Origin of the sequence: Klebsiella ornithinolytica NBRC 105727 = ATCC 31898 (genome assembly GCF_001598295.1) — a bacterium.
Lineage (GTDB): Bacteria > Pseudomonadota > Gammaproteobacteria > Enterobacterales > Enterobacteriaceae > Klebsiella > Klebsiella ornithinolytica.
The window spans coordinates 1-113,938 of sequence record NZ_BCYR01000001.1 but is presented as its reverse complement, the minus strand read 5'-3'; the positions used below and the strand labels follow the sequence as shown (position 1 = coordinate 113,938).

The window sequence follows — 113,938 nt, the reverse complement described above, 5'->3', positions numbered from 1 at the left end:
CGCCGATAACCCCTTCAATAGCGACGGAGACCACGGTGAAATAGAGCGTGCGGGCGAAGGCGGCGCGAAAATCCGGATCGGTTAACGCATACAGATAGTTATCCAGCCAGAGGTAATTGGTCGCATCGCCATTGCCCACCAGCGCGGTGTCGGTAAAGCTCAGCCATAGCGTGCGCGCCAGCGGCCAGGCCGTCAGCAGAAACATCACGATGAGCATGGGTGCCAGAAGCACCCATGCCTGACGCCGCTCGCGTTGTTGCAAACTCAGCATCAAATGTCCTTAACGCAGGCGCGCCGCGCTTTTGTCGACGGCTTGCATCGCGGCATCCGGGGCGGCCTTGTCCTGCAGGACGGCCTGAAGCTGCTGCTGTAACGCGTTGGAGAGGCGCGAGTAGTCCGCGGTTTCCGGACGCGACAGCATCACGTTCAGCGATTTATCCGCTGCGGCGATCAGGCTCTCCTGACCTTTCGCCACGGCCGGGTCCTGGTAGGAGGATTTCCATACCGGCAGGCTCAGCTTCGCATACTTATCCTGCACCGGTTGGGAGGTCAGATAATGGATATACTGCCACGCCTGTTCCGGATGCTGGCTGGCTTTGGCAATGCCCAGCCCCATTGACCCGTTCACCGCGCCGGGTTTGTCCGGCGTATCACCGGGCGCCGGCATAATGCCGACATCGCCCGCGACCTTACTTTGTTTCGGGTCGTTGGCCATGTTGTACATATAGGTCCAGTTCAGGGCGAATGCCGCGTCGCCGTTGGAGAAGGCCTTGCGCACATCCTCTTCGAGATATTCGCGGGAGGCCGGATTGCTCAACCCGTCATCCAGCGATTTCTTCATCAGCGTGACCGCTTTCAACGACGCCGGAGTGGAGAAATCCAGTTTACCGTTCTGATAAAACTGCCCGCCAAACCCGGAGACGAGGGTGGTGTAGTCGCACACCAGCGCTTCTGCCTGCGACCAGCTCCACACCAGCGGGTATTTAACGATACCTTTATCCTTGATGATTTTGGCGTCATCCATTACCTGTTGCCAGGTGGTCGGCAGCTGCTTGATCCCGGCTTTGTCCAGCATCGCTTTGTTGTAGTAAAGATACTTGGTGTCGAGGATCCACGGCATGCCCAGCGTTTTGCCTTTGTAAACCACGGTATTCATGGCGCCGGGGAAGACCTTCTCCCGTTCGGCGGCGGGAATACGTGCCGAGACATCCTGCAGGAGATCGAAGTGGCTAAATTCGGCAGGCCAGATGGCATCGAAGAGCACCACGTCGTAGCCGTTGCCGCCGGCCCCGCGTGCGGCCACGATTTTGTCATGCAACGCTTCGTAGGGGACGAACTCAAGGTTGATTTTGATATCCGGGTTTTGTTTTTCGAAGTCGGCGGTCATGGCACGAATGTCATTTTCGCTGTACGCCGCCTGGGTCATAAACAGGGCGTTAACCTGGGTGGCTGCCGCCGCCGCACTCCCGCTGATGACCAGCATAGCCAGCAGACCGGCTTTAACCCGAAATGCACTGTAGTCGTTCATGTTGCTCTCCGCGGTACTGAAAAGAGGGATATGATTTATTAAATCAATTTGATTGACTTAATCGGGGCGACAATACGGCCCAAACGTCATTCGTGGCCCTTAGCATAAGCGTAGCAAAGCTTATGCCACCCGAAAGGCGGGCGGAGAATGTCGTTGCGCGAATTGTGACGCTGGCTAAAATTGCAGCATGATGCGACCAGGAAGGGACGGAATGAAAACCTCGGGAACGAACCTTGAACATGCGCGAGTACACAACCGGCGGGTGGTGATTGAGGCCGTGCGTCTGCACGGTACCCTGACCCGGGCGGAGCTGGCGCGAATGACCGCGCTGACGCCGCAAACGGTCTCCAATATTGTCGCCGAGCTACAGCAGATGGCGCTGCTCACCAGCCATGAACCGCGCCGCGCCGCAGGGCGTGGCCAGCCGGCGGTGCCGGTGAGTCTCAACCCCGCCAGCGCGTGGTCCATCGGGATCCATCTCGACCATCAAACCTTGATCATCGTGCTGGTGGATCTCACCGGCGAGATCCATTTCCGCCGGCTCATTCTGGTGCAAAAGCCCCAACCTGGTGCCACCTTTGCCCGCATTGCCGAGGTGGTGCAGGAGATCAAAGCGCTACCCGGGCTCGACTGGAGCCGGGTGCTGGGCATTGGCGTGGTGATGCCGGGGCCGTTTGGCGTGGAGGGCATTTCATCGACCGGGCCGACCACCCTCAACGGCTGGGAAGGGGTGGATGTGGCGTCGGAGCTGGGGCGGATAAGCGGTCTGCCGGTCACCCTCGAAAATGACGCGACGGTGGCGGCTATCGGCGAGCGCTTCCACGGGGTGGCGCGCCAGCTGAATTCGTTTGTTTATCTGTATATCGGCACCGGGCTTGGCGCCGGGATCTTCACCGACGGTCATATTTATACCGGCCACGCCCATAACGCCGGAGAGGTCGGGCATATCGTGGTGCAACCGGGAGGACGCGCCTGCTACTGCGGCAACCAGGGTTGCCTTGAGCGCTACGTTTCCCTGCAGGCGGCCTATGAGTTTTGCGGCCTCGACCCCTACCGGGCGCTGCCCGAGGATCTGCTGGCGGTGGAGGCGTCGCTGTTCGATCGGTGGGTGGAGACGGCGTTACCCTCGCTGCGCCAGGCCATTAATTTGCTGGAGTGCGTTTTCGATGCGGAAACGGTGGTGGTCGGCGGCATGATGCCCGCGCCGCTACTGGAGAAAGTGCTGGCCCGTCTGCCGCCGCTGTATCAGTCGGTGCGCGGGCGCTATCTCCCGGCCATGCGGGTGAAAATGGGGATGACGGGCACCGACACCGCCGCCCTCGGCGCTGCCGCACTGCCGATCTTCGATGAGTTTAATCCGCAGTTTCAGGCCTTGATGAAGTAGGCCCGCCGCGGGTCAGTACAGCAACGGTCGGGCCGCGCGTCGCGGATGAGCCCGCGAAAGGACCGCCGGCGGGGACTCATCGCGAGCGGACCACGCGGTTAAAGGCGTTGATTCACGCTTTCGCCAGCGGCAAGTTGTGGATCTGCAGTACCGCTCTGGCGGCTTCCTGACCTTTTTTGATGAAATGCTGACTGTAAAAATCGATGAACTCGTCGGCAGGCTGGAAGTTGTGCGGCGTCAGAGATACCGAGAACATCGGGACTTCGGTAGCCAGCTGGGCCTGCATCAGACCGCTGACCACGGCCTGGGCGACAAAGTCATGGCGATAGATACCGCCATCGACCACCAGCGCGGCGCACACGATGGCATCATAGCGTCCGCTTTTTGCCAGCTTCTGGGCCAGAAGCGGCATTTCAAATGCGCCAGGGACATCCCAGCTGTCGAGCGAATAATCAACCTGCTGACGTTCCAGCTCCTGCTGAAAACCGGTCTGCGCCTGGCTGACGATGTCACTGTGCCAGTTGGCTTTGATAAAGGCGACGTTTAACGATGGCATGGCATACTCCTGTAAAATGACCGCATCAGGCGAGTCAAAGAATGTTGATCTTCAGGTCTTATACTCCGCGAGCCGTTTCAGGCGACCACCGGGCGATGCTGTCAATTGCTCGGTTCACGCGCGTTCACACGGAGCTCAGGTCCGATCTCATTATCCCAACGCGCTAGCGCATTCAGCCGCGGTTCGGACGTGATCCGGGCGTTAACATTATACTGTTATGTCAAGAGACGATAGCCGTTTTTATCCGCCGCGCGCCGCGCAATACCGGGTTCCGGGTCGGCGGGCGGCGCGGCCGTCGCCTGGGGGCAGGGCGGGCTGTCCCGCCGGACAGAAAATTGCGCGCATCACCATTTTCTGGCAAAGCTAAGTGATTTAAATTCTTTGTTATTTTCCGCATTTTCTCACATCTTCTGGAGGCAAAAAGTAACGCGGAGAGAGTACCGGTAGTGATGACACAGCACTCGTCGAAGTACCTGCATCAGCAGCAGCGCGATCTGATTCGCCAGCTTTCCCGCCGCTGGCTGTGGCGCAGTGAATTACCCACCTGGATATTAATTATTGTGGTCTACAGCGGCTGGTTTATGACCCTCGCCTACTGGCAGACGCTGGGGCTTTTCCCGGCGACCGTGCTGCTCATCTGGTTTACCGCCTGGTATATGTCGTTGCAGCATGAGCTGATCCACGGCCATCCGACGCCCTGGCGGTGGTGTAATCAGCTGCTGGGTACGCTACCGCTGGCGGTGTGGTATCCCTACGGGCTTTATCGCGACTCGCATCTGGCGCACCACAATAACGACCGGCTGACGCTGCCGGTGGATGACCCCGAATCCTACTATTTTAGTGCCGAAAGCTGGCGCCGTTTCTCGCCCTGGCAGCGTAAAGTGATACATCTGCGCAATACGTTTTTCGGCCGACTGTTGCTGGCCCCGCTGCTGGATATTGTGCAGACGCTGGTCAGCGCGGCGAACGCCTTTCGCTATCGGCAGGGGAAAGCGATGCTAATGTGGCTGGTGCACGGCGGATTGCTGGCCGCGCTCCTGACGTGGATGGCGCGCTGTGATTTTTCACCGCTCTATTTCGTGGTGGTCATCAGCTATCCGGCGCTGGCGCTGACCAAAATTCGCTCCTTCCTCGAACATCGGGCCGCTGACGATCCGCTGGCGCGCTCGGTCATCAATGAGGCCGGGCTGTTGTGGCGGGTGCTGTTTCTGAATCTGAACTACCACTCCGTGCATCATGACCTGCCCGGCGTACCGTGGTACGGGCTGAGAAAAATCTATCTGCTGGAGCGAGATCGCTACCAGCAGCGTAACCACGGGTTCGTGGTGCGCGGCTATGGCGAGTGGCTGCGCGCCTTTTTCTTCCGCGCGGTGGCGGTTAACGCCCATCCGGGTATCGGAAAAGCCTCCCGGGCAGGAGAGCAGACAGGTGAGCGCGATGAGTCATAACGTGAATTTGCCGATGTATGCGGTGCGTCCGCCTGAGAACCAGGCGTTAGAAGCTGCGGTGCGGGAACTGCTGCTCGCCCGAGGCATTGCCGTGAGTTCGCCAACGCCGCCGCCGGCGGACCTACTTTCGCACTGGCGTCAGCCGGACCTGCTGCTGAGCCAGACCTGCGGCTACCCGCTGGTGACTCTGTTGCCGGAGGTTCAGACGGTGGGCTGTTTTCACTATTCGGCGCCCGGCTGTGAAGGCATTGATTATCGCAGCCTGCTGGTGGCCCGTGCGGCGGATAACGCGCGGTCGCTCGCCGATTTCCGTGGGCGGCGGGCTATCTGCAATTCGCCCGATTCGCAGTCAGGTTACAACGTGTTACTGAAAATGGTGGCTCCGCTCGCCCGCGAGGGGCGTTTTTTTGCCGGGGTTAATTTCAGCGGCAGCCACCGGCAGTCGCTTCTCGGCTTACAGCAGGGGACGGGCGATATGGCCGCCATCGACTGCGTTAGCTGGGCGCTGCTGGCGCGTCACGAGCCTGCCGTACTGGAGGGCTTGTGCGTTATCGGCCAAACGCCGTCGGCGCCAGGGCTACCGCTGATTACCGGGCCACAAACGTCAGCGCAAACCCTCGCCGGTTTGCGATCGGCGCTGCGGCAGCTGGTCAGCGATGCGCGATATCGGGAGCGCTGCGAGGCGCAGTTTATCTGCGGTTTCAGCCCGCTGACCCGGGAACCCTATTCCCGATTGCTGGCGTGGCGCGAAGAGGCGCGACAACAGGGCGTGACGCAACTCTGAAAGACCGGAGAAGGGCTGACCTCCTCCGGGTAAGGCGTCGCGTGCGTTGCCGCCTGCTATCGGGTAAAGCGGTTATCTACCTGCGGTAAGCCCAGTTTTTCCCGCAGGGTACCCGGCAGATAGCGCTTTTTCATGGCGCCGCTGCGTTGAAGGATCGGCACCACCTGCTCGACAAAACGATCGAAATCGCCCGGCAAGAGCGGGAACATCAAGTTAAACCCATCGGCCGCGCCGGCGCGCCAGATCGCGGTAAGCTCGTTGGCGACCTCTTCTGCGCTGCCAATCAGCAGCCAGCTATCGGAGCTTTGCAGCAGTAAACGGCCCAGTTCCAGTATGGTCAGCGCCGGGTCGTAGTCGCGGATCAGCCGCAGCGCGGTGCGAATGCCGTCAAACGTCTCTTCATCCGGCAGCGGCGGCAGCGGCTGGTCGACAGCACAGGTCGAGAGGTCCATACGCAGGTAGGAAGAGAGCAGGTCGATAGCCATCCGATCGCTCATCAACCGGTTGTTTAGCTGCTGGCGCTGCTCTTTTTCATCACTGGAGTTCACCACCACCGGCAGCACGCCGGCGATGATTTTAAAGTGTGCCGGGTCGCGTCCGTTCGCCAGCAGCCGCTGGTTCATCTCCTGGCGATAGCGCAGCCCCTCTTCAATGGATTTAATAAACACGAAGTGCATATCTGACCAGGTGGCCGCCAGCGCTTTCCCTGCCTCCGACGATCCGGCCTGTACCAGCAGCGGATGGCCCTGCGGCGGACGCGGCACGTTCAGCGGTCCGCGAACGTTAAAGAATTCGCCGTGATGGTCGAGGTGATGGACTTTCTGTTTGTCGGCAAACAGGCCGCTCGCCTTGTCGTACAGGACGGCATCCTCTTCCCAGGAGTCCCAAAGCCGGGTGACTACGTCAATAAATTCACCGGCGCGCTGATAGCGGTTGCCGTGTTGGGGCAGCTGTCGGAGGCCGAAGTTTGCCGCCTCTTCCTCCAGCCACGAGGTGACGATATTCCAGCTTGCCCGGCCGTTGCTCAGAAAATCGAGTGAGGCAAAGTAGCGTGCAAGGTTGTAGGGCTCGTTATACGACGTCGATGCCGTCCCCATCAGGCCAATATGCTCGGTGACGGCCGCCAGCGCGGCGAGCAGGGTAATGGGTTCCAGCCGGGCGTTGGCGTAGTGGGTCAGACCGCTGGGCACCGTATCCCAGATAGCGATATGATCGGCAATAAAAATAGCATCGAGCGTGGCCGCCTCGGCTTTCCTGGCCAGTTCGGCATAATAACTGAGGGTAAAAATTTCTTTTCCCGGCGCCTGCGGGTGGCGCCAGGAGAAGCGATAATCTCCCTGGGGATTGAAGAAGAACAGATTCAGAATCATCGGGTTTTTAGACATCGTCGCACTCATTCAACTGATGGCCACTCCCTGGCCGGATGATTAAGGGGTCGTCAGGTTGGCATTAACCCATTGTTCGGCCACGGCCTCCGGGTCTTTATGCTGAAGATCCACCTGCTGGTTCAGCGCAATCAGCGAGGCATTGTCGAGTCTGGCGGAGACCGCATTGAGCACGCTGCTGACGTTCGGCGACAGGCTGGCCTTGCGCACCAGCGGCACAACGTTCTGGCTGGGCTGTTCATGCTTATCGTCGGCTAAGACCACCCAATCCTCTTTCGCCAGATTGCCCTGGGTCGAGACCACCGTGGCGACATCGATTTTGCCGGAATTTAGCGCCAGACGGGTCAGCGGCCCGCCCATATCCAGCGATTTCACCGCCTTAAACTCAAGACCGTAGACGCGCTTGAGCCCCGGTAACCCCAGCGCGCGCACCGCCAGCTCCGGCGGCCCGCCGATGGTCAGTTGATGGGCGATGGGTTGAAGATCGGAGAGTTTCGTCAACTGGTATTTTTTCGCCGTCTCCGCGCGTACCGCCCAGGCGGTAATCGACGTGGCCGGCGAAGGGTCAAGCAGTGTAAAATCGGTGGGCAGTACTTTCGCCAGTTCTGCGCTCACGTCGCTCTGGCGAGTCGCCTGGGTTTTCCCGTCATAATAGTTAAGCAGGGCGCCAAGATATTCCGGCACAATATCGATCTCGCCGCTCTTTAGCGCCGGCAGAATAATCTCGCGGTTGCCGAGATTAAGCCGGGTTTTGACCTCAATATTCTTTTTCTTCAGTGCGCTGGCGTAAATATTGGCGAGAATAGAGCTCTCGGTAAAATTGGCTCCGCCGATAGTCACGCTTTCTGCCAGTACGCTAAAACTCAAACTGAATAATCCGGCGGCGAGGAGAGATAAACGGAACCGTCGGGCGTTAACAGGGAACCCCAAAATATGCTTCATAGTGCCTCTTTATATGCAGGTGATTTATGGTTGTGGTCGTTGTTTAATACTCTGGTGCGATAGCGGTATGACGCCATCTGCGGCTACAACAGCTGAACAGCAGTTCACTGCCGATAGCCAGTAGCGAGACCACCAGCGACCCGGCAATAACCTGTGGAATATCGCGCTGGCCAAGACCGTCAATCAGGAAACGCCCCAGCCCACCCAGGCCGGCGTAGGCGGCGACCACGGCGGTGGCGATCAGCTGGACCAGCGCGGTGCGCAGCCCGGCGATAATCAGCGGCGCCGCCAGCGGAATACGCAGTTGCCACAGGCTTTGCCATGGCGTCATTCCCAGCGCGGTAGCGGCGTCGCAAAGCGGGCGATCGGCATGATAAATCCCGACCCAGGTATTGGTCAGCACGGGGGGGATCGACATGGCCACCAGCGCGGCAAACACCGGCAGATCATTAAAACCAAATAAAATAATGCACAGCAAAATAAGCCCTAATGAGGGAATAGCGCGGCCAATATTAAACAGATTAATAATAAGGAAGGCGCCTTTCCGCCAGTAGCCGAGGGCAATGCCCAGCGGCAAAGCGATTGCCGATGCGATAGCGATGCTGATCAGCACATAATAAATATGCTCGCGCAGGCGCAGTAAAATACCCGCATCGCCGAACCAGTGTTCGGGTTGTGAAAACCAGTGGACGGTAGCCAGTAATATATCCATTAGCGTGCCCAGGGCGTTAGCCAATAGCCGATGTGGGCAATCAGCGAATCCAGTAAAAACGACAGCACGAGGCTTAATGCCAGGCTGACAACAATCGGGGTGAGAAAATCCTGATTAAAGCCCGCCAGCAGCAATTGCCCCAGACCGCCCTGGCCAATCAGCGCGGTGACGGTCACCAGCCCCACCAGCGTCACGGAGGCAATCCGCAGACCGGCAAACAGAGAGGGCGCCAGCAGAGGTAACTCAATATCCATAAACCGGTATCGGCGTGTGTAGCCGAGCGCGCGAGCCGACTCCAGCACGGCGGCAGGCAGCTTTTCGATTCCGGCGATAACGTTACGCAGCAGGATCAACAGTGAATAGATGGTTAACCCGATGACCGAGGTCGTCAGCGACAGGCCGGTAAAGGGCAGTAACAGAATAAATAACGCCAGCGACGGGATAGTAAAGATGACCCCGCAAAGATAAATCAACGGCTGAGCGGTGGCGGGCCAGCGTAGCGTTACGACCAGCAGCGCGCCCGTTAACAGCGTACCAAAAAACAGCGAGATGCAGACCAGCTGCGTATGCTGCCACAGCAGGTCGCCAATCAGGATTTTATTGTCAACCATCCACTGCCAGTCAATCATAGCGGCGAATTTCCACGTGGCCATCCAGCACATGCTGGAGCAGGGCATGAGAAATGGTGCCCTGATACTGGCCATTGCTGTCCACGTGCACCAGCACGCCCCCCGGCGCATCCAACAGCGCGCTGTAGGCAAAACGCAGCGTATTCAGAGCCTGCAGCGGCTGAACAATCGGCAGCGTGACGCGTTTATCCGGGTCGAACCAGTGAACGGGACGTTGTTCTTTATCCAGCACCAGCCGCAGCGGGCTGGCGACCGTCGGATGCGCGGTGGCTATCGGGGATAAACCTTCGTCAACCAGCGTGACATCATGTCGCGGTAGCTGGCCGACCTGAATCATCCCCAGCCGTTTCAGGTTAGGTTCGGGACCGATAAAGCGTTGGACAAACTCGCTCGCCGGGTGGGCGAGAAGCCGGTCCGGCGTATCACACTGCGCCAGCACGCCCCCTTCCTGGAAGATGGCGATCTTATCTCCCAGCCGGATGGCCTCATTAATGTCATGTGTTACCAGCACGATGGTTTTATGCAGGCGCTGCTGAATAAGCAATAGCTCATCCTGCAGACGCTCGCGGACTACCGGGTCAATGGCGGCGAAGGGTTCGTCCATCAGCAGAATCGGCGGATCGGCGGCTAACGCCCGGGCAATCGCGACGCGTCCCTGCTGCCCGCCGGAGAGCTGGTGCGGGTAGCGCGTCAGCAGGTGACGGTCCAGTGACATTAAGTCCACCAGTTCATCGATACGGGTGCGAATCTGCGCTTTACGCCAGCCCAGCAGACGAGGGACGGTGGCGATATTTTGCGCCACCGTGCGATGGGGAAACAGCGCGGCGCTTTGCATGACAAAGCCAATTTTGCGTCGCACCTGAATGATATCGACCTGCGCGATGTTAACGCCCTGGACATAGACGCTGCCGGAGTCCGGTTTATCGAGCTGATTAATCATGCGCAGGATTGTGGTTTTGCCGCATCCGCTGGGACCGACAAACGTGCAGAATTCACCGTCATTAATTATCAGGTTCAGGCCGCGTATTGCCGCATGCGCGCTGCCGGGGTAGGTCTTATTGATGTTTTCTAATCTGATCATCGGGAATTGTAGCACTCTGAATATATTGAGAATTTATGGCTTTTACGGCGGCACGAATAAAATACAAATTACAGAGCGGCCATGGGGAGGGCAAATACGTTATTCGCAATTGCATAGTTGGAATCTGTTCAACTCTGTCCCGCCCAAAACGCAGTTTTTATCTGATCCGGCCGCGCAGAGCGCGTTTTTGTTCTGCAGGCGTGGCGAAAACGACGATTCTGCTGCCGTTTTGCGCGCGGAAAGGGGGAGACGCAGAATATTGATTTCAGAATTTGTGATGTATGGCACAAACGTCTGGATGGTAAAGTTTTTGTCGTATGAAAAGTTACATTTGATTTTAATCAAGAAATTACGTGCTGAAAATTGTGAAAAATGCAGAGTTAAAATTGTATGGGAAATGATAATGTATTGTATCTGGTATTTTGCGCAATAATGAATAAAACATACTTTTACAAACAACCGGGGCGGAAAAGTGTGACCCCATACGATTTTTAATAAAAGAAAAACCTGATTTCTCATTATATTTTATTGTTTCAACTAACAGTTGAATAACAATATCGCTGAATAATTGCACGGCGAAGGTTGAAATATCATGTTTAACCCCCCTTAAAATAGCTCAAAAAATAGCCTTTGTTATCCCCATAAAATATTGTTATCCCCGCATCTTTTTTTGACAAAAGTCATGCAAAAAATCGACTTTTAATTTGTATTACATTGATATTATTGGTTTTATTTACATATTAAACGGTGGGGGAAATTGCTGTCAGAGGTGTTTGTGAGTGGTCTCACATAACCCTGCGATCGCCATTTGGTACACTTCACCGCGTCGAAAAGATAATTAAAGCAGGTTGCTATGAATACCATTCCTCTGCCAAAAACACAGCACCTGGTCGTTTTCCAGGAAGTTATCAGAAGCGGTTCGATCGGCTCGGCAGCAAAAGAATTAGGATTAACTCAACCGGCAGTGAGTAAGATCATCAATGACATTGAAGCCTATTTTGGCACCGAACTGGTGGTCCGTAAAAATACCGGCGTCACCTTGACCAATACCGGTCAGGTACTGCTGTCCTGGTCGGAATCGATTACCCGTGAAATGAAGAATATGGTCAATGAAATGCACAGCATGACCTGTAACACGGTCGTCGATGTCTCGTTCGGCTTTCCTTCGCTGATTGGCTTCACCTTTATGTCTGACATGATTCACAAGTTCAAGAAGGTGTTTCCTAAAGCCCAGGTATCGATGTACGAAGCGCAGCTCTCCTCGTTCCTGCCGGCCATTCGCGACGGGCGTCTCGACTTCGCCATTGGCACGCTGAGTGATGAAATGAAGCTCCACGATCTGCACGTGGAACCGCTGTTTGAGTCGGAGTTTGTGCTGGTGGCCAGCAAGTCACGAACATGCATCGGCACCACCACGCTGGCGTCGTTGCAGAACGAACAGTGGGTGTTGCCGCAAACCAACATGGGTTACTACAGTGAACTCCTCACCACGCTACAGCGCAGCGGCATCAACAGTGAAAACATCGTTAAAACCGACTCCGTCGTCACAATTTATAATCTTGTTCTCAATGCTGATTTCCTGACCGTTATTCCTTGCGATATGACAACGCCCTTTGGATCCAACCAGTTTATTACCATCCCGATTACCGAAGCATTACCAGTTGCCCGCTATGCGGCAATTTGGTCAAAGAATTATCGCATTAAAAATGCCGCCTCGGTATTGGTGGAATTAGCAAAAGAATATTCAGCATCTGGTGGTTGCAGAAAAAGACAATTAATCGAAGTTGAGTAGTTAAACAGATTTATTCTTGGTTATAAATTCATATCATCGCGCTGATTATCAGCCGTTGGTACCGGCTAACTATACCCTGAATAATTCAAACCGTAGCGTCGGTGGGGAAATAATCCTGCCGGGAAAGATACGCTTTGAAACATGACGGAACTATTATTTGATATCCAGTTAAGAGGCTATAATGCACATTACATACGATCTCCCGGTTGCCATTGACGATATCCTCGAAGCAAAGAAAAGACTGGCAGGTAAGATTTATAAAACAGGCATGCCGCGCTCTAATTATTTTAGCGAGCGCTGTAAAGGTGAAATATTCCTCAAGTTTGAGAATATGCAACGCACCGGGTCGTTTAAAATCCGCGGCGCCTTTAACAAACTCAGTTCACTAAGCGAAGCTGAAAAGCGTAAGGGCGTGGTGGCATGTTCCGCCGGCAACCATGCGCAGGGGGTCTCGCTCTCCTGCGCCATGCTGGGAATCGACGGCAAAGTGGTGATGCCGAAAGGGGCGCCGAAATCCAAGGTCGCCGCCACCTGCGATTATTCGGCGGAAGTGATTCTGCACGGCGAAAACTTCAATGACACTATTGCTAAAGTCAGCGAAATTGTCGAAATGGAAGGTCGCATATTTATTCCTCCATATGACGATGCCAAAGTTATTGCCGGGCAGGGGACCATTGGCCTGGAAATCATGGAAGATCTTTATGATGTCGATAATGTCATTGTGCCAATCGGCGGCGGTGGTCTGATTGCCGGCATCGCGGTAGCGATTAAATCTATTAACCCGACCATTCGAATTATTGGCGTGCAATCAGAAAATGTCCACGGTATGGCCGCGTCTTATTATGCTGGCGCTATTACCAGTCACCGAACGACCGCTACTCTGGCCGATGGCTGCGATGTTTCACGCCCGGGAAATCTCACTTACGAAATCGTTCGCGAACTCGTCGATGATATTGTTCTGGTCAGTGAGGATGAAATTCGCAATAGCATGATCGCATTAATTCAGCGCAATAAAGTTATTACCGAGGGCGCCGGGGCGTTAGCCTGCGCCGCATTATTAAGCGGGAAGTTAGATAGCTATATTCAGAACCGGAAAACCGTCAGCATTATTTCTGGTGGCAATATCGATCTTTCTCGCGTTTCGCAAATTACTGGTTTAGTTGACGCTTAATCTTATGTTGAGGACAGGATATGAGTACTACTGATAGCATTGTATCCAGCGAGACAAGACAGTCATCCTGGCGTAAATCGGACACCACGTGGACCCTGGGATTATTTGGTACTGCCATCGGCGCCGGGGTGCTCTTTTTCCCCATTCGCGCCGGGTTTGGTGGTTTAATCCCGATTCTTTTGATGCTGGTTTTAGCTTACCCCATCGCCTTTTATTGCCACCGGGCGCTGGCCCGGCTCTGTCTGTCCGGTTCGAATGCCTCCGGTAACATCACTGAGACGGTGGAAGAGCATTTCGGGAAAACGGGTGGCGTGGTCATCACGCTCCTCTACTTCTTCGCCATTTGCCCGCTGCTGTGGATTTACGGCGTCACCATTACCAACACCTTCATGACCTTCTGGGAAAACCAGCTGCAGATGCCGGCGCTGAACCGCGGTTTTGTCGCGCTGTTCCTGCTGCTGCTGATGGCGTTTGTCATCTGGTTCGGGAAGGATCTGATGGTCAAAGTGATGAGCTTCCTGGTCTTTCCGTTCATCGCCAGCCTGGTGCTGATTTCGCTGTCGCTGATTCCCTACTGGAACTCTGCGGTTATCGATCAGGTGAACCTCAGCGATATCGCCTTAACCGGGCACGATGGCATCCTCGTGACCGTGTGGCTGGGGATTTCTATCATGGTTTTCTCCTTTAACTTTTCGCCGATTGTCTCCTCGTTTGTGGTCTCGAAGCGGGAAGAGTATGAAAAGGATTACGGCCGCGATTTTACCGAGCGCAAATGTTCGCAGATTATCTCCCGTGCCAGTATGTTGATGGTCGCGGTGGTGATGTTCTTCGCCTTCAGCTGCCTGTTCACGCTGTCGCCGGAAAACATGGCGGATGCGAAAGCGCAGAACATTCCGGTGCTCTCTTACCTGGCAAACCACTTTGCCTCCATGTCCGGCAGCAAATCGACCTTTGCAACGGTACTGGAGTACGGCGCATCGATTATCGCCCTGGTCGCTATCTTCAAATCGTTCTTCGGCCACTATCTCGGTACCCTTGAAGGGTTGAATGGACTGGTTCTCAAGTTCGGCTATAAAGGTGATAAAACCAAAGTCTCTACCCGCAAGCTCAACACCATCAGCATGGTCTTCATTATGGGTTCCACCTGGGTGGTGGCTTATGCCAACCCCAATATCCTCGACCTGATTGAAGCGATGGGCGCGCCAATTATTGCCTCACTGCTGTGTCTGTTACCGATGTATGCCATCCGTAAAGCGCCGTCGCTGGCGAAATATCGTGGCCGGCTGGATAACCTGTTCGTCACCGCGGTGGGTTTACTGACCATTCTGAATATCGTCTACAAACTGTTTTAATTAAGCTCAGGATGAGCGGAGTGATGAAATGAATGAATTCCCGGTAGTACTGGTCATTAACTGTGGATCGTCTTCAATTAAATTTTCAGTCCTTGATGCAAGCAGCTGTGATGTTTTAATGGCGGGAATTGCCGACGGGATTAATTCTGAAAACGCTTTTTTATCCATTAACGATGGAGAGCCAGTTAAGCTGGCTCACCGTAGCTACGAGGGGGCATTAAAGGCCATTGCCTTTGAACTGGAAAAACGGTCGTTAATCGACAGCGTGGCCTTAATTGGCCACCGTATTGCCCACGGCGGAAATATATTTACGGAGTCCGTGGTAATTACCGAGGAGGTTATTGACAATATCCGTCGGGTGTCGCCGTTAGCGCCGTTGCATAATTACGCTAACCTCAGCGGCATTGCCTCCGCGCAACAGCTCTTCCCGGGGGTCAGGCAGGTGGCGGTGTTTGATACCAGCTTCCACCAGACGCTGGCGCCAGAGGCCTATCTCTATGGGCTGCCGTGGAAGTATTTTGAGGAGCTCGGCGTGCGCCGCTACGGTTTTCACGGCACCTCGCATCGCTATGTTTCTCAGCGGGCGCAGAGCTTGCTGGCGCTGCCGGAAGCGGATTGCGGGCTGGTTATCGCCCATCTGGGCAACGGGGCCTCTATCTGCGCCGTGCGCAACGGACAGAGCGTGGATACCTCAATGGGGATGACGCCGCTGGAAGGGCTCATGATGGGCACCCGCTGTGGCGATGTCGATTTCGGCGCCATGGCATGGGTCGCCCGCGAAACCAACCAGACCCTCAGCGACCTTGAGCGGGTGGTGAACAAGGAGTCCGGGCTGCTTGGCATTTCCGGCCTCTCTTCCGATCTGCGGGTGCTGGAGAAGGCCTGGCACGCCGGTCATGACCGCGCCCGGCTGGCGATTAAAACCTTTGTCCATCGGATTGCCCGCCATATTGCCGGTCATGCCGCGTCGCTGCATCGTCTCGACGGGATTATTTTTACCGGCGGCATCGGTGAGAACTCGTTGTTAATTCGTCGCCTGGTGATTGAACATCTGGCGGTACTGGGGGTTACCCTGGATCCTGATATGAATAGTCTGCCTAATTCCCACGGCGAAAGAATTATTTCCACCGATTCCGCCCGGGTTATTTGCGCGGTTATTCCGACTAATGAAGAGAAAATGATTGCCCTCGATGCGATTCACTTAGGAAAAATTAGCGCACAAGTGGAATTTGCATAATTTATTTTTTGTTCTGTAGAGAGACTATTTTTCATGAAGGTAGATATCGATACCAGCGATATGCTGTATGCCGAAGCGTGGCAAGGTTTTAAAGGGACGGACTGGCAAGCAGAAATTAATGTCCGTGATTTTATTCAGCACAACTATACGCCTTATGAAGGGGACGAATCCTTTCTTGCCGAGGCCACGCCGGCAACCACCGCACTGTGGCAAAAAGTGATGGCGGGAATACATATTGAAAATGCGACCCACGCCCCGGTCGATTTCGATACGAATATTGCCACTTCGATTACCGCGCATGATGCCGGCTATATTGAACAGGAACTGGAAAAGATCGTTGGACTGCAAACGGAGCAACCGCTGAAGCGCGCGCTGCATCCGTTCGGCGGTATCAACATGATCAAAAGTTCTTTCGAGGCCTACGGTCGTGAAATGGATCCGCACTTTGAATATCTGTTTACCGACTTGCGTAAAACGCACAATCAGGGAGTGTTCGATGCCTATTCACCGGATATGCTGCGCTGTCGTAAATCTGGCGTACTGACCGGGCTACCGGATGGCTACGGCCGCGGACGCATTATCGGCGACTATCGCCGCGTGGCGTTGTACGGTATCCGTTATCTGGTGCGCGAACGCGAGCTGCAGTTTGCCGATCTGCAGTCCAACCTGGAGTACGGGCAGAATCTGGAAGCGACGATTCGCCTGCGCGAAGAGCTGGCGGAACACCGCCGCGCGCTGCTGCAAATGCAGGAGATGGCGGCGAAGTACGGTTGCGATATCTCCCGCCCGGCGCGTAATGCTCAGGAAGCGGTACAGTGGGTCTATTTTGCCTATCTGGCGGCGGTCAAATCGCAAAACGGCGGCGCCATGTCGCTGGGCCGCACCGCCACTTTCCTCGATATCTACATTGAGCGCGATTTCAACACCGGGCGCTTAACCGAGCAGCAGGCTCAGGAGCTGATCGACCACTTCATTATGAAGATCCGCATGGTGCGTTTCCTGCGTACGCCGGAGTTCGACACGCTCTTTTCCGGCGACCCTATCTGGGCGACCGAAGTGATCGGTGGCATGGGGCTCGACGGGCGGACGCTGGTGACCAAAAACGCCTATCGCTATCTGCATACGCTGCATACCATGGGGCCGGCCCCGGAACCAAACCTTACCGTTCTCTGGTCCGAAGCGTTGCCGATCGCCTTCAAGAAATATGCGGCCCAGGTCTCCATCGTCACCTCCTCATTGCAGTATGAAAACGATGACTTAATGCGGGTCGATTTTAACAGCGACGACTACGCCATTGCCTGCTGCGTCAGTCCGATGATTATCGGCAAGCAGATGCAGTTCTTCGGCGCGCGCGCCAATCTGGCGAAAACCCTGCTGTACGCGATTAACGGCGGCGTGGATGAGAAGCTGAAAATTCAGGTCGGGCCGAAAACGGCGCCGCTGATGGATGAGGTGCTCGACTATGACACGGTGATGGACAGCCTCGATCACTTTATGGACTGGCTGGCGGTGCAGTACATCAGCGCGCTCAACATCATCCACTATATGCACGACAAGTACAGTTATGAAGCTTCGCTGATGGCGCTGCATGACCGCGACGTGTATCGCACCATGGCCTGCGGCATCGCCGGGCTGTCGGTGGCGACCGATTCGTTGTCGGCGATCAAGTACGCGAAGGTGAAACCGGTCCGCGACCATACCGGGCTGGCGGTTGATTTTGTCATCGAAGGCGACTACCCGCAGTATGGCAACAACGATCAGCGGGTCGACAGTATCGCCTGCGATCTGGTCGAACGCTTTATGAAGAAGATTAAAGTGCTGCCGACCTACCGCAACGCTGTACCAACCCAGTCGATTCTGACCATCACCTCCAACGTGGTCTATGGGCAGAAAACGGGCAACACCCCGGACGGTCGCCGGGCCGGTACGCCGTTCGCGCCGGGGGCGAACCCGATGCACGGTCGCGATCGCAAAGGGGCGGTGGCGTCATTAACCTCTGTCGCTAAGCTGCCGTTCACCTATGCCAAAGACGGTATCTCCTACACCTTCTCTATTGTTCCCGCCGCGCTGGGCAAAGAGGAGACCACGCGCAAAACCAACCTGGTGGGGCTGCTGGACGGCTACTTCCACCACGAAGCACACGTTGAAGGCGGACAGCACCTGAACGTCAACGTGATGAACCGGGATATGCTGCTCGATGCCATCGAACACCCGGAAAACTACCCGAACCTGACGATTCGCGTCTCCGGTTATGCCGTGCGCTTCAATGCGCTGACCCGCGAACAGCAGCAGGATGTCATTTCACGCACCTTTACCCAGGCGCTGTAGCGCCGGAGGAACGATGAGAAAGATCATTGCAACCCCACACGCGCCGGCGGCCATTGGCCCCTATATTCAGGGCGTCGACCTCGGCTATCAGGTCATGACCTCGGGACAGATTCCGGTCTGCCCGCAGACGGGAAAGATTGCCGACAACGTGGCCGATCAGGCGCGTCAAAGCCTGGAAAACGTTAAGGCGATCGTGACGGCGGCGGGGCTGGAGGTGGGCAGTATCGTGAAGACCACCGTCTTTATTACCGACCTTAATGACTTTGCCACTATCAATCAGGTCTATCAGCACTTCTTTGATGAGCATCAGGCGACCTACCCGACGCGCAGCTGCGTGCAGGTTGCCCGCCTGCCAAAGGATGTAAAGCTGGAAATTGAGGCCATCGCGGTACGCGACCTCTGAGGCAGCGGCGGCGGGGCAAGCCTGTTTTTGCCCTGCCGCCCAACACCGGTGGCTCCTGCTCTCCACGCAACGGCAACCCGAGGATGGGGATATGATTAGCGCATTCGATATTTTTAAACCCGGTATTGGTCCTTCCAGTTCGCACACCGTAGGGCCGATGAATGCCGGAAAACGTTTTATCGACCAACTGGTGAACATGGGCGATATCGCGCATATCACGCGTATCGTGGTCGACCTCTATGGTTCTCTGTCGCTGACCGGTAAAGGTCATGCGACCGATGTCGCGATTGTTATGGGACTGGCGGGAAACAGCCCGCAAAATGTTGATATTGACGCCATGCCGGCATTTATTCAGCAGGTGATGCACAGCGGGCGTCTGCCGGTCGCTAACGGCGTGCAGAGCGTAGACTTTCAGATGGCGGACGACATCGTGTTCCACGCGCAAACCCTTCCGTATCACGAAAACGGGATGCGTATTACCGCCTGGAGTGGCGCGCAGGCGTGGGCGAGCCAGACCTACTATTCGGTCGGCGGCGGTTTTATCGTCGAAGAGGGGGCCTGCGGGGGAACGCAGGATGCCGACGTCCCGGTGCCCTATGATTTTCGCTCCGCCAGCGAACTGCTGCGGCTTTGCGAACGCAACGGCCTGTCGGTCTCCGGACTGATGCTGCAAAACGAGCTGGCGCTGCGCAGTAAGGCGGAGATTGACGCGGGTTTTATGCATATCCACGCGGTGATGCGCGATGGTATCGAGCGCGGGATGAATACCGAAGGGGTGTTGCCCGGTCCGCTGAATGTCCCGCGTCGCGCGGCGGCGTTAAGGCGTCGGCTGGTTTCCAGCGATAGCCTCTCCAGCGACCCGATGAACGTCATTGACTGGATCAATATGTTCGCCCTGGCGGTCAGCGAAGAGAATGCCGCGGGCGGGCGAGTGGTGACCGCGCCCACCAACGGCGCCTGCGGAATTATTCCCGCCGTGCTGGCCTATTACGATAAATTCCGCCGTCCGGTTAACGCCGGCTCGCTGGCGCGCTATCTGCTGGCGGCGGGGGCGATTGGCGCGCTGTATAAAATGAATGCGTCGATTTCGGGGGCTGAAGTTGGCTGTCAGGGGGAGATTGGCGTCGCCTGCTCGATGGCGGCGGCGGGGTTGACCGAACTGCTTGGCGGCAGCCCGGCGCAGGTTTGCATTGCGGCGGAAATCGCCATGGAGCATAACCTCGGCCTCACCTGTGACCCGGTTGCCGGCCAGGTGCAAATTCCCTGTATTGAGCGGAATGCGATTAATGCGGTTAAGGCCGTCAATGCGGCACGTATGGCGCTGCGCCGCACCTCCGAGCCACATGTTTCGTTGGATAAGGTTATCGAAACGATGTACGAAACCGGCAAGGATATGAATGATAAATACCGCGAAACCTCCCGGGGAGGGCTGGCGATAAAAGTGCTCTGCGTGTAGGCCGTGCTGCAATCGCGGGGGAGGGCGAGGCCCGGCGGGGAAAATATCAGGAGGCGGCAGATTACCGCCCCCTGATACCTTATTGGCAGGAAAATCAGACGGTCAGCGCTTACAAAGCGCGTTGTTTCACCGCCGTTTTCATCGGAATCAAGGCAATCACCACCGCGCCCAGCACGAGGAACCCGGCGACCATAAAGATACCGGCGTTGAAATTCCCCGTGACGTCTTTCAGCCAACCCATCAACAGCGGCCCCAGCGCCGCGCCGGTCATGCCGGTCGCATTGATGACCGCAATCCCCAGCGCCCGCGCACGCAGAGAAATGGACTGGTCAGGGGTAGTCCAGAAAATGACCATCGCGGCAAAGGCGCCGGCAGAAGCCATTACGATCCCGGTGAACTGCAGCAGCGGGTTGCTGCTGGAGGCGGTGAGCATCCAGCCCGCCGCCGCGAACAGATAGGGCAGCAGCGTATGCAGCTTACGCTCCTTCAGGCGGTCGGAACGCTTACTCCACCAGATCATCCCGACGATGGTACAGATTTGCGGAATCGCACTCAGGATCCCGATGGTGATATTACTGCTCTGCTCGTTGAAGCTGCGCAGAATCAGCGGCGTCCAGACGCTGAGGGCGCTCAGGGTATTGGTCAGGCAGAAATAGGCCAGCGTGTAGAGCATGATAACCGGGGTAAACAGCTCCCGCAGCATGCTGCGCTGAGACAGCGGCAGGCTGGCTTCGCTGAGTCGCGATTGCTGTACCGCCGCGCGGTCGGCATCCAGCATCTCTTTTAAACAGGCTTTATCATCGGCAGTCAGCCATTTGGCTTTATCCGGGCTGTCATCAAGCCAGAACCACACGACCAGCCCGAGCAGCACCGACGGAAACCCTTCCAGCAAAAAGAGCCACTGCCAGCCTTTCAGATTCAGCACGCCGTCGAGATTCAGAATATACCCGGAAGCCAGCGAGCCAAGCGCCATGGTGACGGGCATCGCAATCATAAACAGGGCATTGGCGCGGGCGCGGTATTGCGCCGGGAACCAGAAGGTTAAGTACAGCAACAGCCCCGGCAGGAAGCCGGCTTCGGCAATCCCCACCAGCATTCTCAGCGCGTAAAGACTGTTCGGGCCGGTGGCGAACATGGTGGCGGTGGAGGCTATTCCCCAGACCACCATCAAAATAGCGATCCAGCGGCGGGCGCCGACGATACTGAGCATGATGTTGCTGGGGATGCCGCAGATCACGTACATCACGTAAAACAGGGTGGTGGCCAGGCCGAACATGGTGCTGGTGAGCCCCAGATCTTTGCCCATGGTCAGGCCGGCAAAGCCAATGTTGATGCGGTCGAGGTAGGAGAATACGAACAGAATAAAAAGAAAAACGATTAAGCGACGAAATAATTTATTGATGACGGATTGCTGACGGGCATCCAAAGGTCTCGCCTCCGAGGAGGGCGGGACCAGTACCTCGGAGCGGGTCTGTTCCATTGAAGGACTATTGTTCATCAAAAGCTCCACATTGTGATTATTAGTATTGGTCAACAGGTCGGCTAAACGTATAGGAAACAGACAGGGATAACGTCAATTTAATGTTCAATAAATGATACGGAATTGTTACTTAATCGACATATTGGAATCATAATGAGAGCCAGATCGCCTGGGAATAATACGCCAGGGCTGGCATGTTCAGTCGGCGGATCTCGGTAGATTCGCACTCACGGTGAGGCAAAAAAAGCGCGGTTGCTGACCAGGTGCAGAGAGGCAGGGCGTGAAAGGGACGAGGAAACAGAGAGGTTATGTGCAGTTGTGAAGAGAGCTGATACGGCTAATTACTTGAATATTCATGTAATTAGCCTGTGGCTCCACGCCCGTAACCGATGGGGGTTCAGCTTAAAAGCTATCGTCATGAATATGATTCATTTTTATTAGCTTGCTACATAATAATGAAGCCGGTTTTAAAGCGCCGCGGCGACCGTCCGGCATCGGGAGATTCAGAACGGACTGTCATTGCGCGCGGTGACGGGCTCGCCGCTGACAGGGTGAACAAAATGCAGTTCGCTGGCATGCAACATGAGCCGCGGCGCGTGTGCGCTGCCCGGCCACGTCAGACCACCGTAGAGATCGCAGCCCAGGATCGGGTGCCCCAGCAGTTGACAATGGATACGCAGCTGGTGGGTGCGTCCGGTTTCCGGGAATAGCTGTACCCGGCTCAGCGGCAGCAGGCTACCCTCTGCGCCTTCACGGGTAAGGCGTTCTGTCACCCGGTAGCGGGAACGGGCGGGCTTGCCGGTGATGGCGCAAATGGCCATGCGCGGAAAGCGGGCCGGATCTTTGGCAATGGCGGCATCGATTGCGCCTTCATCCTCACGCAGATGCCCGCACAGCAGGGCGCTGTATACCTTAGTCACCGAACGTTGGCTGAACTGATGGCTTAGCGCCGCATTAATGGTTTTATTCTTTGCCACCACCATCAGCCCGGACGTACCAAAATCGAGACGGTGAACGAGGGTACAGCCGGGAAATTGCTGCTCCAGCCGATGGTGCACCGAGTCGAGATTCTGCGGATTTTTCCCCGACAGGCTGAGCAGCCCGCTGGGCTTATTGATCAGCAGCAGGTGCTCGTCCTGATACAGGATGTCGATGGCTTCGTGGCAGGGGGGCGCAATAAACGTATCGACGATGGTGGACATGAGCTGGTGCCTGAAAAGGGTGGGGGCGGATAATAGCGAATTTTCCGCCCGCTGGCGATTGCGGCGGCACGACTCGGGGTTGCCGGCTGAAGCGGCCCGGACTTGCCGGGTCGCCGCATCCAACGTTGTTACTGCTCGCGTCGGGCCATAAACTGCGCCAAATCGACCAGACGATTTGAGAAGCCCCATTCGTTGTCATACCACGCGAGGATCTTGACCATATTCCCGCCAATCACCAGCGTCGACAGGCCATCAATAATGGAAGAACGCGGGTCGCCCTGATAGTCGCTGGAGACCAGCGGCTCGTCGCTGTAGCCGAGAATACCCTGCAAGGGGCCAGCGGCAGCGGCCTGGCGGAATGCCTCATTCACCTCTTCTGCCGTCACGTCGCGCTCCAGCGTGACGGTAAGATCGACAATCGACACCACCGGCACCGGAACGCGCAGCGAGTAGCCGGTCAGACGACCATCGAGTGCCGGAATCACTTTACCCAACGCTTTGGCCGCGCCGCTGGAGTAGGGAACGATGGATAACGCTGCCGCCCGGGCGCCGCGCAGATCTTTTTCCGGCTGGTCATGTAGCGCCTGGCTGTTGGTGTAGGCGTGGGTGGTATTCATCAGGCCATGCTTGATCCCGAAATGCTGATGCAGAACCTGAGCGGCCGGGGCAAGGCCGTTGGTGGTGCAGCTGCCGTTGCTGACGACCGAATGCTGCTGCGGATCGTAAAGCGCGTGGTTAACCCCCATCACGATGGTTAAATCGTCATTCTTGCCGGGCGCCGAGATAATCACCCGTTTCGCCCCGCCGCTGTGAATGTGAACCGCCGCTTTTTCACGTTCGGTAAAGAACCCGGTGGCTTCGATGACGATGTCCACCCCCGCATCTCGCCACGGAATACGCGCCGGGTCACGTTCGCTATAGACGATGACGGGTTGGCCATCGACGCTAAGCTCTCCGTCGGCCGCCTCCACGGCCACCGGCAGGGTGCCCAGCAGCGAGTCATATTTCAACAGGTGGGCCAGCGTTTTGCTGTCAGTCAGATCGTTGATTGCCACAATCTGAATATCCGGATTGCCCAGCGCCGCGCGCAGGACGTTACGCCCGATTCTGCCGAAACCATTAATACCGACCTTAACCATGATCAACTCCTTATTTGTTGTCTCTGGTGGTACTTTAGGTTTCCGGCATTTCGGCGTAAATGACGAATAACGATCACTTTACGCCATTTTTCGGCAGTGAAAGCGCTGACGATATTCTCCCGGCGTCAGATGCAGCTGCTTTTCAAAGACCCGCCGCAGGTTGATAGCGCTACCAAATCCCGTTTGCTCAGCAACGCGTTCCAGCGTGTCGTAACTCTGCTCGAGCCGCTCTCTGGCGGCGGCAAGGCGAGCTTCGGCGACGTAGCGCGCCGGAGAGACCCCGGTTTCGCGGGTAAACACGCGGGTGAAATTGCGCGGGCTCATGGCGACCTTTTCCGCCAGGTTCTCCACGCACAGGTTGCCGGTGAGGTTGTCGAGCATCCACTTCAGCAGATCGCCAATCGGCCCAGGGCTGTTGATTTGCCGCAGGTTATAGCGGCTAAACTGCAGCTGGCCGCCGGGGCGACGCAGGTACATCACCATATCCTGGGCGATATCGCGGGCGAGGCTAAAGCCGTAATCTTCTTCCACCAGGGCCAGCGTCAGGTCGAAACCGGAGCTGACGCCGCCGGAGGTCCAGATCGGACCGTCCTGAATATACAGCGGCCCGCCTTCCACCCGCACCGCCGGGAAGGCCGACTGCATAGCGTCCAGCAGCTTCCAGTGGGTGGTGGCCCGCCGGCCGTTCAGCAGACCGCTTTGCGCCAGCAACATCGCGCCGCCGCATACGGAGGCGATGCGCCGGGCGTGGGGCGCGGCAAGACGCAGCCAGTCGACAACGGCGGTACCTTCCTGCTCGTTTTGCCCTCTGCCGGTGATGATGATGGTATCGAGCGGTTCGCGCGGATCCACTTCGTGAAGGCGGTGGTCGGCAAGCAGATTCAGCCCGGACTGACCGTGGATCACCTGGTGGGGCTGGGTGGTGGCGACGGCGACACGATAACGCGGCGCCAGAGCGCCGTCGGCATGCAGCCGGTTTGCCTGCATCAGAATGTCGGCAATACCGGCGGACTCAAACAACATGCCGCCATCGGGGACGATAATCAGTATTTTCTTCATGTCCTAAAAAGTAAACCTTTAACAAAATAAGTCAACAGGCAAGGTGGGGGTTACTTCGTAAGGACGAGGGCAGGCTGCCGGCACATTCAGGCGCGGCTCTGGAAGAAGAAAAAGGGCATCAAAGCGACCATTGTCCATTGATGCCCGGGCGTTAACCCCGCTGGCGCACAGGGAGGGGGGCTGCCGTCAGGCAGTTAAAAGTCATACTGGAGGGCCAGACGATTTTGCCAGAAATTTTTATCCGAGGTGGAGTTGGTCTGTACGCCGGCAAAGTCCGTCAGACTCAGCCCGTTCAGCAGCCCTCCGAAACGGTAGGTGCCGTAGATCAGGTATTCAGACTGGTGGCTGCTGGAAGCGCCTGCCGTCGGGGTTAAATCCATAAACGAGTAGCGGCTGCCGAGAGAAACCTGCTCCGTGGCGGCCCAGTTCAGATCGGTGGAGTAGGCGTTGCCGCTGCCCAGGTCCTGGGTACTGGTAAAGAAGGGCTGAGCGAAGTAGGGTCCGGAAGAGGTATTGTGTGCGTACGGCGTCACCAGGGCGCCGTTGCCATAAGCATTACCGTTGGCGGCGATGTGGTTATAATTCAGCGTCCACGCCAGAGACGGGAGCAGCTTCATACTGAACTGCGCGCCATAGCTGGTGCTGTTCACTTCGCCGGCCAGCGCTTTACCTTCGCTCAGGCCGCGAATGAACTGGAGGCCAATTTTGGGCGCCGTGGCATATTCGTTCCACGAGAGAAAACTGTCGGCATAGACGATCCGCGTATAGTCGTCATAGTTTTCGTACCACATCTGGGCGTTAACTTTGCGATCGCCAAACGGTATGGATCGCCCGCCGCCGACGCCCCACATCCCGTTGGTACTTTGCTCAATGTCGGTATAGGCGGTGGTATCCAGAAACTGGTCGTCGCCCCAGGGTTTATAGCGAGTGATTTTCGTGGCATGCAGGAAATTGTCGCTATCGCCATAGCTGGCATCAATCGCCCGGAAAAGTATTGGCGTAATGCGCCAGTCATAGTCGCCGATGAAAGGAATATTAATCCGCTGGTCGCCGGCGGTGATCCTGAACTGGTCATAATGCCAGCTGAGCCAGGCTTCGCCGACGCCGGTTTGATTGGGGCCGAGTTCGTTAACCAGATGGTCATCGTTATGGGAAATCCCGCGCTGGAGAATGCCGCTGACGCCGAGGCTGACGCCATAATATTCCGCCGTGGCATATTTTACGCTGCCGCCGTAGCTGACCGTGTCCTGCGATAGCCCTGAAACAAAATAGGCGTTATGGGTTGAATAATATAATGTGCGCAGGCTGCCGCTGACGCTACCGCAGGTAAAGAATTCGGTGAGTGAACCGGCGATACCGGATTCACAGTCGTGGGTTAATGGAATAGCGGCATGGCTGGCATGGATAAATACCCCCTGGGAAATGAGCAAGGCGCCCAGCGTCGCTCCACGGTATATGGTTTTGCGTTTCATTGACATCACCCTGTTAAATATCACTGCAATTTCGGAAAGAAAAATACCGGCCACGAATATGGCGGATAATCACCTTGTGCTTTTATTTTGTAGGGCGCCAGGTAGATGGCCTGAATTTTATTTATCGGTTAATGACAACGGGTTGCGGTCTAAGACTAACTGGTCGCGCAGTGCCCAGCCGCGCAGCTTGCCCGGGTTTAGCAAACCATCGGGGTCGATATATTGTTTAACGGCCACGACATCCGGGCGAATAATTCCCTGCTTGCCATCTTCAACCTGAAAAACATGCGGGTTATTAATCTTGATATCGTTATCGCGAAATATCTGCATAATCTCATTGAGTCGCTCTTCTGTTGAATAACGCACCAGTTGCAGGCCGCTGGCGGTAATATTGCCATCATTATCGCGGAGGAATTCAATATGCGATATAACTTCCCCGGCGAAGCGCTGTTCCATCTGCAAAATTTGCTTCGGGAAGTGCTGATAATTAAACGCCGTTTGTAAGTAAGTCAGCGTATTGTCGACTTTGAGCGCATGTAGCGTGGTGTGGTTCCAGCAATATTCCATTAATGAGGTATGGCTCTCCCGGGCCTCATCGCTACTCTGGCGGATGGCATTTTCTCCCCGATGCTTCAGCATCAGACCGGTACAGAGTCCTTCGCTCTCCTCGGCGATAACGCTGATGACCGCGTGTTGCCCGGCCCGATAATGGCCGTTAAGGTGGCTAAAATAGTCGGGGATTGGCGCGGCAAGCAGCGCCAGCTGGCGCTTGACGAAACCGGGAGAACGGAGGCACTCGTTGGCATAATTCAGAGCATCGGCGAAGTCGTCAAACACATCCAGGCGTTCGATCCAGCGATGGACGGGGGCCAGCGCCAGTTCGACTTCAAGAATAATGCCGTTGCTGCCGTAGGCGTGGTGTAGCAGCAGCGCCTGCGGAGCCGGAATAGTCAACACCCGGGGGGACGCTTCAACGGTCATCACTTTGACGCTGAGCACGTTGCCGGGGGCAGCCAGGGGGCCGTAGTTAATGGAGCCGATGCCGCCAAAGCCGCCGCAGTAGAGGCCGCCTAAGCTGGCCAGACGGAAGGTTGACGGCATGCAGCGCAGCTCCCATCCGGTCGGGTGAGTGGCGGCTTCAATCTCCGCCAGGCGAATGCCAGCCTGGGCGCGCACCGTGCCGTTCTTGAGTTCGCAGATCCGGTTCAGGGCGGTCATATCGACCAGCACTCCGCCCTCAAGGGGCACCAGCTGGCCATAATTACCGGTGGCGCTACCGCGCAGGGTCAGCGGCAGCTGCTGCGCTACGCAGGCGGCAACCAGCTGCCGCAGCTCTTCCTGGTCGCGCGGACGGACCACCGCGTCCGCCTGCTTTCCTTCCAGCTGCTGGTTGAGCACCGGGCTGAACCAGTGGAAATCGCGGGAAAGACGTTTGATCTTCGCTGGCTGTAAGGTCCACTCCAGTTCCGGTAATGCCTGCTGGATCAGCGCGACCGCCTGTTGACGTTGCTCACGAGTCATCATGTTTCTACCTGTTAATCATCAATACGTTAATGAGATTGCACCGCTTCGCTTTCATGCCATGCGCTGAGCGCCCGGCGCGATACCCACGACATCACGCCAAACAGCGCGATACCGGCGAGGGAAATTAACAGCAGAGCGGCAAACATCAGCGGGATGTCCAGCTGGTAACCCGCCTGCAGGATCTGATAGGCAAGGCCGGTATTGGTGCCTCCGGTCCCGGCGACAAACTCCGCCACCACGGCGCCGATCAGCGACAGGCCGCTGGAAATACGCAGGGCGCCGAAGAAATAGGGCAGCGCGGAGGGAATGCGCAGTCGCACCAGGGTTTGCAAGCGGCTGGCATGGTTGAGCCTGAAATAGCTCAGCAGGCCGGGCGACACGCTGCGCAATCCCTGGGTGGTATTGGAGATAATCGGAAACACCGCCATCAGGGTGGAGCACACTACCAGCGAGAGGGTGGCGTCCTTCACCCAGATAATGATCAGCGGCGCGATAGCGACAATCGGCGTTACCTGCAAGAAGACGATGTACGGAAACAGCGCGGTTTCCACAAAACGGTTCTGCACCAGGATAAACGCAATGGCGGTGCCGATGACGATCGACAGGAGAAACGAGATCAGGGTGATCTTCAGCGTGAACAGCAGCGACAGCAGCAGCGGCGTCAGATGCGTCCACAGGCTTTCCACCATCACGAGCGGGGAAGGCACCAGAAATTGCGGGATGCGGAAATAGCTGACCGCCCCCTGCCACAGCATAATCACCAGGACCGCGACGAGGGTCGGGTAGAGAATTTTGAGAAAGCGGGGATGATTAATCCACGGTGTTGATTTAGCGGCTTTCATATTATGGCTCCATACCGGATTGGCTTGCCTGTAAGAGGCTGTCCTGCAACTGCCGGGCATAGTGGGAAAATGTCGGGCTGACGCGGAACTCCTCGCTGCGCGGGAACGGCTCCCGGATGGCGATATCTTCGACCACCCGGCCGGGGCGGGCCGCCATCATAATCACCCGCTGAGAGAGGAATACCGCTTCATGGATCGAATGGGTGACGAACACCACCGTCAGGTTTTGCTCTTGCCAGAGACGCAGCAGATCGCTATCGAGCTTATTGCGCGTAATTTCATCCAGCGCGCCGAAGGGTTCATCCATCAGCAGCAGTTTTGGCCGCGTCACCAGACCACGGGCGATGGAGACGCGCATCTGCATGCCGCCGGAGAGTTCGCGCGGCAGGACGTTGGCGAACTTGCCCAGCCCCACCAGCTCAAGGGCTTCGCTCACCCGGGTGTTGGCTTCTGCTCGTGGGACGCCGGCAAGATCCAGGGGCAGCCGGACGTTGCTATGGACGCTGCTCCAGGGCATCAACGTGGCTTCCTGGAAGACGAAAGAGAGGGGAAGCTGGGCTTTTTCCCGGCTGTCGCGACGCCACAGCATCAGCTTACCGTCGCTGGGTTCCACCAGACCGGCGACCATCTTCAACAAGGTGCTCTTCCCGCAGCCGGAGGGACCGAGCAGGGTCACAAACTCGCCCTGATTGATGGTCAGATTGACGGGCAGCAGCGCCCGGGTGCCGTTGCTGTAAATTTTTTCCGCCGAGAGTACTTCGATGGCCGGCGTCGCGGGCGCCTGGGCGAAGCGACTGTCGCTCATGACGGTGAGTTTAGGGGCGGTATTCATGGCATGACTCCGGCATCTTTGACCATATCCAGGGTATAGGTCTGCTCAAAAGGTACTTTGCTGGCGTCGATCAGCTTGTTTTTCACCAGCATGTCCCAGGTTTTTTTCAGCCGCGGTTGGGTGATGATACCGATGCCGTCGGTCATCGCATCGCCGCCGGTGACCAACTGATATTTCTTCATCTGGGCTATGCCAAAGGCGATCTGCTCGGCGCCCATTTGCGGGTTCGCTTTGCTAATCAGTTGATTACCGGCAATGGGATCCTGAAGATAGCTTTTCCAGCCTTCCATCGAGGCTTTGACGAATGCCGCTACGGCCGCCGGGCGCTTCTTGATGGTGTCGGCCATACAGATAATCGAGTTGCCGTAGGGAGGGTAGCCCCAGTCGCTGAGCGGATAGACGTAGAACGGCTGCCCCCCTTTGGCGACGGAGAACGGCTCGGAGGTTACGTAGCCCTGCTGCACCAGATTTTTATCCGCCAGGAACGGCTGAACGTTGAAGGTATAGGGGCGCACTTTGGTGTTGCCCAGCCCCAGTTCGCTCTTCGCCCACGGCCAGAAAGAGGTATAGGCTTCGGTGGCGAGCAAGAAGGTTTTATCTTTTAATTCTGCCGGGTTATTCACCTTATCATGGGTGATAAATACCGTCGGCGAATGCTGGAAAACGGTGGAGACGGTGACGGCGTGCACGCCGGCCTGCCAGGTCTCCAGCGCCTGGCCGTTATCGCCGAGGGTGCAGTCCGCCTGACCCGCCGCCATCAGTTGCATGACGTTGATCTGCGGGCCGCCCATTTTAATCTCGACATCGAGGCCGGCGTTTTTATACAGCCCCTTGGCCTGGGCCTGATAGAAACCACCGTGTTCCGCCTGGGCATACCAGTTGGTCAGGAAAGTAAATTTTTCCGCCGCGAGGCAGGATGCAGAGGCGGCGATGGCCGTAAGGGCCAGCATCGTGTAAGCCGGAGTACGCATATTTTTCATCAGAGTTCCTTTTACTCAGCAACGGAAGAGGAGGGGGCGGACTGCACAAAGCCGTTCCAGTGGTGTTTTCCCCAGCTCGCTTCGTGACGTACGACCCACTCCATGCGGTGGATTTCGCTAATCGCCTGCGCCCAGCTGACGGCCAGGGATTCGAGTAACCCCTGGCCCTGCTCCAGAGTCGCCGGGGTCGGGTCGCCGATAACGCCGCTGGGGCCAAAATCGAAGGAAGCCCAGGCCGCCGCGGGGCGGCCTTTTGACAGGGTCGGGCAGGGGAACGGCGGCGGAAAGTTGGCGACGGCGCGCTCCATATGAACGCACTCCGGCGCAAGGGCCAGCATTAGCGCTGTCTCGCTATGGCCCGCGTGCATCGCCATTTTTTGTTCCTGAGGGCTGAGAAACTGCTTTTCGCTATTGGGGACGTTGAACACGTCGTGCGCGATGATGATCATATCGCCATGACGCAGGCGCATTTCCCGGGAGGCCATCTGCAGCACCTGCGGCTGTCCGCCGTGACCGTTGATCATCAGTAGCTTGCGAAAGCCGGCGCGATACAGGGATTCGGCTATCTCAAGGAGGGTATGCAGCAGCGTGTCGCCGCTCAGGGTCAGGGTACCGGGAAAATGCAGATGCTCGTCGGACTTTCCGTAGGTAATCGGCGGGATGGCGTAGGCCGGGATATCCGCCGGCAGCCGGGCGAGGGCATGTCCCGCCACGCCGGAAGAGATCACGCTGTCCACGGAACAGGGCAGATGCGGACCGTGTTGCTCGATGGCTCCGGTGGGGAGCACGATAACCGTATTGCTTTTGTCCGGCAGGGCGGCAATCGCCGTCCAGCTCAGAAAAGGGAGAAAGCGCTCTGCAGGAATATAACCGTTGATCATCGCTGTGCCTCTGGGTCGAGAATTATTGGGGTAACCAGACCGTCGCTTCGACTTCAATCAGCACCGTGGCGTCGGGCAGCATTTCGCTGACCTGTACCACGGTCGACACCGGCGGCTGGTCGGGGTAAAACAGCTTTCTTACCCGGCTGTAATAGGGAAAATGGTCGAGGTTGCGAAAGTACTGCACCAGCTTGATGACGTCGCTCATCTGCCCGCCCGCGGACTCCACGGTCCGGCGGATGCTTTCCAGCACGTACCAGCTCTGGGCCAGAATCGGGCCCTGTTTGGCATCCGTCGAAAACTCGCCCGTTTGCCCCAGCAGCTCCCGCACCTCCTCCGGCACATCCTGAAAGCCGTTGACGATGGTGCCGTTCAGCGGATTGACCGGAATAATGCCGGAGAGAAAAATAAACTCGCCGGCTCTGCGCCAGGCGGCATACCGCGCCAGCGGAGCGCCCGCGCCTGCTTCAAGACTCATACGTCATCTCCTGTCGCCACACCCGCTGGTGGGTTAACCTGCCGCGGTTAATCACCAGACGAGCTGCACTGTTTAAAGGCCAGGTAAACCTGTCGCTACCCGGGAAAATCACCACGCTGGCCGCGTTGCCGACGGCGAAAGGCGCAGCGTCTGCCGGCGCACCGGTTAACGCCGCCCGATCGCAAATCAACTGCGACTGACGGTCGAAAACGTCGCTGAGCTGGGCGCTGAACAGGCCGCAGGCCAGGGTATCCAGCGGGTCATAGCTCCCCGCCGGGCAGAAAGCGTCCTGCACATTGTCGCAGCCGAGGAGGGTGGCAACGCCGGCGCAGCGGGCCTCCTGAAGCAGCGTGATCCCCCGCTGGCGCGGCGTGCGGCCAGTAACCGCATCCTGTAGCAGCAGGTTGGTCATCGGCAGGGCGATAAGGGTGACGGAGTGGGCCGCCAGCTGGCGCAGGATCTTCTCCGCCTGCTCTTCGCTGCCGCAGGCCAGGGCGCAGCCGTGGCTGCAGCAGAGGCGTCCCGGAAAAGCGTGGCGGGAGAGGTACTCCGCCAGCCAGGCCAACCCCCGCGGATTGTCGCTGAGCTCCTCATCGATATGCAGATCCAGATCCAACCGCCAGCGCGTCGCGCTGCGCAGCAGGTTTTCCATCGCCGCGGGATCCCAGTTAGAGGAGTGGACAAACCCGCCGAGCAAGCAGCCCTCGCCGCCTTCGGCCACCGTCTGCGCGATGGCCTCCGCGGCGGCCGGATCGGCAAACAGTCCCAGCGGCACCAGAGCCACCCGCTCGACGCTGATGCCGGGATGGTCCAGGCGGGCGATCTCCTGCCAGGCGTCAGGCGCGGCGGCGGTGAACCAGTCAATATGGGTGCGCAGATGAGTGACGCCATTGGCCGCCGCCCGGGCCAGTGCGGCGGACGCACGGCGCTGGAGATCCTGTGCGGTCCAGTGCCGGCGATCCTCGTGCATGGCGCGAATAGCGGCCAGCAGACCGGGTTCCGACGGACGGCAGCGTTCAATGGTATAGGTCTTATCCAGATGGGCATGGGGTTCAACAAGGCCGGGCAGCGTCAGCGCTCCACCGAGATCCCATAAGCCGTGATTCGCCTGGCCGGATGGCGCTATCGTCGCGATCTGCCCGTCGGCAAAGGTCAGGTCCGCGGTCAGCGGCGTGCCGTTATGCTCCGTTGGCCAACCCGCAGGTAGCGCCCATGCCGGGAGACGGGCGTTGCTGACGCCGGCAAGCGGCGTGTGGGGGGAGGGAATGTGCATCGTCGCTCTCCTCACAGGTCGAGAACCAGAACCGGCGTTTTCGCCCGCGAGCAGCACAGGGTAATCTGACGGTTCCCGGCTTTTTCTTCCGCCGTCAGGACGCTATCCCGGTGCTCAGGAATGCCGTCGATAACGTCGGTAATACAGGAGCCGCAGATCCCCTGCTCGCAGGAGAGCATGACCTCGACGTTGGCGTGCAATAATACCTCGGCGATGGTTTGTTCCGGCGCAACCTGCAGGCGCTGGCCGGTTGACGCCAGCTCAATATAAAAACCTTTATTCTCCACATCATGATTCAGCCCGCCGGAGGTAAAACGTTCAAATGAGAATTGCGAGGCCTGCCAGCCATATATTGGCATCATATCCTGTAGCCGCTGAATAAAGCCGTCCGGGCCGCAGGCAATGACCGCCGTATCGACGTCAGGCGCGGTTAAACAGGCGGGGATCTCCCGGCGCAAAGAGTCCCCCTCGTCGCTGCAATGGATAACGATCTTTCCCGTCGCAGAGAGCCGCTCCAGCCGCGCGGCAAAGGCCACGTGACGGGCGGTGGAGACATAATAATGTATTTCAAAATCAATATGTTGCCGTGCTATCTCTTCAGCCATCGCCAGCAGAGGAGTGATACCGATGCCGCCGGCCAGCAGCAGGTAACGTCCGGCTGCCGGCAGTGGAAAATGGTTGCGTGGACGGGAGATGGTGAGTCGGTCGCCGGGCTTAAGCGCATGATGCAAATAGCGGGAGCCGCCGGAGGAGATATCTCCCAGCTTGACGCAGACTTCATAACTCTGGCGGTGGTCAGGCATCCCGCAGAGGGAATATTGCCGCGGGCCGACGCCCGGAATCATAATATCGATATGGGCTCCCGCAGAATAGCCGGGTAATATTTTCCCGCCTTCGGGAATAAATTTTAATGACAGATTACTCTGCCCGTTCAGGCTTATTTCCTTGACCGATACAGGAATCAGATCGCCGTCTTTCATTAACGTTTACCATCCCATATTAAGCTGTCTGCAGGGCGGCCTGAGTCAGCGAAGGGAGAAAATGCCCTGCGCCGTAGGCTGTCCGCCAGGTGAGTTAATTGGTGAAACGATTGTTTCTCCGCTATGAATGCTACGGTATTGTGATAAAACTGTTGCGTCCAGAGCTTTGATTCGCACAACCCGTTGCAAAAAAGAGAGCACCCAGACCATGTTTGCATTCTCCCGTTTTCTGCTGTATTTCACCGAAGTGGCCCGTCAGGGGTCGTTTCGTAAAGCGTCAGAGGCGCTGCATGTCTCGGCGTCTTCCATCGATCGTCAGATTTTGCGCGTCGAAAATGAGCTGGCGATGCCGCTATTCGAGCGCCATCCGACGGGACTGCGCCTGACGGCCGCCGGGGAGCTGCTCCTGCACGCGGCAAATAACTGGAAAAAGGACTTTACCCGGGTGTGCGAGCAGCTGGATGACCTGCGCGGGCTGCGGCGCGGGCATGTGCGCATCGCCACTATCGATGCCATTAACCGGCATTTCTTTTCGGCGATGCTGAAGGAGGTGCATAACCATTACCCCAACATTTCGTTTACATTAACCACCATGAACAATATCAACATCCAGCAGGCGCTGATCTCGGGCGAGGCGGATTTTGGTATCATGCTCAACCCCCAAAGTTCCCGCGAACTGCAGGTCCGGGCCTTTGCCGAAATGAATATCGGGATCGTGGTGCCCAAAGGCCACCCGTTGGAAAGCCGCAGCACCGTACGATTTAATCAGTGCATCGAGTACCCGTTTATCATTCCTTCCGCGCCGCTGATGATCAGCGAGCCGGTGGAAGCGCTGGTGAATATCAGCGGCAATGAGGTTAGGGAAGTGGCTGTTTCTAATAACATTCATATGATAAGAACCCTGATAAAAGAGCAGATGGGAATCGGTATTTTGTGTCGTCTTGATATTCTGGATGAGATTCAGTCCGGCCAGCTGGCGTTTATTCCGTTGACCGATCCGCAGCTTAAACCCTTCACGCTGGCGCTGTGCGTATCCCCCGCCCGGCAGCTGTCGCTGGCTGCCTCCATGATGCTCAAGCAGCTGGAAATTCTCTTCAGTCAGATTTGATACCCGGCACTAAAACAATCCACTAATGCACTATTATGGTGCGCTTTGTGTGTTGATGAATCAAAGGTTGCATAAGCGGGTCGCTGGAACAGCGCATTCCTGCGGGGGCGTCGTGAGATGACGGATGCCGATCGTACCTGGCATCGTTTTTGTATAACGGAATATGAGTAGAAGCGGTCAGTACGATTTATCCGTACGGGACATTGCTCAGTAACCATTTCGCGGTTCAACGTTGACCGGGGTGGGAGGCTGAGCCGTTGTCCGCTCGTCCTCTTTCCCGGCGTTATGAGGAGAGGGGCAATGAAAATACGTTCACGCACTCCCTGGGGCTACCGTGTGCTGGGTCTGGTGGCCCTGAGCGGTATGTCTCTGGCCGTTGAGGCCGAGGAGAAAATTGTTTTGCTGACCTCCTGGTACGCCCAGGCGGAGCAGGGCGGCTATTATCAGGCGCAGGCGACGGGGATCTACAAAAAATATGGCCTGGAGGTCGACATTCGCTCCGGAGGCCCCCAGGTTAACGGCATGCAGCTGCTGCTATCAAAACGGGCGGACGTTATTATCGGCTACGATCTGCAGCTGCTGGAAGGCATTCAGCGGGGATTCCAGGCCAAAGCCATTGCTGCTCCCTTTCAGTATGATCCCCAGGGACTGCTGACCCATACCGATGTCGCTTCACTGGAGGGACTGAAAGGGAAAACCATTCTGGTCTCCAGCTCCGGTCAGGCAACGTGGTGGCCGTGGCTGAAGGGGCAGTATCAACTGAATGATGCCCAGGCCCGACCCTATACCTTCAATATTCAACCCTTTGTCGCGGATGACAACGTCGCCCAGCAAGCCTACGTCAGTTCCGAGGTTTTCCAGGTGCAAAAGGCGGGGGTGAAATCAAACTTCTTCCTGTTTTCCGAACACGGCTATCCCCCCTACGGCGGCATTCTGATTGCCCGTCCGGAAACCATCGCCGACCGTAACGCGGCGCTGGCAAAGTTTGTCCGCGCGTCGATGGAAGGCTGGGTGAGCTACCTGAACAACCCGGCCCCGGGAAATGCGTTGATTAAAAAAGATAACCCCAAAATGACCGACGATCTGCTGGCCTGGGCCGTCACGCAAATCCGCCAGCATCATCTGATTGATGGCGGCGACGCCGCCAGCGAGGGCTGGGGGACGATGACGGAAACGCGCTGGCGGAAGACCCGTGATTTTATGGTCAGCGCCAACCTGCTGGATACCGCTACCGACTGGAAGCAGGCCTATACCACCGAGTTTGTGCAGACTATGCAGATTAAACCCTGAGGAGTGACGCTATGTCATTAGTGATTAAAAACGCGCATGCCATTCTCAGCGGTCTCCCGGGGGATGCCGCGCGGCTGGCCGGGCCGGATATCCGTATCCACGATGGCGTTATCGCCGCCATCGGTTCGCTGGCGGCGCTGCCGGAGGAGCGACAGATCGATGCCCGGGACTGCGTGGTCTATCCGGCATGGGTGAATACGCATCACCATCTGTTCCAGTCGCTGTTAAAGGGCGAGCCTCAGGGGCTGAATCAGAGCCTGACGGCATGGCTGAGCGCCACGCCGTACCGGTTTCGCGCCGCGTTCGATGAGCACACTTTCCGTCTGGCGGTACGCGTCGGGCTGGTGGAGCTGCTGCGATCGGGATGCGCCACCGTCGCGGATCACAACTATTTATACTGGCCCGATATGCCCTTCGATACCTCGGAGATTGTATTTAGCGAAGGCGAGGCGCTGGGCATGCGCATTGTTCTGTGTCGCGGAGGCGCAACCCAGGGGCGGGCCGTTGAGCAGGATCTGCCGGTCGCGCTGCGTCCTGAAACCTTCGATGGCTATATGGCGGATATTGAACGGCTAGTCAAACGCTATCACCGCCCTGACGCCGGTTCCCTGCGGAGGGTAGTGATGGCGCCCACCACCGTGCTGCATTCTGCACCGGGCGCTCAGCTGCGGGAGATGGCCAAACTGGCTCGTCACCTGGGCATTCGGCTGCACAGCCATTTGTCGGAAACCGTGGATTATCTGGATGCCGCGCGGGAGAAGTTCGCGATGACGCCGGTCCAGTTCTGCGCCGAACACGACTGGCTGGGAAATGACGTGTGGTTTGCTCATCTGGTGAAGCTGCTGCCGGAAGAGATCGCGCTACTTGGGCAAACCGGCACCGGCATCGCCCATTGTCCGCAAAGCAACGGGCGGTTGGGAAGCGGGATCGCGGATTTGCTGGCGCTGGAAAAGGCCGGGGTGCCGGTATCGCTGGGCGTGGACGGCGCCGCCTCCAATGAAGCGGCGGATATGCAAAGCGAAGCCCATGCTGCATGGCTGTTGCAACGAGCGCGTAAGGGCATGCTGGCGCAGCCGCGCTACGCTGGCGGCACCTTTGAGGGCGGTGCTGACGCCGCCACGGTGGAGGATGTGGTGCGCTGGGGAAGCGCGGGCGGCGCACACATCCTCGGCTTGCCGCAGTGCGGCACCATCAGCGTCGGGATGCAGGCGGATTTAGCGATTTATCGCCTCGACGATCCGCGCTACTTCGGGCTGCACGATATCGCGATTGGCCCGGTGGCCTGCGGCGGTCGGGCCTCCCTGAAATCGCTGCTGCTCAATGGCCGGCCGATCGTTGAGGAGGATGTGATCCCCGGCGTGGATCTTGACGCCATGCGTCGCGACGCGCTGGCGGCGGTACGAACCCTACAACAGCGGGCGGCTGTTTAAACCCAATACAGGACAATCATAATGACGCAATCTGTTCAAAATCAGGGCTATGCATTACAGGAACTGGAGAAAGAGGCGCTGATGGGCGCGCCGGGGGAAGAGACGTTTACCCGCGAAGTGCGCTGTATCGATCTCTCAAATTTTGAGGAGAGGAAAAGTGAGATTGCCGATCGGCTATGGGAGGCGGCAGTGGATATTGGCTTCTTTCAGGTCAGTCATCACGGTATTCCGCTGGCGGAAATTCGCCAGGCATTCAGCATGACCGAGGCGTTTTTCGCCCTGCCCGATGAGGTGAAAGGGCAGTATCCGCTGGCCCGCAATGCCGGTTGGGAAAGCAAGGCGCAGGTCCGGCCATCGACGAAGACCCCGGATCAAAAAGAGTCGTACCAGATTACCCGTCCGCTGATGGCGGGGCTGTGGCCCAGCGACCAGCAGCTCCCGGCGTTCAGAAAGACGATGCTGGAGTTTGAATCCCGGTGCTGGCAGCTGGGGATGAAGCTGCTGTCATGCTTTGCCCTTAAGCTGGGATTTGCGGAGTCGTTTTTCACCACCGCTCACGATCCGGATCGTGAGACCTACCAGAGCACATTGCGTATGCTGCACTACTACGCCAGCGAGCGGGCGCAGCAGGGGATGTGGCGCGCCGGCGCCCATACGGATTTTGACTGCCTGACGCTGTTGTTCCAGCGTCCGGGGCAGGGCGGGCTGCAGGTGTGTCCGGGTAAGGACCGCGAGAGCCAGCAGTGGACCAGCATTGAGTCTCGCGAGGAGGTGATCACCTGTAATATCGGCGATATGCTGATGCGCTGGAGCGACGACCAGCTCCCCTCGAACTTCCACCGCGTGAGAAGCCCGCTTGCCCATGAGTATCAGGGACCGCGCTATAGCCTGGCGTTTTTCTGTCAGGCCAATAAAGATGTCGAGATCCTCGGGCCGCAGGCGAAATACCCGCCGATTACCGCAGAGGCCTATCTGCAGCAGCGTATCCAGGCCAATTTTGCCAAAGGATAGGCTTTCCCGACGGCTGGCGTTGCGCGGCTTTTTCTGAAACGGGCATCCCGTAAAATCCCACGCCGCGGCATGGGATTTTACGGTCATCAATAGCGGATATTCGCAAAAGAACAATTTCATAGCGCTGTTCAATTTAATCGTCTGAACAGTAGCCGGTTAGTGAGTGCCTCTCTTTTATTTGGCCATCGTTGTGCCCGGGTTATATTATCGCATGCCGATGAATGTTAATTAATATAATAAAAACAGAAGCAACGTAATCACCACATTAACAATTCTCATACAACTCATTTTTTGTTTGTGAGCGGTTTCATCATTTTAAAATGCTAAATAGGGTATGGTTTAGCGGCATTTGACTTGAGGTGGTGGATATCATGAAAAATAAATACAAATTACACGAATTTCTTGATGTTGACCGTTTGCAAACGCTGCAGGACAATTTTAGTCAATCGATGATGATTGCGCTGGTGGTGGTCGACCAGGACGGTATTCCGGTCACCCAGGCGAGCGGTTTCTCTGATTTTTGCGCCCGATCAAGAATGAATGCCACCCTGGCCCGCCACTGCTATGACAGCGACAGCGCCGGAGGGCGGGCGGCAATGCTCGCCGGCGAACCGGTGGTCTATCGCTGCTACTGCGGTTTTGTCGAATTTGCGGTACCCATTATGATTAATGGTCATTACCTCGGCGCGTTTATTTCAGGGCAGGTCAAGGTCGAGGCGGAGAAAGAGCAAACGATCCCCTATATCCTCGACAATAATCATCTGTGGCAAGAGAATCCCTGGCTTATCAATCTGCATGAAAATACGCCGCGGATGCCCTACGATCGCTTTGAATCGACGGCCTACACGCTGCTGCACGTTGCCTCTTATCTGGTCGAGCAGGCCCATGCCAACAACATCCAGCGTGAGCTGCGGCAAAAAGAGCAGGAGCTAACCAGCGAACTGCGTAAACGCGTGGAGATCGAACGTTCATTACATGAGGCCGAGTTCAAGGCGCTGTCTTACCAGATTAACCCCCACTTTTTGTTTAATGTGCTGAATACGATCGGTCGGCTGGCGTTTCTCGAAGATGCCAGCCGTACGGAAACGATGGTGCATGACTTTTCCGATATGATGCGCTATTTACTGCGCAAAAATAATAATGGTCTGATTACCCTTGGCCGCGAAATGAATTATGTCAATTGCTATATGGCCATTCAAAAAGTCAGAATGAATGAACGTTTTGACTATGTTTGCGATATTCCTGAAAAATATAATGAAACGGTTTGTCCTTTTTTAATTCTTCAGCCGCTGGTGGAGAACTTTTTTAATTATGTTGTCGAGCCGCGTGAAACCAAAAGCCACATCATTCTCCGGGCTACCGATGATGGTAAAGATGTCATTATCGAGATAGCCGATAACGGAGATGGCATTTCACCCGAGGATATTGAACATATTCTCTCTGGCAACCAGAATCGACAGAAAGGCGGGATCGGCATTAATAATATCAACAATCGCCTGCAGCTGTTATTTGGTGAAAGCTATGGTTTGCAGATTGCCAGTCCCCATAAGCCGATGCTCGGCACCACGGTAAAACTCCGGTTCCCGATGGCGCCAGCTGAGTCTGGAGTGTGAGAATGTATAACATTGTTATTGTCGAAGATGAGTATATTGAGTCGGAATCGCTCAAGCGGATCGTCTCTCGCTGCGTGGAGAATTCTGTCATTCATGAGGCATCGACGGGGAAAAAGGCTATTCAGCTTATCGATGAACTGAATCAAATCGATATGATGCTGGTGGATATCAACATTCCGCTGCCCAATGGCAATCAGGTTATTGAGTATCTCAAGCAGAAAAACACGCAAACCAAAGTGATCGTCACGACGGCAAACGACGACTTTGACATTGTGCGCCATATGCTGAGCCTGAAAGTGGATGACTATCTGCTAAAACCGGTTAAGCAGAGTATTCTCAGCGATACGATCCGCAAAACCTTGCTGGTGGATGAACAGGGGGCTGTCGCGACGCGGGAGCAGCGGCAGACGATAAGCGATCTGATGGGCAACTGTGATTATCCCGGCTGGCACACCTGGTTGTTCGGTATTCTTGATGCGGCCTGCGCGCAACACATGTCTGATAACGATGGGGCGAAAAGGCTGACCGATGTCCTGGAATTGCTCCAGCAGCATCTTGCCGGGCTCGGCGATAAATATATCCCGTGTCGGCAAAAAAATAGCGATCTGATCCATAGCATTCATCAGCACGGTCTGGGCACCGGCCGCTACTGGCCGGTGATGGTAGGGTTATTCAATCTCAGCCACGCGATCTTTGAGCAGCTGTTTAAAAGCGCCAGCGGCAGCATGGATTTTGTCGCCAGAGCCCGTTTCCATATTGAAAAAAACATGCTTAACAACATGACGCTGGATGATATTGCCGCGGAGTCCTTCGTCAGTCCGTGCTATCTGAGTCGGGCGTTTAAAAAGAGTACCGGCAGCGGGTTCTCCAGTTACATTACCAGCCGAAAAATCAATATCGCCAAATCTCTTCTGCACTACAGCGATCTCAAAGTGAATACTATTGCGCTGGAACTCTCCTGGCAGGATGCGAACTATTTTTGTCGGATCTTCAAGAAAGAGACCAGCATTGCGCCATCCGATTATCGCCGTATCGCCTTGCCCGAGGCGGGCTGATTGTCACCCGGTCTTTTTTGCGCTTGCCCCAGCGTAAGCGCAAGAAAGTCCGCTATCCCGGCAAGATTGTTTACTCGTCGCCGCGCCGCGCGCCGCTAAGATGGGACACGATTCTTTATACAGTGGCGCTGCCGTGGATGAATACCTCTTTACTTCTGAATCCGTTGCCGAAGGGCATCCGGATAAGATGGCGGACCAGATTTCTGACGCCATTCTCGATGCCTGTTTACTCAAAGATCCGTGGGCCAAAGTGGCCTGCGAGTGCCTGGTCAAAACCGGGGCGGTGATTGTGGCCGGGGAGATATCGACCGATGCCTGTATCGATCTTGAGCAGATTGTGCGGGCGACGGTGAAATCTGTCGGCTACGACCATTCATCGAAAGGCTTTGATGGCGCAACCTGTGCGGTTATCAGCATGCTGGGCCGGCAATCTGACGATATTGCTAACGGGATCCGCGCTCGCGATCCGGCCTCGCTGGGGGCCGGCGATCAGGGAATAACCTTCGGCTATGCGTGCGATGAAACGCCGCAGCTCATGCCTGCTCCTGTTCTCTACGCCCATCGGCTGATGGCGCGCCAGGCGCAGCTGCGTAAAACGCGCCAGCTGGATGGGCTATTACCGGATGCCAAGAGCCAGGTGACGCTGCGTTATGGCGGCGGACGGATCCATTATGCTGACACCATCGTGGTCTCCACGCAGCATCGCGCCGACCTTCCGCTGGCGACGCTGCGGGAAGCGGTGATGGAAGAGATGATTAAACCGGTTATTCCGGCACGCTGGCTGACCCCCGCTACCCGGCTGCTGATTAATCCAGCGGGGCCGTTTATCAACGGTGGGCCCGCTGCGGATTGCGGCCTGACCGGGCGCAAAATCATTGTCGATACCTATGGCGGCGCAGCGCGCCACGGCGGCGGGGCGTTTTCCGGTAAAGATCCGTCGAAGGTCGATCGTTCGGCGGCCTATGCCGCGCGCTACGTGGCAAAAAATATCGTTGCCGCCGGGCTGGCGACGCGATGCGAAGTCCAGCTGGCCTGGGCCATCGGCCTTTCCCGACCGGTTTCGGTCGCCATCAATACTTTTGGGACTTCCCGTCTGTCGGCGAACCAGCTGACGCAGCTGGTCGACCGTCATTTTGACCTCAGCGTTTATGGCATTATCCGCCAGCTTGATTTGCTGGCGCCGCGCTATCGCCAGACGGCCTGCTACGGCCATTTTGGTCGGGAAGTCTTCCCCTGGGAACGCACTGATAAGGCGCCGCGGTTGCGTGACGATGCCGCCGGTCAGCTGTGCGCGTCGGTGTGTACCCCCTTGCATGAAAAATAACAGGAGAGAGATATGTCCGGGCAGAGCTTAGGCTTAATTGAAACCGTTGGCTTAACGGTGGCGGTAGAGGCCGCTGATGCCGCAATAAAATCGGCGAATGTCGAACTGGTTGGCTATGAGCTGACCAAGGGCAGCGGGCTGGTGACCATCAAATTAACCGGTGAGGTTGGCGCCATGAACGCCGCCGTCTCCGCCGGGGTTGCCGCCGCTAGCCGGGTCGGGCAGGTCTACGCCTGGAAAGTCATTGCGCGTACCGCAACCGGGATTGATAGCCTGATTGCCTCATCACAAACGTGCGGCACGCCTCCTGAACCGACAGCGCCTGCCGCCGCGGAAGTTCCTGACGCGACGATAGCGGTGGTCAATATTACGTCTCCCGCACAGTCCGCCTCCTGCCTGGCTTTTGAGGAGAGCCCGGGCGTTGAGTTGCCGGCGTCGCTGGCGGCGGAACCTGACCCGGCGCTGGTTCAGCCGGTGGGCGCAGAGGCTGAACCTCAGAATGAGTCGGCGGTTCAGGCTACTCAGGAGGAGAAAAAAACGGCACGGACCCGGGCGAAGAACACCCGGCGCTAGCCGCTGTCATTTCAGTTAAGCCACCTGCGGGTTAATGCGGGTCACGTCAAGGTGACCCGCATTTTTTTGCTTTATCGCAGGCCTGGACGATACCGGTAAACGGTGGCTGGCGCGAAAATACGAAACCTCTGGCTTAACCGCGACCTTGAGGGCTGCCTCGCCTGCAGACGTGTTGAAAACCTGACAGCGCCGCATAAAAAACCGGCCATCTCTTTGAAATGGCGGATACTTACCCCTCTGCCGGATCGGTCAGCTGACCCTTAAACGATCGGCATTAACCTGCAGGTGGCTTTTTTGTTGCTGCGCGCCAGGAGATGACGCGAGCGAGAGATGAGCAACCGGGCTCTGCCCGGATGCGCGGCTAAGAATAGGATGCGCGGCTAAGAATCGGATGAGGTGCCTGGGGCGAGGAGGAGCAGGTGACACGAGCAGAAAAGGGGCGTTTGTGGAGCACTCCGCCACAATGTGTTGCGCTGGCGGAGTGCGGGCGCGTCGGGTCAATCAGGACAGCGGATGACTCACCGTCTCCGCGGCGGCTTTGGCGGCGGGGAGATGGCGCCCGATACCGTAGCGGTAGATCGCCGCGCCCAGGATTCCACCGATGACCGGCGCAATCAAAGGTACGAGGAAGTAGGGAATCTCTCTGCCACCGGTCATGGCGACGGAGCCCCAGCCGTTCAGAAACGTAAACAGTTTTGGACCAAAATCGCGAGCCGGGTTCATGGCAAATCCAGTTAGCGGGGCGGTCGCCGCACCGATGACGGCCACCAGCAGGCCGATCAGCAGCGGCGCGAGCGGCCCTTTTGGCACCCCGTTGCCATCGTCGGTCAGCGCCATAATCAAGCCAATCAGCATCGAAGTAATGACAATTTCCACCAGCGCCGCGAGCCAGACGCTGATGCTTGCCGCCGGATAGGTCGAAAAGATGCTGGCCAGATACAGGCTGTCCTGGCTGCCGCGCACCATCTGGTGGGCCTGTTCATAGTCGGCGAACAGATTGTGGTACAGCAGATAGGTCAGAGCGGCACCGCAAAATGCGCCGGCCATTTGCGCCAGGATATAAGGCGCCACTTTCTTCGCCTCAAAGCGGGCGAACATCCATAAGGCGATGGTGACCGCCGGGTTAAGATGAGCGCCGGAGATCCCTGCCGTCAGGTAGACCGCCAGCGCAATACCCAGCCCCCACACAATGCAGATTTCCCAAAGACCGAAGCTGGCGCCGGCCAGTTTTGCCGCACACAGCACGCTGGTGCCGAAAAACATAAACAATCCGGTACCAAGAAATTCTGCAATACACTGTCCGGTTACTGATTCACGAGAGTCACTCATAGTTTTTTTCCTGTATTAAGCGATGCGCTATGCCATCTCTTAACGATTGGGGTACAAGGGATAAGAGCGCGAAATCTTTTTTTTGTGTTGTCAGGATTAGCCGCCGATATGGCAATGAAATCCCATCGATTCAACGATTTTTTTCAGGCTGGCCATTTTGTCTTCGGAGTGCGAACCGGCATCGCCCATGGGATAAATACGGCCCAGCAGGGTATATTTATTTTCGCCAAAGGTGTGATAAGGCAGTAGATGAATCGTGTCCACTCCAGACATCAGGCGGGCAAATTCAGCAATGCTGCGAATCTCCTCCGGGCTGTCGTTAACGCCGGGAATCACCGGAATGCGCACAATAACGTGAGTGATAAAGGAGATCCGAATCAGGTTTTCCAGAATCGTACGGTTATCAACACCCGTATTAAGTTGATGAATAGTCGGGTTCACGGCCTTAATATCCGTTAATGCCAGATCGACCCACGGAAAGACGTCCTCAATCACCGCTTTGCTGGTCATTCCCGTCGTTTCCATCGCCGTGTGCCAGCCTTTGGCCTTACAGGCTTTCAGGAGCTCGCGAGCAAACACCGGCTGCGCCAGCGGTTCACCGCCTGAGAGGGTAATTCCGCCGCCGGAGCGTCGAAATAAGTTCTCTTCTTTCTGCAGCTCACGGATCACCTCGCTGACGGTCATACGTTTGCCTTTCATTTCCAGCGCCTGAGTCGGGCAAACCGCGGTGCATTGGCCGCACTGAATACAGCGTTCGCGGTCGATAAAGAACGGATTGCCCGGAGAAAGCGCCCGCTGCGGACAGACCTCCACGCATTTTCCGCAGCGGATACAGTCGCTTTTTTTATAGATTAACTCGGGCTGCGGGCGCTGTGATTCCGGGTTGCTGCACCACTTACAGGCCAGCGGACAGCCTTTAAAAAAGGGGATCGTGCGGATGCCGGGGCCATCATGCAGGGAGTAGCGTTGAATATTGAATAACACGCCTTCGGTATCGTATTCGACTCTGTTCATAACATCACTCGTCAACAAAGCGACCACCAGGCAACAGCAAGTCAGCCGCTAAAATCGGGTCTGATAAAGGGCCATACGTTGCCGTATGGCCCTGGCAGGTCAGGCAAAATCAGAATTGCTGTTCGGTGCGGCTGATGATGTCATCCTGGACTTCTTTCGCCAGTACCACGAACTGCGCGCTATAGCCCGCAACGCGAACCACCAGGTCCTGGTGCTGCTGCGGATTTTTCTGCGCCTCCAGCAACGTGTTGCGATCGATAACGTTAAACTGTACGTGCATCCCTTTCTTATCGAAGTAGTTACGCACCAGACCGCCAAAGTTTCGCAGACCCTTTTCCCCCGCCAGCGAGGAGGGCAGGAATTTCTGGTTGTAGAGCGTTCCGTTCGAGGCGATAAAGTGATCCAGTTTGGCTACCGAGTTGGCTGCGGCGGTCGGGCCGAGGGTATCTTTCCCCTGGCGCGGCGATACGCCGTCGGCAAGCGGCTCTTTCGCCAGGCGACCGTCCGGCAGGGCGCTCACATCTTTACCAAACAGCACGTTCGCCGACACCGGATAGATACCGGCCTGGAAACGTCCGCCGCGTGGGTTGGTGTACTTCTCCACTTCCTGACAGTAGATCAGCGCGCATTGACGGGCGACAAGATCCACGTCGTCGATGTCGTTACCGAAACACGGCGTATTTTCCAGAATATGGCGAATCTCTTCATAACGCGGATTGCCTGCCGATGGGGCCGGACTGGCGCTGGCGAGCTGACGATAGACTTCGTTTTTTATCTCTGCCGGGTTCAGCGAGCCGTGCCGGTCGATAATGCGTTTGACCACTTCGTAAATATCCTGCTCGCCGAGAGAGGATTTTGCCGCCGCGCTATGCGCGGTGCCGCCGACCGGGTAGCCGAAGTTGGCATCCAGCGCGCCCTTCAGTTCCTGGAGCGTCAGGCGGCGATCCTCAAACACCTGTTTTTGGATGGCGTAGACGGAGTCGCCGGTATCGGCAATGCCGAACGCCTGCGGGCCGGTAAAGTTGTAAATCGCGCCGCCTTCCTGCAGGGATTTACCACGGCCAATGCAGTCATCGACCAGAGCGGACAGGAACGGCAGAGGGCAGCGTTCGCCGTGGGCGATGTCGACGCTGTTGCACGCTTCGACCAGCTGGTGCACAAAGTGCGCCATCTGTTTTTTGAAGGCCGCATAGAAGTCATCCATGCCGGTGTACTGGGTCATCTCACCGGTCATCGGGCCAAGCTGTTTGTTTCCTGAGCGGCCGTTGTTAAGGGTAATCTCCAGGACCTTCGCGACGTTGAAGAACGCCGCGTCGTGCCAGCCTTCGGTGCGATGCGGCGCCTGCGGCTCCACGCAGCCAATGATGCAATAGTCGCGGGCATCATGCAGCGAGACGCCGCGGTTTTGCAGCGCCGGGATAATCACTTCATCGTTGTACATGGCCGGTACGCCAAGTCCCAGACGGACCAGCTCGCAGGCGCGATAGAGAAACTCATCCGGCGTGCCTTGCCAGACGCGAATCGAGAAAGAGGGCTGCGGCAAACGCACGTGGGCCGTGGCTTCCATGCACATGTAGGTTAACGGGTTGGTGGCATCACGGCCGTCTTCCGTCTGACCGCCGACGCACAGGTTCTGGAACACGGCGTAGCCGGCGAAGGCCTGGGCAGAAACCTCATCGCGGGTTTTGTTGATATCGTTTAGCTTGATCCAGCAGCAGTCCACCAGCTCCTGGGCAAATTCGCTGCTGATGGCGGTATCTGCCGCCAGATACGGATACATGTACTGATCGAAACGGCCGGGAGAAATTGAGTGGCCGCTGGATTCAATCTGCAGCATGCTCTGAATAAACCAGAAGGTCTGGCAGGCTTCCCAGAAGGTTGTCGCGCCATATTCCGGCACGCGGGTACAGTTGCTGGCAATCTGTTCCAGCTCGCGCTGACGGGTTGGGTCGCGTTCTTCACGGGCAAGGCGCGAGGCTTCCTGCGCGTAGCGATGGGCGAAATTGATTGCCGCCTGATAGCTCAGAATAACGGCGTTGTAGAACTGCTCTTTTTTGATGTAATCGGGGGTGCTGCGATCGAGTTTCTCCAGCGCGCGGGTGACTTCATCGATGATCCCGCGGAAGCCGATTTTCAGTACCTTGCCATAGTCGACGCTGACGTGTCCGACACCGCCGAAGAAGTAGTTGCCGACGGTGAAAACGCCGTTGCCCATGCTCTCTTTTGTCCCTTCGGACATATAGGAGGCGGCGAGCGAACTGGTGGTTTTACCCGGCCAGTATTTAAAGGCCTGGTGGAGCTCATCGGCGGTTTTTTTCTCAATGATGAACGGGTCGGCAACGCGGTGCGCCATGGTGTCGAACTCTTTTTCGACCCAGTCATAAGAGAATTCAGGACAAATTTCTGTCGAACGTGGATTAATCGTGACGGCGCCGACGATTAACTCGTCAGGGCGAATAGTGACCGGCAGTTCGTTAAATATTTTCTCAACGACTTTTGCCCGCCGCATAATAGCGGGAAGCTGCTCATTTTCTTTATATGCCTCGGTTGCCAGCACCGCACGTTCAGATTCTACATACGGTTTAGCATGCAGAATCATATTTTTGAGTCTTACTACACGATCGGTCGGATGAGTAAAGCCTTTCTCTAACATACAATAACTCCCGAAATGATATAAGCGTGGGGTTTTTCCACACCTGAGTTTTTTTACCTGACGGTAGGGCCGGGTACGCTAGCTAATAGTGTTGCTGCCGATTAAACTAATAAATTGACGTAATATTTCCGGGTGCGCCATCCAGGTCGTCGCGGTGACAAGATTGCCGTCATGTACCGCTTCGTGGTCTGCGGCGCTCACCCAGATGCCGCCAGCCATTTCAACTTCAGGCTTTAAGGTGAAATATCCCGTCAGCGTTTTGCCTTTTAATATGCCGGCAGCAACCAGAATTTGTGGTCCATGACATATAGCGGCAATCGGTAGCGCAATATTATTGGCGCAGTGGATGATATTTAATACCATCCGGTTGAGACGTAAATATTCCGGAGCGCGGCCGCCGGCAAGATATATTCCACAATATTCCTGTATCCTGACTTCATCAAAAGAGGCGGTTAAGCGGAACAGATGGCCCGGTTTTTCGCTATAGGTTTGATCGCCCTCAAAATCATGAATCGCGGTCTTTATATATTCCCCACAGCGTTTCCCGGGGCACACCACATCCACTCTGAAACCTAACATGCTTAATGCCTGCCATGGCACCATGACTTCATAGTCTTCAGAGAAATCGCCTGCCAGAAGCAAAATTCTTTTCATAAGCGAACTCTCAGAACGTACTGTCATCATCCTCAATAATACGCATGGCTTCATTCACTGCGGCGATCTCGCCGAACAGCGCCAGCGTCGTGATATGCTGCGGACAGCTGCCAAAGATCTCCGATACCGCAACATGTGCGCTTTTACTTGCCAGATCGGCGTAAAAGTACAGATCCGGTACCGGCAACATAATCAACCCGATAGCGTCGATGCGGATACTTTCCAGCCGGTTGCGAGATTCCGAAGGCATCCGCCTTTTCAGCATGGCGAGCGTTTCCGGCGTCGGCGCGTTGATAATGCGTTTTTTCATGATCGAGTCAGCCATCCTGCTTCAGTCAACGAATATTGAGCGCTTCAACCATCACGCAGCGACGGTGCCTGGCGTAGGAGCGTGCTGAGGTCAGGCCTTCACCGGTCGGACCGGCAATGGTAAATGTCGCATGTCCTTCGCCGCCAACGCCCAACCCGGCATATGACGGGCCATTTTTGACAAAAATAGTGGTCTGGATCAGCTGCGCCATTTTGGTCAGTTTTTCAACGTTGGTAGAGTGCATCATGGCCGTGTGACGATGACCATGTTCAACTTTCACCGCCAGATCGATCGCTTCATCGACGTTCTCCACTCTGACCACCGGCAAAACCGGCATCATAAGTTCGTGCAGCACGAATGGATGGTCACGTTCGGTTTCAATCAGGATAACTTTGATCTCCTCCGGCACGCTGATACCGATTTGCTGCAGAATGTAGCGCGCATCTTTCCCCACCAATGCGGTACTCGGGCCGTTTCCTTTTTCATTCAGCACCAGCGCCTGTAACTGCTGAATATGTTGTTTGTCGCACAGCAGCCAGGCGCCGCTTTTTTTCATGCAGTGGATGAGATAGTCCGCCACTTCATTGACGACAATGACCTCTTTTTCCGCCACGCAGGGGAGGTTGTTATCGAAGCTGCAGCCGTTGATGATATCGCGGGCGGCTTTCTCGATATTGGCGGTTTCATCAACCACAACGGGAGGATTGCCCGCGCCGGCGCCAATCGCTTTCTTACCGGACGACATCACGGTTTTCACTATCGCCGGCCCGCCGGTGGCGACCAGCATATTGATACGCGCGTCGCCGATTAAGGCATTGGTGTTGTCAATCGACGGGCTGGCGACCGTGACCACCAGACTGGCGGGGGCGCCAAGTCGGGCCAGCTGTTGATTGATTAGCGTGACGCAGTACAACGACACCTGGCGCGAACGCGGATGCGGGCTAAAGACCACGGCGTTGCCGGCGGCCAGCATACCGAGAGTATTGTTGATAATGGTCTCGGTCGGATTGGTGGTCGGGGTGATCGAACCAATGACGCCATAGGCGGAGTATTCGGTCAGCGTCAGGCCGCCATCTCCGCTGATTGCGGCGGTGATGAGATCTTCAACTCCTGGGGTTTTTTGCGCGGCAACGCGGTTTTTCACCATCTTGTCGGCATAATTTCCCATTCCGGTCTCTTCCACCGCCATGGTCGAGAGCGCGTGCAAAATCTCTTCCTGCAGGAAAAACTGGCGAATGCCGTCAACAAAGCGGGCGCGATCCTGCATTGAGCAGTGGCGATACTGGATGTACGCCTGCTGTGCCGCGGTAATCGCGGCATCCATGGTGGCAAAAACACCGTCACCGGCGCTCCCGTCGACAGGCGCTGCGGGAGCGGCTCCGGCCTGGCTTGCCAGTACGCTGGCCACAATCGCGTCGATGCTGCCGCGATCGAACGGTGTGGCGGCTGCCGGCGCAGGCTGTTCGGGCGCTGGTGCCGTCGTTTTGGTATATTTACTCAGCACGCGGGAGACGGCCTGAGTAATATCAAGATCGTTCATGCTGTATCTTCCTTACTTCGCTTCGCTCGTGGGTGCCACCATCAAATGTACGGCGTCGTGGTCGATTTGATCGGCGCCGGATCGAGCGTAGCCAGCAGCTGTTTCCCGACGTCTCTGGCGGCGATGACCGCCTGGCGTACCGCGCCGGAATCACCGGCAAACGTGAAGATCACTTCGTTACTGAAGCTGGTGCCGTGCGCCGGGCTGGCGTAACCCACCGGCTCGATGACGGCGGCTTTGGCTGCGGCGTCGGCGACTACCACGCCAATCGCCGCCGGTGAAGCGCAGGTCATGCCGAAAGATTTACCCAGCGGGGCACCGAAGGCTTTATTGAGCGCGCTGCTGGCGCGGGCGGTGTACTGGAATTCCAGATGACCGGCCGGCGAGCCATAAACATCGCCCATGGTGCGTTGAATTTCGCCCAACGCGACTTCAACCGCGCGACGAACATCGGAGACATCGGAGGCGCCGAAAATGATCAGGCAACCATGCCCACCGCCGCCCTCGGTATCGCGAGCCAGCTCAATAGAGAGAATTTCACTGTTGGTGGCTTTAATGGCCTCATCCGCGGCAAATATATGCGGACCGGCCCCGGTCCGGGCGCCAAGAATACCGATGGAGCGATATTTCTTGTCGATATTCATGACTTCATGTAATTGATGATCAACATTGGCAATAACTAATCCAATGGTATGCCCGAGGGCCGTTCCGACAAATTCAGTTAAACCGCAACCGATAAAGCTGGCCGGCGTTTTATTATTTGCGCGATCATCAGTCTGTTTGTGCATTACTTCAGATATAATCTGCTCAACAAGATTATCTCTCATGGTCGGTATCCTCTGGCTTTATTAACTGACAGCTTTCGGCAGGATTTTTTCCACTTCAATATGTGGGCGCGGAATCACATGTACGGAGACCAGTTCACCGACTTTACCTGCCGCCGCTGAGCCTGCGTCCGTTGCCGCTTTGACTGCGCCGACGTCGCCGCGCACCATGACGGTAACCAACCCGGAACCAATTTTTTCATAACCGACCAGGGTGACGTTAGCGGATTTAACCATGGTATCTGCGGCTTCAATTGCGGAAACCAGACCTTTTGTTTCAACCATACCTAATGCTTCTTGTTGCATAACGACCTCAATATTTCCAGGTGAGAGTAAAAGCAAGTTATGAATTAACCGATAAAGGTTGAGTTCATAGACTTAATAAATTCATGCACTACGATGTTATTGCGTCAGAGACAAAATGTTTTGCCCGGCAGAGAGACTTTCTTGTTTTCCCGTTTTCAGCTGGACAATAAAATCCTCCCCGTATGACTACTTTCAGGACGCGCTCAGGCCGCGCCTTCCAGCAAGGGGGCAAGCGCGGCCGCATCCTCGGCAATCATCCGCTCTTCATTGGTGGGAATGACCGCCACAATCGGTGAGCCGGGGCGCGAGATAATGCCCTGCCGGCCGGCAAACATTTGCGCATTGCGCGCGGCGTCAAGCTGCACGCCAAATATCGCCAGCCGTTCGGCGGTCAGCTCGCGGATCAGCGCCGAGTTTTCCCCGATGCCGCCGGTAAAGATCAGCGCGTCAAAGCGATGCAGCGAAGCGAGATGGGCGCCAAGGTGGCGGGCAAGCCGGTGAACCATGACATCAATCGCGAGGGTGGCCCGGGGATCGCCGTTGTCGCGCGCCTCTTGTAACGTGCGGCAATCGCTGGAAAGACCCGACAGACCGAACAATCCCGCCTCGTTATTGACCATCTTGTAAAGTGATTCGATAGTCTGTCCGGTGCAGCGGGCAATATAGGCCGCGGCGCCAAAATCCAGATCGCCGCAGCGCGTTCCCATCACCAGCCCTTCAAGCGGCGTCATGCCCATCGAAGTGTCGACACTCTGCCCGTTTTTCACCGCGCAGACTGACGAGCCATTGCCGAGATGGGCAATAAGCAGGCCGTGGTTAGCGGGGTTGAGACCCAGGCGCGCGACGGCTTCGGCGGCGATAAAGCGATGGGAGGTGCCGTGGAAGCCATAGCGTCTGACCTGATGCTGGTGTAAATACTCCAGCGGGATGGCATAGGTATAGGCTTCCGGCGGTAGCGTCTGATGAAAGGCGGTATCAAACACCGCCACCTGCGGCAGCGCGGGTAACAGCGCCATGGCGGCTTCAATGCCAATCAGGTTGGCGGGATTGTGCAGCGGCGCCAGCGCCGACAGTTCCCGGATACGCTCGATGACCGACGCCGTGAGCCGCACCGAATGTTTGAAATCATTCCCGCCGTGCGCCACCCGATGACCGATGGCGCAGACCTGCGGCAGCAGCCCCTGCTCTGCGAGCCGGGCGAACAGCGCCTCCAGCGCGCAGGTATGGCTGGCACCGTCAGGCAACCCGCTGGTCGTCTTCCTTTGCGCATCGTTAAAGGTAATGCAGGCCTGGTGTAGCCCCAGCTTTTCGGCCAGCCCGGAGAGCACCGGGGTCTCCTGATTGCGCGGGATGACGGAGAACTTGAGAGAAGATGAACCACAGTTAATAACCAGAACCAGTGATGCTGACGACATGATGACCCCTGTCTGTATCCGTTTTTTAGAGAGATTCATTGAATGGTGTGAGCAAAAATCGCTCGCGGCTGAAGCGCGCCAGAGTCTGCGTGGCAATCGCGATATCTTCCTCGACGCTCCCGCCGCTGATGCCGATACCGCCGAGCAGCACGCCGGCCGACCAGCAGGGCAGCCCGCCGCCAAAGCAGCAAAGACCTTGCGTATGCGACAAGCCGTACAGGCTGGCGCCAGGTAATACGTCGGCCGCGAGTCGGTGGGTCGGCATCCTGAGCGCCACGGCGGTCCATGCTTTTTGCGTGGCCAGCGTATGGCTGATGAGCAGGGCGTTATCCTGACTAACGAAGTAGCGCTGCAGGCCGTGGGTATCCACCAGGCTAAAAACAATGGGCACATTCGCGTTGTTCGCGGCATCGATGGCACAGTGCGCCAGTAATGCCGCGTCCGTCAGCGTCAGCGAGGCCGGAGACGGCGCTAACTGACGCGAAATGGCCGCGTTGATACGGCGATCCAGTTCGGCGTTCGGGGGGGTGTGCATGTTTTTCCTCCGTGGCGCTTACTGGCCGTTAAGATCGAGCGAGTCAACAATGCCGACTACGGCAGCATCAATCACCGAGTGCTCTTTGCTGGTGGTCATCCGCGCGGAGCTGCCGGTGGTGACGATGACCGTTTCCCCGTTTCCGGCGCCGACAAAATCGACGGCGACCTGCGCCGTGCCGGTGGGCTGATAGTGTTCATCCAGGCGGGCGACAATCAGCAGCTTTGCGCCATTGAGCGAAGCATGTTTGGTCGTCGACACCAGTGCCCCGGTTACTTTTGCCAGATACATATTTCCTCCTGGTGGCTCTGCACCATGACAATACCGCGGTCGCGAATTTCATCGCGTGCGGCGGGAGTGATGAGTGTCCGGTGTCCAACCGACAGGACCGCGCCTGCGGGGTGCTGGCGCACATCGCTGAGCGTGATCAGCGGTTTACCGCCGGGCGCCGTCGGCCTCTGTGCCGGGTTCGCCGTGGGGCGGCCGATAATCGTGATGCCATACTCCCCGAGAGTGGCGACGTAACCGGCCAGCCGTGCCCGCAATGCCGGGGGGAGCTGGCTGGCGGCGCCATCCCGGCATTCGGTATTGAGCGTGACGATGATGGGCCTGGCCAGACTCAGGGCGTGAAAAGCCCAGCGACACACCCGGTTATCGCGAATACCTAAGGCGATTTTGCTCAGGCTGTTGGTGGACAGCGAGGGCAGATACAGGCCGCTGAACGTCTCTCCTGTCGGGCAGGGATCCCGGTCGTCGCACAGCGCCTCAACATCGCGATGCGCCAGAGCCTCCATGCAGGTGGAGTGCAACGACGCCTGGATGGCGCTATGGGAAAAGGTCATCACCAGGAGATAGCCGCGCCGGTTCAGCGCCGTCAGACAATCCAGCGTCGTCGGGAGCGTGGCGAGATCCTCGCCGCTTAATACCACGCGCATAACCTTGCCGTGGTCTTGCAGGCGCCGCCGGCGTTGAGCCAGCAGGTCTGCAATGAGGCTGTCGAGCCGGTATGAGAGTTGCTGTGCATCCATTGTGGTTCTCCTCAGCGGCTGCGCATGGCGATGCCAAGCGGCGTCACCAGCAGCGGCTGCTGCGCCTGAATGACCCGTTTGCCGGTGGCGTGGCGAAAAACGTCGGCAAACTGGCGGAAGCTGCTGGCGCCTCCGACCAGGTAAATGTCGTCGACCGGATAGCCCGCCAGCCAGCCGGCGACCAGATGAGCCATCTTTTCAGCCACCGGACGGACCACGGTAAAGATCTGTTCTTCCTCCTCCGGACACTTTTTCAACGCTTCCGCTTCGGCAAAAGGCATGCCCAGGGCGCCCGCGAGTACCAGGGTCATATGGTTGCCTCCGGTCGGCTCATCGGCGCTGAAAATCACGTTGCCGTCGCGCAGAATGCTGATCCCGGTTGTCCCGCCGCCCACATCAACCACCGCGCCGTGGCGAATGTTTAAGGCCAGCGCGGCGGCTACCGGTTCATCAACCACGTCGGTCACCTCCAGTCCGGCGGCCTCCACCATATTGACGATCACTTTGGTGTTCCCGGCGGTGATTCCCGGCGGGATGGCCGTCGCCGCGCGGGTGAGGGGGCATCCGAGGCGCTCTTCGAGCGCTGTTTTCAGCCCGCTCACCACCCGGCTGGCGGTCAGGAAATCCACCACCACGCCGTCTTTCACCGCCCGTGAAGGATGGCTGATGCCGGCGACGGGGTTATCGTTTTCATCCAGCACAACCACGGCGATATTGGCCGTGCCCGGATCGACACCCACTTTCAGCGCGCCTGCCCAGGCGCGGCATCCGCCCAGGCTGACCAGCTCCGCCAATGCGTTCAGCCGCCTGGTTGCTGTGCTGTCAGTCATGGTGGCGTTCCGCAAACGCGCGCTGGACGCAGTCGCCGTTACGCAAGCCAAAGCCGTTGGCCTCCTCAACATCAACATGCATTTCCAGCACCGCATCCGCGCTCACCCGGACCACCACGTGGCTAAGAATGCCGCCGCGATAGCCGTCGATACGCACGTCAATCTCCATCCCGTCGCGCAGGGCGTGGCGCTCGGCGTCGGCGGGCGAAATATGAATATGGCGCCAGGCGACAATAGCGCCATCCGTTTTGCTGACCCGTCCGCGCGGGCCAATAATCTCGATCCCCGGCGAGTCCTGTAGATCGCCGGACATTCTTAGGGGGGCTTTGACGCCGAGGATAAAGCTGTCGGAGACGGAGATTTCAACCTGGGTGGCGCTGCGCAGCGGGCCAAGGACGCGTACTCTGGTCAGCTCCCCTTTTGGTCCGCGCAGAGTCACCGTCTCTTCGGCGGCATACTGGCCCGGCTGTTTGACCGCCTTCATGCGGGTGAGGGTGGTGCCATAGCCAAACAGAATGTCCATATCTTCCCGGCTCAGATGAACGTGGCGGTTAGAGATGCCAACGGGGATACGCAACGTCTGTGCGGCGAGTGGGGCACCGGCCGCCGCCCCGGGGCCACGGGACTTGAGTTCCTGAAGAATTTCCCGGGTGATTAATTCGGCTTGCTGCTGGGTGTCATTCATAGCGTCAACAACCTGAAAGTGATGAAAGGAGCGATACAAGCATATTCAGTCCCGCGTTGGCCTTTTTGCTGTTGCGCAGGACTTTTTTGACGGTCCGCCGGGCGCAGGACAATCTTGTCCAGATTTAGCCGGCGATGGCGGTCAGCAAGCGGTCTACATCAGCGGCGCGGGGCTGGCAGGGATTGGTTTGCGTGCAGCCATCCCCTAAGGTCGCCGCGATCAGCGCCTGACGCAGGGATTCCACAGCCGTCCGGTCTTTTCCCAGCGCCTGCAGTGTGGCGGGAATACCAAAATGGTGATTCATATCGCGAATGCTGCCGATTAGCGCGCGCAGAGTTTGCTCCGGCGTGGCGGCCTGGATGCCCATAATGGCGGCGCATTTCAGGTATCTCATCCGCGCGTGCGGGGCGTGGCGGGCATTGTGCTCAATAATCAACGGCAGCAGCATGGCGTTAATTTTGCCGTGTGGGATATGCAACATCCCGCCGATAGCGTGCGCCATACCGTGCACTAATCCCAGCCCCGCCGAATTAAACGCCATGCCGGCCATGCAGGAGGCGTTGTGCATATGGCCCCGCGCCGCAATATTATTCTCATCGCTAAAAACGTCGGGCAGGTGTTGCCAGACCAGCGCAATGGCTTTCTCGGCGAGCGCGTCGCTAAAATCATTGGCCCCCGTCGAAACCAGCGCCTCAATGGCGTGGGTCAGGACGTCCATGCCGGTATCCACCGCGACCTGACGAGGAACCGAGAGAACCAGGTTTGGGTCAAGGATGGCGCAGTCCGGGATCAGTTCATCGGCAATCAGCGGATATTTTCGGCCGTTTTGCGGATCGGAGATGATGGCGTAGGAGGTGACTTCGGAACCGGAACCGCTGGTGGTCGGAATGGCGATAAGTTCTATGGCGTGGCCGGGGAGGAACTCTTCCAGCGTAACCTTGATCCCTTTAGCGGCATCAAGAGCGGAGCCGCCGCCCAGCGCGATAATGACCTGCGGTTTAAAACTTTTAAACTGTGCGGCGCCGGCGTGCAGGATCTCCACGCTCGGGTCGGGTTTCACCTCGCTAAAAATAGAGACGCAGGCCTGCGGCATTTCATTAATCAGGTCGCGTGTTTTACCGGAGCTCACCATAAAGCTGTCGGTCACAATCGCCACCTTTTTATGGTTCAGCCGACGCAAGGTTTGAATTGCGTTTTCACCAAAATAGACGTCAGGAAGAGAAAAGAAATAGCTCGCCATCTTTCGATTACCTTATCCGTTGGGCGGATTGCGGGGAGGCAAATGCCGGATGTAAAAAGAGAGCGTATTGTGTCATGGGGGGATGAATAAGAAGCTGGCTATGCTTGTGCTAAGTCAGGATTTCGTTGCGGTACTCTTTTATTGCGGACAAAAAAGTGCAGGGGTGCATCGCGCCAGCGATGGTCTCTGACCCTGATACGGGTCGGGACCGGAATTCTGGTATGCGTGAGGCGCTGGCGGTGCTGAGGCCAGGTGATAGTTTCTACGCTGAAGGCATTGCGTGCCCCTACTGTGCTGTCGCGGCATGTGTTCCCGATCTGTTCGCTCCGCCGTTGCGGGTTAACGTCCTGCCACTGCCCGGCGTTGTTGCGGTCAGATGAGCGGTTTCAACTTATCCTGTCTGCCCGGCATGGGTTTTGTTGCCATTCCGCAATGAGCCACCGTTACCCTCTCCAGGTGAAAAATATTCACCGGCTCATGCCAGTCTGCGGGCATAGCGCCAGCAGATGCTGGCGCTTATCATCCCTGAACCCTTACAGGTCAGAGCAGGATAAAAGATGAGAAAGCCAGAAGATATCGTATTCCCCGCCGGGCAGCAGGCGCTGTATGAGCAAAACCGTTACTCTCCGGCGGTTAAATCCGGCGATTTTCTGTTTGTTTCCGGTCAGGTAGGAAGTCGGGAAGATGGTTCAGCGGAACCCGGACTGGAGCAGGAGATCCGCAGGGCGTTCGATAACCTTAATGCGGTGCTGGCGGCCGCAGATTGTACGTTTGCCGATGTGATTGATGTCACCATCTATCTGGTCGATGCGCAATCGACTCTCGACACGCTCTGGAAGGTGTTGCCGGAATACTGGGGAGATGCCCCCTGGCCGACGCTGACGGGCGTCGGCGTGAGCTGGCTATATGGCTTCCGTTTTGAAATCAAGGTCACCGCCCGCTTGCCCTCGCGGCAATGAAAATCGGTTCCGCTCTTTAATGAGATCGATCAGTGCGCGCAGGCTGGCGGGCATATGTCGGTTGGCCGGAAACCAGAGGCACAAACCCGGAATCGGCGGGCACCATGGCTCAAGTACGGTGACCAGTCGGCCATCCGCCAGCGCTGCGCGGGCGTGTACATCCGGGACATACGCGATCCCCAGACCGTTGATCGCGGCGTCTACCATCAGCGGCGAACTGTTTAGCGTCAGCGTTCCGGGCACATCCAGCAGGATGCTTTGACCGTGGCGGGAAAACTCCCAGCGGTAGCGTTTACCGCTGGGTAAACGCTGGCGAATGCACTGATGGTGGGCCAGATCGTCCGGGCTCGCGGGAGCAGGATGCTGGCGCAGGTACGACGGCGACGCCACCGCCAGAAACCGCACATCTTCGCCAAAACGCACGGCCACCATATCCGCAGGGACGTCTTCCGCCAGACGGATCCCCGCATCAAAACCTTCGGCGACAATATCTACCAGCCGGCCATCTACCACCAGATCCAGCGACACGCCGGGATACCGTGTCATATAGTCCGGCACAATTGTCTGCAGCAGCAGGTGAATAGCTTCCTCTCCGCCATTGATACGCAGCGTGCCCACGGCCTGTCCTTGGGTATCGGCGATCTCTTCCAGCGCTTGTTCCAGCCCGTTGAGGTGCGGTGAAATGCGCCGCAGCAGCGCCTCTCCGGCCTCGGTCAGCGCCACGCTGCGGGTGGTGCGATGTAACAGACGGACGCCCAGACGCGATTCCAGCCCGCGAATGGCATGGCTTAACGTGGAACGAGTCACGCCGGAAAAATCGGCTGCACGACGAAAGCTACGCTGTTCCGCTACGGCGATAAAGGCTTTCAGATCGGAAAGCGTCGGGGTTTTAACTGGTGATTTCATTTCACCTCTTCATGCCATTTGTTGGGTCTTATCGTGCTAATCATCATGCCATATCCTGTATCGGCGAGTTAAAGACTTTTCTGGAGGATAACGATGAGCAGCAAAACCTGGTTAATTACCGGTACTTCAACCGGTCTCGGACGCCTGATGACGGAGCGCCTGCTGGCGCGGGGCGACAAAGTGATTGCTACCCTACGCAAATCCGGCGCGCTGGATGATCTGCAGGCGCAATACAATGGGCGGCTTCATATCCTGCTGCTGGACGTTACGGATACTGACGCTGTACGCCGGACGGTGCAGCAGGCATTCGACTTCGCCGGGCGTATCGATGTGCTGGTCAGTAATGCGGGATACGGGCTCTTCGGCGCGGCGGAAGAGGTGAGCGATGCCCAGATTGACCGGCAGATTGCCACCAATCTCATCGGCCCGATTCAGCTTATTCGGGCCGCGTTACCCGCTCTGCGTCGGCAGGGAGGCGGACGTATTGTGCAGATATCGTCAGAAGGCGGGCAGATTGCCTGGCCGAATTTCAGCCTTTATCACGCTACCAAATGGGGGATTGAAGGATTTATTGAATCCGTCGCCCAGGAAGTGGCGCCTTTTGGCATCGATTTTATGATTGCCGAGCCCGGCCCGACGGCGACGAATTTTGCGGGCGGACTGGATACGGCTGCGCCGATGGCTTGTTATGACAACACGCCCGCCGGCGAAGTGCGTCGCGGTCTGGCGCAGGGAACTCTCGCTATTAACGGCGATGCGTCAAAAACCGTCGCTGCCATAATCGATGCCGCGAGTGGGGAAGTGCCGCCGTTTCGCCTGGCGCTGGGCAGTAAGGCGTACCGATCTATCAACGAGGCGCTGAACAGTCGGTTACAGGTGCTGGAGGATACCCGCGCGCTGGCGCTAAGTGTGGATAAAGATGCGTGATTGTCCGTGGGTAATATACACACCACCTGCAAAGAAGCAGGAGCGAGCATTTTTATTTCGTTTGGTTTTTACTGAAAACAACCGTTCTGCCGCTGAAATCTTAGCTGCCGCAGCTAACCTGCTGGTAAAGGTAAGCGCTGCTTGATGAGATAAGTGAATTGGGCCGGATGGTGAGTTTTTCTGCCCGCTTTTCGTTCATCGCTGCACCAGCAGCGTGCGCAAAATGATTAAAATCCCTTTTTTTGCCTGAAAGTTAATCATATCTGCAGATAAAAAGAAAATTCCTCCTGGCAAGTCTTTTGCAATAGTACCTGGTGAATTTTAATTTTATCTTTTTGGGATGAGTAAATATGAAATTTAGCGCATTACTGGCAATGGCATTGCTGACAATAAGTACTTTCGCGTTAAGTGAGACGCATCTGCCGCATATTGTAATCCTTGCTACTGGCGGTACCATCGCCGGCTCGGCGGCGAGTAATACTCAGACTACAGGATATAAAGCCGGAGCAATTGGCGTACAGACGTTGATTAATGCCGTGCCTGAGATGAGTAAAGTGGCTCGCGTTGATGGAGAGCAGCTGGCAAACATTGGCAGTGAAAATATGACCAGCGAGATAATCCTCAAGCTATCAAAACGCGTCAACGAGCTGTTGGCCCGCGATGATGTGGATGGGGTCGTGATTACCCACGGAACGGACACCCTTGATGAGACGCCTTACTTCCTTAACCTGACCGTAAAAAGCAACAAGCCGGTGGTGTTTACGGCCGCGATGCGTCCGGCAACGGCAATCAGCGCGGATGGCCCGATGAATCTGCTGGAAGCGGTGACTGTAGCGGCTGACCCGGAGGCGAAAGGACGCGGAGTGATGGTGGTTCTTAACGATCGCATCGGCGCTGCCCGTTTTGTCACCAAAACCAATGCCACGACACTGGATACCTTCAAAGCGCCGGAAGAGGGGTATCTCGGGGTGATGGTGAGCGGTAAACCGCAGTTTGAAACCCGTGTTGATAAAATTCACACTGTACGCTCGGTATTTGATGTGCGTAACCTTAACGCATTGCCAAAAGTGGTCATTATCTACGGCTATCAGGACGACCCTGAATATATGTACGACGCGGCAATTGCGCATCATGTAGACGGTATTATTTATGCAGGCACCGGCGCGGGGTCGGTCTCTGTACGCAGTGCTGCGGGAATCAAAAAGGCGGAAAAAGCCGGTATCGTGGTTGTGCGCGCCTCACGTACGGGGAGCGGTGTTGTTCCGGTTGATGACGGCCAGCCTGGACTGGTGTCCGATTCGCTTAACCCGGCAAAAGCGCGAATTTTGCTGATGACGGCACTGACCCAAACTAAAAATCCGCAGCTCATTCAGCAATATTTTCACACTTACTAATTTCATCCGGAGATAGTTCCGGACCGGCCATAGCCGGGGTGGCCCCTGTTCGGGGCTACCCCTTTGTTTAACTGATGCCTGTGTTGATAGTCACCGATATGCTCCCGTATTCCGGGCCTCCGCTCCAGCGGCAGGGCAGGATCGGGGGTTTTCACCTGCGGCGTGGTGACGCTTTCCAGACGACAGAGCCGGATTATCTCAGTCAACGCTGGCTTGAATCGGGTTGGCTCCCACCACGACTGGCTTGCGCGTATGCTCATATTTCTGCCGCGCTTTCATGTAATGTGCCGGTACGATGAAAATAAAAAAATCCACGCAATGGCGTGGATTTTATAAGGTTTTTTTAATCGCTATGAGATTCAATGAAATCTCACGAGACAACAAAAACGATTAGACGTTGAACAGGAAGTTCTAAAATATACGTTTTCACCCTGTGTCTGCTTGTATCAAGTTATACTATTATTTTGTCTTTATATCATGCACTTATATTACCTTGCGTTGTCATGCTGTTTCACCGATAATCTCCTATAGTCAGGTTTGTTCTGTACGCGTATTTGTACGCGGGATTAATCAGGTGGGATAGTTATGGCATTGAGAACAGACAGAGAGATAGCCAACCTTAAGGCTGAGGAAGGAAAGCGAAAAGTTTTAGCTGTGTCGAGTGGGGCAGGCGCGGGCTTATGTATAGAGGTTCGCCCGGACGCTGTTGCTAAATCATGGCTATACCGTTACCAGTTTGCGGGCAAGGCTAAGAAGATGACTCTGGGAAGTTACCCATCAATGTCATTGACCGAAGCCCGCAAAGCGCATATGCAAGCAATGGCAGTGCTAAAGTCAGGACAGGACCCGATAGCTGTTGTACGAGCAAATAAACAAAAATCCAGTTCCGTCCCTACCTTTGCCGAGTTGTTCAATGAGTGGATGGAGTGGAAATCTGTAGCTAAGCCATTGAAACCTCGGAGCCTGAAAGCGTACAACTACACCTTCGACAATTACATGGCTGAACTTCACAAGCTATTGGTTACAGATTTGAGCAGAAGCATTCTGTTTAATCATTTAGCAAAGCTACGAAAACAAACCGTTTCCGGCACTAAGAAAGCATTAACCATTTTTCAGCAGAGTCTCGATTACGGCGTGAACATTGGCGCTATTACTATTAACCCATCAAGAACCATTCGCCCCACGGATATTGGGGCAACGGCTGCTGCACCTCGCCAAAGATGGCTTGAACGCGAGGAAGTTGTCGCATTCTGGAAAGGCCTTGAGGAAACTGGTGCGCACCCAGCACAGGTGAACTGTTTAAAGCTAATTTTGTTAACTGGCGCAAGAAGGACAGAAGCAAGTGAGATGAGGTGGGAGGAAATTGTTGGCAGTAAATGGATTATCCCCGCCGAACGTAGCAAAAACAGTAAGAGCCACACTGTTACGTTGCATCAAATGGCTCAGGATATTATCGCCCACCAACGGGGAATTAGTGGTGGCAGTGAGTTTGTATTTGAAGCTATACGCACTCACGACGCAGGGAAAGCACATATAGATGGGAATGCGCTCCGCTGGTTGCTTGAACGTGTGAGAGGCCTGCATATGCCCCAGAGTGAACCTTTCACCTGCCACGATCTGCGCAGGAGCTTCGCCAGTGGGTGCGCTGAGTATCTGGATGCCAATGAATCGATCATAGAGTTGGCCTTAAATCATGCTAAAAGTGACCGTCTGGTAGCAACCTATCAGGCCGGGAAAAGGGCGGCAAAGGTGGAACAGCTTTTCCTGGAATGGGGCGAGTTCATTCAGACTCTAACGCAACACGAGATTGTAGAGGCTGGTAATGTTGTGCAAGTGACTTTCGGGAGGCGTTAAGAGATGGATTATGATGAATGGCCGGAAATTCGTGAATATTTTCTGGGGCTCGGATGGAATGAACACGATATAAATATTATTAAGTCAAATCGTGACGGCATACCACTCTACACGAACCAGAAAAGCGCACTTGCTATGGTTCGGCGGCTAGACGCAGCAGTTGAGCTATACGGTACCGCATGGCCTCTGGTACCAGACCTCAAGATGTTGATAACTGCCGGTTTAACGGAGCGTGCGTTAGCCAGTTCTGAGCTGGGGAAGCGCGCGGACGAGTTGGTTAACCGTTTCCGTCATGAAGTTCTTTTTCCGAGATATGCACAGGAGAAATACAGTGAACGTCAAAGCAAAGCAGGCAGCAAACCCCGCGAAGAGCGTGCGGTCAACTCACAAAAAACACATCTGGAAGCTGCAATAAAAAAAGAGTTGCCTGACTGGACTCGAAATAGCGCATCAAAACTTGCTAATAGATTCGGAGTAACACGCCAATATATAGGCAAAATAAAAGCGAAACTCTAACCTGTGGAGTTTCGTTTCAAATCATTATTGTGGTCACTGTGATACAGCATAACGCTGCTTGAAACTAGGAGATCACAAATGCTATTAACAATCAAACAATTATCCAGTCGTCTCGGTGTTAGCCGCGCAACCGTTGAGCGCCTGCGCCGTTCTCCCGAAGCATCTTTCCCTAAAGCCATTCCTATTGGTCCTAATTCAATTCGATTTGATGAAACAGAAATTGAAGCGTGGGTACAGGCTCGCCGTCAGTCAGTGGCAGCATGAATACCAAAAAAAAAGCCCTAACAGTAATGTTAGAGCTATATTTTCAACCGCTGGCGAATGTTTGGCGACAGAACCAGCGTTTTACGGATATATAAAAACATGTCTAATTTAGCATCGGGCGACGGGTTCGTCAATAAAAGCGGATACGTTGTAATTTCTGACGTGTCTGGTCAAATTGTACCCGATTTTCACTCATTTAAATACGAGTCGGCTCAGGCTTATATAAAGCTTCTGCCCGGTCATTCAGTGAAGACATGGATGGAAGCCCACGTAGAGGAACTGACGAGTAAGGGGTATCGTCTCATTCCGCACGGCCCTTTTGGTAGAGATGGTGCCGACAGCTACCTACCTTACGGCAAAGGGCAGACGTATAGCGCAGCTGACGCATCCTGGAGTGTGGCGGACTATATCGGCGTTCCAGTGCCGCAGGATTGCATCCTGATTGACCGTGACGGCTACAAAGAAGGTTGCGCCAGTGTGCAGTCTATTGCTGAGGCGCTCGGGTTGGCTGTGGCACAGCTTAACCGTGCGAGAATTCAGAGCCGTGACGGTGACGTTTCTACGCACTGGCTGTTTCGCCTGCCTGATGGCTTTTCTGTTAAAGCATCCACTGGCGAATGGCTTAAGCACGTAGACATTAAGGTCAATTCGACCGCCGATAACGGCACTAAAAACGGCATGATTAATATCAAGCCCGGTAAGGTTATAGACTTACCTCGTGCCGACAAAATCGAAGTTCTGGACGTCAGTTGTGTAGCCATACCTTTCCCCGTCAAAGAGACCGCTGTAGTCCGCTCCATTGCTCCCCGTATCTTTGCTGAGCAATCCAACGAGCCGGGACGCCGCAAGCTGGAAGAGAAGGTAAACGAGCTACTTAATACGCCAGACGGGCGGCGTAACGCTACCCTGAATAACGCAGCGTTCGAGCTGGGGCGTTATGTCGGCGCTGGCGACCTGAATGAACAGGAGACCATTACAGCCCTGCTTGATGCTGCTCGCGCTATTGGGCTGGGGCAAGGCGATGCTGTCGCCACAATCAACTCTGGCTTACGCGCCGGAGTGTCAATACCACAGAAAGCGCCGCGCACCCCAGCTGAGACATTTGGAGAGGCTACGCCGGTTTTTCCGCCTACATTACCAGCTGCTTCTACTGACCCAAAGCCGGTAGTGCGTGAAGGTTTTCAGTGGATTCCCGCACAGCAACTGGCAGAGTTTTTCGCCGGGTGTATCTATATCGCCAGTGAGCACGCTGTATTGATGCCCAACGGTTCACGCCTGAAGCCCGAGGCGTTCAACGCCATCAAAGGCGGTTATATCTTCGGGATGGACGCTGAAGGTGATAAGAGCACTGATAAGGCGTTTGACGCGTTCACGCGCAACCGCTGCGTTACCCTGCCAAAGGTGATTAATACCCATTTCGCACCTGACAAGCCTTTCGGTAGCGTGGAAATGGTGGGTGGGGTTGATTCTGTGAATACCTATCTGCCATGTCCGGGCGTGCGTAAAGCGGGCGATGTGACGCCGTTCCTGCAACACATCGAAAAGCTGCTGCCGGTTGAGGCTGACCGCGACATCCTGCTTAACTGGATGGCTTATAAGGTGCAGCATCCGGGTGAATGCATGAGATGGGCACCTGTGCTCGTTGGTGCGCCGGGTAACGGCAAAACCACTGTGGCAGAGGTGATGAGCTACGCTATCGGGAATAAGTACGTCTCTGTGGTGCAGTCTTCAGACGTGGACAACAAATTTAACGGATGGGCTTACGAGAAATGTCTGGCTGTCATCAACGATTTTAAAGTAGGTGACAAGCGCGACGTAATGGAAGTGCTGAAGCCGATGATTACAGATAAAAGAATCCCGGTGCAGAAGAAAGGAACCGACACGGTAACTTCTTCTAACCACCTCGGTTTTATTATCACCAGTAACCACCGCGACGCCGTTGTTAAGACGTCAGATGACCGCCGATATGCCGTGTTCTTTACTGCTCAAAATAACGAGTCGGATATTATGCGCGACGGCATGGACGATGGATATTTTGTGCAGCTTAACGACTGGCTTGATAGTGATGGTTATTCCGCCGTAGCTGAGTATCTGAGCCAGCGTCATGTTGTGAGACATCCGAACCGCGCCCCGGAAACGTCTTCAATGTCAGAGGCAATCCGCGAGTCTATGACACCGACGCAATCCGCGATTCTGGAGGCGGTTGAAGATGGTCGTCCCGGCTTCTGCAATAACATTATCGTTGCGGCTGCTGCTAAGTGGGTACTGGAGAATAACGTGGTAAAAATAACCCATGCCAAGCTGGTTGGCCGCGTTCTGCGCGAGTTGGGTTATGAGCCCATCCCTAACTCAGAAAGCTGGAAGATTAACGGCAATCGTTTTTCACCGTGGGCAAAACGCGGCACTATCCCGGCGAACACCACGCTGAGCAAAGAAGAGGTAGTGAGGTTATCGGGGTATATAGATAACAGGGCGCTTGCAATGGCCCAGCAATAACCACGTTGATGATGAAGCCGCCCCTACGGGCGGTTTCTTTATGCCTGAAGAGGACAGTAAAGGACAGTAAAGGACAGTAAAAAAAATTTTTACTATCCGGGTTAACTTACTGTTTTATATGGCTTTATATTAAAAAGGACAGTAAAGACAGTAAAAACAGAGTTGCTGAAGAGAAAGGAATATATAGATGTATGTATGTATACGTATTTTATAAGCGCTCTGGCTCCCAGAATGCATTTTTACTGTCCTTACTGTCCTTTACCGTCCTTTTTCGATAAATATCCTTTATAAACATCAACTTAAACTGGACAGTAAAAACCGGTTTACTGTCCACGGCAATTCACTCTGCTGAAAAGTTAGTGCATTAAATTGCTGCTGGTGGGCGTAAACGTCATTAGCCATATAAATAGTTGCATATCATAAACTGACGAGGGCGTCAACAATTAATTGTTTACAATCTGTAATTATTCAGGTTTAATGGTCTTAACCGTATTTGTAATGGCATTAAATTATTGATTAATAGGAGGGTGGAAATGGCTGGTCGCCCTGTCGGCAGCAAAAACACAACGCGGCGCATACTCCCGAAATCTCTCTCGGACTCGGCTATGGTTCAGCTAACGCGACTGGTCGATAGCGGAGACTGGGACGCCGTCCGCTTCACTCTGGAGCGCATTTATCCAAGTCTTAAGGCCATCACACCTGCTAATAGTATCGATGCCGAAGTCCTTCGGGCTCGTATCAATGACCTCGTGGAATTCGATCGTCGGTTGGCAGCGCTGGAGGAGAGTAGAAATGGCTAAAAAGACGCGAGAAGAATTGTTGCGCGAAATGGAAGATTTTCAAAACAAACAGGTAGACGAATCTACAACACCGCTTTTGGTTTGGTTCCGAGCCTTATCTCCTGAGATTTCAGGAGATCTCAAGCGACTGATTACAACAGGTGACACATCTGCGATTAATGATTTTATGGTTCAGCATGAGTATCGATACGCTCATCCTGATGAGGCAAATCGCCTTTGTAGCATTGCCCGCGCCTTTCCCGGACGCTTTAAGCATGGCGAATAAGGCTGCATTACTGTCACGGCTGGAACAGTTGGAAGGCACCAGCGTGACCACCGAAGACGCATGGTGGCGTGAAATGTGCTCACGCTATGGCTTCCCCGTTACGCCTATCGATGACGTTACTGATGAGTTACGTCGCGCCGTATTTGAAAAATATTTTGAGGAATTCTATTGAGATGGCCGATTACAATTTATTGATGAAGCAACGCATTGCAAACGCATGGCGCGACAGTAAACCATTAACGCCAGTGGTTAACGATGCTCAACCAGTTCAAAACCCTATGGCAGCCGCTAAGAAAAAGATCAGTGAAGCGTGGAGACGAAAATGAGTAAGTCTATTTATAACAGAGATGTGATCACGCGAAACGGTGTGGACTTATCGAAGCACGGCAAACGCGACGCACTACTAAAGCAATTTAATGCCGGAGAACTTCGACACCCTTACACCGGTGCGCCAGTTAACGACCGCCGACTATTGCAGGAAGTAATGAAAATTAAAGGCCTCTAAGTAAAGAGGCCTTTTTATTTCACTATTGACGCACCCGTCAGACTATTTTGAGGACAAGTTTATTATGAATTACATAGACGCAGCGATTTACGATATGAATGTATACCGTGAACAACATAAAAAAGTGACCGTGCAGATAGCTCTGCTGGAAAAACAGCTTGGAGAACTTAATTCGTCGTTGATTAAACCAGACATGTTCGGACATATTCAAACCAGTGCCGCTGAACTGAAAGCAAAACAAGATGCTTTTATCCCGGCGCTTAAAAAAGCCGTCATGACTGATGAGTTTACCAGACAGTGGCAGATGCGCGCCCTTAGTGCATTCAACCACAGCAAATCTGTGCAGGCCCCTCGTGATTTATTCCGCATTGATGGTGGAGCAGCTACGATGGCATACATGCTTACCGGACAGCTTGATGATGCGGTTCTCCGCGTTGTGATGCCTCATTCTGACATTTTTAAATATGTCCACGTTCTTACAGATATGTGCAAGCAACTCGGCATTCTGGAGGAAGAGTTGGAAGATATTGATTTAGACATGGAATTTATTGAAACACTAAAATCTTTTCAGGAGGTGTAACTATGAAAGGTAACGACAAACGCGTGATGAACGACTTCAAACGGGGGTATCGCTCTGGTGACAGACGTCCCGGTATCCCTGCTTATATCATCGCTAAACAACAACGTAAGGCAACTGAATGAAAATGCTTACCGCGCCTGAATGGGCTTACCGCGCTATGACCAGCTTAGTACCCGATGAATCGGGCGCGGGCATCCCGTTTGACGAACTGCGAAACATGTTACAAATCGCCCCTACCTTTTGCCGTGAATACCTCAAAAAGCTGGGGATTGATATTGATGAAGATAAAAAGTTAGTTAAAGCCCGGTGGCGATGGGAGGAAACATAATGAGCGACTGTGCTTTGGCAATAAAATCAGCAAAAGAGTGGGGCGTAAGGATGCCACGTCTTTGGATTGCACAATTTGGTGGCTGTTTACACCACAATGCCGCATCTGCTGCTGAATATACTGAGTATCGACATCAGCGGCAAATAGTGAAGAGTCTTGTTAGGCCATTTAATAAAGAGTTTACAGATGATAACTGACATATGTTTTTGGATTACTTTTTCAGGCTTGAACGCAATGTTAATATTCTCTTTGTGCTTACTGAAACAAAAAGTTAAGGAGTTATTTTGAATAGCGTCTCAAATTGGCGGGTTTTCCGCCGGTTATTAGTTAATCGCTAGAGCTTCCCTTTTTGTACCATTTCAGCACATACTTTGGCTCTGTATTGTCCTTCTGTATCTAATGGGTAACGGTCTCGTAGATTGGTATCGGCAAAAGTGTAAGCTTTATTTATTCTCTGCGTATCTTTATCATCACCTTTGTATAGACTCAGAATTGCATTATACCTTCTGGTTCGCTCAATATTTGAAATTCGCTTATTATCACTATCTATACTGCCTGTGTAACAGGCAAGAACTACAGAGCCAAGTATATTTTTCTCTGTTGCAATATAACCGCCAAAGCGCACCTCTCTTTGTGTTTTAGTTGCCAATCTAAGTGCATTTGCTTTAGATGTGTCCTTTCTACATTCATTCACTTCTGCTTCGGTAATATTGTCGCCAGGTCGGAAGTCAACAAGGCCGATGATTTTGTCTATGCGATAATAGCATTTGTTTTTATCTCCAAACTCGTACTCGAAGCGAGGAGGGTTATGCCATACAAGTTTATTTTCTTTTTGTAGTTTTTCGGCTTGAGCAACTGCCTTTGCATCCCAACACACACCTGTGCCATCTGGACCCATCGCTTCACTCTGTAAATGTCCCGTATCTCCCCTGGTCCATAGGCAATCTATGCCTAATTCATTGAGATGCGTAACTGTCCAGGATTTCTCAGTAAATATTAACTCTTGCTTCACATTATCGCTTAATGCCATGACCCGCGTGGCCACCAGCAGTGTAAGCATTACTAATGAAGATACGGCGCCTTTCATCAAATTTTTCCTTTGAATAAAATAATATCATCACCCCATAAATCCCAGCCATCTACGGTCAAAGCAGATGCCCCGCTGTAAACGTAGATATGAAAATCAAATCTTACGATAACAGCCGACTATTTTATGTGATCGGCTGTTACATTTATGAGGGTAGAGCCGCGCAGTCCATACGCGGCTTTGTACGCGAGAACAAATTTTTTAAGCTTGTTGTTGTGTAACTTTATGTTTTATATGCATTTATATTCCTCTACACGTTGAACAGGAAGTTCATGACGTCGCCATCTTTAACGATGTAGTCTTTCCCTTCGGCGCGCATCTTGCCGGCTTCTTTTGCCCCTTGCTCACCTTTGTAAGTGATAAAGTCTTCATAGGCGATGGTCTGGGCGCGGATAAAGCCTTTTTCGAAGTCGGTGTGGATTTTACCTGCCGCCTGCGGAGCGGTCGCGCCCACAGGGATAGTCCATGCGCGAACTTCTTTGACGCCCGCGGTAAAGTAGGTCTGCAGGTTCAGCAGCTCGTAACCGGCACGGATCACGCGGTTCAGGCCCGGCTCTTCAAGACCCAGCTCGGCCATGAACTCATCGCGGTCGGCATCGTCCAGTTCAGCGATATCAGACTCGACGGCAGCGCACACGGCGACCACTACGGAGCCTTCAGCTGCGGCGATCTCACGAACTTTATCGAGGTACGGGTTGTTCTCAAAACCGTCTTCATTGACGTTAGCGATGTACATGGTTGGCTTCAGCGTCAGGAAGCTCAGGTATTTGATAGCGGCCTTGTCTTCTTCGGTCAGGTTTTTCAGCGCGCGCAGCATGCCGGCGTTTTCCAGCTGCGGCAGGCATTTTTCCAGCGCCGCCAGCTCGGCTTTCGCGTCTTTATCGCCGCCTTTAGCTTTCTTCTGTACGCGGTGAATCGCGCGTTCGCAGGTATCGAGGTCGGAAAGCGCCAGCTCGGTGTTGATCACATCGATGTCGTCTGCCGGATCCACTTTGTTATTCACGTGGATGATGTTGTCGTTCTCGAAGCAGCGCACCACGTGACCGATAGCTTCGGTTTCACGGATGTTGGTCAGGAACTGGTTACCCAGACCTTCGCCTTTGGACGCGCCTTTCACCAGGCCCGCGATGTCGACGAATTCCATGGTGGTCGGCAGAATGCGCTGTGGTTTGACGATTTCAGCCAGCTTGTCCAGACGCGGATCGGGCATCGGCACGACACCGGTGTTCGGCTCAATGGTACAGAAGGGGAAGTTGGCCGCTTCAATACCCGCTTTGGTGAGCGCATTGAACAGGGTGGATTTGCCGACGTTGGGCAAACCGACGATACCGCATTTGAATCCCATGATTTAAATCACCTTAATCTTTGGATAATCAACCCGTTACACTGAACAGATTGCAGAAAAGTAAATAGCTTTGCCTATTATACACGGTGCGCGGCAAAAATTCCGCACGTCGACCGGTTATTGCGCTTTAAAAGCGTGTAAACGGTTGGTCGCTTTGGTGAGACCTTCTTTCAGCCACACCTCGGTGCAACGCGCCGCTTCGTCCACGGCTTCATCAATCAGTTTCTGTTCGCTCGCCGGCGGTTTACCCAGCACAAAGCCGACAACTTTGTTTTTATCGCCCGGATGGCCGATTCCGACACGTAAGCGATGAAAGTTGGGGTTATTGCCCAGCTTGCTGATGATATCTTTCAGACCGTTGTGGCCGCCGTGGCCGCCGCCGAGCTTAAATTTTGCCACCCCGGGCGGCAGATCCAGCTCATCGTGCGCCACCAGAATCTCATCCGGATTAATGCGGTAGAAGGTGGCAATGGCCGCCACGGCTTTGCCGCTGAGGTTCATAAAGGTGGTCGGGACCAACAGGCGGACATCTTCGCCGGCAAGGTTAATCCGCGAAGTGTAGCCGAAGAATTTGCTCTCTTCGCGCAGCGGGGCGCGATGGCGGTCAGCCAGTAAATCTACGTACCAGGCGCCAGCATTGTGCCGGGTCGCCGCGTATTCTGCGCCGGGGTTTGCCAGGCCGACAATCAGTTTTATCGTCACTTTTCTATCCTGCTTGGGTCGTTCTCTGGCGCGTAGTGTACTGTTTGCCGAGGCGGTTGACAAAATTCTGCCGCCACAACGGCGGGGAAAGAGATAATTACCCTTATGAACCATTAGAATTTGATGTTGTTCAGTAAGTTATTTGTAAGTTTTTGTTGATTTGATATTAACTAATGTGATCACCGACGCAATCAACCTTATCCCCATTGTCTATACTAGACCTATAAGTTTTGGGGATATTCCCAGGTAGCCCAAGGTTCCGGAGGTGACATATGAAACGCAGAAACGCTTCGTTACTCGGTAATGTACTGATGGGTTTAGGATTGGTCGTCATGGTTGTTGGCGTTGGTTACTCTATTTTAAACCAGCTTCCGCAGCTTGACCTGCCGCAGTTCTTCGCTCATGGCGCGATATTAAGTATTTTTGTCGGCGCCGTTCTCTGGCTCGCAGGGGCGCGCGTTGGCGGGCATGAACAGGTTAGCGACAGATACTGGTGGGTCCGCCATTACGATAAACGCTGCCGTCGCGATCAGCACCGCCATAGCTAAACCGGTTCCTCGCCCCGGCCGTCTCGCGGCGGGTGCGCTTACATAAACTGTTCATCTGCAGCCAGCTGCCCACCCGGTAGCTGGCTGTTTTATTATCGCGTCGCCTCTTTTCTTCAGAACAACGCATTTGCTGCCCGGGTTACGCCTTCACGATAAAATACCCTCTCTTTAACACTTGACCCTGACGTAACGTCAGGCGGCAGAGTGGCGCTATGGTCGAACAACAGGAGCAGTTATGTTAATTCAGGTGGGTGAACTGGCGAGACGCGCCGGAATGACCGTCCGCACGCTACATCACTATGAACAAACGGGGCTGCTGATGCCGTCGGCCAGAAGCACGGCGGGTTACCGGCTCTATAACCTGGCGGCGGTTCAGCGTCTGCATATGATTAAGGCGCTGACGCAGACCGGGCTGGAGCTCGCCACTATCAAGGACTACCTTGACCAGGACTCGTTTTCCCTGTCGGACCTGCTGGTACAGCAGATCTCGACGCTGGATAAACAGCTGCGCGCGGTCTCCACGCTGCGCGAACGGCTGGCTCAGCTGCGCGATGAGCTGGCATGCGGTAACGAGCCTGACCTGGAGTCCTGGCTACAGACGCTGGAGTTAATGAAAATGTACGATCGTTGGTTTAGTCCCCAGGAGTTACAGGCGCTGCCGTTTGCGGAGCAGGATCAGCAGCGCAACCAGATCTGGCTGGCGCTGGTGACGGAAGTTCGCCAGTTGCTTGCCGAGGCGTGTCCGGCGGACGATCCGCGGGCCATGGCGCTGGCGACCCGCTGGATGGCGCGCCTGGAGCTGGATACGGCCGGGCGGCCGGAGTTTCTCACCCGCCTGAATGAAATGCACGTCGCTGAACCGCAAATGCGCGAGCAAACCGGAATCACCGTGGATGTTGTGGACTACATTACCCGCGCTTTTGCCGAGAGTAAGCTGGCTATCTGGGCGCGTTATCTGAATGCTGATGAGCTGGCTTTCACTCGCGCGCACTATTTTGATCGACTGATGGAGTGGCCTGCGCTGGTGACGGCGCTGCACGAGGCCTGTCGCGAGCATTGCGACCCGGCTTCTCCAGCGGGGCAGGCGCTGGCCAGGCAGTGGCTGGCGTTGTTTCAGTCCTATGCCGGAACTCATCCTCACACCCAGCAGAAATTCCGCCTGGCGATGGAGCGCGAACCGCATCTGATGAAAGGGACCTGGATGACGCCTGAGGTGCTCGGCTGGCTTCAGCAGGCGATTGGCGTGATGATGACGCAGGCGAGCTCGCCCGCGTCACGGTAGTTAAGTTAAATGTCTGCCAGAGCGGCAGCACGGTCGGGATAGAAGCTCAGGCGCCCTGGAATCGGCTGAACGCCCGCCCGTGCCAGGGTGCGCAGCGGCTGAAACTCGAGATTCGAGACGCGCAGTTCACAGCCTTCCGGCAGTTTGTTGACGAAACGCTGGAAGGCATCCAGTCCGCCGGCATCCAGTACCGGCACCGCATCCCACTTCAGGACCACGATCCGCTTACCGGCAATCCGCGTCTCCAGATCGTTAAACAGCCCTTCGGCAGCGGCAAAGAAGAGGGGGCCGATAACCCGCAGGACCAGCACGTCGTCGGGCACATCAACATTGACCGGCGCCAGATGGGTCATGCGCGCAATGCGGCGCATAAACAGCAGCGAGGCCAGCACGATACCGACGCTGATAGCGATGACCATATCAAACAGTACGGTCAGCGACATGCACATCAGCATCACCACGATGTCGTCCTTCGGCGCGTAGCGCAGCAAATTCACCACCTTGTGCGCTTCGCTCATATTCCACGCTACCATCAGCAGCAGCGCCGCCATCGCAGACAGCGGAAGCCAGGAGAGCAGCGGCGCCAGCACCAGCAGCGCCATAATGACCAGCAGCGCATGAATCACGGCGGATACCGGCGATGTTGCGCCGGCGCGGACGTTAGCCGCTGAACGGGCAATGGCGGCGGTGGCAGTAATACCGCCAAAGAAAGGGGCGATGATATTGCCGAGACCCTGGCCTATCAGTTCGCTGTTGGCTTTGTGCTTCGTGCCGGTCATCCCGTCGAGGACCACCGCACACAGCAATGATTCAATCGCGCCGAGCATCGCCATCGAGAAGGCCGCCGGCAGCAGCGCCCGCAGTGACGCCCAGCTGAGCGTAAAATCGGAGCCAGGCATATCCCACGGCAGCACCAGCTGCGGCAGCAGCTGCGGGATCCCGTTACCCTGGCTACCGTCAGCCAGAATATAGTGGAACTGAGAGCCGATAGTCGCGACGTGGCCCCCCATAAGATTGACGATTGCCATCACCGCACAGCCCGCCAGCAGCGCAGGCAGGTGGCCGGGCAGGCGGATCCCCAGACGCGGCCACAGGATCAGCGTGCCAAGGGTGACAACGCCAATCGCCGCATCGCCAGGATTAGCCGTCGGCAGCGCCATCACCAGGGCGGCGACTTTCTGCAGATAGTGCTCGGGAACGTGCGCCATCTGCAGACCAAGAAAATCTTTTATCTGCATGGTACCGATAGTGATACCAATACCGGAGGTAAACCCGAGGGTAACGGATAGCGGAATATATTCAATTAACCGGCCAAAGCGGGCGAGGCCGAAAAGAATTAAAAAGACCCCGGACATCAACGTCGCCACCAGCAGTCCGGCCAGGCCAAACTGCTGTGACACCGGATAGAGGATCACCACAAAGGCGGCGGTTGGCCCGGATACGCTAAAGCGCGAGCCGCCGGTGAGGGCGATAATAATCCCGGCGACGGCGGCAGTATAAAGTCCATACTGCGGCGCGACACCGCTGCCAATAGCCAACGCCATTGCCAGAGGAATGGCAATAATCCCGACCGTGATCCCGGCGATCAGATCGCGGGTGAAACGGGCTAGCGTGTATTTTTCTTTCCAGCAAGCATCGATGAGGGCGCGGAAAGGCATCACATGTGAGGAAAATAATCTGTTCACAATAATGTTTCATCCATGAGCGCATCATCTGTCAACTAAATGGCAGGTGAAGGAGGCAATGGTCATACAAATTGGTTTAAGAGACAAAAAAACCCGCCGCAGCGGGTTTTTTGGCCGGGCTCGATTAATGTTCGAACATAGCAGAGATAGATTCTTCGTTGCTGATACGACGAATCGCTTCTGCCAGCATGCCAGACAGCGTCAGCGTACGCACTTTTTCCAGCGCTTTGATTTCCGGCGCCAGCGGAATAGTATCGCAGACGACGAATTCATCAATCACAGAGTTTTTAATGTTCTGGATAGCATTGCCGGAGAAGATCGGGTGAGTGGCGTAGGCAAATACGCGTTTCGCACCACGCTCTTTCAGCGCTTCAGCTGCTTTACACAGCGTGCCGCCGGTATCGATCATATCGTCAACCATCACGCAGTCGCGGCCGGCAACGTCACCGATGATGTGCATCACCTGAGAAACGTTAGCGCGCGGACGGCGTTTGTCGATGATAGCCATATCGGTATCGTTCAGCAGTTTGGCGATAGCGCGAGCACGCACCACGCCGCCGATGTCCGGAGAAACCACGATCGGGTTATCCAGGTTCAGCTGCAGCATATCTTCCAGCAGAATAGGGCTGCCGAATACGTTATCAACCGGAACGTCGAAGAAGCCCTGGATCTGTTCTGCATGCAGGTCAACGGTCAGTACGCGGTCAACGCCAACGCTGGACAGGAAATCGGCAACCACTTTCGCGGTAATCGGCACACGCGCAGAACGCACACGACGGTCCTGACGAGCATAGCCGAAATAAGGGATAACAGCGGTGATACGACCCGCCGAAGCGCGACGCAGAGCATCAACCATAACAACCAGTTCCATCAGGTTGTCGTTGGTGGGAGCACAAGTGGACTGGATGATGAAAATATCACCACCGCGTACGTTTTCATTGATTTGTACGCTGACTTCGCCGTCGCTAAAACGACCTACAGCGGCGTCGCCAAGAGAAGTGTACAGGCGGTTGGCAATACGTTGTGCTAGTTCCGGGGTGGCGTTACCAGCAAAAAGCTTCATATCAGGCACGAGAAGAACCTCAGGCATGCGTCCAGTGGTGGATGAAAAGCGCCAGAAACCGTGCGGGCGGCACTCTTCTATCCAGGCGGTGTATTTAAAGAGAACGATGCAACGTCTGGAACAGGGTGACGTTGTCACCGTTACTCAATTTGCCCGGCGTACTAAGGTAATTCGTGCAAAAAAGCAGAACTACCTGGGTAGGGCTAGCTTGAGCGGGGAGATATTAACTCCTCGCGCTACAAAGCCTTGTAGCCATTCCGGGGCTTGCTCCAGCACCTGACGAGCGGCAGATTCGGTGTCAAATTCAGCAAAGACACAGGCTCCTGTGCCTGTCAGGCGCGACGGCGCATATTCTAACAGCCAGGAAAGCGCCGCATCAACCTCGCGAAAACGTTTTCTTGCGATAACCTCGCAATCATTGCGAAATTCACATTTTAGTAACGTACTTATTGACCTTACCGGGGTGTTTCGTGGTAGCTCGGGGTCGCGGAAAATGGTCGGCGTCGGAATACTGACTCCGGGATGAGCGACCAGGTACCACTTTTCTGGCGGTTCGACCGGCGTCAGGATCTCACCAATGCCCTCGGCAAAGGCGGCGTGGCCGCGCACGAATACCGGCACATCGGCGCCAAGACTCAGCCCCAGCGTCGCCAGTTGCTCTTCCGACAAACCACAGCCCCACAGATGATTCAGCGCCACCAGTACCGTCGCGGCGTTGGACGAGCCGCCGCCCAGACCGCCGCCCATCGGCAGACGCTTGTCGATGCTGATATCGGCGCCGCTACCGGGAGGAAGCTGTCCGGATGCCGTCGCCGCCTGCATCAGCAGCCTTGCGGCGCGAATAATCAGATTCTCTTCATCGGCTACGCCGGCAACCGGCGTCAGCAGGCGCAGCGCGCCGTCATGACGCGGTTCGATCGTTAAGGTATCGCCATAGTCAAGGAACTGAAACAGCGTCTGCAGGGTGTGATAACCATCGGCGCGCTGTCCAGTGATGTACAAAAACAGGTTCAGCTTTGCAGGAGAGGGCCAGCGGGTCATCATTTCACAATCCAGTTATCCATTTTCAGCTTGATACGCTGACTGCCGTTATTCAGCTCCATGTTGGCCGGCAGCGATGGCTGGGTATCGCTGGTATAGCCGCCGTAGGTGACGTGCCAGGTTTTGCCGTTCTGGGTATAGTTCAGTTCGCTCAGGCGGTATTTATCGTCAAGCGAGTAGTCGGTGGCATCGCCCGGCAGGCCGACGATCCACTGGCGCAGGCTGTTTAGCGGAATCGGCATCCCGGTCAGGCGGCCAATCATCTCTTCGGCATCGGTCGCCGTATAGGTCTGGCCTTTGTTATCGATCAGCGTCACGCTGCCCGGCTGGGCGGTCAGCGACAGTTCGGTGCTGCCTAACGGGTTGGTCAGCAGCAGGCGATAGCGATCCTGGCCGGTTTGCTGCCAGAAGAAGCGGGCGTAAACTTTTTGTTCATCGGAGAGGTAAGCGAAGGCGCCGCGGGTCTGGTACTGGCTCAGATTGCGGACATCCTGCTGGTGCTGACGCCACTGAGGAGAGTCAGGGCTTTTGCCAGGGCCTTTCGGGGCGGTGAGTGTACAGGCGGTCAGGACCAGGCTTGCCAGCGGTAACAGGCGGAGCAGTCGATTCATAATGATGACAAATCCTTGATGTCTACAGTGAAATCCGGCGACGGGGTGGTACGCACACGATTTGTGTAGCGGGTTACAATTATAACCCTTAATGCTAGCGTTGCCCGGCGATAGCGTCTACGTTCAAATTGTCTGAAATCAAAAAATTACCGTTAATGGCTTTTAAGCCCGATGCCTATTACTCCAAAAGGGGAGCGTCTCTTTTATTGATTCCGCGCATCCTGTATGATGCGCTCAGACTAACCTTAGCAACGCTGGTACTACTCCCTCACAATGACCCTTTTAGCTCTTGGCATTAATCACAAAACAGCCCCGGTCGCGCTGCGAGAACGCGTAACGTTTTCGCCGGACACGCTCGATAAGGCGCTGGAGAGCTTGCTGGCTCAGCCAATGGTGCAGGGCGGTGTGGTGCTGTCGACCTGTAACCGCACGGAGCTGTATCTCAGCGTTGAAGAACAGGATAATCTGCAGGAAGCGCTCATCCGCTGGCTGTGTGATTACCACCATCTTAATGAAGAAGACCTGCGTAAAAGCCTGTACTGGCACCAGGATAATGATGCGGTCAGCCACCTGATGCGCGTCGCCAGCGGCCTCGATTCGCTGGTGCTCGGCGAACCGCAGATTCTGGGGCAGGTCAAAAAAGCCTTCGCCGATTCCAGCCGCGGTCACCTCAACGTCAGCGAACTGGAGCGGATGTTCCAGAAGTCGTTCTCGGTGGCAAAACGCGTGCGGACCGAAACCGATATCGGCGCCAGCGCGGTTTCCGTGGCTTTCGCCGCCTGTACCCTGGCGCGACAAATCTTCGAATCCCTTTCAAGCGTGACGGTGCTGCTGGTCGGCGCCGGGGAAACCATCGAACTGGTGGCGCGTCATCTGCGTGAACACAACGTGCGCAACATGGTGATTGCTAACCGTACCCGCGAGCGCGCGCAGGCTCTGGCCGAGGAGGTCGGTGCCGAGGTTATCGCCCTGAGCGATATCGACGAGCGGCTGAAAGAGGCCGACATTATTATTAGTTCGACCGCCAGCCCGCTGCCGATTATCGGCAAGGGGATGGTGGAGCGTGCGCTGAAGGCGCGGCGTAATCAGCCGATGCTGCTGGTTGATATCGCGGTGCCTCGCGATGTCGAACCCGAAGTGGGTAAGCTGGCGAACGCCTATCTGTACAGCGTGGACGACCTGCAAAACATCATTCAGCATAACCTGGCGCAGCGTAAAGCCGCGGCGGTACAGGCGGAAACGATCGTCGAGCAGGAAACCAGCGAATTTATGGCCTGGCTGCGTGCCCAGAGCGCCAGCGAGACTATCCGCGAATATCGTTCCCAGTCCGAGCAGGTCCGTGAGGAGCTGACGGCGAAAGCGCTGGCTGCGCTGGAGCAGGGCGGCGATGCGCAGGAAATCATGCAGGATCTGGCGCGTAAACTGACCAATCGCCTGATCCACGCACCAACCAAATCTCTTCAGCAGGCAGCCCGTGACGGGGATGATGAACGCCTGCATATTCTGCGCAACAGCCTCGGGCTGGAATAGCGCACATTTCTCTTTTTTCAGGACAGGGTGAATTCACGCCTATGAAGCCTTCTATTGTTGCCAAACTGGAAGCTCTGTACGAACGCCATGAGGAAGTTCAGGCGCTGCTGGGTGATGCTGCGACCATCGCCGATCAGGATCGATTCCGCGCGCTGTCGCGGGAATATGCGCAGCTGAGCGACGTGGCGCGCTGCTATACCGAATGGCGCCAGGTGCAGGACGATATCGAAACTGCACAGATGATGCTCGACGATGCGGAAATGCGCGAAATGGCGCAGGAAGAACTGCGCGACGCGAAAGCGAAAAGCGAGGAGATGGAGCAACAGCTGCAGGTGCTGCTGCTGCCGAAGGATCCGGATGATGAACGCAACGCCTTTGTCGAAGTCCGCGCCGGTACCGGCGGTGATGAAGCGGCGCTGTTTGCCGGCGATCTGTTCCGTATGTACAGCCGTTACGCCGAATCCCGCCGCTGGCGCGTGGAGATCATGAGCGCCAACGAAGGCGAACATGGCGGTTATAAAGAGGTGATTGCCAAAATCAGCGGCGATGGCGTGTATGGTCGTCTGAAATTTGAGTCCGGCGGTCATCGCGTACAGCGCGTGCCGGCCACCGAATCCCAGGGGCGTATTCACACCTCCGCCTGTACCGTGGCGGTGATGCCGGAGCTGCCGGAAGCCGAAATGCCGGATATCAACCCGGGCGATTTGCGTATTGATACTTTCCGCTCCTCCGGGGCCGGCGGTCAGCACGTTAACACCACCGATTCGGCGATCCGTATTACCCACTTACCGACCGGGATAGTAGTGGAGTGCCAGGACGAGCGTTCGCAGCACAAAAACAAAGCCAAAGCGCTGTCGGTGCTCGGCGCGCGTATTCGCGCGGCGGAAATCGCTAAGCGTCAGCAGGCGGAAGCGTCAACCCGTCGTAACCTGCTGGGCAGCGGCGATCGCAGCGATCGCAACCGCACCTATAACTTCCCGCAGGGCCGCGTGACCGACCACCGCATCAACCTGACCCTCTACCGTCTGGACGAAGCGATGGAAGGGAAACTGGATATGCTGATTGAGCCGATTGTTCAGGAATATCAGGCCGATCAGCTGGCAGCGCTTTCCGAGCAGGAATGATGACCTTTCAACAGTGGCTGGCGCAGGCGATTGCCCGACTGAGCGCGAGTGAAAGCCCGCGACGCGACGCCGAGATCCTGTTAGGGCACGTCACCGGCAGGGCGCGGACCTGGCTCCTCGCCTTCGGTGAGACGGTGCTGACGCTGGAACAGCAGGCGCAGCTGGAGACGCTGCTGAGCCGCCGCCAGCGCGGCGAGCCGGTGGCCCATCTGGTGGGCGAGCGTGAGTTCTGGTCGCTGCCGCTGCTGGTTTCCCCCGCAACGCTCATTCCGCGCCCGGATACCGAATGCCTCGTCGAGCAGGCGCTGGCGCGGCTGCCGGCCACGCCGTGCCGGATTCTGGATTTAGGTACCGGCACCGGCGCGATCGCCCTGGCGTTGGCCAGTGAACGCCCGGACTGCCAGGTCACGGCGGTGGATTTCATGCCCGATGCGGCGGCATTAGCCGCGCGTAACGCCGAGCGCCTTGCCATCACGAACGTTAGCGTCCTGCAAAGCCACTGGTTCAGCGAGCTGGCCGGGCAGCGGTTCACCATGATTGTCAGCAACCCGCCCTATATCGACGAAACCGATCCGCATCTTGAGCAGGGCGATGTTCGTTTTGAGCCAAAAACGGCGCTGGTTGCTGCCGATAACGGCCTTGCCGACCTCGCGCATATCATCCGGGAAGGACGCCGTTTCCTGACCTCCGACGGCGTGATGCTGCTGGAACACGGCTGGAAGCAGGGGGACGCGGTACGGGCGCTGTTCCGGGAAGCGGGTTACCACGATGTGACGACCTGCCGTGACTACGGCGATAACGATCGCCTGACGACAGGGCGATTTTCCGGCATGGAGAAAGCGGGCATATGAATCTGTTTAGCGCGGTGCTGTATCTGCATATAGCGTGTGTGGTGGTTTCCGTCAGTTTATTTACCTTACGCTACTGGTGGACCTACAGCGGCAATGCCCGGCTGAACCAGCGCTGGGTGCGCATTGCGCCGCACTGCAGCGACACGCTGTTATTTCTGAGCGGCGCAGGATTAATGGCCATAACGCACTATCTGCCTTTCACTGAAGACGGCTCATGGCTGACTGAAAAGCTGTTTGGCGTTATTATTTACATCGCATTGGGTTTTATCGCGCTGGGCCGTCGTCGCCCGCGCAGCCAGCAGAGCCGGTTTATTGCCTTTCTGCTGGCTTTGGTGGTGTTGTTCATCATCATACAACTCGCCATTACAAGAACACCGTTACTGGGGTAAGTCATGAGGTCATTAGCTGATTTCGAATTTAATAAAGCGCCATTGTGCGATGGCATGGTCCTCATTTCTGAATTAATCCGCGACGATTTTCCGACGCACTATGTGCAGGATGAACTGGAGCGGCTGCTGGGTCTGGCGCAGGAGGAAATTGCCTCTTCCTGGGATCAGGAGCGTCAGCTGGAGCGGCTGCTGGAGCTGTTCTACCATGAGTGGGGCTTTCGCGATTCCCACGGCGTTTACCGGCTGTCTGATGCTTTGTGGATCGACAAAGTCCTGATTAATCGTCAGGGGAGCGCGGCGTCATTAGGCGCTATCGTCCTGTGGATTGCTCAGCGCCTGTCGCTGCCGCTGGTCCCGGTTATCTTCCCGACGCAGCTGCTGCTGCGCGCCGACCCGGAAACCAGCGAAGAGATGTGGCTGATTAACCCGTTCAACGGTGAAACGCTCAACGAACACACGCTGGAAGTCTGGCTGAAGGGCAATATTAGCCCGGTTGCCGAGCTGTTCAACGAGGATCTCGACGAGGCGGATAACGCCGAAGTGATCCACAAGCTGCTCGACACCTTAAAATCGGCGCTGATGGAAGAGCGGCAGATGGAGCTGGCCCTGCGCGCCAGCGAAGCGCTGCTGCAGTTTAATCCGGAGGATCCGTATGAGATCCGCGATCGCGGGCTGATCTACGCCCAGCTTGAGTGCGATCATGTTGCGCTGCTGGACCTGAATTATTTCGTCGAACAGTGTCCGGAGGACCCGATCAGCGAAATGATCCGCGCGCAAATTAACACCATTTCGCATAAACAAATTACTCTTCACTAATCTGGAATGAATCCGGTTACACCCTGATAAGGCGATCTTATGAAACAAAAAGTGGTTAGCATTGGTGATATCAACGTAGCAAACGACCTGCCTTTCGTCCTGTTTGGTGGGATGAACGTGCTGGAATCCCGCGATCTCGCGATGCGCATCTGCGAACACTATGTGACCGTCACGCAGAAGCTGGGCATTCCTTACGTGTTCAAAGCCTCTTTTGATAAAGCCAACCGTTCTTCCATTCACTCCTATCGTGGTCCGGGTCTGGAAGAAGGGATGAAAATTTTCCAGGAGCTGAAGCAGACCTTCGGCGTGAAAATCATCACCGACGTTCATGAAGCAAGCCAGGCGCAGCCGGTTGCCGACGTGGTTGACGTTATCCAGCTGCCGGCATTCCTGGCGCGCCAGACCGACCTGGTCGAAGCGATGGCAAAAACCGGCGCGGTGATCAACGTGAAGAAACCGCAGTTTGTCAGCCCGGGCCAGATGGGTAACATCGTCGACAAGTTTATCGAAGGTGGCAACGACAAAGTTATCCTCTGCGATCGCGGGGCGAACTTCGGCTATGACAACCTGGTTGTCGACATGCTGGGCTTTGGGGTGATGAAGAAAGTGTCTAACAACTCGCCGGTTATCTTCGACGTGACCCACGCGCTGCAGTGCCGCGACCCGTTTGGCGCCGCGTCCAGCGGTCGTCGTGCTCAGGTGACCGAGCTGGCGCGCGCCGGTATGGCAACGGGCCTGGCAGGCCTGTTCCTCGAAGCGCATCCGGACCCGGAACATGCGAAATGCGACGGCCCGTCCGCGCTGCCGCTGGCTAAACTGGAGCCATTCCTGAAGCAGATCAAAGCAATTGACGATCTGGTGAAGAACTTTGAAGAGCTGGATACCAGCAACTAATTCATCGCTCCTGAACGCGAAAAGCCTGCCCGTTGTAAAACCGGCAGGCTTTTTTTTGCGCCAGTAACGGCGCAGAACTCTCCCCGGTCGACGCCGGGGAAGAGCGGTCAGGCAAAAATGGTCATCAGATAAGCGGCGAAGAGCGCCAGGTGCGCGGCGCCGTTCAGCACATTGGTGCGTCCGGTAGAGAAGGAGATCTGGCACAACAGCAGCGAGGCGACCATCACAATCATTTCCGGTGCGCCAAGCCCGAATTGCAGCTCATTGCCGGTTAAGAAGGCGATTAAGGTGACCACCGGCACGGTCAGCGAAATCGTCGCCAGCACCGAACCGAAGAACAGGTTCATCGCGCGCTGCACCTGATTGTTGAGTACCGCTTTCAATGCACCGAGTCCTTCCGGCGAGAGAATCAGCAGCGCGACCAGGAAACCGGTAAAGGCCACCGGCGCGTTCATGCTGGTCAGCAGCGTCTCCAGCGGGTTCGCGTTCATCTTAGTGACCGCGATAACCGCGACCAGGTGAATTAACAGCCACGCGGTGTGCCAGGCGCTGCTGTGGGCGGACGGTTTGCCGTGATGCGGGTCGTCGTCGTCGCCGTCGTCTTCATGCTCATAAATAAACAGGCTCTGGTGCGTTTTGGTCTGAATCAACAGAAATACGCCGTACATGGCGGCGGAAATCAGCGCAACCAGCAGCGCCTGCCCGGTGCTGAAATTCGCGCCCGGTAGCGCCATCGGAAAGACCAGCACAATAATCGCCAGCGGAAACAGGGCGATGAGATACTGCTTAATACCAAACAAATTCATGTACTGGGTGGCGAATTTACGTCCGCCCAGCAGCAGGGCAAAGCCGACCAGGCCGCCGGTGACAATCATAATGATTGAATAGAGCGTATCGCGCATCAGCGTCGGGGCTGCGTCGCCGGTGGCCATTAATGCAGAAATCAGGCTGACTTCAAGAATCACCACGGAAAGACTTAAAATTAACGAACCGTACGGCTCGCCGAGGCGGTGGGCGAGAACGTCCGCGTGGCGTACAACGCTGAATGCGCTACACAGAATACCCACTAAGGCCAGAATGTTAATGCCAATGACCGCTGGCAGTGACTGACTACTTCCGAAGAAGATAAGCACCGCCAGCGCCAGAATCGGGAAAACAAGCGATGTCTCCTTGTGGCGGGTTTTCACCGCCTCATGTACATGCGTCATGAACCATCTCCATTTATGCAGGTGTTATAATTATAGATACCGTAAGTAGATAAAATAACAGACATTTTGCTATCTGAATTGTTTTTTTACTTAAATTTACGGCTATTGGTAACTAATGCCTTGAGATTGTCATAACTTATCATTATTGCGATTTTGTATTTATTATTCAGATAATTACTAAAAATGCTTCTGGATTATATCCCGCCTTGAAAACCCGTAATTAGCGTCCCAGACTTATCTTTTTACCACCATCCGGAGGTGCATATGCCTTATCGCAGTAAACAAGCGCTACCCGATAGCGTCCGGCACGTGTTGCCGGCGCATGCCCAGGAGATCTATAAAGAAGCGTTTAATAGCGCCTGGGAGCAGTATAAGCACCAGGCGGACCGGCGGGACGACGCCAGCCGTGAAGAGACGGCGCATAAGGTCGCCTGGGCGGCGGTCAAGAATGACTATCAAAAAGGAGACGATGATAAGTGGCATAAGAAAAAATAATCGTTCCTGCTGCCTCATCTGCTGCTCCGCGCCTTGCCAGCGTGTCGTTCATTGCTTATTGTCGATGAAAGCTGGATAATAATTCGGCAATATTTCACGGATGCCATCAGATAATCGCCGGGAAGCGGGCAGTGGCGGAGGTAGTAGAAAGTGTTAACTCGTGATTTCTTAATCAATGCGGATTGTAAGACGGCGTTTGGTGCTATTGAGGAATCGCTTCTCTGGTCGGCAGAGCAACGGGCCGCTTCCCTGGCGGCAACGCTGGCCTGTCGTCCGGATGCTGGCTCAGTATGGATTTTTGGCTACGGTTCGCTGATGTGGAACCCGGCTCTTGAGTATCGCGAAACCTGTACCGGTACGCTTCCGGGCTGGCACCGCGCCTTCTGCCTGCGGCTGACCGCCGGGCGCGGCAGTGCCTGCCAGCCGGGGCGCATGCTGGCGCTGAAAGAGGGCGGGCGTACCACCGGCGTGGCCTATCGACTCCCTGATGAGACGCTGGAAGAGGAGCTGACGCTGCTGTGGAAGCGGGAGATGATCACCGGGTGCTATCTGCCGACCTGGTGTAAGCTGGAGCTCGATGACGGGCGGACGGTGAACGCGCTGGTGTTTATTATGGATCCTCGTCATCCGCTGTTCGAACCGGATACCCGCGCCCAGGTCATTGCGCCGCTGATCGCTAAAGCCAGCGGGCCGCTCGGCACCAATGCCCAGTACCTGTTCTCTCTGGATCAGGAGCTACGCAAACTCGGTATGCACGATGATTGTCTTGACGATCTGGTCGGGACGGTACGGACGCTGCTGGGAGAAAACAGCCAGCCGGGGCTGGCCTGAAAAATGCCCGGGCTATCCCGGGCAGGTGATATCAGGCGGGAACGTAGCTAATGGAGTGCTCCAGTGACTGGCCGTGGCTATCGATCAGTACGTTCCAGGTGCCGTTATACGGCACGGTCAGATAGGCGCTGTCGCGATCCTGGACGCTCAGAATATCCGCATGGCTGTCGCCGGCAGCCTTCGCGCTCATCAGGTGAATATGGCAGCGTTCAGAACAACGAACCACCAGCGTATCACCGCCAAACAACATCAAACTTGCTTTAACCATCGCCATTTATCTACCCCGTTGTTGTCTGTCTACAGCATCCTGCCTGCTCAATCCCGCGCGTGATATTGTTCACACTTTACTCATGGCATAACACCAAATGGGGAGCAGACGAATGCTGATTTTGATCAAAAAAAGGGATAAAGATTAAACAAAAATGATGTTGTGCCTGAAAGCATTCAGCTGACTTAGTTTTTTGATTAACAAACGCTGCCTCGGTGATATTAAATCCCGCCAGAGGCCCTTTCTTCAGAAGGTCAGGATTTTATCGGCCGCCAGCGTCCACTGCGCCAGCTCCACCAGAGTGCCAATCTCCACGCCGTCAATCAGCGGCAGCGCGGTGATCCCGCGGCCGTCGGTGCAGGTTTTGCACAATTTCACCGGGACATTCTGGGCGGTGAGGATCTCCAGCATTTGCTGAATGTTATAGCCTTCCGCCGGCTTTTGTCCGCGCAGGCCTGCCGTCACCGCGTCAGACATTAAAAACAGCTTCAGATCGAGTTCAGACTGCTGTTCGCGCAGGGCAATCGCCAGACGCAGGCTATTAAACAGCGATTCGCTACCGTAGGCAGCACCGTTGGCGATAATCACAATACTTTGCATAAGGACTCCTTGGTATAAGGCACGGTTATTGCTTGTGGTTAAAGTATAAAGCGTTGACCCGGGAGGGGGTATGAATAATACGGCTGGCATCACGCCTGAGGCCAACAGGTGGTTTCACCGCGCGCGGCAGCTGCAAAAAGAGCAGCTACGCCAGCTGGCGCAGCAGGGTACGCTGGCAAGCCGGATAAGCGCGCTGGTACACATGCTACAGTGCGAACGCGGTGCGTCCAACCTTTGGCTCTGCTCCGCTGGACGGCTCTATGCCGCGGAGTGCCGGGCGGGCTCGGCACTGGTGGATGAGCAGCTTATCGCCTTTCGCGAGGCGCTGGAAGCGGTGCGGGAGTGCGCCAGCGGCGCGCTATGCTGGCGGATTGCCAGCGCGCTCTGGTACCTGGAGCAGTTGCTGACGCTGCGCCACGCCGTGCGCGGCCGCGCTATCATCGCCGAAGAGGCGACAAACCAGTTTAGTCGCATTATCCGCCACTTATTAAATATTGTCCCGCAGCTCAACGACAGCATTGACGACCCGCAAATTGCCGGGCGCATGGTGGCGCTCTACAGCTTTATGCAGGGGAAAGAGCTGGTGGGGCAGGAGCGCGCGCTGGGGGCATCCGGCTTTGCCCGCGGCCAGTTTAGCGATGAGCTCCGCCAGCTGCTGGTGGACAGAATCGATGGTCAGCAGCCCTGTTTTGACAGCTTCCAGGCGCTGGCGGAGGCGCCGCAGACTGCGCTGTTTATGACCCAGTGCCAGGCCAGTCTGGAAATTGAGCAGCTGCGGCGGATCGCCTGTACCCGACAGCCCCCGGCAGATGAGGGGGAGACGGCGCTGCGTTGGTTTTGCGCCCAGACACAGCGTCTGGAGCAGATGCGAGGTCTGGAAGAGCGGCTGATTGACGACCTGCTGAGCGTCGCCGATAACCTGCTCAGCGGCGAAGCGCCGCCCGCCAGCTGGCCGGAGGAAGAGGGTGATGACGGCATCGCGCGCCGTCTCGATAAACAGCTGCTGCCGCTGGTTCGCCAGCAGGCCTTTGAGCTCCAGCAGCTCTCCGGGCAACTGGCCTCGCTAAAAGATACGCTCGAAGAGCGCAAGCTGATTGAAAAAGCGAAAAGTGTGCTGATGGTTCATCAGGGAATGCAGGAAGAGCAGGCCTGGCAGGCGTTGCGGAAAATGGCAATGGATAAGAATCAGAGGATGGTGGAAATCGCCCGCGCGCTGCTGACGGTAAAGGCGTTGTGGTCCATAACCCCAAAGGAGTAGATGCACGATGGTTGGGCAGCGGCTGCCTGTCAGCGGTGCAATGAGCGGCGGGAAGCCGCCCGGCGCACAGCGGAAAACGGCCTGACACCGCCTCTGTGAACATTGGCATCTGTTTTGCAATATCCTGCAGACAACGGTTAATGCGTTAAATCGTTCAGTAAACAATTTTGGGCAACAGGCCAACGGCGGTTTGTGTGTCCATGGATAAAGGCGTCCTGCAGTGCATCAGCACTGTCGGGCGCTTTTTTTTTGCGTGTTCTGGAGCGGGTATGGGCGATAAATTTTCGATTTCACGACGGCATTTTTTACAGGCAGGCGCCGCGCTGGGCGGGGCGATGTTGTTGCCCGGCGTGATGCAGAGCGCATGGGCGGCAGGATCCGATAAGCCGGAGCAATCTACCGTACGAGTCGGATTTATTCCGCTGACGGACTGCGCGCCGATCGCGATCGCGTCGTTGAAAGGGTTCGATAAAAAATATGGCATTACCCTGGTACCGACCAAAGAAGCCAGCTGGGCGGCGGTGCGCGACAAACTGATCGCCGGTGAACTCGATGCGGCACACATTCTCTACGGCCTGCTGTATGGCCTCGAACTGGGGATCGCCGGCAAGCCGCACGCAATGGCAAACCTGATGACCCTCAACCGCAATGGCCAGGCGATTACGCTCTCCAGCGACCTGCGGGAGAAAGGGGTGACCGACCTCGGGGGGTTGAAACGGCTGATCGGCCAGCGCGCGCCGGGCAGCTACACCTTTGCCCACACCTTTCCCACCGGGACGCACGCGATGTGGCTCTATTACTGGCTGGCCAGCGGTGGTATCGACCCGTTTACGGACGTACGCACCGTGGTGGTGCCGCCGCCGCAAATGGTGATGAACATGCGTATCGGCAACATGGTTGGTTTTTGCGTCGGCGAACCGTGGAACGCGCGGGCGATCAACGACCGTATCGGTTTTACCGCAGCCACTTCGCAGGCCATCTGGCCGGAACACCCGGAAAAAATTCTCGGCACCCGCAGCGAATGGGTCGAACGCAATCCGAACACCGCCCGCGCGCTGGTCGCGGCGGTGCTGGATGCGGCGCGCTGGATTGACGCCTCGGAAGAGAACAAACGAGAGACGGCGCGCATTCTGGCAAAACGCGCCTGGCTGAATACCAAAGAGCAGTATCTCACCGGACGGATGCTCGGGGAGTACGACAACGGGCTGGGACAGCGCTGGCAGGACGCACACCCGATTCGCTTTTACGACCAGGGAGAGGTGAGTTTTCCCTGGCTGTCGGACGGAATGTGGTTTTTAACCCAGTTCCGCCGCTGGGGATTACTAAAAACAGCCCCGGATTATCAGGCGGTGGCCGGGCGCATCAACCGCATTGACGTCTGGAAAGAGGCGGCGCAGGCGGTGGGCGGCATCTCTACGCCGGCTGCGCTCATGCGCAGCAGCACATTAATAGACGGTACGGTCTGGACGGGGGCCGATCCGGAAGGTTACGCCCGCGGCTTCGCGATTCAACGTAAGGGGGCATGAAATGAAACACGCGCACAGTACGCAACCTGTTATTGCCACAGAAAAAACGCCGGGCGAAGTGATTGTCCTGCCACCGGTACAGGTCCGACGTCCGACGCCGCCCCTCAGGCGCTGGCTACGTGAAACCGTACAGCGGCTCCTGCCACCCCTGCTCGGGCTGGGGCTGCTGTTGCTCTGCTGGCAGCTGGCGGCGATCAACGGCAAGGGCTTTCCGACGCCGCTGAGTACGCTCGATTCCGCGCTGACCCTGTTTGCCGATCCTTTCTATCAGGACGGGCCGAACGACATGGGCATCGGCTGGAACGTGTTGGCGTCACTGCAGCGGGTGGCGGTGGGCTTTGGGCTGGCGGCGCTGGTGGGGATCCCGCTGGGCTTTTTGATTGGCCGCTCGCTGTTCTTTGCCCGCATGTTTAATCCGCTGATTGCGCTGCTGCGCCCGGTCAGTCCGCTGGCGTGGCTGCCTATTGGCCTGCTGCTGTTCCAGAAGGCGGAGCCGGCGTCGAGCTGGACCATTTTTATCTGCTCTATCTGGCCAATGGTGATTAACACTGCCGAAGGGGTACGCCGCATTCCGCAGGATTATCTCAACGTGGCTCGCGTTTTACAGCTGTCGGAGTGGACGGTGATGCGGCGCATTCTCTTCCCGGCCGTGCTGCCCGCGGTGCTGACCGGCGTGCGTCTCTCTATTGGCATTGCCTGGCTGGTGATCGTCGCTGCTGAAATGCTGACCGGCGGCCTGGGGATCGGCTTCTGGATCTGGAATGAATGGAACAATCTCAACGTGGAAAACATCATCATCGCCATCGTCATTATCGGCGTCGTCGGCCTGCTGCTGGAGCAGGGGCTGATGTTGATCGCTCGTCGCTTCAGCTGGCAAGAAAAATAGGAGAATCGCTATGAAACCATTAATTCAGGTGCAGGCCGTCAGCCAGCGCTTCCATACCGCCAGCGGCGAATTTCTGGCCCTGCAAAACGTCTCTTTCGACATTTATGAAGGGGAGACCGTGAGCCTGATTGGCCACTCAGGATGCGGTAAATCCACGCTGCTGAACCTGATTGCCGGCATTACCTTACCCACGGAAGGCGGACTGCTGTGTGATAACCGCGAAATCGCCGGGCCGGGTCCCGAGCGCGCGGTAGTCTTCCAGAACCACTCCCTGCTGCCGTGGCTGACCTGCTTTGACAACGTGGCGCTGGCGGTCGACCAGGTTTTTCGCCGCACCATGAGCAAAGCCGAGCGCAAGGCGTGGATCGAACACAACCTTGAGCGGGTGCAAATGGGTCATGCGCTGCACAAGCGTCCGGGGGAGATCTCCGGCGGCATGAAGCAGCGGGTAGGGATTGCCAGAGCGCTGGCGATGAAGCCGAAGGTGCTGCTGCTGGATGAACCGTTTGGCGCGCTCGATGCCTTGACCCGCGCCCATTTGCAGGATGCGGTGATGCAGATTCAGCAGGCGCTGAACACCACCATCGTGATGATTACCCATGATGTTGATGAGGCGGTGCTGCTCTCTGACCGCGTCATGATGATGACCAACGGCCCGGCGGCGACGGTGGGCGAGATTCTCGCTATCGACCTGCCCCGGCCGCGTAATCGTGTTCAGCTGGCGGATGACAGCCGTTATCACCACCTGCGTCAGCAGATTCTCCATTTCCTCTACGAAAAACAGCCGAAGGCGGCGTAAGGGGCGGCGATGAAGCGGCGACTGGTGATTATCGGCAATGGTATGGCGGCCACCCGGCTGGCGGAGACGCTGGTGGCGCGGGGGGGCGACAAATTTCAGATAGTGATTATCGGGGATGAACCCTGGCAGGCCTATAACCGTATCCAGCTGTCACCGGTACTGGGTGGGGAAAAAACGCTGGCGCAAACGCGGCTGCTGCCAGAGGAGTGGTATCACCAGCATGGCGTGACGGTACGCAGCGATGAATCGGTGCTGGCGGTGGAGATGACGACGCGAACGCTACGCACCACCCGCGGCGAGCTCTCCTGGGATGAGCTGATTTTCGCCACCGGTTCACAGGCTTTCATCCCGCCGCTGCCCGGTGTGGCGCTGCCGCACGTCTACGCATTTCGCACCTTTGCCGATGTGGCCGCCATTCTGGCAACCGGCGGCCCGGCGGTCGTGATCGGCGGTGGGGTGCTCGGCGTCGAGGCTGCGGCTGCGTTACGACGTCATGGTGACAATGTCACTTTGCTGCATCGCGGCGACCGGCTGATGGAACAGCAAACCGATGCCTTTGCCGGTCAGCAGCTACAGCAACAGCTGGAGGAGCGAGGGATCCAGTGCGTCACCGGCTGCGGGATTGCCGCGATTCGCGAGCATGAGGTTGTGCTGGAGGATGGCCGGGCGTTTGCCGCCAGTCGCGTAGTGCTGGCGACCGGCGTGCGCCCCAACATTCAGCTGGCGCAGCGAAGCGGCCTGGCCTGTCGGCGCGGCATTATCGTGGACCGTCAGCTGGCGACCGCGCTGCCGGGGGTTAGCGCTCTTGGCGAATGTTGCGAAATTGACGGCCAGACCTGGGGACTGGTGGCGCCCTGTCTGCGCCAGGCTGAGGTGCTGGCCGGGCGGCTATGCGGCACGCCGGAGGCGGATTTTCACTGGCAGGATAGCGGTACCCGCCTGAAAGTCACCGGCATCGCGCTGTTCAGCGCCGGCGATCCGCAGGCCAGCGACCACGATGAGATCTGGACCAGCTGGGACCCGCTGGCCCGCCACTACCGCCGTCTGCTGGTCCGCGACGGCAAACTTCAGGCTGTTTTGCTGCTGGGCGACTGCGCAAATGCCGCGCCGCTCACCGCGCTGCTGGCTACCCCCGCGCAGCCAGACTGGCTTTTTGATCCTTCTTCAACGCAGCCGCGCGCTGCAGGTGAATTTTCTATGACAAAACCTGTTTTGGTGCTGGTCGGACACGGCATGGTCGGCCACCATTTTCTCGAGCAATGCGTCAGCCGTAACCTGCATCAACAGTTTCGGATCGTGGTGTTTGGCGAAGAGCGTTACGCCGCCTACGACCGGGTGCATTTATCAGAATATTTTGCCGGTCGTAGCGCGGAATCGCTGTCGCTGGTGGACGGCGATTTCTTCGCCCGGCACGGAATTGAACTGCGGCTGTCCGAGACGATTACGGCCATTGACCGTGAAGCGCGGGTGGTACGCGATACCTGCGGGCATGAAACCCACTGGGATAAACTGGTGCTGGCGACCGGCTCATATCCATTCGTTCCGCCGGTGCCGGGCCACGATCTGGAGGGCTGTTTCGTCTACCGCACCCTCGACGACCTCGACCGTATTGCCGCCTGCGCCAGCAGCGCAAAACGCGGGGTGGTGATTGGCGGCGGGCTGCTGGGGCTGGAGGCCGCCAACGCGCTCAGACAGCTGGGGCTGGAAACCCACGTGGTGGAGTTTGCGCCGAATCTGATGGCGGTCCAGCTGGATAGCCCGGGCGCCGCGATGCTGCGGGAGAAAATCAATGATATTGGCGTCGGTGTCCATACCAGCAAGACGACTCAGAGTATTGCGCGCGGTGACAATGGCCTGGTGCTGAACTTTGCCGATGGCGGATCGCTGGCTACCGACATGGTGGTCTTTTCCGCCGGGATTCGTCCGCAGGATACGCTGGCGCGCGGCAGCGGACTGATGGTAGGAGAACGCGGCGGGATCGTCATCGACAATCAGTGCCGCACCTCCGATCCGCAGGTGGTGGCGATTGGCGAATGTGCCCTGTGGCAGGACAAAATCTATGGCCTGGTGGCGCCGGGCTACCAGATGGCGAGAACGGCGGCGGCAATGTTGGCTGGAGAAGAGGCGAGCTTCAGCGGCGCCGATATGAGCACCAAACTGAAACTGCTGGGCATCGATGTAGCCTCTTTCGGCGACGCCCAGGGACGCACGCCCGGTAGCCAGAGCTACCAGTGGACGGATGGTCCGGGGCAAATCTACAAGAAAATTGTCGTCTGCCAGCAGAACAAAACGCTGCTGGGCGGCGTGCTGGTGGGCGATGCCAGCGATTACGCCACGCTGCTGCAAATGATGTTGAACGCGATGGCGCTGCCCGCGCGCCCGGAAAGCCTGATTCTGCCGGTGCAGGAGGGGAGCGCGCCAAAAGCGCTGGGGGTAGCGGCGCTGCCGGACAGCGCGCAGATCTGCTCGTGCCACAACGTCACTAAAGGTGATATCTGCCGGGCGGTCAGCGCGGGCGCCAGCGATATCCCGGCGATAAAAAGCTGTACCCGGGCGGCGACCGGTTGCGGTGGATGCAGCGCGCTGGTCAAGCAGGTGATGGAATATCAGCTCTCGGCGCAGGGCGTGGAAGTGAAAAAAGATATCTGCGAACACTTTCCGTGGTCGCGTCAGGAGATCTATCACCTCGTGCGCGTGAATCATATCCACACCTTTGATCAGCTGATTAGTCGTTACGGTCAGGGACACGGCTGCGAAATCTGTAAGCCGCTGGTGGCTTCAGTTCTGGCCTCCTGCTGGAATGAGTACCTGCTGAAACCGGCGCATTTACCGCTGCAGGATACCAATGACCGCTACTTCGCCAATATTCAGAAAGATGGCACCTATTCAGTGGTCCCGCGTATGGCGGCAGGCGAAGTGACGCCGGACGGACTGATTGCCATCGGACAAATTGCCAAACGCTACCAGCTGTACAGCAAAATTACCGGTGGCCAGCGTATCGATCTGTTTGGCGCCCGGCTCGAAGAGCTGCCGGCTATCTGGCGCGAGCTGGCGGAGGCCGGCTTTGAAACCGGTCACGCCTACGGCAAGTCGCTGCGAACGGTGAAATCCTGCGTCGGCTCGACCTGGTGTCGCTACGGCGTTCAGGACTCGACGGCGCTGGCGGTCACCCTTGAACATCGTTACAAAGGATTGCGTGCGCCGCACAAGATAAAAATGGCGGTCTCCGGTTGTACCCGCGAATGCGCCGAGGCGCAGGGGAAAGATATCGGGGTGATTGCCACGGAAAAAGGCTGGAATCTTTACGTCTGCGGCAACGGCGGGATGAAGCCGCGACATGGCGATCTGTTTGCCAGCGACCTCGACGACGCGACGCTGATCCGCACGGTTGATCGGCTGCTGATGTTCTATATTCGCACTGCCGATCGGCTGCAGCGAACCAGCACCTGGATGGATAACCTCGAAGGCGGAATCGACTACCTGCGCGAGGTGATCCTGGAAGACAGCCTCGGGATTGGCGAAGAGCTGGAGCAGGAGATGGCGCGGGTGGTGGCGAGCTACCAGTGTGAATGGCAGACCACTCTGAACGATCCGCAGCGGCTGGCGCTGTTCCGTTCCTATGTTAACAGCGATCGGCCGGATGAGGCCGTGCAGCGGCAAATGTTGCGCGGTCAGCCTCAGCCGGTCATCGCGCCGGTACGCCGCGAAGGTGAGGTGTCGACCCGGCCATGGCAGGCCATTTGCGAACTGGCGGCGATTCCCGCCCAGGCCGGGATCGGCGCGCGACTGGGCGAACGGCAGATTGCGCTGTTTCGTTTTGGCGAACAGGTTTATGCCCTCGACAACCTGGAGCCCGGTAGCGACGCCAACGTGCTGTCGCGCGGTATGCTGGGCGATGCCGGCGGGGAGCCGATGGTCATTTCGCCGCTGTATAAACATCGTATCCGGCTGCGCGACGGGCGTCCCTGCGATGGCGGTGAACCGATGGTCCGCGCCTGGCCGGTGAAGATCGAAAACGGCACGGTGTGGGTCGGGAACCAGCTTCTGCTGGCGCGTGCGGAGGCCTCCTGATGGATGAAATACGCACCACCTGTCCCTATTGCGGCGTCGGCTGCGGCGTGCTGGCACGAAGGGAGGAAAATGGCCAGGTCAGCGTGCGCGGCGATGAGCACCATCCGGCAAACCTGGGACGCCTGTGCGTAAAGGGCGCGGCGCTCGGCGAAACCACTGGCCTGGAGGGGCGATTGCTGAGGCCTGAGCTGGAGGGGGAACCTGTCAGCTGGTCACGGGCGCTGACGGTTGCCGGTAGCCGGCTGCGGCAAATCATTGAGCAACACGGGCCGCAGGCGGTGGCGTTTTACGCCTCCGGACAGCTGCTCACCGAGGACTACTACGCGGCGAATAAACTGATGAAGGGATTTATCGGCGCCGCCAATATCGATACCAATTCCCGGCTCTGTATGTCCTCGGCGGTGACCGGATATAAGCGCGCCTTTGGCGCCGACGTGGTGCCGTGCAGCTATGAGGACGTGGAAAACAGCGATCTGGTGGTGCTGGTGGGTTCGAACGCCGCCTGGGCGCATCCGGTGCTCTATCAGCGGCTGGTTCAGGCGAAACGTGATAATCCGCGGATGAAAGTGGTGGTGATTGATCCGCGTCGAACCGCCACCTGCGATATCGCCGATAGCCACCTGGCGGTTGCGCCCGGCAGCGATGGCGGACTGTTTGTCGGTTTACTGAGCGCCATTGCCGAGGCCGGTGCGCTGACGGGCGATTTTCGCGACCAGGCGCAGGCGCTGGCCGCCGCTGCAGCCTGGGACTCGGCACAGGTGGCCGAATTCTGCGGGCTGGACATGGAGCAGGTCGCCGGGTTCTATCGTGATTTCATCGCTGCGCCGCGGGCGATAACGCTCTACACCATGGGGATCAATCAGTCGGCCAGCGGTAGCGACAAGTGTAATGCCATTATTAACGTCCACCTCGCCAGCGGGAAGTACGGGCGTTCGGGCTGCGGGCCGTTTTCGCTGACCGGACAGCCAAATGCGATGGGCGGCCGCGAGGTGGGCGGCCTGGCGACGATGCTGGCCGCCCATATGAATTTTGAGCCGCAGGATCTGCACCGGCTGTCGCGCTTTTGGGGCAGCGAACGGCTGGCGCAGACGCCGGGACTGACGGCGGTGGACCTGTTTGCCGCCATTGGCCGCGGTGAGGTGAAAGCGGTGTGGATTATGGGCACCAATCCGGTGGTGTCGCTGCCGGACAGCCTTGCCGTCAGCCAGGCGCTGGCCGGCTGTCCGCTGGTGATCGTTTCCGAAGTGAGCGCCAGGACGGATACGGCAGCGTTTGCCCATATCCGTTTCCCGGCGCTGGCGTGGGGAGAAAAAAATGGCACCGTCACCAACTCGGAACGCCGTATTTCCCGTCAGCGCAGCTTTCTGCCGCCGCCGGGGGAAGCCAAAGCCGACTGGTGGATAATCGCGCGCATGGCCGAACAGCTCGGCTTTGGCGCCGCCTTTGCCTGGCGCCATCCGCACGAAGTCTTTAGCGAGCATGCCGCGCTTTCGGGGTTTGAAAATAACGGCCAGCGGGCGTTCGATATCGGTGGGCTGGCGGATCTCAGCCGTGAGGCGTGGGACAACCTGGCGCCGGTTCGCTGGCCGGTCAGCCGCAGCGGCAGCGGTCTTGATTTACAGCAGGGCTGGCACGGCGATGGCAAATTGCGCATGGTGCCGGTGACGCCCCAGGCCACGCGTGCCGCGACCGACGCCTTTTATCCGCTGATCCTCAATAGCGGCCGCATTCGCGATCAGTGGCACACCATGACCCGTACCGGCAGCGTGCCGCGCCTGATGCAGCATATTGCCGAACCGATCGTGGAGATCGCGCCAGCGGATGCCCGACGCCTGCAGCTGCGCGAGGGAGAACTGGCGCGAATCTGGTCGCGCAATGGAGTGATGGTGGCCAAAACGGTGGTCAGCCGCGGGCAGCGTCCCGGCTCGCTGTTTGTGCCGATGCACTGGAATAATCAGTTTGCCCGACGGGGGCGGGTCAACGACCTGCTGTCGGCGGTAACGGATCCCTGGTCCGGACAGCCGGAAAGCAAACAGGTGGCGGTGGCGATTGCACCCTGGCGTCCCGCCTGGCACGGTGAACTATTTTGTCGCCAGCCGGTTCCGCTGCCGGTCGCGGTCCACTGGCGTCGGCGGGCCGCGCTGGCGGTAAACCATCTCTCTTTAGCCGGAGAACACCCTCCGCAGGGATGGCTAACCGACTGGTGTCGTCAGCAGGAGTGGCAGATACAAACCGCGCAGGCCGGGGCAGTATGGAGCCTGCTGGCCTGGCATGAGGGAAGGCTGATGTTGGGCTGGTGGAGCAATCCTGGCGAGCCGCAAATCGATGCCGGGTGGATCGCCGCTGCGTTTCACTCTCCGCCGCAGACGCCCGAGCAGCGGCACGCGCTGCTCGGCGGGAGAAAAAGCGGCGAGACAGCCCCTGCGGGGCGGATTGTCTGCAGCTGCATGAGCATTGGTGAACGCGCGATTGGTGAGGCCATCGCCAGCGGTTGCCGCACGGTCGGCGAACTGGGCAAGGTGCTGAAATGCGGTACCAACTGCGGCTCTTGTATTCCCGAGCTCAAAGCGCTGCTGGCAGAGGAGCAGATACGGGCATGAGGTTCGGGTTATTCCTGGAATTGCCTTTGGGGCTACGGGAGAGGGAAAAAAACGGTAAACTTAAAGACTGTCATTATCCTACGTGAGCCAATGTAACCGATTTAATGCCTGTGTCGTACCGCGTGACCCCACTCCTTTCAATACTCCTGCTGCTGGCAGGCGTTCCTGCTCGTGCTCTGCAGGGAAATACGGCGTTCAGTGAAAAACAGGCGGCGCTGCCGGATCTGGGGATTGCGCCGCAGGTGGATGACGACGCCCGCCATTTTGCCGAAGTCGCGAAAAAGTTTGGTGAGGCCAGCATGAGCGATAATGGCCTGACGACCGGCGAACAGGCGCGAATGATGGCCATCGGCAAGCTTGGCAATGAGCTGAGTCATCAGCTGGAAAACTGGCTCTCGCCGTGGGGCAACGCCAATGTCGATCTGCGGGTGGATAAAGAAGGCAACTTCACCGGCAGTCAGGGCAGCTGGTTTATCCCGCTACAGGATAACGGCGATTACCTGACCTGGAATCAGTATTCCGTCACCCGGCGGGAAAACGATCTGGTGGGGAACATCGGTCTGGGACAGCGCTGGCGAACGGGCGACTGGCTGCTGGGCTATAACTCGTTCTACGACAAAGTGCTGGGTGAAAACATGGCGCGAGGCAGCGTTGGTGCCGAAGCCTGGGGCGAATATTTGCGCCTGTCGGCCAACTATTACCATCCCGTCGGGAGCTGGCAGCAGGGCGAAAGCCTGACCCAGGAACAGCGGATGGCAAGCGGCTACGATGTCACCGCCCAGGCGCGGCTACCGTTCTATCAGCATATTAATACCAGCGTCAGCGTCGAGCAGTACTTTGGCGATAGCGTCGACCTGTTCCATTCCGGTACCGGCTACCGTAACCCGGTGGCGGTGTCGGTGGGGCTGAACTATACCCCCGTGCCGTTAGTGACTATGACCGCAAAACATAAGCAGGGCGAAAGCGGGCTCAGTCAAAACAACGTCGGACTGAATCTGAACTACCGTTTTGGCGTGCCGCTTAAACAGCAGCTGGCGGCCGATGAGGTGGCGGTCAGCCGCTCCTTGCGCGGCAGTCGTTACGACAGCCCGGAGCGCGATCATTTACCGGTGGTCGAGTATCGTCAGCGTAAATCGCTGTCGGTCTACCTGGCGACGCCGCCGTGGGATTTACAGCCGGGGGAGACGGTTCAGCTGAAGCTGCAAATTCGTAGCCTGCATGGGATAAAGTCGCTGAAATGGCAAGGCGATACGCAGTCGCTGAGCTTAACGTCTCCCGTGGATACCCGCAGCCCGGACGGCTGGAGCGTGATTCTTCCGGCCTGGAACAGCGAGCCGGGAGCGACCAATCTGTGGCATCTGTCGGTGGTCGTGGAAGACAAAACGGGTCAGCGCGTTTCATCCAATGAGATCGCGCTGGCGCTGACCGAGCCGCTGGTCAAATTCTCGGCCGACGGCGTCACCTGGCGGGATGCTCCTTAGAAAATCCGCTCCTGGTGTACCCATACCGCCGCTTCAACACGTGATTTCAGCTTCATTTTCTTCAGCATATGCTTAACGTGCACCTTCACGGTACTCTCGGTTATCTCCAGACGACGGGCGATCATTTTGTTCGGCAGCCCCTGGGCGATGAGCTTGAGAATATCCCGCTCGCGCGGCGTCAGCTGGCTGATATCGCGGTCTGAGGTGGCGCGGTTGGCGCGCAGGCTGGCTGCCAGCACCGGCGTGAGCGCTTCGCTGAGGACCATCTCGCCTGCCGCGGCCTGCTGCAATGCTTTTAAGAGATCTTCTGGCTCCATGTCTTTCAGCAGGTAGCCGTCAGCGCCGCGTTTGAGGGCGGTGACCACATCTTCTTCGTGGTTAGAGACGCTGAATACCACGATTCGGCCGGAGAGCGACTTTTCACGCAGCTTATCGAGGGTTTCCAGACCGTTCATGCCGGGCATGTTGAGATCCAGCAGGATCAGATCGGGGTCCAGCGTCTCCGCGAGGGCGATACCTTGTTCACCGTTGCTGGCCTCGCCAATAACCTGAATATCGCTGGCCATACTGACCAGCTGTTTGACGCCGGTGCGCAGCATCGGATGATCGTCAATGAGAAGGATGGTGGCCCGTTCCTGTTGACTCATAGGGTTCTCCTTATTGGATTGAAAACGATTTTTCCGGGATAAAAGTGACGACCACTTCGGTACCGCCGTTTTCCCGGCGACGAACCTGACAGTCTCCGCGCAAACTCTGGGCGCGATCCCGCATGATAATTAAGCCGTAATGGTTGCTTCGTTCCGCCTGATCGGGCACGCCGCGGCCGTTGTCTGCAACCACCAGCCGTACCTGGTTGTCCCGTAGCGAAACGGTCACGGTCACTTCGGTCGCCTGCGCGTGCTTCAGCGCATTGCTCAGCGCCTCACGAGCGATTTGCAGGACGTGAATAGCCTGATGAGACGGGACAAAGCGCGGCGGTAGCTGGTAATCAAGCTGGACGGTAAAGCCAAAATGGGCGCTATACTCCTGGCAGCTGGACTCCAGCGCCGGGCGCAGTCCCGGTTCGGTTAATTGCAGGCGGAAGGTCGTCAGCAGTTCACGCAGCTGTGCCCACGACGTATTCAGCTCATTGCGAATCTGGCCCAGCAGCTGGCGGCTCTCTTCCGGCAGGTTTTCGCCCTGCATTTGTAAACAGCTGACCTGCATTTTCATACAGGAGAGCGATTGGGCGATGGAGTCATGCAGCTCGCGGGCGATGGTGGCGCGCTCCTCCATCACGATCAGCTGCTGCTGATGCTCCTGGTGTCTGTCGAGTGCCAGCGTGGAGGTTAGCTGCTCGACTAACGTATCGACCAGCTGCTGCTGATCGTGACTCAGGTGACGGCCTACGGGCAACGTCGCCAGCAGGATCCCGTACTGGTTGTGGGCATCGGACAGCCGCCATTTCAGCGTGGTGCCGGCATCCGGCAGCGGCGGCAGATCGCGCGGACATAAATAGCAGCCTTTGTCATCGCACCCTAAGTCTGAGTGACAGGCGAACTCCTGATGATTGTCCTCATCTTCGAAGTCGTACACCCGCACCTCAATATCACGCAGCAGCGTCAGCCCCTGCAGGCCGTTGAGCACCGGTGAAATACGTTCACAAAGCGGGGCGCTGGAGTGCAGACGACGGTTGGCCTGCCACAAAAAGGCGAGGATTTCATTTTTCTGCTCCAGGCCGGCGGTTTTTTCCTGTACTCGTCGTTCGAGTACCGAATAGCTTTCCGCCAGCTCTTTTGACATGTTGTTAAGCGCCATACCGAGGCTGGCCATCTCATTGCGGCCGCTGATATGGACGCGTTGGGTAAAATCACGATGGCTGACCGCCCGGGCCATGGCCAGCAGCTGTTTCCACGGGCGCAGCAGACGGGCCCGCAGCCAGACGATAGTGAACAGAAACAGCAGCGCCATGCCGATAGCCATCACCCGCTGCAGCCAGACGACGTAGCGGATGCGCTGCTCGGTGGTGTGATCAAAAGAGGTGACCAGGTGGTCTATCCGGTCGACAAAGCTGGCGACATCCGTGGCGACGGTAGCCTGATTCTGCGCATGTTTCATCCCCGGCGCCAGTTCCAGCTGCCAGTACTGCTGTAGCGCTTTAAGCTGGCTATCCTGGCCGTCTCTGAGGGCGGCATTCTGCAGCTCTTCGCTGAAGACGGTGGCGTTCATGTCGTCGAGCAGCTTGCTATCGCCCTCGGTGAGCGGGATTGCCGCCAGCAGACGATAGCTTTGCATTCTCAGCGAACCGGCTTTATTGATCGCGTGTGCGCTGCCCTGTACGCCGTGTACCAGACGGGCAGAGATACCGATTCCTGCGACGCCAATCGCTGTCGATAGCAGCACGATTAACGCCAGTTGATTCACTAACGTAAGCGGGGTAAAAAGACGTTTTAACATAGCGTGCGTGGCTCCTGACCGGCAAACCATCCGGGAGTGGCGTCTATTCTCGGATATCCCATGGAGTATACCCATACCCATAAGGGATTACCCCTTAATTGTCGGTGGTGGGTAGGTTTGCGGGAGACGATGGCTTAAACCCGGCAGCCATGTGAAAAACCACACTTTTTTTAGCGAAAATGGCTACTCACTTCGGGTGATGGGCTTTTTTTAAGCAATTTAATGACCACTTTTCCTTTGATTTATATCAACTTACCGCCCTCTGTAACCCCTAAGGTAGCGGCAGGATATATGAATAATCAGAGGTATTTATGAGTCAATCTTCCCTACCGGAGAAGGCCAGTACTTCAGTCATCACCGACTGGCGTCCTGAAGATCCCGAGTTCTGGCAGCAGCGCGGCCACCGCGTTGCAAGCCGGAATTTGTGGATCTCCGTTCCCTGTCTGCTGCTGGCGTTTTGCGTCTGGATGTTGTTCAGCGCGGTGGCGGTCAATCTGAATAAGGTCGGCTTCCAGTTCTCGACCGACCAGCTGTTTATGTTGACCGCGCTGCCGGCGCTCTCCGGGGCGTTATTGCGTGTTCCCTATGCCTTTATGGTTCCGCTGTTTGGTGGCCGTCGCTGGACCGCCTTCAGTACCGGGATCATGATCGTCCCCTGCGTGTGGCTGGGCTTCGCGGTGCAGGATACCTCTACGCCGTTCAGCGTCTTTGTGATCATCTCTCTGCTTTGCGGTTTTGCCGGGGCGAACTTTGCTTCCAGCATGGCCAACATCAGCTTCTTCTTCCCGAAACAGAAGCAGGGCGGCGCCCTCGGTCTTAACGGCGGCCTTGGCAATATGGGCGTCAGCGTGATGCAGCTGGTTGCCCCGCTGGTGGTTTCACTGTCTATTTTCGCCGTCTTTGGCGGTACGGGCAGCGAGCAGCCGGACGGTTCCATGCTGTATCTGGAAAACGCGGCGTGGATCTGGGTGCCGTTCCTGATTATCTTCACCCTGGCGGCGTGGTTCTTTATGAACGATCTGTCGGCGTCGAAGGCATCGTTGAGCGAGCAGCTGCCGGTACTGAAGCGCGCCCATCTGTGGGTTATGGCGCTGCTCTATCTGGCCACTTTTGGCTCATTCATCGGCTTCTCGGCGGGCTTTGCGATGCTGTCGAAAACCCAGTTCCCGGATGTTCAGATTCTGCACTTTGCCTTCTTCGGGCCGTTTATCGGTGCGCTGGCGCGTTCGATGGGCGGGGCTATCTCTGACCGTCTGGGCGGTACCCGCGTCACGCTGGTGAACTTTGTGGTGATGGCTATCTTCAGCGGCCTGCTGTTCCTGACGCTGCCAACGAATGGCGTCGGCGGCAGCTTCATTGCCTTCTTCGGCGTATTTATGGTGCTGTTCCTGACCGCCGGTCTGGGCAGCGCGTCTACCTTCCAGATGATTTCGGTTATCTTCCGTAAAATGACGATGGAACGCGTAAAAGCGCAGGGCGGTAATGAAGAGCAGGCGATGCGTGAAGCCGCAACGGATACGGCGGCAGCGCTGGGCTTTATCTCTGCCATCGGCGCTATCGGCGGGTTCTTTATCCCGAAAGCGTTTGGTATTTCTCTGGAACTAACCGGTTCTCCGGCTGGCGCCATGAAGATCTTTTTCGTCTTCTATGTCGCCTGCGTTCTGATTACCTGGGCGGTTTACGGTCGTAAGCAGAAGTCTTAAGCCATCTCTGTTTGCTCACGGGGCGCAATGTATATTGCGCCCCTTTTTTATGTCGTCAGGACTGAATTCAACCCGCCGACAGGGGTATCTACCCCTTAATACCCTGGCGCACGCCACAGGCGTACAACAATCGCTCATTTTTCATTAAATTCCTTAAAAAACATAAAGATAAAAAATAGAAAATGCTACCACTTCGGAGGTATTTGTCGCTTGAGGGGCTATTTATAAGCCCTATCGCATTGATCGTTATCAATTCTCTCCCTCTTTCATAGCGTTACCTTCGCTGCAAATCCAGCAATGTCGATTTATCAGAGAGCCGTCAGGCTCCAAACAGGAGAAACCCGATGAGTAAATTCCTGGACCGGTTTCGCTACTTCAAACAGAAGGGTGAAACCTTTGCCGATGGGCATGGCCAGCTTCTAAAAACCAACCGGGACTGGGAGGATGGATACCGCCAGCGCTGGCAGCATGACAAAATTGTGCGCTCCACTCACGGGGTAAACTGCACCGGCTCATGCAGCTGGAAGATTTACGTTAAAAACGGTCTCGTCACCTGGGAAACCCAGCAGACCGACTATCCGCGTACTCGCCCGGATATGCCAAACCACGAGCCTCGCGGCTGCCCGCGTGGCGCCAGCTACTCCTGGTATCTCTACAGCGCCAACCGTCTGAAGTATCCGCTGATGCGCAAACGGCTGATGAAAATGTGGCGCGAAGCGAAAGCGCAGCATTCAGATCCGGTGCATGCCTGGGCATCCATTATTGAAGACGCCGATAAAGCCAAAAGCTTCAAACAGGCGCGTGGGCGCGGCGGTTTCGTTCGTTCCTCCTGGCAGGAAGTGAATGAGCTGATCGCGGCTTCTAACGTCTACACCGTCAAAACCTACGGCCCGGACCGCGTGGCCGGCTTCTCGCCAATCCCGGCGATGTCGATGGTCTCCTATGCCTCCGGCGCGCGCTATCTGTCGCTGATTGGCGGCACCTGTCTCAGCTTCTATGACTGGTACTGCGATCTGCCGCCGGCCTCCCCGCAGACCTGGGGCGAGCAGACCGACGTCCCTGAATCAGCCGACTGGTATAACTCCAGCTACATTATCGCCTGGGGCTCCAACGTACCGCAGACCCGTACGCCGGACGCGCACTTCTTCACCGAAGTTCGCTATAAAGGCACCAAGACCGTGGCGATTACTCCGGACTACGCCGAGATCGCCAAGCTGTGCGACCTGTGGCTGGCGCCGAAGCAGGGCACCGATGCGGCGATGGCGCTGGCGATGGGCCACGTCATGCTCCGCGAATTCCACCTCGATAAACCGAGCCAGTATTTCACCGACTACGTTCGCCGTTACAGCGATATGCCGATGTTGGTGATGCTGGAAGAGCGAGACGGCTATTACGCCGCGGGCCGCATGCTGCGCGCGGCCGACCTGGTGGATGGTCTGGGCCAGGAAGAACATCCGGAATGGAAAACCGTCGCCTTTGATGAAAAAGGTGAAATGATGGCGCCGAACGGCTCTATCGGCTATCGCTGGGGTGAAAAAGGGAAATGGAACCTTGAGCAGCGTAACGGTACCACCGGCGAAGAGGTTGAACTGCGCCTGAGCCTGCTCGGCAGCCACGACGATGTGGCGCAGGTTGGCTTCCCGTACTTCGGCGGTGACGGCACCGAACACTTCGCCAGCGTTGAACTGGAAAACATTCTGCTGCACAAGCTGCCGGTGAAACGCCTGCAGCTGGCGGATGGCACCACCGCGCTGGTGACTACCGTCTACGATCTGACCATGGCCAACTACGGTCTGGATCGCGGCCTCAACGATGAAAACTGCGCAACCAGCTACGACGATCTTAAAGCGTATACCCCGGCGTGGGCTGAAAAAATTACCGGCGTCTCCCGCACGCACATCATTCGTACCGCGCGTGAATTTGCCGATAACGCCGATAAGACCCACGGTCGTTCGATGATCATTGTCGGTGCCGGTCTGAACCACTGGTACCACCTCGATATGAATTATCGTGGTCTGATCAACATGCTGGTCTTCTGCGGCTGCGTCGGCCAGAGCGGCGGCGGTTGGGCGCACTACGTGGGCCAGGAAAAACTGCGTCCGCAGACCGGCTGGCAGCCGCTGGCGTTTGCACTCGACTGGCAGCGTCCGGCGCGTCACATGAACAGCACCTCTTACTTCTATAACCACTCCAGCCAGTGGCGTTATGAAACCGTCACCGCGCAGGAGCTGCTGTCGCCGCTGGCGGACAAGTCGCGCTACAGCGGCCACATGCTGGACTTCAACGTACGCGCGGAACGCATGGGCTGGTTACCGTCGGCGCCTCAGCTGGGCACCAACCCGCTGCGCATTGCCGATGCGGCGAAAAAAGCTGGCATGAGCGCGGTGGATTACACCGTTAAATCCCTGAAAGAAGGCTCGATTCGCTTTGCGGCGGAGCAGCCGGAAAACGGCAAAAACCATCCGCGCAACCTGTTTATCTGGCGTTCCAACCTGCTGGGCTCCTCCGGTAAAGGCCACGAGTACATGCTGAAGTACCTGCTGGGTACCGAGCACGGTATTCAGGGGCTGGATCTGGGCAAGCAGGGCGGCGTGAAGCCGGAAGAGGTGGAGTGGCGGGATAACGGCCTCGACGGCAAACTGGATCTGGTGGTGACGCTGGACTTCCGTCTGTCGAGCACCTGTCTCTATTCTGACATCGTGCTGCCGACCGCCACCTGGTACGAAAAAGACGACATGAATACCTCGGATATGCATCCGTTTATTCACCCGCTGTCTGCCGCCGTCGACCCGGCCTGGGAATCGAAAAGCGATTGGGAAATCTACAAAGGCATCGCGAGGAAATTCTCCGAAGTCTGCGTCGGTCATCTGGGTAAAGAAACCGACGTGGTTACGCTGCCTATTCAGCACGACTCCGCCGCCGAACTGGCGCAGCCGCTGGACGTCAAGGACTGGAAAAAAGGCGAGTGCGACCTGATTCCCGGTAAAACCGCGCCGCATATCATTCCGGTTGAGCGCGACTACCCGGCAACCTATGAACGCTTCACCTCTATCGGTCCGCTGATGGAGAAAATCGGTAACGGGGGCAAAGGTATCGCCTGGAACACCCAGAGCGAAATGGACCTGCTGCGTAAGCTCAACTACACCAAGGCGGACGGCCCGGCAAAAGGCCAGCCGATGCTGGATACGGCGATTGACGCGGCAGAAATGATCCTCACGCTGGCGCCGGAAACCAATGGCCAGGTGGCGGTGAAAGCCTGGGCGGCGCTGAGCGAATTTACCGGTCGCGACCATACTCACCTGGCGCTCAACAAAGAAGACGAGAAGATCCGCTTCCGTGATATTCAGGCGCAGCCGCGCAAGATTATCTCCAGCCCGACCTGGTCTGGCCTGGAAGACGAGCATGTCTCCTACAACGCCGGTTATACCAACGTTCATGAGCTGATTCCGTGGCGTACGCTTTCTGGTCGCCAGTCCCTCTATCAGGATCATCAGTGGATGCGCGACTTCGGTGAAAGCCTGCTGGTGTACCGTCCGCCGATCGACACCCGCTCGGTGAAATCGGTGATGGGAGAGAAGTCCAACGGCAACCCGGAGAAGGCGCTGAACTTCCTCACGCCGCACCAGAAATGGGGCATTCACTCCACCTACAGCGACAACCTGCTGATGCTGACTTTAGGTCGCGGTGGGCCGGTCGTCTGGATGAGCGAAGAAGATGCCAAAGAGATTGGGGTTGAAGACAACGACTGGATTGAAGTTTTCAACAACAACGGCGCGCTGACCGCACGAGCGGTAGTGAGCCAGCGTGTGCCGGCCGGGATGACCATGATGTACCACGCGCAGGAACGTATCGTAAACCTGCCGGGGTCAGAAATTACCGGGCAGCGCGGCGGTATTCATAACTCGGTGACGCGTATTACGCCGAAACCGACCCATATGATCGGTGGCTATGCACACCTGGCATATGGCTTTAACTACTATGGTACCGTCGGTTCTAACCGCGATGAGTTCGTAGTAGTCCGTAAGATGAAGAACATTAACTGGCTGGATGGCGAAGGCAATGACCAGGTACAGGAGAGCGTAAAATGAAAATTCGTTCACAAGTCGGCATGGTGCTGAATCTCGATAAATGCATCGGCTGTCATACCTGCTCAGTGACCTGCAAAAACGTCTGGACCAGCCGTGAAGGAACCGAGTACGCGTGGTTCAACAACGTTGAAACCAAGCCCGGTACCGGCTTCCCGACCAACTGGGAAGATCAGGAAAAATGGAAGGGCGGCTGGATCCGTAAGATCAACGGCAAGCTGGTGCCGCGCATGGGTAACAAAGCGCTGCTGCTGGGTAAAATCTTTGCTAACCCGCATCTGCCGGGTCTGGACGATTACTACGAGCCGTTTGATTTTGACTACCAGACGCTGCACAACGCGCCGGCAGACAGCAAAGCGCAGCCCATCGCGCGTCCGCGCTCGCTGATTACCGGTCAGCGGATGGACAAGATCGAGAAAGGCCCGAACTGGGAAGACGATCTGGGCGGTGAGTTCGAGAAGCTGTCGAAAGACAAAAACTTCGAGAACATGCAGAAAGCGATGTACGGCCAGTTCGAAAACACCTTCATGATGTATCTGCCGCGCCTGTGCGAGCACTGCCTCAACCCGGCGTGCGTGGCAACGTGCCCGAGCGGCGCTATCTACAAACGTGAAGAAGACGGCATTGTGCTGATCGATCAGGACAAATGCCGCGGCTGGCGGATGTGTATTACCGGCTGCCCGTACAAGAAGATCTACTTCAACTGGAAGAGCGGCAAATCCGAGAAATGTATCTTCTGCTACCCGCGTATTGAAGCGGGTCAGCCGACGGTCTGCTCTGAGACGTGCGTCGGGCGTATTCGTTACCTTGGCGTGCTGCTGTACGACGCGGATGCGATTGAGCAGGCGGCCAGCACCGAGAACGAGAAAGACCTGTACCAGCGTCAGCTGGACGTGTTCCTCGATCCGCACGATCCGAAAGTGATTGAGCAGGCGCAGAAAGACGGCATTCCGCTGAGCGTCATTGATGCGGCGCAAAAATCGCCGGTCTATAAAATGGCGATGGACTGGAAGCTGGCTCTGCCGCTGCACCCGGAATATCGCACGCTGCCGATGGTCTGGTATGTGCCGCCTCTGTCGCCGATCCAGTCCGCCGCCGATGCGGGGGAACTGGGCAGCAACGGCATCCTGCCGGATGTCGAAAGCCTGCGTATCCCGGTCCAGTATCTGGCCAACCTGCTGACCGCAGGCGATACCCAGCCGGTGCTGCTGGCGCTGAAACGCATGCTGGCGATGCGTCACTTCAAACGTACGGAAACCGTCGATGGGGTTATCGATACGCGGGCGCTGGAAGAGGTCGGGCTGACCGAAGCGCAGGCGCAGGAGATGTACCGCTATCTGGCGATTGCCAACTACGAAGACCGTTTCGTGGTGCCGAGCAGCCATCGTGAGCTGGCGCGCGAAGCCTTCCCGGAGAAAAACGGCTGTGGCTTTAGCTTCGGTGACGGCTGTCACGGGTCTGATTCGTCCTTCAACCTGTTCAACAGCCGCCGCATCGATGCCGTGGATGTGACCAGCAAAACGGAGCCGCACGCATGATCGAACTCGTGGTTGTTTCACGTCTGCTTGAGTACCCGGATGCGGACTTATGGCAGCATCAAAATGAACTCTTCGACGTTCTGGCTACGTCAGAGAAACTGGAAAAAGCGGATGCCCAGGCCCTGGGCGTCTTCCTGCGTGATTTAACCGCGCAGGATCTGCTGGATGCCCAGGCCGCCTACAGCGAACTGTTTGACCGGGGGCGCGCAACCTCGCTGCTGCTGTTTGAGCACGTGCACGGCGAATCTCGCGACCGCGGGCAGGCGATGGTCGATCTGCTGAACCAGTATGAGCAGCACGATCTGGTGCTCGACAGCCGCGAGCTGCCCGATCATCTGCCGCTGTATCTGGAATATCTCGCGCAGCTGCCGGAGAGCGAAGCCATTGGCGGTCTGCAGGATATCGCGCCGATTCTGGCGCTGCTTTGCGCGCGTCTGCAGCAGCGTGAAAGCCGCTATGCCGTTCTGTTTGAACAGCTGCTGAAGCTGGCAAACAGTGCGCTAGATGAAGCGAAAGTTGCGGAAAAAATCGCTGATGAAGCGCGTGACGATACGCCGCAGGCGCTGGATGCCGTCTGGGAAGAAGAACAGGTGAAATTCTTTGCCGATCAAGGCTGCGGTGAGTCCGATATCGCCGCTCACCAGCGTCGTTTTGCCGGAGCCGTGGCCCCGCAATATTTGAATATCTCTAACGGAGGACAGCAATAATGCACTTCCTGAATATGTTCTTCTTTGACATCTATCCCTACATTGCCGGAGCGGTGTTCCTGATTGGGAGCTGGCTGCGCTACGATTACGGACAGTACACCTGGCGCGCCGCCTCCAGTCAGATGCTGGATCGCAAAGGGATGAATCTGGCGTCTAACCTGTTCCACATCGGGATTCTGGGGATTTTCGCCGGACACTTCCTTGGGATGCTGACGCCGCACTGGATGTATGAAGCGTGGCTGCCGCTGGAAGTGAAGCAGAAAATGGCGATGTTTGCCGGCGGCGCCTCCGGCGTGATGTGTCTGGTGGGGGGCGTGCTGTTGCTGAAACGTCGTCTGTTCAGCCCGCGCGTACGGGCAACCACGACCGGTGCCGATATTCTGGTGCTCTCCGTGCTGATTCTCCAGTGTGCGCTGGGCCTGCTGACTATTCCGTTCTCCGCCCAGCATATGGATGGCAGCGAAATGATGAAGCTGGTGAACTGGGCACAGTCCGTGGTGACGTTCCACGGCGGGGCGTCCGCACACCTGGACGGCGTCGCCTTTATTTTCCGTATGCACCTGGTGCTGGGGATGACGCTGTTCCTGCTGTTCCCGTTCTCCCGTCTGGTACATATCTGGAGCGTGCCGGTAGAATACCTGACGCGCAGATATCAGATAGTCCGCGCCCGCCGCTGATCGCCCGGTCCGGCAGAATCATACCCCGCTCTGGCGGGGTTTTTTGTGGCCAGACGCCAGCCTGTCGCCCCAGCCGAGATTATTTCCCGCCGCTGCAAACAGAATCAGCAGGCCTCCGACCAACTGCACCGGCGTCAGCGCATGATGGAAGAGCAGATAATCGACAACCATCGCCACAAGCGGATAGATAAAGGAGAGCGTACCGGTTATGGGCGTCGGCAGTTTCTGAATCGCGCTATAGAGCAGCTGGTACATAATGCCGGTATGCACAATGCCCAGAATCAGCAGGTAATGCCAGGGGAACGCGGCGGTGAAATCGGGGGCGTGAACCAGCGGTAGCAGCATGATTGTCCCGACGATAACCTGTATAAAGGCTATATGCTGAGGCGGAAGCGGACACAGCTTGCGGGCGATCATCGCAGTCAAGGCGTAGAAAAAGGCGGCGCCAAGGGCCAGCGCAATACCCGTAGCCAGCTGGCTACCATGAGCCTGCATCAGCTCGCTGGAGAGCAGAACGACCACGCCGAAAAAAGCCAACGTTAACCAGCCCCATTTAATCAGCGTCACCCGCTCGCCTGTCAGCATTCCCATCAGTACCAGCATAAACGGCTGAGTGTTATACACCACGGTAGCCATGCCAATCGAAATTCGGGCGTAAGCGGCAAACAGCAGCAGCCAGTTAATGACCAGCGCGATGCCACCGAGGATCGCCAGCAGTAGCGTTAGCCGCGTGAGCTGGCTGAACGGCTGTCGGCTGAAAGAGATAAACCCCAGTAAGGTCAGGGCGCCAATGAGGCAACGCCAGAAGACCACATCGATAACCGGCAAGCCGGAGAGTAAAACGAAGGCGCCGATCGAACCCGAAATGATCATCGCCAGACTCATTTGCCAGACGCCCGTTACTGTATGTGCCATTTTTCTACCTCCGTGATGATGCCGATATTGTCGTTAATCTGCTGACAGGTTGACATGCATGATCTAAGGTAAAAGACGAGTATTGCTTTTATTTATCAGGTAAAACGAATGGAACACTTAATTGATAATATCGATCGCGCCATTCTGGCCTGTCTGGCAGAAGATGCGCGTGTATCGCTCAAGGTGTTGAGCGCGCGGGTGGGATTGACGTCACCCAGTACCGCAGAGCGGGTGAAGCGACTGGAGGAGCGCGGGGTGATTCAGGGATACGGCGCCCGGGTTAACCTTGCGGCGCTCGGTTATACCCTACAGGCGCTGGTTCGCGTCAGACCGCTACCGGGCTTGCTGCAGAAGGTCGATAAATATATCCAGGCAATGCCAGAATGCATTGAATGTGACAAGGTCACAGGCGAGGATTGCTTTGTGATGCGCCTGGTGGTGCGGGATATTGCGCAGCTTGATACCCTGCTGGATGGTCTGGCCGAGCATGCCCAGTGTAATACCTCGATAGTAAAAAGCTCGCCGGTAACCCGCCGTCTGCCGCCGATGTAACGTCACCTGAATAGCAGCATCAATGTGTTAACCGTTTCGCTTGATGCGGAGCTAATTCCCATACGGGCAGAATATAGTGCAAACGAGATGGGTATAACGAAGAAGTCGCAGGAAAGTGATGGTGGCGGGGGAAGGATTATTCGTCGCTTCGCGCCTCACCCTTCGGGTCGTTGCCTGCGGCAACGCTTTCTCGCTGCGCTCGAATCGAACCTGGTCGAAGCTTCTCATCCTTCCCTGCACGGGCAGAATATGGTGCAAACGAGAGGGATATAATGAATAAGTCGCAGGAAAGTGATGGTGGCGGGGGAAGGATTATTCGTCGCTTCGCGCCTCACTCTTCGGGTCGTTGCCTGCGGCAACGCTTTCTCGCTGCGCTCGAATCGAACCTGGTCGAAGCTTCTCATCCTTCCCTGCACGGGCAGAATATGGTGCAAACGAGATGG

At 56.6% G+C, this 113,938-nt stretch carries 104 protein-coding genes, 2 other RNA genes and 1 pseudogene (1 of these 107 cut by a window edge); 55 read left to right on the top strand and 52 right to left on the bottom strand.

Translation table 11 applies throughout. The features are described 5' to 3' along the window. Positions 1-271, bottom strand: the beginning of a protein-coding gene (locus ROR01S_RS00525; protein ID WP_004863739.1) for a carbohydrate ABC transporter permease. Its footprint begins 638 nt before the window's first position; 271 of the gene's 909 nt are visible here — the first part of the coding sequence; the start codon lies at positions 269-271; its stop codon lies off the left edge, out of view. Between the two features lie 9 nt (positions 272-280). Beyond that, positions 281-1,528, bottom strand: a complete 1,248-nt coding sequence (locus ROR01S_RS00520; RefSeq protein ID WP_004863736.1) for an extracellular solute-binding protein — start codon at positions 1,526-1,528, stop codon at positions 281-283. Positions 1,529-1,739: 211 nt separating this feature from the next. Between ROR01S_RS00520 and ROR01S_RS00515 the strand changes: the two genes are divergently transcribed. Beyond that, positions 1,740-2,912, top strand: coding sequence for an ROK family transcriptional regulator (locus ROR01S_RS00515; RefSeq protein ID WP_004863733.1), 1,173 nt, complete (start codon positions 1,740-1,742; stop codon positions 2,910-2,912). A 112-nt stretch (positions 2,913-3,024) separates the two neighbouring features. Here the strand turns inward: ROR01S_RS00515 and ROR01S_RS00510 are convergent, their stop codons facing one another. After that, positions 3,025-3,468 (bottom strand): 6,7-dimethyl-8-ribityllumazine synthase, encoded by a 444-nt coding sequence (locus ROR01S_RS00510; protein ID WP_015584050.1) that lies wholly within the window; start codon positions 3,466-3,468, stop codon positions 3,025-3,027. A 449-nt stretch (positions 3,469-3,917) separates the two neighbouring features. On the opposite strand from ROR01S_RS00510, the gene ROR01S_RS00505 reads away from it, so the two are divergent. Together ROR01S_RS00505 and ROR01S_RS00500 are read left to right on the top strand one after the other, a co-directional pair. Then, positions 3,918-4,916, top strand: a complete 999-nt coding sequence (locus ROR01S_RS00505; protein WP_004863727.1) for a fatty acid desaturase — start codon at positions 3,918-3,920, stop codon at positions 4,914-4,916. After that, on the top strand, positions 4,906-5,700 hold the full coding sequence (locus tag ROR01S_RS00500) for a phosphate/phosphite/phosphonate ABC transporter substrate-binding protein (RefSeq protein WP_015584052.1): 795 nt from the start codon (positions 4,906-4,908) through the stop codon (positions 5,698-5,700). Before ROR01S_RS00505 ends, ROR01S_RS00500 begins: the two co-directional genes overlap by 11 nt. 56 nt (positions 5,701-5,756) lie before the next feature. Here the strand turns inward: ROR01S_RS00500 and ROR01S_RS00495 are convergent, their stop codons facing one another. From ROR01S_RS00495 to ROR01S_RS00475, 5 genes are read right to left on the bottom strand one after another with little or no spacing between them, the layout of a single operon-like run. Continuing rightward, complete coding sequence (locus ROR01S_RS00495; protein WP_004863724.1) at positions 5,757-7,085, bottom strand: LLM class flavin-dependent oxidoreductase; 1,329 nt, start codon at positions 7,083-7,085, stop codon at positions 5,757-5,759. Between the two features lie 42 nt (positions 7,086-7,127). After that, positions 7,128-8,027, bottom strand: a complete 900-nt coding sequence (locus ROR01S_RS00490; protein ID WP_064358983.1) for an ABC transporter substrate-binding protein — start codon at positions 8,025-8,027, stop codon at positions 7,128-7,130. Between the two features lie 43 nt (positions 8,028-8,070). After that, the gene (locus tag ROR01S_RS00485; protein ID WP_004863718.1) at positions 8,071-8,739 is read right to left on the bottom strand and encodes an ABC transporter permease; all 669 of its coding nucleotides are present in this window, start codon (positions 8,737-8,739) and stop codon (positions 8,071-8,073) included. Then, positions 8,739-9,368: an ABC transporter permease gene (locus tag ROR01S_RS00480; RefSeq protein ID WP_015584055.1), complete on the bottom strand. Its 630-nt coding sequence runs from the start codon at positions 9,366-9,368 to the stop codon at positions 8,739-8,741. The genes ROR01S_RS00485 and ROR01S_RS00480 overlap by 1 nt, the downstream gene beginning before the upstream one ends. Next, positions 9,361-10,449 carry an ABC transporter ATP-binding protein gene (locus tag ROR01S_RS00475; protein WP_015584056.1) on the bottom strand — a complete coding sequence of 363 codons (1,089 nt, stop codon included), beginning with the start codon at positions 10,447-10,449 and terminating at the stop codon, positions 9,361-9,363. The genes ROR01S_RS00480 and ROR01S_RS00475 overlap by 8 nt, the downstream gene beginning before the upstream one ends. Positions 10,450-11,302: 853 nt before the next feature. Between ROR01S_RS00475 and tdcA the strand changes: the two genes are divergently transcribed. The 7 genes from tdcA to tdcG all read left to right on the top strand — a co-directional run bounded on the left by tdcA (position 11,303) and on the right by tdcG (position 20,188). Continuing rightward, complete coding sequence (gene tdcA, locus ROR01S_RS00470) at positions 11,303-12,241, top strand: transcriptional regulator TdcA (protein WP_004863710.1); 939 nt, start codon at positions 11,303-11,305, stop codon at positions 12,239-12,241. A 181-nt stretch (positions 12,242-12,422) separates the two neighbouring features. Beyond that, positions 12,423-13,412, top strand: coding sequence for a bifunctional threonine ammonia-lyase/L-serine ammonia-lyase TdcB (gene tdcB, locus ROR01S_RS00465; protein ID WP_064358982.1), 990 nt, complete (start codon positions 12,423-12,425; stop codon positions 13,410-13,412). A 20-nt stretch (positions 13,413-13,432) separates the two neighbouring features. After that, entirely contained in the window at positions 13,433-14,764 is a 1,332-nt protein-coding gene (gene tdcC, locus ROR01S_RS00460) for a threonine/serine transporter TdcC (protein ID WP_015584057.1), read from the top strand. A gap of 28 nt (positions 14,765-14,792) precedes the next feature. After that, on the top strand, positions 14,793-16,001 hold the full coding sequence (tdcD, locus tag ROR01S_RS00455) for a propionate kinase (protein ID WP_004863687.1): 1,209 nt from the start codon (positions 14,793-14,795) through the stop codon (positions 15,999-16,001). 33 nt (positions 16,002-16,034) lie between these two features. Continuing rightward, positions 16,035-18,329, top strand: coding sequence for a formate C-acetyltransferase (pflB, locus tag ROR01S_RS00450; RefSeq protein WP_004863684.1), 2,295 nt, complete (start codon positions 16,035-16,037; stop codon positions 18,327-18,329). 13 nt (positions 18,330-18,342) lie between these two features. Then, positions 18,343-18,732: an enamine/imine deaminase gene (locus tag ROR01S_RS00445; RefSeq protein ID WP_004863682.1), complete on the top strand. Its 390-nt coding sequence runs from the start codon at positions 18,343-18,345 to the stop codon at positions 18,730-18,732. A 91-nt stretch (positions 18,733-18,823) separates the two neighbouring features. Further along, positions 18,824-20,188 carry an L-serine ammonia-lyase gene (tdcG, locus tag ROR01S_RS00440; RefSeq protein ID WP_004863680.1) on the top strand — a complete coding sequence of 455 codons (1,365 nt, stop codon included), beginning with the start codon at positions 18,824-18,826 and terminating at the stop codon, positions 20,186-20,188. Positions 20,189-20,297: 109 nt separating this feature from the next. On the opposite strand, the gene hpaX is transcribed toward tdcG, so the two are convergent. The 13 genes from hpaX to ROR01S_RS00375 all read right to left on the bottom strand — a co-directional run bounded on the left by hpaX (position 20,298) and on the right by ROR01S_RS00375 (position 34,330). Beyond that, complete coding sequence (gene hpaX / locus ROR01S_RS00435; protein WP_015584058.1) at positions 20,298-21,668, bottom strand: 4-hydroxyphenylacetate permease; 1,371 nt, start codon at positions 21,666-21,668, stop codon at positions 20,298-20,300. A 503-nt stretch (positions 21,669-22,171) separates the two neighbouring features. Continuing rightward, positions 22,172-22,870, bottom strand: coding sequence for an RluA family pseudouridine synthase (locus ROR01S_RS00430; RefSeq protein WP_032717132.1), 699 nt, complete (start codon positions 22,868-22,870; stop codon positions 22,172-22,174). A 128-nt stretch (positions 22,871-22,998) separates the two neighbouring features. Continuing rightward, positions 22,999-24,009 carry a type I glyceraldehyde-3-phosphate dehydrogenase gene (gene gap, locus ROR01S_RS00425; protein WP_064358981.1) on the bottom strand — a complete coding sequence of 337 codons (1,011 nt, stop codon included), beginning with the start codon at positions 24,007-24,009 and terminating at the stop codon, positions 22,999-23,001. Positions 24,010-24,087: 78 nt separating this feature from the next. Then, positions 24,088-25,068 carry a GlxA family transcriptional regulator gene (locus ROR01S_RS00420; RefSeq protein ID WP_004863669.1) on the bottom strand — a complete coding sequence of 327 codons (981 nt, stop codon included), beginning with the start codon at positions 25,066-25,068 and terminating at the stop codon, positions 24,088-24,090. 194 nt (positions 25,069-25,262) lie between these two features. Then, the gene (locus ROR01S_RS00415; RefSeq protein ID WP_004863666.1) at positions 25,263-26,540 is read right to left on the bottom strand and encodes a hypothetical protein; all 1,278 of its coding nucleotides are present in this window, start codon (positions 26,538-26,540) and stop codon (positions 25,263-25,265) included. A 117-nt stretch (positions 26,541-26,657) separates the two neighbouring features. After that, positions 26,658-28,064, bottom strand: a complete 1,407-nt coding sequence (locus tag ROR01S_RS00410; RefSeq protein ID WP_162268824.1) for an FAD-binding oxidoreductase — start codon at positions 28,062-28,064, stop codon at positions 26,658-26,660. A gap of 26 nt (positions 28,065-28,090) precedes the next feature. After that, positions 28,091-28,906, bottom strand: coding sequence for an ABC transporter permease (locus tag ROR01S_RS00405; RefSeq protein ID WP_004863661.1), 816 nt, complete (start codon positions 28,904-28,906; stop codon positions 28,091-28,093). Position 28,907: 1 nt separating this feature from the next. After that, on the bottom strand, positions 28,908-29,738 hold the full coding sequence (locus ROR01S_RS00400) for an ABC transporter ATP-binding protein (RefSeq protein ID WP_004863658.1): 831 nt from the start codon (positions 29,736-29,738) through the stop codon (positions 28,908-28,910). After that, complete coding sequence (locus ROR01S_RS00395) at positions 29,735-30,718, bottom strand: ABC transporter substrate-binding protein (protein WP_064358980.1); 984 nt, start codon at positions 30,716-30,718, stop codon at positions 29,735-29,737. The genes ROR01S_RS00400 and ROR01S_RS00395 overlap by 4 nt, the downstream gene beginning before the upstream one ends. A gap of 11 nt (positions 30,719-30,729) precedes the next feature. Beyond that, positions 30,730-31,599, bottom strand: a complete 870-nt coding sequence (locus ROR01S_RS00390) for a creatininase family protein (protein WP_004863652.1) — start codon at positions 31,597-31,599, stop codon at positions 30,730-30,732. A gap of 22 nt (positions 31,600-31,621) precedes the next feature. Further along, positions 31,622-32,077, bottom strand: coding sequence for a RidA family protein (locus tag ROR01S_RS00385; RefSeq protein ID WP_004863650.1), 456 nt, complete (start codon positions 32,075-32,077; stop codon positions 31,622-31,624). Continuing rightward, positions 32,067-33,350: an amidohydrolase family protein gene (locus tag ROR01S_RS00380; protein WP_004863646.1), complete on the bottom strand. Its 1,284-nt coding sequence runs from the start codon at positions 33,348-33,350 to the stop codon at positions 32,067-32,069. The genes ROR01S_RS00385 and ROR01S_RS00380 overlap by 11 nt, the downstream gene beginning before the upstream one ends. 11 nt (positions 33,351-33,361) lie before the next feature. Next, positions 33,362-34,330 (bottom strand): PDR/VanB family oxidoreductase, encoded by a 969-nt coding sequence (locus ROR01S_RS00375; RefSeq protein WP_064358979.1) that lies wholly within the window; start codon positions 34,328-34,330, stop codon positions 33,362-33,364. Positions 34,331-34,538: 208 nt separating this feature from the next. On the opposite strand from ROR01S_RS00375, the gene ROR01S_RS00370 reads away from it, so the two are divergent. From ROR01S_RS00370 to ROR01S_RS27800, 8 genes and pseudogenes are all read left to right on the top strand, one after another. Continuing rightward, a complete protein-coding gene (locus tag ROR01S_RS00370; RefSeq protein ID WP_004863639.1) occupies positions 34,539-35,438 on the top strand; it encodes a LysR family transcriptional regulator in 900 nt (299 codons plus the stop codon). A 300-nt stretch (positions 35,439-35,738) separates the two neighbouring features. Further along, positions 35,739-36,728: an ABC transporter substrate-binding protein gene (locus ROR01S_RS00365; RefSeq protein ID WP_015584064.1), complete on the top strand. Its 990-nt coding sequence runs from the start codon at positions 35,739-35,741 to the stop codon at positions 36,726-36,728. Positions 36,729-36,739: 11 nt separating this feature from the next. Next, a complete protein-coding gene (locus tag ROR01S_RS00360; RefSeq protein ID WP_064358978.1) occupies positions 36,740-38,158 on the top strand; it encodes an amidohydrolase family protein in 1,419 nt (472 codons plus the stop codon). A 21-nt stretch (positions 38,159-38,179) separates the two neighbouring features. Continuing rightward, entirely contained in the window at positions 38,180-39,169 is a 990-nt protein-coding gene (locus ROR01S_RS00355; RefSeq protein ID WP_064358977.1) for an isopenicillin N synthase family dioxygenase, read from the top strand. A 371-nt stretch (positions 39,170-39,540) separates the two neighbouring features. Beyond that, complete coding sequence (locus tag ROR01S_RS00350) at positions 39,541-40,782, top strand: sensor histidine kinase (RefSeq protein ID WP_004863628.1); 1,242 nt, start codon at positions 39,541-39,543, stop codon at positions 40,780-40,782. A 2-nt stretch (positions 40,783-40,784) separates the two neighbouring features. Further along, entirely contained in the window at positions 40,785-41,837 is a 1,053-nt protein-coding gene (locus tag ROR01S_RS00345; RefSeq protein WP_064358976.1) for a response regulator, read from the top strand. A gap of 100 nt (positions 41,838-41,937) precedes the next feature. Next, on the top strand, positions 41,938-43,161 hold the full coding sequence (gene metK / locus ROR01S_RS00340) for a methionine adenosyltransferase (RefSeq protein ID WP_099144284.1): 1,224 nt from the start codon (positions 41,938-41,940) through the stop codon (positions 43,159-43,161). Positions 43,162-43,173: 12 nt separating this feature from the next. After that, a pseudogene (locus tag ROR01S_RS27800) lies at positions 43,174-43,440 on the top strand (BMC domain-containing protein); the annotation flags it as partial. 795 nt (positions 43,441-44,235) lie between these two features. On the opposite strand, the gene ROR01S_RS00330 reads toward ROR01S_RS27800, so the two are convergent. The 15 genes from ROR01S_RS00330 to ROR01S_RS00260 form a co-directional block, all read right to left on the bottom strand. Next, positions 44,236-45,063: an MIP/aquaporin family protein gene (locus tag ROR01S_RS00330; protein WP_004863618.1), complete on the bottom strand. Its 828-nt coding sequence runs from the start codon at positions 45,061-45,063 to the stop codon at positions 44,236-44,238. A gap of 96 nt (positions 45,064-45,159) precedes the next feature. Beyond that, complete coding sequence (locus ROR01S_RS00325; RefSeq protein ID WP_004863616.1) at positions 45,160-46,077, bottom strand: glycyl-radical enzyme activating protein; 918 nt, start codon at positions 46,075-46,077, stop codon at positions 45,160-45,162. Between the two features lie 109 nt (positions 46,078-46,186). Continuing rightward, positions 46,187-48,730: a glycyl radical diol dehydratase GrpM gene (grpM, locus tag ROR01S_RS00320; RefSeq protein ID WP_015584070.1), complete on the bottom strand. Its 2,544-nt coding sequence runs from the start codon at positions 48,728-48,730 to the stop codon at positions 46,187-46,189. Between the two features lie 78 nt (positions 48,731-48,808). Continuing rightward, entirely contained in the window at positions 48,809-49,384 is a 576-nt protein-coding gene (locus ROR01S_RS00315) for a DJ-1/PfpI family protein (RefSeq protein ID WP_004863606.1), read from the bottom strand. 10 nt (positions 49,385-49,394) lie between these two features. Further along, entirely contained in the window at positions 49,395-49,694 is a 300-nt protein-coding gene (locus tag ROR01S_RS00310; RefSeq protein ID WP_004863604.1) for a hypothetical protein, read from the bottom strand. Positions 49,695-49,719: 25 nt separating this feature from the next. Continuing rightward, a complete protein-coding gene (locus ROR01S_RS00305) occupies positions 49,720-51,234 on the bottom strand; it encodes an aldehyde dehydrogenase family protein (protein WP_064358975.1) in 1,515 nt (504 codons plus the stop codon). 41 nt (positions 51,235-51,275) lie between these two features. Beyond that, the gene (gene pduB, locus ROR01S_RS00300; protein WP_015584072.1) at positions 51,276-52,061 is read right to left on the bottom strand and encodes a propanediol utilization microcompartment protein PduB; all 786 of its coding nucleotides are present in this window, start codon (positions 52,059-52,061) and stop codon (positions 51,276-51,278) included. Between the two features lie 21 nt (positions 52,062-52,082). Then, positions 52,083-52,364: a propanediol utilization system shell hexameric protein GrpH gene (gene grpH, locus ROR01S_RS00295; RefSeq protein WP_004863596.1), complete on the bottom strand. Its 282-nt coding sequence runs from the start codon at positions 52,362-52,364 to the stop codon at positions 52,083-52,085. A 203-nt stretch (positions 52,365-52,567) separates the two neighbouring features. After that, complete coding sequence (gene tdcD / locus ROR01S_RS00290; protein ID WP_064358974.1) at positions 52,568-53,779, bottom strand: propionate kinase; 1,212 nt, start codon at positions 53,777-53,779, stop codon at positions 52,568-52,570. A gap of 25 nt (positions 53,780-53,804) precedes the next feature. Continuing rightward, the gene (locus ROR01S_RS00285) at positions 53,805-54,314 is read right to left on the bottom strand and encodes a GlcG/HbpS family heme-binding protein (RefSeq protein ID WP_048025091.1); all 510 of its coding nucleotides are present in this window, start codon (positions 54,312-54,314) and stop codon (positions 53,805-53,807) included. 18 nt (positions 54,315-54,332) lie between these two features. Next, positions 54,333-54,605: a EutN/CcmL family microcompartment protein gene (locus ROR01S_RS00280; RefSeq protein ID WP_004863583.1), complete on the bottom strand. Its 273-nt coding sequence runs from the start codon at positions 54,603-54,605 to the stop codon at positions 54,333-54,335. After that, positions 54,587-55,342: a flavoprotein gene (locus ROR01S_RS00275; protein ID WP_064358973.1), complete on the bottom strand. Its 756-nt coding sequence runs from the start codon at positions 55,340-55,342 to the stop codon at positions 54,587-54,589. Before ROR01S_RS00275 ends, ROR01S_RS00280 begins: the two co-directional genes overlap by 19 nt. Before the next feature lie 11 nt (positions 55,343-55,353). Next, positions 55,354-56,172: an ethanolamine utilization protein EutJ gene (gene eutJ / locus ROR01S_RS00270; RefSeq protein WP_004863579.1), complete on the bottom strand. Its 819-nt coding sequence runs from the start codon at positions 56,170-56,172 to the stop codon at positions 55,354-55,356. Next, positions 56,165-56,857 carry a phosphate propanoyltransferase gene (gene pduL, locus ROR01S_RS00265; RefSeq protein ID WP_004863576.1) on the bottom strand — a complete coding sequence of 231 codons (693 nt, stop codon included), beginning with the start codon at positions 56,855-56,857 and terminating at the stop codon, positions 56,165-56,167. Before pduL ends, eutJ begins: the two co-directional genes overlap by 8 nt. Before the next feature lie 124 nt (positions 56,858-56,981). Beyond that, positions 56,982-58,097 (bottom strand): 1-propanol dehydrogenase PduQ, encoded by a 1,116-nt coding sequence (locus ROR01S_RS00260; protein WP_064358972.1) that lies wholly within the window; start codon positions 58,095-58,097, stop codon positions 56,982-56,984. Between the two features lie 557 nt (positions 58,098-58,654). Here ROR01S_RS00260 and ROR01S_RS00255 point away from each other — a divergent pair. Continuing rightward, positions 58,655-59,056, top strand: a complete 402-nt coding sequence (locus tag ROR01S_RS00255) for a RidA family protein (protein ID WP_004863570.1) — start codon at positions 58,655-58,657, stop codon at positions 59,054-59,056. On the opposite strand, the gene ROR01S_RS00250 is transcribed toward ROR01S_RS00255, so the two are convergent. Continuing rightward, on the bottom strand, positions 59,000-59,962 hold the full coding sequence (locus tag ROR01S_RS00250; RefSeq protein WP_004863566.1) for a LysR family transcriptional regulator: 963 nt from the start codon (positions 59,960-59,962) through the stop codon (positions 59,000-59,002). The genes ROR01S_RS00255 and ROR01S_RS00250 overlap by 57 nt on opposite strands. Before the next feature lie 93 nt (positions 59,963-60,055). Here ROR01S_RS00250 and ROR01S_RS00245 point away from each other — a divergent pair, with 93 nt between their 5' ends. The 13 genes from ROR01S_RS00245 (at position 60,056) to ROR01S_RS26895 (ending at position 70,088) form a co-directional block, all read left to right on the top strand. Continuing rightward, on the top strand, positions 60,056-60,889 hold the full coding sequence (locus tag ROR01S_RS00245) for an SDR family oxidoreductase (RefSeq protein ID WP_064358971.1): 834 nt from the start codon (positions 60,056-60,058) through the stop codon (positions 60,887-60,889). Between the two features lie 350 nt (positions 60,890-61,239). Next, on the top strand, positions 61,240-62,283 hold the full coding sequence (gene fraE, locus ROR01S_RS00240) for a fructose-asparagine asparaginase (RefSeq protein ID WP_004863557.1): 1,044 nt from the start codon (positions 61,240-61,242) through the stop codon (positions 62,281-62,283). Between the two features lie 585 nt (positions 62,284-62,868). Beyond that, the gene (locus ROR01S_RS00235; RefSeq protein ID WP_064358970.1) at positions 62,869-64,137 is read left to right on the top strand and encodes a tyrosine-type recombinase/integrase; all 1,269 of its coding nucleotides are present in this window, start codon (positions 62,869-62,871) and stop codon (positions 64,135-64,137) included. 3 nt (positions 64,138-64,140) lie between these two features. Next, positions 64,141-64,653, top strand: a complete 513-nt coding sequence (locus ROR01S_RS00230; RefSeq protein ID WP_064358969.1) for a hypothetical protein — start codon at positions 64,141-64,143, stop codon at positions 64,651-64,653. Positions 64,654-64,731: 78 nt separating this feature from the next. Beyond that, entirely contained in the window at positions 64,732-64,917 is a 186-nt protein-coding gene (locus ROR01S_RS25610; RefSeq protein WP_073972263.1) for a helix-turn-helix transcriptional regulator, read from the top strand. Between the two features lie 99 nt (positions 64,918-65,016). After that, positions 65,017-67,413 carry a primase-helicase family protein gene (locus ROR01S_RS00225; protein ID WP_064358968.1) on the top strand — a complete coding sequence of 799 codons (2,397 nt, stop codon included), beginning with the start codon at positions 65,017-65,019 and terminating at the stop codon, positions 67,411-67,413. 792 nt (positions 67,414-68,205) lie between these two features. After that, positions 68,206-68,478, top strand: a complete 273-nt coding sequence (locus tag ROR01S_RS00215) for a hypothetical protein (protein ID WP_064358966.1) — start codon at positions 68,206-68,208, stop codon at positions 68,476-68,478. Continuing rightward, entirely contained in the window at positions 68,468-68,650 is a 183-nt protein-coding gene (locus ROR01S_RS00210; protein ID WP_064358965.1) for a hypothetical protein, read from the top strand. Before ROR01S_RS00215 ends, ROR01S_RS00210 begins: the two co-directional genes overlap by 11 nt. Before the next feature lies 1 nt (position 68,651). Further along, positions 68,652-68,804, top strand: coding sequence for a hypothetical protein (locus ROR01S_RS26900; protein WP_155728868.1), 153 nt, complete (start codon positions 68,652-68,654; stop codon positions 68,802-68,804). Further along, positions 68,801-68,983 (top strand): hypothetical protein, encoded by a 183-nt coding sequence (locus ROR01S_RS00205; RefSeq protein ID WP_064358964.1) that lies wholly within the window; start codon positions 68,801-68,803, stop codon positions 68,981-68,983. Before ROR01S_RS26900 ends, ROR01S_RS00205 begins: the two co-directional genes overlap by 4 nt. A gap of 64 nt (positions 68,984-69,047) precedes the next feature. Next, positions 69,048-69,563 (top strand): hypothetical protein, encoded by a 516-nt coding sequence (locus ROR01S_RS00200; protein WP_064358963.1) that lies wholly within the window; start codon positions 69,048-69,050, stop codon positions 69,561-69,563. Between the two features lie 118 nt (positions 69,564-69,681). After that, positions 69,682-69,891: a hypothetical protein gene (locus tag ROR01S_RS00195; protein ID WP_064358962.1), complete on the top strand. Its 210-nt coding sequence runs from the start codon at positions 69,682-69,684 to the stop codon at positions 69,889-69,891. Next, positions 69,891-70,088, top strand: a complete 198-nt coding sequence (locus tag ROR01S_RS26895) for a hypothetical protein (protein WP_155728867.1) — start codon at positions 69,891-69,893, stop codon at positions 70,086-70,088. Before ROR01S_RS00195 ends, ROR01S_RS26895 begins: the two co-directional genes overlap by 1 nt. A gap of 137 nt (positions 70,089-70,225) precedes the next feature. On the opposite strand, the gene ROR01S_RS00190 is transcribed toward ROR01S_RS26895, so the two are convergent. From ROR01S_RS00190 to pth, 3 genes are all read right to left on the bottom strand, one after another. Continuing rightward, positions 70,226-70,978, bottom strand: a complete 753-nt coding sequence (locus ROR01S_RS00190) for a hypothetical protein (protein WP_064358961.1) — start codon at positions 70,976-70,978, stop codon at positions 70,226-70,228. 250 nt (positions 70,979-71,228) lie between these two features. Then, positions 71,229-72,323 carry a redox-regulated ATPase YchF gene (gene ychF, locus ROR01S_RS00185; RefSeq protein ID WP_004863554.1) on the bottom strand — a complete coding sequence of 365 codons (1,095 nt, stop codon included), beginning with the start codon at positions 72,321-72,323 and terminating at the stop codon, positions 71,229-71,231. 117 nt (positions 72,324-72,440) lie between these two features. After that, positions 72,441-73,025: an aminoacyl-tRNA hydrolase gene (pth, locus tag ROR01S_RS00180; RefSeq protein ID WP_004863551.1), complete on the bottom strand. Its 585-nt coding sequence runs from the start codon at positions 73,023-73,025 to the stop codon at positions 72,441-72,443. A gap of 272 nt (positions 73,026-73,297) precedes the next feature. On the opposite strand from pth, the gene ychH reads away from it, so the two are divergent. Beyond that, the gene (gene ychH / locus ROR01S_RS00175) at positions 73,298-73,573 is read left to right on the top strand and encodes a stress-induced protein YchH (protein WP_004121828.1); all 276 of its coding nucleotides are present in this window, start codon (positions 73,298-73,300) and stop codon (positions 73,571-73,573) included. Positions 73,574-73,808: 235 nt separating this feature from the next. Further along, positions 73,809-74,855 (top strand): MerR family transcriptional regulator, encoded by a 1,047-nt coding sequence (locus ROR01S_RS00170; protein ID WP_015584086.1) that lies wholly within the window; start codon positions 73,809-73,811, stop codon positions 74,853-74,855. Positions 74,856-74,860: 5 nt separating this feature from the next. On the opposite strand, the gene dauA is transcribed toward ROR01S_RS00170, so the two are convergent. The 4 genes from dauA to lolB all read right to left on the bottom strand — a co-directional run bounded on the left by dauA (position 74,861) and on the right by lolB (position 79,255). Next, entirely contained in the window at positions 74,861-76,540 is a 1,680-nt protein-coding gene (gene dauA / locus ROR01S_RS00165; protein WP_073972262.1) for a C4-dicarboxylic acid transporter DauA, read from the bottom strand. A 124-nt stretch (positions 76,541-76,664) separates the two neighbouring features. Next, positions 76,665-77,612, bottom strand: coding sequence for a ribose-phosphate diphosphokinase (gene prs / locus ROR01S_RS00160; RefSeq protein WP_004863536.1), 948 nt, complete (start codon positions 77,610-77,612; stop codon positions 76,665-76,667). Between the two features lie 180 nt (positions 77,613-77,792). Continuing rightward, entirely contained in the window at positions 77,793-78,644 is an 852-nt protein-coding gene (ispE, locus tag ROR01S_RS00155; RefSeq protein WP_162098182.1) for a 4-(cytidine 5'-diphospho)-2-C-methyl-D-erythritol kinase, read from the bottom strand. Then, positions 78,644-79,255, bottom strand: a complete 612-nt coding sequence (gene lolB / locus ROR01S_RS00150) for a lipoprotein insertase outer membrane protein LolB (RefSeq protein WP_004863531.1) — start codon at positions 79,253-79,255, stop codon at positions 78,644-78,646. The genes ispE and lolB overlap by 1 nt, the downstream gene beginning before the upstream one ends. Positions 79,256-79,528: 273 nt before the next feature. On the opposite strand from lolB, the gene hemA reads away from it, so the two are divergent. Genes hemA through kdsA form a run of 6 tightly spaced genes read left to right on the top strand, consistent with a single transcriptional unit; the run spans position 79,529 to position 84,859 of the window. Then, entirely contained in the window at positions 79,529-80,785 is a 1,257-nt protein-coding gene (gene hemA / locus ROR01S_RS00145) for a glutamyl-tRNA reductase (protein WP_004863529.1), read from the top strand. A gap of 41 nt (positions 80,786-80,826) precedes the next feature. Continuing rightward, the gene (gene prfA, locus ROR01S_RS00140) at positions 80,827-81,909 is read left to right on the top strand and encodes a peptide chain release factor 1 (RefSeq protein WP_004863527.1); all 1,083 of its coding nucleotides are present in this window, start codon (positions 80,827-80,829) and stop codon (positions 81,907-81,909) included. Beyond that, on the top strand, positions 81,909-82,760 hold the full coding sequence (prmC, locus tag ROR01S_RS00135; RefSeq protein ID WP_064358959.1) for a peptide chain release factor N(5)-glutamine methyltransferase: 852 nt from the start codon (positions 81,909-81,911) through the stop codon (positions 82,758-82,760). Before prfA ends, prmC begins: the two co-directional genes overlap by 1 nt. Next, on the top strand, positions 82,757-83,149 hold the full coding sequence (gene sirB2 / locus ROR01S_RS00130; RefSeq protein WP_004863518.1) for an invasion regulator SirB2: 393 nt from the start codon (positions 82,757-82,759) through the stop codon (positions 83,147-83,149). The genes prmC and sirB2 overlap by 4 nt, the downstream gene beginning before the upstream one ends. 3 nt (positions 83,150-83,152) lie before the next feature. Continuing rightward, positions 83,153-83,965, top strand: coding sequence for an invasion regulator SirB1 (gene sirB1 / locus ROR01S_RS00125; protein WP_004863515.1), 813 nt, complete (start codon positions 83,153-83,155; stop codon positions 83,963-83,965). Between the two features lie 39 nt (positions 83,966-84,004). After that, entirely contained in the window at positions 84,005-84,859 is an 855-nt protein-coding gene (kdsA, locus tag ROR01S_RS00120) for a 3-deoxy-8-phosphooctulonate synthase (protein ID WP_004863512.1), read from the top strand. A 107-nt stretch (positions 84,860-84,966) separates the two neighbouring features. On the opposite strand, the gene chaA is transcribed toward kdsA, so the two are convergent. Continuing rightward, positions 84,967-86,067, bottom strand: coding sequence for a sodium-potassium/proton antiporter ChaA (gene chaA, locus ROR01S_RS00115; RefSeq protein ID WP_004863510.1), 1,101 nt, complete (start codon positions 86,065-86,067; stop codon positions 84,967-84,969). Between the two features lie 264 nt (positions 86,068-86,331). Here chaA and chaB point away from each other — a divergent pair, with 264 nt between their 5' ends. Continuing rightward, complete coding sequence (gene chaB / locus ROR01S_RS00110) at positions 86,332-86,562, top strand: putative cation transport regulator ChaB (RefSeq protein WP_004863508.1); 231 nt, start codon at positions 86,332-86,334, stop codon at positions 86,560-86,562. 150 nt (positions 86,563-86,712) lie between these two features. Further along, on the top strand, positions 86,713-87,393 hold the full coding sequence (locus ROR01S_RS00105; RefSeq protein WP_004863506.1) for a gamma-glutamylcyclotransferase: 681 nt from the start codon (positions 86,713-86,715) through the stop codon (positions 87,391-87,393). Positions 87,394-87,424: 31 nt separating this feature from the next. Here the strand turns inward: ROR01S_RS00105 and ROR01S_RS00100 are convergent, their stop codons facing one another. Both ROR01S_RS00100 and ROR01S_RS00095 read right to left on the bottom strand, forming a co-directional pair. Next, a complete protein-coding gene (locus tag ROR01S_RS00100) occupies positions 87,425-87,667 on the bottom strand; it encodes a DUF1883 domain-containing protein (RefSeq protein ID WP_064358958.1) in 243 nt (80 codons plus the stop codon). Positions 87,668-87,907: 240 nt separating this feature from the next. Next, on the bottom strand, positions 87,908-88,261 hold the full coding sequence (locus tag ROR01S_RS00095) for a DsrE/DsrF/TusD sulfur relay family protein (RefSeq protein ID WP_032687103.1): 354 nt from the start codon (positions 88,259-88,261) through the stop codon (positions 87,908-87,910). Between the two features lie 70 nt (positions 88,262-88,331). On the opposite strand from ROR01S_RS00095, the gene nasR reads away from it, so the two are divergent. The 7 genes from nasR to ROR01S_RS00060 all read left to right on the top strand — a co-directional run bounded on the left by nasR (position 88,332) and on the right by ROR01S_RS00060 (position 100,882). Then, positions 88,332-89,519, top strand: coding sequence for a nitrate regulatory protein NasR (gene nasR / locus ROR01S_RS00090; protein WP_004863491.1), 1,188 nt, complete (start codon positions 88,332-88,334; stop codon positions 89,517-89,519). Positions 89,520-89,788: 269 nt separating this feature from the next. Beyond that, positions 89,789-91,045: an ABC transporter substrate-binding protein gene (locus ROR01S_RS00085; RefSeq protein ID WP_004863490.1), complete on the top strand. Its 1,257-nt coding sequence runs from the start codon at positions 89,789-89,791 to the stop codon at positions 91,043-91,045. Position 91,046: 1 nt separating this feature from the next. Continuing rightward, the gene (gene ntrB, locus ROR01S_RS00080) at positions 91,047-91,931 is read left to right on the top strand and encodes a nitrate ABC transporter permease (RefSeq protein WP_064356955.1); all 885 of its coding nucleotides are present in this window, start codon (positions 91,047-91,049) and stop codon (positions 91,929-91,931) included. Positions 91,932-91,941: 10 nt separating this feature from the next. Next, positions 91,942-92,730, top strand: coding sequence for an ABC transporter ATP-binding protein (locus ROR01S_RS00075; RefSeq protein ID WP_004863483.1), 789 nt, complete (start codon positions 91,942-91,944; stop codon positions 92,728-92,730). Between the two features lie 9 nt (positions 92,731-92,739). Then, complete coding sequence (gene nirB / locus ROR01S_RS00070; RefSeq protein WP_073972261.1) at positions 92,740-96,801, top strand: nitrite reductase large subunit NirB; 4,062 nt, start codon at positions 92,740-92,742, stop codon at positions 96,799-96,801. Beyond that, positions 96,801-99,401 (top strand): nitrate reductase, encoded by a 2,601-nt coding sequence (locus ROR01S_RS00065; RefSeq protein WP_064358957.1) that lies wholly within the window; start codon positions 96,801-96,803, stop codon positions 99,399-99,401. Before nirB ends, ROR01S_RS00065 begins: the two co-directional genes overlap by 1 nt. 104 nt (positions 99,402-99,505) lie before the next feature. Further along, complete coding sequence (locus tag ROR01S_RS00060; RefSeq protein ID WP_015584092.1) at positions 99,506-100,882, top strand: YchO/YchP family invasin; 1,377 nt, start codon at positions 99,506-99,508, stop codon at positions 100,880-100,882. Here the strand turns inward: ROR01S_RS00060 and narL are convergent. Continuing rightward, positions 100,879-101,529, bottom strand: coding sequence for a two-component system response regulator NarL (gene narL / locus ROR01S_RS00055; RefSeq protein WP_004863467.1), 651 nt, complete (start codon positions 101,527-101,529; stop codon positions 100,879-100,881). The genes ROR01S_RS00060 and narL overlap by 4 nt on opposite strands. A 10-nt stretch (positions 101,530-101,539) precedes the next feature. Further along, on the bottom strand, positions 101,540-103,318 hold the full coding sequence (gene narX / locus ROR01S_RS00050) for a nitrate/nitrite two-component system sensor histidine kinase NarX (protein WP_064358956.1): 1,779 nt from the start codon (positions 103,316-103,318) through the stop codon (positions 101,540-101,542). A gap of 311 nt (positions 103,319-103,629) precedes the next feature. On the opposite strand from narX, the gene ROR01S_RS00045 reads away from it, so the two are divergent. The 5 genes from ROR01S_RS00045 to narI all read left to right on the top strand — a co-directional run bounded on the left by ROR01S_RS00045 (position 103,630) and on the right by narI (position 112,028). Further along, positions 103,630-105,021: a NarK family nitrate/nitrite MFS transporter gene (locus ROR01S_RS00045; protein ID WP_004863461.1), complete on the top strand. Its 1,392-nt coding sequence runs from the start codon at positions 103,630-103,632 to the stop codon at positions 105,019-105,021. Positions 105,022-105,365: 344 nt separating this feature from the next. Continuing rightward, entirely contained in the window at positions 105,366-109,109 is a 3,744-nt protein-coding gene (locus ROR01S_RS00040; protein ID WP_004863458.1) for a nitrate reductase subunit alpha, read from the top strand. Continuing rightward, positions 109,106-110,644: a nitrate reductase subunit beta gene (narH, locus tag ROR01S_RS00035; protein WP_015584094.1), complete on the top strand. Its 1,539-nt coding sequence runs from the start codon at positions 109,106-109,108 to the stop codon at positions 110,642-110,644. The genes ROR01S_RS00040 and narH overlap by 4 nt, the downstream gene beginning before the upstream one ends. Beyond that, positions 110,641-111,351: a nitrate reductase molybdenum cofactor assembly chaperone gene (gene narJ, locus ROR01S_RS00030; protein WP_064358955.1), complete on the top strand. Its 711-nt coding sequence runs from the start codon at positions 110,641-110,643 to the stop codon at positions 111,349-111,351. The genes narH and narJ overlap by 4 nt, the downstream gene beginning before the upstream one ends. Next, complete coding sequence (narI, locus tag ROR01S_RS00025; RefSeq protein WP_004863445.1) at positions 111,351-112,028, top strand: respiratory nitrate reductase subunit gamma; 678 nt, start codon at positions 111,351-111,353, stop codon at positions 112,026-112,028. Before narJ ends, narI begins: the two co-directional genes overlap by 1 nt. 18 nt (positions 112,029-112,046) lie before the next feature. Here the strand turns inward: narI and ROR01S_RS00020 are convergent, their stop codons facing one another. Continuing rightward, on the bottom strand, positions 112,047-112,943 hold the full coding sequence (locus tag ROR01S_RS00020; RefSeq protein WP_064358954.1) for a DMT family transporter: 897 nt from the start codon (positions 112,941-112,943) through the stop codon (positions 112,047-112,049). Positions 112,944-113,051: 108 nt separating this feature from the next. Here ROR01S_RS00020 and ROR01S_RS00015 point away from each other — a divergent pair, with 108 nt between their 5' ends. Continuing rightward, positions 113,052-113,495: an Lrp/AsnC family transcriptional regulator gene (locus ROR01S_RS00015; protein WP_044350989.1), complete on the top strand. Its 444-nt coding sequence runs from the start codon at positions 113,052-113,054 to the stop codon at positions 113,493-113,495. 119 nt (positions 113,496-113,614) lie between these two features. On the opposite strand, the gene ROR01S_RS00010 is transcribed toward ROR01S_RS00015, so the two are convergent. Next, positions 113,615-113,744, bottom strand: a non-coding RNA gene (locus ROR01S_RS00010) — RtT sRNA. Positions 113,745-113,790: 46 nt separating this feature from the next. After that, positions 113,791-113,920, bottom strand: a non-coding RNA gene (locus ROR01S_RS00005) — RtT sRNA. Between the last annotated feature and the right edge of the window lie 18 nt (positions 113,921-113,938).

What these genes read in the sequence shown, in the direction of transcription:
- ychH (WP_004121828.1), top strand. Translation starts at nt 73,298, where the DNA reads ATGAAACGCAGAAACGCTTCGTTACTCGGTAATGTACTGATGGGTTTA.
- ROR01S_RS00410 (WP_162268824.1), bottom strand. Translation starts at nt 28,064, where the DNA reads ATGATGACTCGTGAGCAACGTCAACAGGCGGTCGCGCTGATCCAGCAG.
- grpH (WP_004863596.1), bottom strand. Translation starts at nt 52,364, where the DNA reads ATGCAACAAGAAGCATTAGGTATGGTTGAAACAAAAGGTCTGGTTTCC.
- ROR01S_RS00430 (WP_032717132.1), bottom strand. Translation starts at nt 22,870, where the DNA reads ATGTCCACCATCGTCGATACGTTTATTGCGCCCCCCTGCCACGAAGCC.
- ROR01S_RS00275 (WP_064358973.1), bottom strand. Translation starts at nt 55,342, where the DNA reads ATGGATGCACAGCAACTCTCATACCGGCTCGACAGCCTCATTGCAGAC.
- grpM (WP_015584070.1), bottom strand. Translation starts at nt 48,730, where the DNA reads ATGTTAGAGAAAGGCTTTACTCATCCGACCGATCGTGTAGTAAGACTC.
- ROR01S_RS00085 (WP_004863490.1), top strand. Translation starts at nt 89,789, where the DNA reads ATGGGCGATAAATTTTCGATTTCACGACGGCATTTTTTACAGGCAGGC.
- ROR01S_RS00375 (WP_064358979.1), bottom strand. Translation starts at nt 34,330, where the DNA reads ATGAAAGACGGCGATCTGATTCCTGTATCGGTCAAGGAAATAAGCCTG.
- ROR01S_RS00230 (WP_064358969.1), top strand. Translation starts at nt 64,141, where the DNA reads ATGGATTATGATGAATGGCCGGAAATTCGTGAATATTTTCTGGGGCTC.
- gap (WP_064358981.1), bottom strand. Translation starts at nt 24,009, where the DNA reads ATGGTTAAGGTCGGTATTAATGGTTTCGGCAGAATCGGGCGTAACGTC.
- ROR01S_RS00395 (WP_064358980.1), bottom strand. Translation starts at nt 30,718, where the DNA reads ATGAAAAATATGCGTACTCCGGCTTACACGATGCTGGCCCTTACGGCC.
- ROR01S_RS00495 (WP_004863724.1), bottom strand. Translation starts at nt 7,085, where the DNA reads ATGTCTAAAAACCCGATGATTCTGAATCTGTTCTTCTTCAATCCCCAG.
- ROR01S_RS00065 (WP_064358957.1), top strand. Translation starts at nt 96,801, where the DNA reads ATGGATGAAATACGCACCACCTGTCCCTATTGCGGCGTCGGCTGCGGC.
- fraE (WP_004863557.1), top strand. Translation starts at nt 61,240, where the DNA reads ATGAAATTTAGCGCATTACTGGCAATGGCATTGCTGACAATAAGTACT.
- ROR01S_RS00310 (WP_004863604.1), bottom strand. Translation starts at nt 49,694, where the DNA reads ATGAAAAAACGCATTATCAACGCGCCGACGCCGGAAACGCTCGCCATG.
- chaA (WP_004863510.1), bottom strand. Translation starts at nt 86,067, where the DNA reads ATGACGCATGTACATGAGGCGGTGAAAACCCGCCACAAGGAGACATCG.
- ROR01S_RS00285 (WP_048025091.1), bottom strand. Translation starts at nt 54,314, where the DNA reads ATGCACACCCCCCCGAACGCCGAACTGGATCGCCGTATCAACGCGGCC.
- ROR01S_RS00260 (WP_064358972.1), bottom strand. Translation starts at nt 58,097, where the DNA reads ATGGCGAGCTATTTCTTTTCTCTTCCTGACGTCTATTTTGGTGAAAAC.
- ROR01S_RS00195 (WP_064358962.1), top strand. Translation starts at nt 69,682, where the DNA reads ATGAAAATGCTTACCGCGCCTGAATGGGCTTACCGCGCTATGACCAGC.
- nirB (WP_073972261.1), top strand. Translation starts at nt 92,740, where the DNA reads ATGAAGCGGCGACTGGTGATTATCGGCAATGGTATGGCGGCCACCCGG.
- ROR01S_RS00520 (WP_004863736.1), bottom strand. Translation starts at nt 1,528, where the DNA reads ATGAACGACTACAGTGCATTTCGGGTTAAAGCCGGTCTGCTGGCTATG.
- ROR01S_RS00400 (WP_004863658.1), bottom strand. Translation starts at nt 29,738, where the DNA reads ATGAATACCGCCCCTAAACTCACCGTCATGAGCGACAGTCGCTTCGCC.
- pduB (WP_015584072.1), bottom strand. Translation starts at nt 52,061, where the DNA reads ATGAGAGATAATCTTGTTGAGCAGATTATATCTGAAGTAATGCACAAA.
- ROR01S_RS25610 (WP_073972263.1), top strand. Translation starts at nt 64,732, where the DNA reads ATGCTATTAACAATCAAACAATTATCCAGTCGTCTCGGTGTTAGCCGC.
- ROR01S_RS00385 (WP_004863650.1), bottom strand. Translation starts at nt 32,077, where the DNA reads ATGAGTCTTGAAGCAGGCGCGGGCGCTCCGCTGGCGCGGTATGCCGCC.
- ROR01S_RS00020 (WP_064358954.1), bottom strand. Translation starts at nt 112,943, where the DNA reads ATGGCACATACAGTAACGGGCGTCTGGCAAATGAGTCTGGCGATGATC.
- ROR01S_RS00200 (WP_064358963.1), top strand. Translation starts at nt 69,048, where the DNA reads ATGAATTACATAGACGCAGCGATTTACGATATGAATGTATACCGTGAA.
- narI (WP_004863445.1), top strand. Translation starts at nt 111,351, where the DNA reads ATGCACTTCCTGAATATGTTCTTCTTTGACATCTATCCCTACATTGCC.
- metK (WP_099144284.1), top strand. Translation starts at nt 41,938, where the DNA reads ATGGGACACGATTCTTTATACAGTGGCGCTGCCGTGGATGAATACCTC.
- ROR01S_RS00040 (WP_004863458.1), top strand. Translation starts at nt 105,366, where the DNA reads ATGAGTAAATTCCTGGACCGGTTTCGCTACTTCAAACAGAAGGGTGAA.
- tdcB (WP_064358982.1), top strand. Translation starts at nt 12,423, where the DNA reads ATGCACATTACATACGATCTCCCGGTTGCCATTGACGATATCCTCGAA.
- prmC (WP_064358959.1), top strand. Translation starts at nt 81,909, where the DNA reads ATGACCTTTCAACAGTGGCTGGCGCAGGCGATTGCCCGACTGAGCGCG.
- sirB1 (WP_004863515.1), top strand. Translation starts at nt 83,153, where the DNA reads ATGAGGTCATTAGCTGATTTCGAATTTAATAAAGCGCCATTGTGCGAT.
- nasR (WP_004863491.1), top strand. Translation starts at nt 88,332, where the DNA reads ATGAATAATACGGCTGGCATCACGCCTGAGGCCAACAGGTGGTTTCAC.
- pduL (WP_004863576.1), bottom strand. Translation starts at nt 56,857, where the DNA reads ATGAATGACACCCAGCAGCAAGCCGAATTAATCACCCGGGAAATTCTT.
- ROR01S_RS00015 (WP_044350989.1), top strand. Translation starts at nt 113,052, where the DNA reads ATGGAACACTTAATTGATAATATCGATCGCGCCATTCTGGCCTGTCTG.
- ROR01S_RS00490 (WP_064358983.1), bottom strand. Translation starts at nt 8,027, where the DNA reads ATGAAGCATATTTTGGGGTTCCCTGTTAACGCCCGACGGTTCCGTTTA.
- ROR01S_RS00515 (WP_004863733.1), top strand. Translation starts at nt 1,740, where the DNA reads ATGAAAACCTCGGGAACGAACCTTGAACATGCGCGAGTACACAACCGG.
- ROR01S_RS00250 (WP_004863566.1), bottom strand. Translation starts at nt 59,962, where the DNA reads ATGAAATCACCAGTTAAAACCCCGACGCTTTCCGATCTGAAAGCCTTT.
- tdcA (WP_004863710.1), top strand. Translation starts at nt 11,303, where the DNA reads ATGAATACCATTCCTCTGCCAAAAACACAGCACCTGGTCGTTTTCCAG.
- ROR01S_RS00075 (WP_004863483.1), top strand. Translation starts at nt 91,942, where the DNA reads ATGAAACCATTAATTCAGGTGCAGGCCGTCAGCCAGCGCTTCCATACC.
- ROR01S_RS00205 (WP_064358964.1), top strand. Translation starts at nt 68,801, where the DNA reads ATGAGTAAGTCTATTTATAACAGAGATGTGATCACGCGAAACGGTGTG.
- narL (WP_004863467.1), bottom strand. Translation starts at nt 101,529, where the DNA reads ATGAGTCAACAGGAACGGGCCACCATCCTTCTCATTGACGATCATCCG.
- ROR01S_RS00315 (WP_004863606.1), bottom strand. Translation starts at nt 49,384, where the DNA reads ATGAAAAGAATTTTGCTTCTGGCAGGCGATTTCTCTGAAGACTATGAA.
- ROR01S_RS00330 (WP_004863618.1), bottom strand. Translation starts at nt 45,063, where the DNA reads ATGAGTGACTCTCGTGAATCAGTAACCGGACAGTGTATTGCAGAATTT.
- ROR01S_RS00445 (WP_004863682.1), top strand. Translation starts at nt 18,343, where the DNA reads ATGAGAAAGATCATTGCAACCCCACACGCGCCGGCGGCCATTGGCCCC.
- ROR01S_RS00365 (WP_015584064.1), top strand. Translation starts at nt 35,739, where the DNA reads ATGAAAATACGTTCACGCACTCCCTGGGGCTACCGTGTGCTGGGTCTG.
- ROR01S_RS00505 (WP_004863727.1), top strand. Translation starts at nt 3,918, where the DNA reads ATGACACAGCACTCGTCGAAGTACCTGCATCAGCAGCAGCGCGATCTG.
- ROR01S_RS00255 (WP_004863570.1), top strand. Translation starts at nt 58,655, where the DNA reads ATGAGAAAGCCAGAAGATATCGTATTCCCCGCCGGGCAGCAGGCGCTG.
- hpaX (WP_015584058.1), bottom strand. Translation starts at nt 21,668, where the DNA reads ATGGAACAGACCCGCTCCGAGGTACTGGTCCCGCCCTCCTCGGAGGCG.
- ROR01S_RS00370 (WP_004863639.1), top strand. Translation starts at nt 34,539, where the DNA reads ATGTTTGCATTCTCCCGTTTTCTGCTGTATTTCACCGAAGTGGCCCGT.
- ROR01S_RS00415 (WP_004863666.1), bottom strand. Translation starts at nt 26,540, where the DNA reads ATGAAACGCAAAACCATATACCGTGGAGCGACGCTGGGCGCCTTGCTC.
- ROR01S_RS00215 (WP_064358966.1), top strand. Translation starts at nt 68,206, where the DNA reads ATGGCTAAAAAGACGCGAGAAGAATTGTTGCGCGAAATGGAAGATTTT.
- ROR01S_RS00500 (WP_015584052.1), top strand. Translation starts at nt 4,906, where the DNA reads ATGAGTCATAACGTGAATTTGCCGATGTATGCGGTGCGTCCGCCTGAG.
- prfA (WP_004863527.1), top strand. Translation starts at nt 80,827, where the DNA reads ATGAAGCCTTCTATTGTTGCCAAACTGGAAGCTCTGTACGAACGCCAT.
- ROR01S_RS00475 (WP_015584056.1), bottom strand. Translation starts at nt 10,449, where the DNA reads ATGATCAGATTAGAAAACATCAATAAGACCTACCCCGGCAGCGCGCAT.
- ntrB (WP_064356955.1), top strand. Translation starts at nt 91,047, where the DNA reads ATGAAACACGCGCACAGTACGCAACCTGTTATTGCCACAGAAAAAACG.
- ROR01S_RS00360 (WP_064358978.1), top strand. Translation starts at nt 36,740, where the DNA reads ATGTCATTAGTGATTAAAAACGCGCATGCCATTCTCAGCGGTCTCCCG.
- ROR01S_RS00405 (WP_004863661.1), bottom strand. Translation starts at nt 28,906, where the DNA reads ATGAAAGCCGCTAAATCAACACCGTGGATTAATCATCCCCGCTTTCTC.
- ROR01S_RS00095 (WP_032687103.1), bottom strand. Translation starts at nt 88,261, where the DNA reads ATGCAAAGTATTGTGATTATCGCCAACGGTGCTGCCTACGGTAGCGAA.
- ROR01S_RS00305 (WP_064358975.1), bottom strand. Translation starts at nt 51,234, where the DNA reads ATGAACGATCTTGATATTACTCAGGCCGTCTCCCGCGTGCTGAGTAAA.
- ROR01S_RS00485 (WP_004863718.1), bottom strand. Translation starts at nt 8,739, where the DNA reads ATGGATATATTACTGGCTACCGTCCACTGGTTTTCACAACCCGAACAC.
- ROR01S_RS00510 (WP_015584050.1), bottom strand. Translation starts at nt 3,468, where the DNA reads ATGCCATCGTTAAACGTCGCCTTTATCAAAGCCAACTGGCACAGTGAC.
- narJ (WP_064358955.1), top strand. Translation starts at nt 110,641, where the DNA reads ATGATCGAACTCGTGGTTGTTTCACGTCTGCTTGAGTACCCGGATGCG.
- ROR01S_RS00045 (WP_004863461.1), top strand. Translation starts at nt 103,630, where the DNA reads ATGAGTCAATCTTCCCTACCGGAGAAGGCCAGTACTTCAGTCATCACC.
- ROR01S_RS00280 (WP_004863583.1), bottom strand. Translation starts at nt 54,605, where the DNA reads ATGTATCTGGCAAAAGTAACCGGGGCACTGGTGTCGACGACCAAACAT.
- kdsA (WP_004863512.1), top strand. Translation starts at nt 84,005, where the DNA reads ATGAAACAAAAAGTGGTTAGCATTGGTGATATCAACGTAGCAAACGAC.
- ychF (WP_004863554.1), bottom strand. Translation starts at nt 72,323, where the DNA reads ATGGGATTCAAATGCGGTATCGTCGGTTTGCCCAACGTCGGCAAATCC.
- ROR01S_RS26895 (WP_155728867.1), top strand. Translation starts at nt 69,891, where the DNA reads ATGAGCGACTGTGCTTTGGCAATAAAATCAGCAAAAGAGTGGGGCGTA.
- tdcC (WP_015584057.1), top strand. Translation starts at nt 13,433, where the DNA reads ATGAGTACTACTGATAGCATTGTATCCAGCGAGACAAGACAGTCATCC.
- hemA (WP_004863529.1), top strand. Translation starts at nt 79,529, where the DNA reads ATGACCCTTTTAGCTCTTGGCATTAATCACAAAACAGCCCCGGTCGCG.
- ROR01S_RS00420 (WP_004863669.1), bottom strand. Translation starts at nt 25,068, where the DNA reads ATGAAGAAAATACTGATTATCGTCCCCGATGGCGGCATGTTGTTTGAG.
- lolB (WP_004863531.1), bottom strand. Translation starts at nt 79,255, where the DNA reads ATGAATCGACTGCTCCGCCTGTTACCGCTGGCAAGCCTGGTCCTGACC.
- tdcG (WP_004863680.1), top strand. Translation starts at nt 18,824, where the DNA reads ATGATTAGCGCATTCGATATTTTTAAACCCGGTATTGGTCCTTCCAGT.
- ROR01S_RS00225 (WP_064358968.1), top strand. Translation starts at nt 65,017, where the DNA reads ATGTCTAATTTAGCATCGGGCGACGGGTTCGTCAATAAAAGCGGATAC.
- ROR01S_RS00060 (WP_015584092.1), top strand. Translation starts at nt 99,506, where the DNA reads ATGCCTGTGTCGTACCGCGTGACCCCACTCCTTTCAATACTCCTGCTG.
- ROR01S_RS00245 (WP_064358971.1), top strand. Translation starts at nt 60,056, where the DNA reads ATGAGCAGCAAAACCTGGTTAATTACCGGTACTTCAACCGGTCTCGGA.
- tdcD (WP_004863687.1), top strand. Translation starts at nt 14,793, where the DNA reads ATGAATGAATTCCCGGTAGTACTGGTCATTAACTGTGGATCGTCTTCA.
- ROR01S_RS00325 (WP_004863616.1), bottom strand. Translation starts at nt 46,077, where the DNA reads ATGAACAGAGTCGAATACGATACCGAAGGCGTGTTATTCAATATTCAA.
- ROR01S_RS00345 (WP_064358976.1), top strand. Translation starts at nt 40,785, where the DNA reads ATGTATAACATTGTTATTGTCGAAGATGAGTATATTGAGTCGGAATCG.
- pflB (WP_004863684.1), top strand. Translation starts at nt 16,035, where the DNA reads ATGAAGGTAGATATCGATACCAGCGATATGCTGTATGCCGAAGCGTGG.
- tdcD (WP_064358974.1), bottom strand. Translation starts at nt 53,779, where the DNA reads ATGTCGTCAGCATCACTGGTTCTGGTTATTAACTGTGGTTCATCTTCT.
- ROR01S_RS00190 (WP_064358961.1), bottom strand. Translation starts at nt 70,978, where the DNA reads ATGAAAGGCGCCGTATCTTCATTAGTAATGCTTACACTGCTGGTGGCC.
- ROR01S_RS00210 (WP_064358965.1), top strand. Translation starts at nt 68,468, where the DNA reads ATGGCGAATAAGGCTGCATTACTGTCACGGCTGGAACAGTTGGAAGGC.
- ROR01S_RS00380 (WP_004863646.1), bottom strand. Translation starts at nt 33,350, where the DNA reads ATGCACATTCCCTCCCCCCACACGCCGCTTGCCGGCGTCAGCAACGCC.
- ROR01S_RS00355 (WP_064358977.1), top strand. Translation starts at nt 38,180, where the DNA reads ATGACGCAATCTGTTCAAAATCAGGGCTATGCATTACAGGAACTGGAG.
- chaB (WP_004863508.1), top strand. Translation starts at nt 86,332, where the DNA reads ATGCCTTATCGCAGTAAACAAGCGCTACCCGATAGCGTCCGGCACGTG.
- ROR01S_RS00350 (WP_004863628.1), top strand. Translation starts at nt 39,541, where the DNA reads ATGAAAAATAAATACAAATTACACGAATTTCTTGATGTTGACCGTTTG.
- narX (WP_064358956.1), bottom strand. Translation starts at nt 103,318, where the DNA reads ATGTTAAAACGTCTTTTTACCCCGCTTACGTTAGTGAATCAACTGGCG.
- ROR01S_RS00100 (WP_064358958.1), bottom strand. Translation starts at nt 87,667, where the DNA reads ATGGCGATGGTTAAAGCAAGTTTGATGTTGTTTGGCGGTGATACGCTG.
- eutJ (WP_004863579.1), bottom strand. Translation starts at nt 56,172, where the DNA reads ATGACTGACAGCACAGCAACCAGGCGGCTGAACGCATTGGCGGAGCTG.
- ROR01S_RS00480 (WP_015584055.1), bottom strand. Translation starts at nt 9,368, where the DNA reads ATGATTGACTGGCAGTGGATGGTTGACAATAAAATCCTGATTGGCGAC.
- sirB2 (WP_004863518.1), top strand. Translation starts at nt 82,757, where the DNA reads ATGAATCTGTTTAGCGCGGTGCTGTATCTGCATATAGCGTGTGTGGTG.
- ROR01S_RS00390 (WP_004863652.1), bottom strand. Translation starts at nt 31,599, where the DNA reads ATGATCAACGGTTATATTCCTGCAGAGCGCTTTCTCCCTTTTCTGAGC.
- ROR01S_RS00170 (WP_015584086.1), top strand. Translation starts at nt 73,809, where the DNA reads ATGTTAATTCAGGTGGGTGAACTGGCGAGACGCGCCGGAATGACCGTC.
- narH (WP_015584094.1), top strand. Translation starts at nt 109,106, where the DNA reads ATGAAAATTCGTTCACAAGTCGGCATGGTGCTGAATCTCGATAAATGC.
- ROR01S_RS26900 (WP_155728868.1), top strand. Translation starts at nt 68,652, where the DNA reads ATGGCCGATTACAATTTATTGATGAAGCAACGCATTGCAAACGCATGG.
- ispE (WP_162098182.1), bottom strand. Translation starts at nt 78,644, where the DNA reads ATGACCCGCTGGCCCTCTCCTGCAAAGCTGAACCTGTTTTTGTACATC.
- ROR01S_RS00235 (WP_064358970.1), top strand. Translation starts at nt 62,869, where the DNA reads ATGGCATTGAGAACAGACAGAGAGATAGCCAACCTTAAGGCTGAGGAA.